At 62.7% G+C, this 111,350-nt stretch carries 106 protein-coding genes, 4 tRNA genes and 1 pseudogene (2 of these 111 cut by a window edge); 81 read left to right on the top strand and 30 right to left on the bottom strand.

Going from position 1 to position 111,350, the window contains the following annotated elements; all coding sequences use genetic code 11:
* Positions 1-675, top strand: partial view of a pyridoxal-phosphate dependent enzyme gene (locus tag ACF3ND_RS18095; protein WP_394062971.1) — the 3' portion only. Its footprint begins 237 nt before the window's first position; 675 of the gene's 912 nt are visible here — the last part of the coding sequence; its start codon lies off the left edge, out of view; it ends in the stop codon at positions 673-675.
* 213 nt (positions 676-888) lie between these two features.
* Here the strand turns inward: ACF3ND_RS18095 and ACF3ND_RS18090 are convergent, their stop codons facing one another.
* From ACF3ND_RS18090 to ACF3ND_RS18080, 3 genes are all read right to left on the bottom strand, one after another.
* Complete coding sequence (locus ACF3ND_RS18090) at positions 889-1,887, bottom strand: DUF4105 domain-containing protein (RefSeq protein WP_394062969.1); 999 nt, start codon at positions 1,885-1,887, stop codon at positions 889-891.
* A gap of 118 nt (positions 1,888-2,005) precedes the next feature.
* Complete coding sequence (gene asd / locus ACF3ND_RS18085; protein WP_394062967.1) at positions 2,006-2,854, bottom strand: archaetidylserine decarboxylase; 849 nt, start codon at positions 2,852-2,854, stop codon at positions 2,006-2,008.
* A gap of 231 nt (positions 2,855-3,085) precedes the next feature.
* Positions 3,086-4,453 carry a diguanylate cyclase gene (locus tag ACF3ND_RS18080; RefSeq protein ID WP_394062965.1) on the bottom strand — a complete coding sequence of 456 codons (1,368 nt, stop codon included), beginning with the start codon at positions 4,451-4,453 and terminating at the stop codon, positions 3,086-3,088.
* A gap of 289 nt (positions 4,454-4,742) precedes the next feature.
* On the opposite strand from ACF3ND_RS18080, the gene ACF3ND_RS18075 reads away from it, so the two are divergent.
* The 10 genes from ACF3ND_RS18075 to ACF3ND_RS18030 all read left to right on the top strand — a co-directional run bounded on the left by ACF3ND_RS18075 (position 4,743) and on the right by ACF3ND_RS18030 (position 13,319).
* A complete protein-coding gene (locus ACF3ND_RS18075) occupies positions 4,743-5,597 on the top strand; it encodes an urease accessory protein UreD (RefSeq protein ID WP_394062963.1) in 855 nt (284 codons plus the stop codon).
* A 153-nt stretch (positions 5,598-5,750) separates the two neighbouring features.
* Positions 5,751-6,053 carry an urease subunit gamma gene (locus ACF3ND_RS18070; protein ID WP_394062961.1) on the top strand — a complete coding sequence of 101 codons (303 nt, stop codon included), beginning with the start codon at positions 5,751-5,753 and terminating at the stop codon, positions 6,051-6,053.
* Positions 6,054-6,140: 87 nt separating this feature from the next.
* Positions 6,141-6,446 (top strand): urease subunit beta, encoded by a 306-nt coding sequence (locus ACF3ND_RS18065; protein ID WP_394062959.1) that lies wholly within the window; start codon positions 6,141-6,143, stop codon positions 6,444-6,446.
* Position 6,447: 1 nt separating this feature from the next.
* On the top strand, positions 6,448-8,163 hold the full coding sequence (gene ureC / locus ACF3ND_RS18060) for an urease subunit alpha (RefSeq protein ID WP_394062957.1): 1,716 nt from the start codon (positions 6,448-6,450) through the stop codon (positions 8,161-8,163).
* Between the two features lie 2 nt (positions 8,164-8,165).
* The gene (gene ureE / locus ACF3ND_RS18055; protein ID WP_394062955.1) at positions 8,166-8,831 is read left to right on the top strand and encodes an urease accessory protein UreE; all 666 of its coding nucleotides are present in this window, start codon (positions 8,166-8,168) and stop codon (positions 8,829-8,831) included.
* A gap of 2 nt (positions 8,832-8,833) precedes the next feature.
* Complete coding sequence (locus ACF3ND_RS18050; protein ID WP_394062953.1) at positions 8,834-9,529, top strand: urease accessory protein UreF; 696 nt, start codon at positions 8,834-8,836, stop codon at positions 9,527-9,529.
* An 11-nt stretch (positions 9,530-9,540) separates the two neighbouring features.
* On the top strand, positions 9,541-10,188 hold the full coding sequence (gene ureG / locus ACF3ND_RS18045; RefSeq protein ID WP_394062951.1) for an urease accessory protein UreG: 648 nt from the start codon (positions 9,541-9,543) through the stop codon (positions 10,186-10,188).
* A gap of 225 nt (positions 10,189-10,413) precedes the next feature.
* Positions 10,414-10,548 carry a hypothetical protein gene (locus tag ACF3ND_RS18040; RefSeq protein ID WP_394062949.1) on the top strand — a complete coding sequence of 45 codons (135 nt, stop codon included), beginning with the start codon at positions 10,414-10,416 and terminating at the stop codon, positions 10,546-10,548.
* Positions 10,548-11,087 carry a deaminase gene (locus ACF3ND_RS18035; RefSeq protein WP_394062947.1) on the top strand — a complete coding sequence of 180 codons (540 nt, stop codon included), beginning with the start codon at positions 10,548-10,550 and terminating at the stop codon, positions 11,085-11,087. Before ACF3ND_RS18040 ends, ACF3ND_RS18035 begins: the two co-directional genes overlap by 1 nt.
* 1,173 nt (positions 11,088-12,260) lie before the next feature.
* Positions 12,261-13,319 carry a metallophosphoesterase gene (locus ACF3ND_RS18030; protein WP_394062945.1) on the top strand — a complete coding sequence of 353 codons (1,059 nt, stop codon included), beginning with the start codon at positions 12,261-12,263 and terminating at the stop codon, positions 13,317-13,319.
* Between the two features lie 1,351 nt (positions 13,320-14,670).
* Here ACF3ND_RS18030 and ACF3ND_RS18025 read toward each other — a convergent pair.
* Positions 14,671-15,840 (bottom strand): methionine aminotransferase, encoded by a 1,170-nt coding sequence (locus ACF3ND_RS18025; RefSeq protein WP_394062943.1) that lies wholly within the window; start codon positions 15,838-15,840, stop codon positions 14,671-14,673.
* A gap of 38 nt (positions 15,841-15,878) precedes the next feature.
* Positions 15,879-16,226 (bottom strand): hypothetical protein, encoded by a 348-nt coding sequence (locus ACF3ND_RS18020; protein WP_394062941.1) that lies wholly within the window; start codon positions 16,224-16,226, stop codon positions 15,879-15,881.
* 32 nt (positions 16,227-16,258) lie between these two features.
* Here ACF3ND_RS18020 and ACF3ND_RS18015 point away from each other — a divergent pair, with 32 nt between their 5' ends.
* From ACF3ND_RS18015 to ACF3ND_RS17925, 19 genes are all read left to right on the top strand, one after another.
* Positions 16,259-16,465, top strand: a complete 207-nt coding sequence (locus ACF3ND_RS18015; protein ID WP_394062939.1) for a cold-shock protein — start codon at positions 16,259-16,261, stop codon at positions 16,463-16,465.
* Positions 16,466-17,254: 789 nt separating this feature from the next.
* Positions 17,255-19,171: a tRNA uridine-5-carboxymethylaminomethyl(34) synthesis enzyme MnmG gene (gene mnmG / locus ACF3ND_RS18010; protein ID WP_394062937.1), complete on the top strand. Its 1,917-nt coding sequence runs from the start codon at positions 17,255-17,257 to the stop codon at positions 19,169-19,171.
* A complete protein-coding gene (gene rsmG / locus ACF3ND_RS18005) occupies positions 19,168-19,836 on the top strand; it encodes a 16S rRNA (guanine(527)-N(7))-methyltransferase RsmG (RefSeq protein WP_394062935.1) in 669 nt (222 codons plus the stop codon). The genes mnmG and rsmG overlap by 4 nt, the downstream gene beginning before the upstream one ends.
* Positions 19,837-19,838: 2 nt before the next feature.
* Positions 19,839-20,654, top strand: coding sequence for a ParA family protein (locus ACF3ND_RS18000; RefSeq protein WP_394062933.1), 816 nt, complete (start codon positions 19,839-19,841; stop codon positions 20,652-20,654).
* A 29-nt stretch (positions 20,655-20,683) separates the two neighbouring features.
* Positions 20,684-21,622, top strand: a complete 939-nt coding sequence (locus tag ACF3ND_RS17995; RefSeq protein WP_394062931.1) for a ParB/RepB/Spo0J family partition protein — start codon at positions 20,684-20,686, stop codon at positions 21,620-21,622.
* Positions 21,623-21,811: 189 nt separating this feature from the next.
* Positions 21,812-21,898, top strand: a tRNA-Tyr gene (locus ACF3ND_RS17990).
* A gap of 59 nt (positions 21,899-21,957) precedes the next feature.
* A tRNA-Gly gene (locus ACF3ND_RS17985) sits at positions 21,958-22,031 on the top strand.
* Between the two features lie 39 nt (positions 22,032-22,070).
* Positions 22,071-22,145 (top strand) — tRNA-Thr (locus ACF3ND_RS17980).
* Between the two features lie 44 nt (positions 22,146-22,189).
* On the top strand, positions 22,190-23,380 hold the full coding sequence (gene tuf / locus ACF3ND_RS17975; RefSeq protein WP_394062902.1) for an elongation factor Tu: 1,191 nt from the start codon (positions 22,190-22,192) through the stop codon (positions 23,378-23,380).
* Between the two features lie 95 nt (positions 23,381-23,475).
* Positions 23,476-23,551, top strand: a tRNA-Trp gene (locus tag ACF3ND_RS17970).
* Positions 23,552-23,597: 46 nt separating this feature from the next.
* Complete coding sequence (gene secE / locus ACF3ND_RS17965) at positions 23,598-23,978, top strand: preprotein translocase subunit SecE (protein WP_394062929.1); 381 nt, start codon at positions 23,598-23,600, stop codon at positions 23,976-23,978.
* Positions 23,979-23,987: 9 nt separating this feature from the next.
* Positions 23,988-24,521, top strand: coding sequence for a transcription termination/antitermination protein NusG (gene nusG, locus ACF3ND_RS17960; protein ID WP_394062927.1), 534 nt, complete (start codon positions 23,988-23,990; stop codon positions 24,519-24,521).
* Positions 24,522-24,587: 66 nt separating this feature from the next.
* Positions 24,588-25,022 (top strand): 50S ribosomal protein L11, encoded by a 435-nt coding sequence (rplK, locus tag ACF3ND_RS17955; protein WP_394062925.1) that lies wholly within the window; start codon positions 24,588-24,590, stop codon positions 25,020-25,022.
* A gap of 3 nt (positions 25,023-25,025) precedes the next feature.
* Positions 25,026-25,721, top strand: coding sequence for a 50S ribosomal protein L1 (gene rplA / locus ACF3ND_RS17950; RefSeq protein ID WP_394062923.1), 696 nt, complete (start codon positions 25,026-25,028; stop codon positions 25,719-25,721).
* Between the two features lie 232 nt (positions 25,722-25,953).
* Positions 25,954-26,478 (top strand): 50S ribosomal protein L10, encoded by a 525-nt coding sequence (rplJ, locus tag ACF3ND_RS17945; RefSeq protein WP_394062921.1) that lies wholly within the window; start codon positions 25,954-25,956, stop codon positions 26,476-26,478.
* A gap of 78 nt (positions 26,479-26,556) precedes the next feature.
* Complete coding sequence (gene rplL / locus ACF3ND_RS17940; protein ID WP_394062919.1) at positions 26,557-26,934, top strand: 50S ribosomal protein L7/L12; 378 nt, start codon at positions 26,557-26,559, stop codon at positions 26,932-26,934.
* A 161-nt stretch (positions 26,935-27,095) separates the two neighbouring features.
* On the top strand, positions 27,096-31,208 hold the full coding sequence (gene rpoB, locus ACF3ND_RS17935; RefSeq protein ID WP_394062918.1) for a DNA-directed RNA polymerase subunit beta: 4,113 nt from the start codon (positions 27,096-27,098) through the stop codon (positions 31,206-31,208).
* Positions 31,208-35,473: a DNA-directed RNA polymerase subunit beta' gene (rpoC, locus tag ACF3ND_RS17930; RefSeq protein WP_394062916.1), complete on the top strand. Its 4,266-nt coding sequence runs from the start codon at positions 31,208-31,210 to the stop codon at positions 35,471-35,473. Before rpoB ends, rpoC begins: the two co-directional genes overlap by 1 nt.
* Positions 35,474-35,667: 194 nt before the next feature.
* Positions 35,668-36,243, top strand: a complete 576-nt coding sequence (locus ACF3ND_RS17925) for a topoisomerase DNA-binding C4 zinc finger domain-containing protein (protein ID WP_394062914.1) — start codon at positions 35,668-35,670, stop codon at positions 36,241-36,243.
* 27 nt (positions 36,244-36,270) lie between these two features.
* Here ACF3ND_RS17925 and ACF3ND_RS17920 read toward each other — a convergent pair whose 3' ends face one another.
* Genes ACF3ND_RS17920 through ACF3ND_RS17910 form a run of 3 tightly spaced genes read right to left on the bottom strand, consistent with a single transcriptional unit; the run spans position 36,271 to position 40,060 of the window.
* The gene (locus ACF3ND_RS17920) at positions 36,271-38,238 is read right to left on the bottom strand and encodes a CHASE2 domain-containing protein (protein ID WP_394062912.1); all 1,968 of its coding nucleotides are present in this window, start codon (positions 38,236-38,238) and stop codon (positions 36,271-36,273) included.
* A 19-nt stretch (positions 38,239-38,257) separates the two neighbouring features.
* The gene (locus ACF3ND_RS17915) at positions 38,258-39,352 is read right to left on the bottom strand and encodes a FecR domain-containing protein (protein WP_394062910.1); all 1,095 of its coding nucleotides are present in this window, start codon (positions 39,350-39,352) and stop codon (positions 38,258-38,260) included.
* Between the two features lie 6 nt (positions 39,353-39,358).
* Positions 39,359-40,060, bottom strand: coding sequence for a response regulator transcription factor (locus ACF3ND_RS17910; RefSeq protein WP_394062908.1), 702 nt, complete (start codon positions 40,058-40,060; stop codon positions 39,359-39,361).
* A gap of 423 nt (positions 40,061-40,483) precedes the next feature.
* Here ACF3ND_RS17910 and rpsL point away from each other — a divergent pair, with 423 nt between their 5' ends.
* The 5 genes from rpsL (at position 40,484) to rpsJ (ending at position 45,224) form a co-directional block, all read left to right on the top strand.
* Positions 40,484-40,855: a 30S ribosomal protein S12 gene (gene rpsL, locus ACF3ND_RS17905; RefSeq protein ID WP_394065867.1), complete on the top strand. Its 372-nt coding sequence runs from the start codon at positions 40,484-40,486 to the stop codon at positions 40,853-40,855.
* A gap of 139 nt (positions 40,856-40,994) precedes the next feature.
* Entirely contained in the window at positions 40,995-41,465 is a 471-nt protein-coding gene (rpsG, locus tag ACF3ND_RS17900) for a 30S ribosomal protein S7 (protein ID WP_394062906.1), read from the top strand.
* A 17-nt stretch (positions 41,466-41,482) separates the two neighbouring features.
* Entirely contained in the window at positions 41,483-43,585 is a 2,103-nt protein-coding gene (fusA, locus tag ACF3ND_RS17895; protein ID WP_394062904.1) for an elongation factor G, read from the top strand.
* 75 nt (positions 43,586-43,660) lie between these two features.
* The gene (gene tuf / locus ACF3ND_RS17890; RefSeq protein WP_394062902.1) at positions 43,661-44,851 is read left to right on the top strand and encodes an elongation factor Tu; all 1,191 of its coding nucleotides are present in this window, start codon (positions 43,661-43,663) and stop codon (positions 44,849-44,851) included.
* Positions 44,852-44,912: 61 nt separating this feature from the next.
* Positions 44,913-45,224: a 30S ribosomal protein S10 gene (gene rpsJ / locus ACF3ND_RS17885; RefSeq protein WP_003803053.1), complete on the top strand. Its 312-nt coding sequence runs from the start codon at positions 44,913-44,915 to the stop codon at positions 45,222-45,224.
* A 122-nt stretch (positions 45,225-45,346) separates the two neighbouring features.
* Here the strand turns inward: rpsJ and ACF3ND_RS17880 are convergent, their stop codons facing one another.
* The 3 genes from ACF3ND_RS17880 to ACF3ND_RS17870 form a co-directional block, all read right to left on the bottom strand.
* Positions 45,347-46,381, bottom strand: coding sequence for an Ldh family oxidoreductase (locus tag ACF3ND_RS17880; RefSeq protein ID WP_394062899.1), 1,035 nt, complete (start codon positions 46,379-46,381; stop codon positions 45,347-45,349).
* Positions 46,381-47,313 carry an NAD(P)-dependent oxidoreductase gene (locus ACF3ND_RS17875; protein WP_394062897.1) on the bottom strand — a complete coding sequence of 311 codons (933 nt, stop codon included), beginning with the start codon at positions 47,311-47,313 and terminating at the stop codon, positions 46,381-46,383. The genes ACF3ND_RS17880 and ACF3ND_RS17875 overlap by 1 nt, the downstream gene beginning before the upstream one ends.
* 87 nt (positions 47,314-47,400) lie before the next feature.
* Entirely contained in the window at positions 47,401-48,165 is a 765-nt protein-coding gene (locus tag ACF3ND_RS17870; protein WP_394062895.1) for a GntR family transcriptional regulator, read from the bottom strand.
* Positions 48,166-48,340: 175 nt separating this feature from the next.
* Here ACF3ND_RS17870 and ACF3ND_RS17865 point away from each other — a divergent pair, with 175 nt between their 5' ends.
* From ACF3ND_RS17865 to ACF3ND_RS17855, 3 genes are all read left to right on the top strand, one after another.
* Positions 48,341-48,622 carry a UxaA family hydrolase gene (locus tag ACF3ND_RS17865; protein WP_394062893.1) on the top strand — a complete coding sequence of 94 codons (282 nt, stop codon included), beginning with the start codon at positions 48,341-48,343 and terminating at the stop codon, positions 48,620-48,622.
* A 45-nt stretch (positions 48,623-48,667) separates the two neighbouring features.
* The gene (locus ACF3ND_RS17860) at positions 48,668-49,843 is read left to right on the top strand and encodes a UxaA family hydrolase (protein ID WP_394062892.1); all 1,176 of its coding nucleotides are present in this window, start codon (positions 48,668-48,670) and stop codon (positions 49,841-49,843) included.
* A gap of 123 nt (positions 49,844-49,966) precedes the next feature.
* On the top strand, positions 49,967-50,959 hold the full coding sequence (locus ACF3ND_RS17855) for a Bug family tripartite tricarboxylate transporter substrate binding protein (protein ID WP_394062890.1): 993 nt from the start codon (positions 49,967-49,969) through the stop codon (positions 50,957-50,959).
* 43 nt (positions 50,960-51,002) lie between these two features.
* On the opposite strand, the gene ACF3ND_RS17850 is transcribed toward ACF3ND_RS17855, so the two are convergent.
* Genes ACF3ND_RS17850 through ACF3ND_RS17825 form a run of 6 tightly spaced genes read right to left on the bottom strand, consistent with a single transcriptional unit; the run spans position 51,003 to position 55,692 of the window.
* Complete coding sequence (locus tag ACF3ND_RS17850; RefSeq protein WP_394062888.1) at positions 51,003-52,751, bottom strand: L-aspartate oxidase; 1,749 nt, start codon at positions 52,749-52,751, stop codon at positions 51,003-51,005.
* The gene (locus tag ACF3ND_RS17845) at positions 52,751-53,359 is read right to left on the bottom strand and encodes a fumarate hydratase C-terminal domain-containing protein (protein ID WP_394062886.1); all 609 of its coding nucleotides are present in this window, start codon (positions 53,357-53,359) and stop codon (positions 52,751-52,753) included. Before ACF3ND_RS17845 ends, ACF3ND_RS17850 begins: the two co-directional genes overlap by 1 nt.
* Positions 53,360-53,372: 13 nt before the next feature.
* Positions 53,373-54,251 carry a fumarate hydratase gene (locus ACF3ND_RS17840; RefSeq protein ID WP_394062884.1) on the bottom strand — a complete coding sequence of 293 codons (879 nt, stop codon included), beginning with the start codon at positions 54,249-54,251 and terminating at the stop codon, positions 53,373-53,375.
* A gap of 3 nt (positions 54,252-54,254) precedes the next feature.
* A complete protein-coding gene (sdhC, locus tag ACF3ND_RS17835; protein ID WP_394062882.1) occupies positions 54,255-54,608 on the bottom strand; it encodes a succinate dehydrogenase, cytochrome b556 subunit in 354 nt (117 codons plus the stop codon).
* 2 nt (positions 54,609-54,610) lie between these two features.
* Positions 54,611-54,970: a succinate dehydrogenase gene (locus ACF3ND_RS17830; protein WP_394062880.1), complete on the bottom strand. Its 360-nt coding sequence runs from the start codon at positions 54,968-54,970 to the stop codon at positions 54,611-54,613.
* Positions 54,967-55,692, bottom strand: a complete 726-nt coding sequence (locus ACF3ND_RS17825; protein ID WP_394062878.1) for a succinate dehydrogenase/fumarate reductase iron-sulfur subunit — start codon at positions 55,690-55,692, stop codon at positions 54,967-54,969. The genes ACF3ND_RS17830 and ACF3ND_RS17825 overlap by 4 nt, the downstream gene beginning before the upstream one ends.
* Positions 55,693-55,799: 107 nt before the next feature.
* Between ACF3ND_RS17825 and ACF3ND_RS17820 the strand changes: the two genes are divergently transcribed.
* From ACF3ND_RS17820 to rpsQ, 14 genes and pseudogenes are all read left to right on the top strand, one after another.
* Entirely contained in the window at positions 55,800-56,699 is a 900-nt protein-coding gene (locus ACF3ND_RS17820; protein ID WP_394062876.1) for a LysR family transcriptional regulator, read from the top strand.
* A 144-nt stretch (positions 56,700-56,843) separates the two neighbouring features.
* Positions 56,844-57,797: pseudogene (locus ACF3ND_RS17815) on the top strand (glycine betaine ABC transporter substrate-binding protein); the annotation flags it as partial.
* Positions 57,798-57,869: 72 nt separating this feature from the next.
* A complete protein-coding gene (locus tag ACF3ND_RS17810) occupies positions 57,870-58,775 on the top strand; it encodes an ABC transporter permease (protein ID WP_394065866.1) in 906 nt (301 codons plus the stop codon).
* Positions 58,772-59,617, top strand: coding sequence for a glycine betaine/L-proline ABC transporter ATP-binding protein (locus ACF3ND_RS17805; RefSeq protein ID WP_394062874.1), 846 nt, complete (start codon positions 58,772-58,774; stop codon positions 59,615-59,617). Before ACF3ND_RS17810 ends, ACF3ND_RS17805 begins: the two co-directional genes overlap by 4 nt.
* A 244-nt stretch (positions 59,618-59,861) precedes the next feature.
* Complete coding sequence (rplC, locus tag ACF3ND_RS17800; protein ID WP_394062872.1) at positions 59,862-60,536, top strand: 50S ribosomal protein L3; 675 nt, start codon at positions 59,862-59,864, stop codon at positions 60,534-60,536.
* Between the two features lie 3 nt (positions 60,537-60,539).
* Positions 60,540-61,160, top strand: a complete 621-nt coding sequence (rplD, locus tag ACF3ND_RS17795; protein ID WP_341668279.1) for a 50S ribosomal protein L4 — start codon at positions 60,540-60,542, stop codon at positions 61,158-61,160.
* Positions 61,157-61,453, top strand: a complete 297-nt coding sequence (gene rplW / locus ACF3ND_RS17790; protein WP_394062870.1) for a 50S ribosomal protein L23 — start codon at positions 61,157-61,159, stop codon at positions 61,451-61,453. The genes rplD and rplW overlap by 4 nt, the downstream gene beginning before the upstream one ends.
* Before the next feature lies 1 nt (position 61,454).
* Positions 61,455-62,282 carry a 50S ribosomal protein L2 gene (rplB, locus tag ACF3ND_RS17785; protein ID WP_394062868.1) on the top strand — a complete coding sequence of 276 codons (828 nt, stop codon included), beginning with the start codon at positions 61,455-61,457 and terminating at the stop codon, positions 62,280-62,282.
* Positions 62,283-62,294: 12 nt separating this feature from the next.
* Positions 62,295-62,570, top strand: a complete 276-nt coding sequence (gene rpsS, locus ACF3ND_RS17780; RefSeq protein WP_394062866.1) for a 30S ribosomal protein S19 — start codon at positions 62,295-62,297, stop codon at positions 62,568-62,570.
* A gap of 3 nt (positions 62,571-62,573) precedes the next feature.
* Positions 62,574-62,903 (top strand): 50S ribosomal protein L22, encoded by a 330-nt coding sequence (rplV, locus tag ACF3ND_RS17775; RefSeq protein ID WP_394062864.1) that lies wholly within the window; start codon positions 62,574-62,576, stop codon positions 62,901-62,903.
* 9 nt (positions 62,904-62,912) lie between these two features.
* On the top strand, positions 62,913-63,683 hold the full coding sequence (gene rpsC, locus ACF3ND_RS17770; RefSeq protein WP_394062862.1) for a 30S ribosomal protein S3: 771 nt from the start codon (positions 62,913-62,915) through the stop codon (positions 63,681-63,683).
* 2 nt (positions 63,684-63,685) lie between these two features.
* A complete protein-coding gene (rplP, locus tag ACF3ND_RS17765; protein ID WP_394062860.1) occupies positions 63,686-64,102 on the top strand; it encodes a 50S ribosomal protein L16 in 417 nt (138 codons plus the stop codon).
* A 9-nt stretch (positions 64,103-64,111) separates the two neighbouring features.
* On the top strand, positions 64,112-64,303 hold the full coding sequence (gene rpmC, locus ACF3ND_RS17760; protein WP_003803032.1) for a 50S ribosomal protein L29: 192 nt from the start codon (positions 64,112-64,114) through the stop codon (positions 64,301-64,303).
* 1 nt (position 64,304) lies between these two features.
* Positions 64,305-64,586: a 30S ribosomal protein S17 gene (gene rpsQ / locus ACF3ND_RS17755; protein WP_394062857.1), complete on the top strand. Its 282-nt coding sequence runs from the start codon at positions 64,305-64,307 to the stop codon at positions 64,584-64,586.
* A 144-nt stretch (positions 64,587-64,730) separates the two neighbouring features.
* On the opposite strand, the gene ACF3ND_RS17750 is transcribed toward rpsQ, so the two are convergent.
* Positions 64,731-65,690, bottom strand: a complete 960-nt coding sequence (locus tag ACF3ND_RS17750) for a cupin domain-containing protein (protein WP_394062855.1) — start codon at positions 65,688-65,690, stop codon at positions 64,731-64,733.
* A 130-nt stretch (positions 65,691-65,820) separates the two neighbouring features.
* Here ACF3ND_RS17750 and ACF3ND_RS17745 point away from each other — a divergent pair, with 130 nt between their 5' ends.
* The 10 genes from ACF3ND_RS17745 to ACF3ND_RS17700 all read left to right on the top strand — a co-directional run bounded on the left by ACF3ND_RS17745 (position 65,821) and on the right by ACF3ND_RS17700 (position 75,496).
* A complete protein-coding gene (locus ACF3ND_RS17745; RefSeq protein WP_394062853.1) occupies positions 65,821-66,381 on the top strand; it encodes a carboxymuconolactone decarboxylase family protein in 561 nt (186 codons plus the stop codon).
* The gene (locus ACF3ND_RS17740; protein WP_394062852.1) at positions 66,366-67,457 is read left to right on the top strand and encodes an acyl-CoA dehydrogenase; all 1,092 of its coding nucleotides are present in this window, start codon (positions 66,366-66,368) and stop codon (positions 67,455-67,457) included. Before ACF3ND_RS17745 ends, ACF3ND_RS17740 begins: the two co-directional genes overlap by 16 nt.
* Positions 67,454-68,278, top strand: coding sequence for an ABC transporter ATP-binding protein (locus ACF3ND_RS17735; RefSeq protein WP_394062850.1), 825 nt, complete (start codon positions 67,454-67,456; stop codon positions 68,276-68,278). Before ACF3ND_RS17740 ends, ACF3ND_RS17735 begins: the two co-directional genes overlap by 4 nt.
* The gene (locus ACF3ND_RS17730; protein WP_394062848.1) at positions 68,275-69,471 is read left to right on the top strand and encodes an ABC transporter substrate-binding protein; all 1,197 of its coding nucleotides are present in this window, start codon (positions 68,275-68,277) and stop codon (positions 69,469-69,471) included. The genes ACF3ND_RS17735 and ACF3ND_RS17730 overlap by 4 nt, the downstream gene beginning before the upstream one ends.
* Complete coding sequence (locus tag ACF3ND_RS17725) at positions 69,468-70,295, top strand: ABC transporter permease (protein ID WP_394062846.1); 828 nt, start codon at positions 69,468-69,470, stop codon at positions 70,293-70,295. The genes ACF3ND_RS17730 and ACF3ND_RS17725 overlap by 4 nt, the downstream gene beginning before the upstream one ends.
* 336 nt (positions 70,296-70,631) lie before the next feature.
* Positions 70,632-71,936, top strand: coding sequence for an ABC transporter substrate-binding protein (locus ACF3ND_RS17720; RefSeq protein ID WP_394062844.1), 1,305 nt, complete (start codon positions 70,632-70,634; stop codon positions 71,934-71,936).
* An 11-nt stretch (positions 71,937-71,947) separates the two neighbouring features.
* Entirely contained in the window at positions 71,948-72,847 is a 900-nt protein-coding gene (locus tag ACF3ND_RS17715; RefSeq protein ID WP_394062842.1) for a carbohydrate ABC transporter permease, read from the top strand.
* A 50-nt stretch (positions 72,848-72,897) separates the two neighbouring features.
* Positions 72,898-73,677 (top strand): carbohydrate ABC transporter permease, encoded by a 780-nt coding sequence (locus ACF3ND_RS17710; protein WP_394062840.1) that lies wholly within the window; start codon positions 72,898-72,900, stop codon positions 73,675-73,677.
* 14 nt (positions 73,678-73,691) lie between these two features.
* Positions 73,692-74,786: an ABC transporter ATP-binding protein gene (locus ACF3ND_RS17705; RefSeq protein ID WP_394062838.1), complete on the top strand. Its 1,095-nt coding sequence runs from the start codon at positions 73,692-73,694 to the stop codon at positions 74,784-74,786.
* Complete coding sequence (locus ACF3ND_RS17700) at positions 74,786-75,496, top strand: DeoR/GlpR family DNA-binding transcription regulator (RefSeq protein WP_394062836.1); 711 nt, start codon at positions 74,786-74,788, stop codon at positions 75,494-75,496. Before ACF3ND_RS17705 ends, ACF3ND_RS17700 begins: the two co-directional genes overlap by 1 nt.
* A gap of 68 nt (positions 75,497-75,564) precedes the next feature.
* Here ACF3ND_RS17700 and cysG read toward each other — a convergent pair whose 3' ends face one another.
* The 12 genes from cysG to ACF3ND_RS17640 form a co-directional block, all read right to left on the bottom strand.
* Positions 75,565-77,013 carry a siroheme synthase CysG gene (cysG, locus tag ACF3ND_RS17695; protein ID WP_394062834.1) on the bottom strand — a complete coding sequence of 483 codons (1,449 nt, stop codon included), beginning with the start codon at positions 77,011-77,013 and terminating at the stop codon, positions 75,565-75,567.
* A gap of 2 nt (positions 77,014-77,015) precedes the next feature.
* Positions 77,016-78,725, bottom strand: a complete 1,710-nt coding sequence (gene cysI / locus ACF3ND_RS17690) for an assimilatory sulfite reductase (NADPH) hemoprotein subunit (RefSeq protein WP_394062832.1) — start codon at positions 78,723-78,725, stop codon at positions 77,016-77,018.
* 9 nt (positions 78,726-78,734) lie between these two features.
* Positions 78,735-80,561 carry an assimilatory sulfite reductase (NADPH) flavoprotein subunit gene (locus ACF3ND_RS17685; RefSeq protein ID WP_394062830.1) on the bottom strand — a complete coding sequence of 609 codons (1,827 nt, stop codon included), beginning with the start codon at positions 80,559-80,561 and terminating at the stop codon, positions 78,735-78,737.
* A 173-nt stretch (positions 80,562-80,734) separates the two neighbouring features.
* The gene (locus ACF3ND_RS17680; protein ID WP_394062828.1) at positions 80,735-82,411 is read right to left on the bottom strand and encodes an AMP-binding protein; all 1,677 of its coding nucleotides are present in this window, start codon (positions 82,409-82,411) and stop codon (positions 80,735-80,737) included.
* 21 nt (positions 82,412-82,432) lie between these two features.
* A complete protein-coding gene (locus tag ACF3ND_RS17675; RefSeq protein WP_394062826.1) occupies positions 82,433-83,005 on the bottom strand; it encodes a chalcone isomerase family protein in 573 nt (190 codons plus the stop codon).
* A gap of 20 nt (positions 83,006-83,025) precedes the next feature.
* On the bottom strand, positions 83,026-83,544 hold the full coding sequence (locus ACF3ND_RS17670; RefSeq protein ID WP_394062824.1) for a PaaI family thioesterase: 519 nt from the start codon (positions 83,542-83,544) through the stop codon (positions 83,026-83,028).
* 9 nt (positions 83,545-83,553) lie between these two features.
* Complete coding sequence (locus ACF3ND_RS17665) at positions 83,554-84,867, bottom strand: OmpP1/FadL family transporter (protein WP_394062822.1); 1,314 nt, start codon at positions 84,865-84,867, stop codon at positions 83,554-83,556.
* Positions 84,868-84,993: 126 nt separating this feature from the next.
* The gene (locus tag ACF3ND_RS17660; protein WP_394062820.1) at positions 84,994-86,934 is read right to left on the bottom strand and encodes a 3-hydroxyacyl-CoA dehydrogenase NAD-binding domain-containing protein; all 1,941 of its coding nucleotides are present in this window, start codon (positions 86,932-86,934) and stop codon (positions 84,994-84,996) included.
* Positions 86,931-88,226 (bottom strand): acetyl-CoA C-acetyltransferase, encoded by a 1,296-nt coding sequence (locus tag ACF3ND_RS17655; protein ID WP_394062818.1) that lies wholly within the window; start codon positions 88,224-88,226, stop codon positions 86,931-86,933. The genes ACF3ND_RS17660 and ACF3ND_RS17655 overlap by 4 nt, the downstream gene beginning before the upstream one ends.
* Positions 88,223-90,571 (bottom strand): acyl-CoA dehydrogenase, encoded by a 2,349-nt coding sequence (locus ACF3ND_RS17650; protein WP_394062816.1) that lies wholly within the window; start codon positions 90,569-90,571, stop codon positions 88,223-88,225. The genes ACF3ND_RS17655 and ACF3ND_RS17650 overlap by 4 nt, the downstream gene beginning before the upstream one ends.
* Positions 90,572-90,618: 47 nt before the next feature.
* Positions 90,619-91,278 carry a TetR/AcrR family transcriptional regulator gene (locus ACF3ND_RS17645; RefSeq protein WP_394062814.1) on the bottom strand — a complete coding sequence of 220 codons (660 nt, stop codon included), beginning with the start codon at positions 91,276-91,278 and terminating at the stop codon, positions 90,619-90,621.
* Positions 91,279-91,379: 101 nt separating this feature from the next.
* Positions 91,380-92,807 (bottom strand): NAD-dependent succinate-semialdehyde dehydrogenase, encoded by a 1,428-nt coding sequence (locus ACF3ND_RS17640; RefSeq protein WP_394062812.1) that lies wholly within the window; start codon positions 92,805-92,807, stop codon positions 91,380-91,382.
* A gap of 298 nt (positions 92,808-93,105) precedes the next feature.
* Here ACF3ND_RS17640 and bcsE point away from each other — a divergent pair, with 298 nt between their 5' ends.
* The 19 genes from bcsE to rplO all read left to right on the top strand — a co-directional run.
* Complete coding sequence (bcsE, locus tag ACF3ND_RS17635; RefSeq protein ID WP_394062810.1) at positions 93,106-94,680, top strand: cellulose biosynthesis protein BcsE; 1,575 nt, start codon at positions 93,106-93,108, stop codon at positions 94,678-94,680.
* On the top strand, positions 94,677-94,856 hold the full coding sequence (locus tag ACF3ND_RS17630; RefSeq protein WP_394062808.1) for a hypothetical protein: 180 nt from the start codon (positions 94,677-94,679) through the stop codon (positions 94,854-94,856). Before bcsE ends, ACF3ND_RS17630 begins: the two co-directional genes overlap by 4 nt.
* Before the next feature lie 4 nt (positions 94,857-94,860).
* Complete coding sequence (gene bcsG / locus ACF3ND_RS17625; protein WP_394062806.1) at positions 94,861-96,513, top strand: cellulose biosynthesis protein BcsG; 1,653 nt, start codon at positions 94,861-94,863, stop codon at positions 96,511-96,513.
* Between the two features lie 8 nt (positions 96,514-96,521).
* Positions 96,522-96,716 (top strand): BcsR/BcsP family cellulose biosynthesis protein, encoded by a 195-nt coding sequence (gene bcsR, locus ACF3ND_RS17620; protein ID WP_394062804.1) that lies wholly within the window; start codon positions 96,522-96,524, stop codon positions 96,714-96,716.
* On the top strand, positions 96,713-97,432 hold the full coding sequence (locus tag ACF3ND_RS17615; protein WP_394062802.1) for a cellulose synthase operon protein YhjQ/BcsQ: 720 nt from the start codon (positions 96,713-96,715) through the stop codon (positions 97,430-97,432). Before bcsR ends, ACF3ND_RS17615 begins: the two co-directional genes overlap by 4 nt.
* Positions 97,426-100,044 (top strand): UDP-forming cellulose synthase catalytic subunit, encoded by a 2,619-nt coding sequence (gene bcsA, locus ACF3ND_RS17610; RefSeq protein WP_394062801.1) that lies wholly within the window; start codon positions 97,426-97,428, stop codon positions 100,042-100,044. Before ACF3ND_RS17615 ends, bcsA begins: the two co-directional genes overlap by 7 nt.
* Before the next feature lie 30 nt (positions 100,045-100,074).
* Positions 100,075-102,378 carry a cellulose biosynthesis cyclic di-GMP-binding regulatory protein BcsB gene (bcsB, locus tag ACF3ND_RS17605; protein ID WP_394062799.1) on the top strand — a complete coding sequence of 768 codons (2,304 nt, stop codon included), beginning with the start codon at positions 100,075-100,077 and terminating at the stop codon, positions 102,376-102,378.
* Positions 102,371-103,483, top strand: a complete 1,113-nt coding sequence (gene bcsZ, locus ACF3ND_RS17600; protein WP_394062797.1) for a cellulose synthase complex periplasmic endoglucanase BcsZ — start codon at positions 102,371-102,373, stop codon at positions 103,481-103,483. The genes bcsB and bcsZ overlap by 8 nt, the downstream gene beginning before the upstream one ends.
* A complete protein-coding gene (gene bcsC / locus ACF3ND_RS17595) occupies positions 103,474-107,034 on the top strand; it encodes a cellulose synthase complex outer membrane protein BcsC (protein ID WP_394062795.1) in 3,561 nt (1,186 codons plus the stop codon). The genes bcsZ and bcsC overlap by 10 nt, the downstream gene beginning before the upstream one ends.
* A 356-nt stretch (positions 107,035-107,390) precedes the next feature.
* Positions 107,391-107,759 (top strand): 50S ribosomal protein L14, encoded by a 369-nt coding sequence (rplN, locus tag ACF3ND_RS17590; RefSeq protein ID WP_003805375.1) that lies wholly within the window; start codon positions 107,391-107,393, stop codon positions 107,757-107,759.
* A 13-nt stretch (positions 107,760-107,772) separates the two neighbouring features.
* A complete protein-coding gene (gene rplX / locus ACF3ND_RS17585; RefSeq protein WP_394062792.1) occupies positions 107,773-108,093 on the top strand; it encodes a 50S ribosomal protein L24 in 321 nt (106 codons plus the stop codon).
* 12 nt (positions 108,094-108,105) lie between these two features.
* Positions 108,106-108,645: a 50S ribosomal protein L5 gene (rplE, locus tag ACF3ND_RS17580; protein WP_394062790.1), complete on the top strand. Its 540-nt coding sequence runs from the start codon at positions 108,106-108,108 to the stop codon at positions 108,643-108,645.
* A 10-nt stretch (positions 108,646-108,655) separates the two neighbouring features.
* On the top strand, positions 108,656-108,961 hold the full coding sequence (gene rpsN, locus ACF3ND_RS17575; RefSeq protein WP_394062788.1) for a 30S ribosomal protein S14: 306 nt from the start codon (positions 108,656-108,658) through the stop codon (positions 108,959-108,961).
* Positions 108,962-108,972: 11 nt separating this feature from the next.
* Complete coding sequence (rpsH, locus tag ACF3ND_RS17570; RefSeq protein ID WP_394062786.1) at positions 108,973-109,368, top strand: 30S ribosomal protein S8; 396 nt, start codon at positions 108,973-108,975, stop codon at positions 109,366-109,368.
* 12 nt (positions 109,369-109,380) lie between these two features.
* The gene (gene rplF / locus ACF3ND_RS17565; RefSeq protein ID WP_394062784.1) at positions 109,381-109,914 is read left to right on the top strand and encodes a 50S ribosomal protein L6; all 534 of its coding nucleotides are present in this window, start codon (positions 109,381-109,383) and stop codon (positions 109,912-109,914) included.
* Between the two features lie 21 nt (positions 109,915-109,935).
* A complete protein-coding gene (rplR, locus tag ACF3ND_RS17560; protein WP_394062782.1) occupies positions 109,936-110,289 on the top strand; it encodes a 50S ribosomal protein L18 in 354 nt (117 codons plus the stop codon).
* Positions 110,290-110,301: 12 nt separating this feature from the next.
* Positions 110,302-110,823 carry a 30S ribosomal protein S5 gene (gene rpsE / locus ACF3ND_RS17555; protein ID WP_316990896.1) on the top strand — a complete coding sequence of 174 codons (522 nt, stop codon included), beginning with the start codon at positions 110,302-110,304 and terminating at the stop codon, positions 110,821-110,823.
* A 3-nt stretch (positions 110,824-110,826) separates the two neighbouring features.
* A complete protein-coding gene (rpmD, locus tag ACF3ND_RS17550; protein WP_394062780.1) occupies positions 110,827-111,012 on the top strand; it encodes a 50S ribosomal protein L30 in 186 nt (61 codons plus the stop codon).
* Positions 111,013-111,023: 11 nt separating this feature from the next.
* Positions 111,024-111,350, top strand: the 5' portion of a protein-coding gene (rplO, locus tag ACF3ND_RS17545; protein ID WP_394062778.1) for a 50S ribosomal protein L15. It continues 114 nt past the right edge of the window; only the first 327 of its 441 coding nucleotides appear in the window; the start codon lies at positions 111,024-111,026; its stop codon lies beyond the right edge, outside the window.

The raw sequence follows: 111,350 nt of genomic DNA, 5'->3' as shown, positions 1-111,350 counted from the left end.
CTGGTCGTCGTGCCGGAGACCACCAGCGAACACGCCCGGCGCCTGATCCAGCGGGAAAAGGCGGAGCTGATCGTGGTCGGCAAGAACTGGAACGAAGCCAATGACCATGCCCAGGCCCTGCTGCAGGAAAGCGACGCTTTCATACACCCCTTCGACGACCCCTTGCTGTGGGAAGGCCACGCCAGCCTGATCACCGAAGTGGCGGCGCAGGGCATACGCCCCGACGCCGTCTTGCTGGCTGTCGGCGGGGGCGGCCTGCTCAGCGGCGTGGCCCAGGGCATGCACGAGCAAGGCTGGGACGATACGCCCATCATCGCCGTGGAGACGCAGGGCACCGCCTCGCTGGGGGAATCCGTGCGTCAGCGCAGGCACGTCACCTTGGACGCCGTACAAGGGGTGGCAACGTCCCTGGCGGCGCGGCGCGTCTGCGACCAAGCCTATGCGCTGAGCCAGTCGCGCCCCCTTCAATGCGTGCAGGTCAGCGACGCGCAGGCCGTCAGCGCCTGCCTGCGCTTTCTGTCCGATCACCGCGTCCTGGTCGAGCCGGCCTGCGGCGCCGCCTTGGCGGCGCTGTACCTGGACCATGAAGCGCTGACTCCCTACCAGAACATCCTTGTCGTGGTCTGCGGAGGCTCGACCGCCACGCTGGAGCAATTGGTGCAGTGGCGAGCGTGAAATCCGCGAAGATCTCCGGCCTTGCGGCCGGAGCTGGTTCACCATAAAAGTTTTTCACTTTAAGCAAATTTCTTAACGCCCTAATTTTTGAGACGTTTCAAAAAAAACCACGACCATTACCCAAAAATCAATTAATTATCTATTTATTTATAGTTATATTTTTTATACTTAAATTATGGAACAAGTGTTTCACGTGGAACAAAACGATGAAAATCACCCTTTGACCACGGGTACGCCACGGCGGATCAACAAGGAAAAATCCTCGCCGTCCTGCTGGGCCAGAGCCCGTTCATTGACATGGCCAAGCCGGCGCAGTTCATCCAGGGTATGACCCGGCGCCAAGGCCCCTTGCGCAAACACATACTCGGGCAAATATCCTGAAGCCAGGATGCGCCAATCCCAAGGCAGGCCTTCCACGATATGGCTCATCATGTCATAGACGATCGTGGTGCAGTTGGCCGTCAAGGTATTGTAAAAACGGGGGCTGTCGCGCAATTCATTGCCCTGCTGCACATAAGACAGGAACAGCGCCTGCATGGCCGGCTTGGGCAGGGCCACGCTGTACAGGTAGACATCCTCGCCGCGGGCATTGGTCCGCGTGCGTATGATGTCGCTTTCTTCGGCGGCAATCAGCGCCATCTCGAACTGCTTGAAAAAGCCGCCTATGGCGGAGAATTCTTCATGCCTTTCCTTGCGGATTTCGACGGAAAAGCTCACGTGGCGCCCATCGTCGAAGCCGAACGACACCAGGGTATGCGCAATGGCCGGCCCCATCCAGTACGACAGAAACATGTCCACTGAAACGAGCCGGTCCAGATCATACTGGCGCGTCTGCCAGCGTTCATCGAAATCGGTTTCGCTGCGCCAGACGAAATCGCGCACATTGTGCAAGGTCACCACCGAGCCCTGAATCTGCCCGTAGCTGACCCTGTCCACGTCAGACGCCCATAGCCTGCCGTTGCTGGGGGCAATACCGTGCCACCACACCAGCAAAGCAAGCAGGCCCAGGGCCTGGGGCAGAGCGAGCCATCCATTTCCCTTGCCCAGGGCATACAGGCTGAACAAGGCCGCCACGCCCCATAACGCCATCGCCACCATGCGCCCCGCCCCAGCCTGAGCCTGAAACTGCAAGGCCAGCACGCCCCATGCCGTCGCTCCGGCGATCACCAGCAATAGAAACAGTTTCAGCAGCACATGCCACGCCATATTCATGATTCCTCCCTGAATGTTCCGCCACTAGCATAGTGCCTTGCGGCGGACAAAAAAAACCTGTGTCCGAAGGAACACAGGTCTGCGGGGGCGGGGCGGCGGCAGAAAAGCCCGCGCGCGGTCAATCCAGGTAGCCCATGGCCTGACCTTGCCGGATTATTCCCTGCGCCTGCCAGGCGGGATCGAAGCGGTACCCGCTGTCTCGCGGAAACAGCAGCACCACCGTGGAACCCAGCAGGAATCGGCCCATTTCCTCGCCTTTGGCCAGCGACACGTCCTGATCCTGATAATTCCATTCGCGCACCTGCCCGTCGCGCGAAGCATTGACCACCCCGTGCCACACCGTCGCCATGCTGCCCACGACGGTTGCGCCCACCAGCACCAAGGCAAAGGGACCGCGTTCGGAATCGAACAGGCACACCACCCGCTCGTTGCGGGCGAACAGGCCGGGCACGCCGCGCGCCGTGGTGGGATTGACGGAAAACAGCTCGCCGGGCACGTGTATCATGCGCGTCAGCCGCCCGTCGCACGGCATGTGCACCCGATGATAATCACGCGGGCTCAGGTACAGGGTGGCAAACAGTCCGTCCTGGTAACGGGCGGCCAGGGCCGTGTCGCCGCCCAGCAGCGCCGCGGTCGAGTAGCTGTGGCCCTTGGCCTGGAAGACCTCGGCGCCGCGGATGGCGCCCAGCTGGCTGATGGCGCCATCCACGGGGCTGACCAGGGCGCTGTCGGCGACAGGCCTGGCGCCCGCGCGCAAGGCGCGGCCGAAGAACTCGTTGAAGGTCGCATAGCTGGCCGGATCCGGATTTTCGGCCTCGCTCATGTCGACCTGGTAGCGCCGGATGAAGCGCTCGATGGCCCAGGTGGTCCGCCCGCCCAGAGGCTTGGAAGCCAGGCCGCCCAGAAACTCGGTCAAGGCCTGCTTGGGCAGGAAATACTGGGGAAGTACGGCAAAACGAGAATACATAGAATCCACTCATCGACAGTCAATGCCCGCGAGCATGGCCCGGGACAGTCCCGCCAACCAAATGGCGCCTGCGGCGCCGGATCATGCGGCGCTCGTCCGACCCGTCATGAGGCCGGAGGGCGCGCGCATGAGCTCGTGGTCAAGGCAAGAAGGGCATGAACAAAAGAATACGCTCTTGTAGCACAGCTTGTCGCCATATGGCATAGTCGCCGTTGAAATGAAGGCGCGCGGTCAGATGAATACGACGCGGTCGCGGCCTTCCTCCTTGGCTTGGTAAAGGGCGCGGTCCACACGGCGCAAAGTACGCTCGTAGTCGGGGTGGCCGTCATACAACGCAATCCCCACGCTGGCCGTGATGCTCAGAGTCTGACTGTCCGACACGCGGAAAGTTTCCGCATGGATGCGCATGCGCAGGTTGCGCGCCGCGCGCAGGGCAGCGTCGGCATCCACATCCACCAGCAACACCAGAAATTCCTCGCCCCCCAATCTGAACACGTAATCGCCGGCGCGCGCGCTGTTGCTGAGCAATTCGGCAAACTGCTGCAGGACCCGATCGCCCGCGTCATGACCATAGGTGTCGTTGACGCTCTTGAAATAGTCGATGTCCACGCCCAGCAGGGCGAAACGCGAGCCGCGCTGCTGGGCATAGCTGACCTCCCGGCTCAGGACCACAGGCAGGTACTTGCGGCTGAGCAGGCGGGTCAGCACGTCGCGTCCCGATTCCAGTTCATTCTGCTGTTCGAACAAGCGCTCCAGGTGCAAGCCGATGGCGCGCGTCTTGTCCCGCAAAGCATGCAGATGGCGGATCTGGCCGGCCTGGTCATCCCGGTCGAATCCGGGCACCAGCTCCGCGTCGATCAGGCGCATCAGCTCCAGGATCTCGCGACTTTCCACCGTGCCCTGGAAGGCATGCGAGCCTTTGTGCTTGAACCAGACGCCGAAATCAGAATCGCCGATGCGCGGCAGGGGCGCCTGGCTGCCGTTGACGGCCATGGCGAACATGAACTGGTTCTCCCAGTCCAGCAGGGCGGCGCGCTGGCGACCGCGCTCGGCGGCGGCGTTCTGCACAATGGCGAACAGCCGGTAGGACTCCTCGGCCCGGGACTTGCGCTCGCGGGAGTTGGCATAGGCGTGGCTCATGATTTCCATGGCCAGGTCGATGAAATCCTGCACATAGCTGTAACAGTCCCAGGCCTGCTCACGGCTGATCTCCGTAGACTCGAACAGGTAGCGGGCATAGCGGCCCTTGAGCAGGCGCGCGCCGCGCAGCACCAGATGCACCGGCACGCCGACCCGCGCATGCACCTCGCCGACCTGGTTCTGCAGCTTGACCTGTTCCTGCATGTCGCTGTCCACATCCACGGAGAACAGCCGGACCAGCCAGTTGCGCAGCGAACGGTGCAGGCGGGTCTGCACCTGCTCATGGGACAGATAGACCTGCGCGGCCGGATGGGTCAGCATATGCGTATAGAAATGCGTCGCCAGCTCATCCTGATGATCCAGGGTGATGGCCAGCACCTGGGCACGCACGGCCAGCGGCACTTGCAGCAGCAAGGCATGCCAGTCCTGGGCGGATTCTTCGATATTCGGTTGCGGCATGAAAGACGGGAGGGGGTGGCGAAGCGATGATTGAAGGCTAAACAGCCATGATCGCGATTGTTGCATGGGGGGAGATTTCGCGCTATTTCCTATAGCAATCGGCGCGATCGGGCAAAATTTCCTGATTTCCTATACTATAAAGAGAAGCATATATCAGTCATATGAAGTCTTGACACATTCTACGTCCCAAAAGCCTAAAAAACAGATCAAAAAAGCGTAGAATCCATGCTCTCTCTCAACGGTTTATTCCAAATAAACCAATAACCTAGATTCATTCGCGGCATATTTCATGACCGAGGTCTACAGTCAGTGGCACGCCAAGCTGACGCTTGGCTTCTCTTTGCAGAATGGTTCCCGTTCTGTCCTGTCCACGCGTGTACACGAAGGCCCCCTGCTGATCCAGCGGGCCCTCTACCCCGAAGGTCCTGAAATCTGCCACGTCGCCATCCTGCACCCGCCCTCCGGCATCGCCGGCGGCGACATGCTGGACATCCAGGTACGCCTGGCCGAGCACACCCGCGCCACGATCACCACCCCCGGCGCCACCCGCTGGTACAAGTCCAACGGACGCCATGCCGCGCAGAACGTCCTGATTCAGGTCGGCGCCGGCGCCCAGCTGGACTGGCTGCCCTGCGAGAACATCTACTTCGAGCAGGTGGACGCCGCGGCGCGCAACCGCATCGAGCTGCACCCGGACAGCGCCGCCATCGGCTGGGAGATTTCCCAGCTGGGCTCGGTGCGCACGCCCGGACACTGGCTGGAGGGCCGTGTCGTCATGGACACGCAGCTCTACATCGGCCAGGAGTTGGTGTGGGTGGACGCGGGCGAGCTGGCTGCGGACGACGCCTTGCGCCAGGGCATTTGCGGGCTGGACGGCCTGCCCGTGCATGCCACGCTCTGGGCCTACGGGTCCGTCCTGGATACGGCCGAGCTCGAAGTCCTGAACGAACAGCTGGGATGGGGGCCGGAGCTGCGCGGCGGATTGACCGTCATGCCCCAGGAAGGCGGCAAGGCCCTGTACCTGCTGCGCGCCCTCGGCCTGCACGCCGAAGATGTGCGCGGCCTGCTGGTCCAGGCCTGGCAGCACCTGCGCCCCCGCCTGTTGCGGACGAGCGCACAACCGTTGAGACTATGGACCACATAAGCCTTTCAGGATTCGCCTAGCTACGCAGGCAGGCGCGGGCCGCACGGGCCCGCAATCGTGTGTTGGAAAACTATTGTTGGGCAAGCTGCGCGCACCCGGAGCCCCGGGTGGGCGAACCGAACCCGTCACCTATTTGTAAATGGAAGTAACGCCATGGAATTGACACCGCGCGAAAAGGACAAACTGCTGATTTTCACCGCGGCCCTGGTGGCCGAGCGCCGGCGCGCCCGCGGCCTGAAGCTCAACTATCCGGAGTCGGTCGCCCTGATCACGGCCGCCATCATGGAAGGCGCCCGCGACGGCATGTCGGTGGCCGAACTGATGAGCGCCGGCGCCAAAGTGCTGACTCGCGACGAGGTCATGGAAGGCGTGCCCGAGATGATTCCCGACATCCAGGTGGAGGCCACGTTTCCGGACGGCACCAAGCTGGTCACCGTCCATCATCCCATCGTCTGACGCCGTGCCGCCGCTCGCCGTCCCCAGGGCGGGACGGCGCGGCGGACACGCAATCATCCCTACGTCGCCCCTTATCAGGACATAACCATGATTCCAGGTGAAATTATTGCCGAAGACGGTCAGATCGAACTGAACGTCGGGCGGCAGACCCTCAGTATCGCCGTCTTCAACGAAGGCGATCGCCCCGTGCAGGTCGGTTCGCACTATCACTTTGCCGAGGTCAACAATGCGCTGAGCTTCGATCGAGAGCTGGCGCGCGGCTACCGGCTGAATATCCCCGCCGGCAATGCGCTGCGTTTCGAACCGGGCCAGCGCCGCACCATCGAACTGGTCGCCATGGACGGCGACCGCCAGATATACGGTTTCCAAGGCTTAGTGATGGGGTCTCTCTAAAATGGCATTCATTTCTCGCAAGGCATACACCGAAATCTACGGTCCCACCGTCGTCAACGGCGTGGGCGACCGGGTCCGCCTGGCCGACACCCAACTGCTGGCCGAAGTCGAGCGCGACTTCACCATCTTCGGCGAAGAGGTCAAATTCGGCGGCGGCAAGGTCATCCGCGACGGCATGGGCCAGAGCCAGCGCATGAGCGCCGACTGCGCCGACACCGTCATCACCAATGCGCTGATCATCGACGCCGTCACCGGCATCGTGAAGGCCGACATCGGCATCAAGAACGGCTTCATATCGGGGATAGGCAAGGCCGGCAACCCCGACATCCAGCCCGGCGTGAACATCGTCATCGGCGCCTCCACGGAAATCATCGCCGGCGAAGGCATGATCGTGACCGCCGGCGCCATCGACACGCACATCCACTACATCTGCCCTCAGCAGGTCGAGGAGGCCCTGTCCACCGGCACCACCACGCTGATCGGCGGCGGCACGGGCCCGGCCACCGGCACGCTGGCCACCACCAGCACGTCCGGCCCCTGGCACCTGGCCGCCATGATGCAGGCCACCGACGCCTTCCCCATCAACATAGGCCTGTTCGGCAAGGGCAGCTCCAGCTCGTACGACGCCGTCATCGAGCAGGTGCGCGCGGGCGCCATGGGCCTGAAGATCCACGAAGACTGGGCCAGCACGCCGGCCGCCATCGACAACTGCCTGACGGTGGCCGACGACACCGACGTGCAGGTCGCCATCCACAGCGACACCCTGAACGAATCCGGTTTCGTGGAGGACACCTTCGGCGCCTTCAAGGGCCGCACCATCCACTCCTTCCACACCGAAGGGGCAGGGGGCGGGCACGCGCCCGACATCATCCGCGCGGCCGGCATGGCCAATGTACTGCCGGCCTCCACCAACCCCACCATGCCGTTCACGCGCAACACCATCGACGAGCACCTGGACATGGTGATGGTCTGCCACCACCTGGACCCCTCCATCGCCGAGGATCTGGCCTTTGCCGAAAGCCGCATCCGCAAGGAAACCATCGCGGCCGAGGACGTGCTGCACGACCTGGGCGCCTTCTCGGTCATGAGCTCGGACTCGCAGGCCATGGGCCGCGTGGGCGAAGTGGTGATGCGCACCTGGCAGACGGCCGACAAGATGAAGCTGCAGCGCGGCGCGCTGGAAGGCGACAGCGCGCGCTCGGACAACGAACGCATCAAGCGCTACATCGCCAAATACACCATCAACCCGGCCCTGGCCCATGGCGTAGGCCACCTGATCGGCTCGATCGAAGTGGGCAAGCTGGCCGACATCGTGCTCTGGAAGCCCGCTTTCTTCGGCGTGAAGGTCAATATGGTGCTCAAGAGCGGCATGGCCGTGGCCGCCTCCATGGGTGATCCGGGCGCCTCCATCTCCACTCCGCAACCCGTGCACATCCGCCCGATGTGGGGCGCCCACGGCAAGGCGCTGCGCACCTCCGTGCTCTTCGTCTCCCAGGCCGGCATGGACAATCCCGCCCTGCACGCTCTAGGATTGAACAAGCGCCTGGAGGCCGTCGTGGGCTGCCGCAACATCAGCAAGCACCAGATGGTGCGCAACAGCTGGCTGCCCCACATCACGGTGGATCCCCAGACCTACCAGGTATACGCCGACGGCCATCTGCTGCATTGCGATCCCGTCGACATCCTGCCCATGGCACAACGTTATTTCCTGTTCTAGTCATGCGAATCGCCAATAAATTCCTGCGGGCCGGCCAGGTCGCCAAGGCGCTCACCCGCGGCGCCCCCACGGTCACCCTGGACCTGGCGCTGCGCCGCCGCAGCCGCCAGAAGCTGGTTTTGGACACGGGAGAGGAGGTCGGCATGGCCATTCCCCGCGGAGCCGTGCTGCGTCACGGCGATCTGCTGGTGGCCGAGGACGGCCGCTTCATCCTGGTCCAGGCCGCGCCCGAGAACGTGCTGCGCGTCACCGCCGCCACCCCGACCGCGCTGGCCCGCGCCGCCTACCATCTGGGCAATCGGCACGTGCTGCTGGAGATAGGCGAGGGCTACCTGCAACTGGAATACGACCCCGTCCTGGTGGACATGCTGGCCCAGCTGGGCGGCGTGCGCAGCGAACGGATCCAGGCGCCGTTCGAACCCGATGTGGGCGCCTACGGGGGCGGCCACAAGCATGGCCATGACGAAACCTTCGAAGAAGACTACGCGCTGGCGCAGGCCGCCTTCCAGGCCCATGAGCCGCAGGCGCATGACCACGGCCATCGTCATGAGCACGCGCATCGCCACGATCATCATGGGCACTCCCATGCCCACCATGACCACGATCACACGCATGATCACGGCCATGGCTGCTGCGGCCACGACCATATGCACCGTCATTCATCCTGACCATGCAGCTTTCTCCCGAACAACTGACGCTGCTGCAACAACTGGCGTCGCCGGCGCTGCCCATCGGCGGCTTCAGCTATTCCCAGGGCCTGGAAGCCGCCGTGGAACTGCGCCTGGTCCACGACGAAGCCACGGCAGCGGCCTGGATACAGGACCAGCTGCACAGCGTCATAGGCCACTGCGAGGCGCCCTTGTGGGCCCTGCTGCATCAGTCCTGGCACGCGGGCTCGTCCGAGTCCGTCCGCCATTGGAATCGCTGGTTCTTTGCTTCACGTGAAACAAAGGAAATCCGCAGCGAAACCGAACAGATGGGCTGGTCCCTGTACAAGCTGGCCCTGGAACTGGACTGGCTGGGCGAGCATGCGCGCGCACTGCTGGAGGGCCTGCGTCCCCTGTGCCTGCCGACGGTGCACGCCGCCATCGCCGTGCAGGCCGATCTGCCGCTGCACGCGGGCCTGACCGCCTATCTGTACACCTGGTTGGAAAACCAGGTCATGGCCGCCATAAAAAGCGTCCCGCTGGGGCAGGTGGCAGGCCAGCGCGTACTCAGCCAGATACGCAGGCAGATCCCGGATACGGCCCGGCTGGCGCTGCAGCGCAGCCAGCGCCAGCCCCCCGCGCTGCAAACCTTCGCCCCCCAGTTCTCCATCGTGTCCGCGCGGCACGAGAGCCAGTTCTCCCGCTTATTCCGATCCTGATAGGTTCAACCATGCACGATATTTCCTCCCTGTCCAACCGCAGCAAGTCCCTGCCACCGCTTCGGGTCGGCGTGGGCGGGCCCGTGGGCTCCGGCAAGACGACCCTGCTGGAGATGGTCTGCAAGAAGATGTACCCCGAGTACGATCTGATCGCCATCACCAACGACATCTACACCAAGGAAGATCAGCGCCTGCTGACACTGTCGGGCGCGTTGCCGCCCGAGCGCATCCTGGGCGTGGAAACCGGCGGCTGCCCGCATACGGCCATCCGCGAGGACGCGTCCATCAACCTGGAGGCGATCGACCGCATGCTGGAGAAATTCCCCGATGCGGACATCGTCTTCATCGAGTCGGGCGGCGACAATCTGGCCGCCACCTTCAGCCCCGAGCTGTCGGACCTGACGCTCTACATCATCGACGTGGCCAGCGGCGAGAAAATCCCCCGCAAGGGCGGTCCCGGCATCACCAAGTCGGATTTGTTCATCATCAACAAGACCGACCTGGCCCCGCACGTGGGCGCCAACCTGGACATCATGGCCTCGGACACCCGGCGCATGCGCGGCGACAAACCCTTCGTGATGTGCAACCTGAAGACCGGCGAAGGCCTGGACCAGATCGTGGATTTCCTGATCCGCGAAGGCCTGTTCAAGACCGCCTGACGCCGTCGGGCAAGGCCTGGAAATCCCGCCGCCATGGCGGGATTTTTTTACCTGCCGTGCAGGCGCTGGCGCGCTGCGCAAGGCTCTCCCTAGTGGCGGCCGATCCGGTTGCTCCATCTCAAATGGCGGCGTGTCGGCAAGTCGATGATTTGTCGGGCCTATACGCATCACCTTCCTTAGCCGTCTGATCACCTTCTTCTCAAGCTCCAGCTTTTCCCCTTTGCCGTGCCCTTCCGCACCAGCTTCGGCATGCTGGGGGTGAACATCCCCCGCCTGATCAAGGTCCTCATCGCCGCCGCCGCGCTGGTGGTGGCCTACTTTGCCAGCGCCACCCTGAATTTCACCGATTCGGCATCCTGATGGCCGACTGCTACCGCGTACGCCCGCAGCAGATCGATGTGCAGGCCCTCTACACCAGCGACCCGAACGGTCCTTGCTGGTACACCGAGGGCTTCAACCTGACCGCCATCTGCACTCTGGCCCTTGCCGGCCTCCTGTCCCTGTCCGCCGCCCAGGGCGGCATGCCGTTCGGCTCCGTCCTGGTAGTCGACGGCGAAGTCGTCGCCCAGGCGCATAATCGCCAGCTCCAGGATCAGAACTATTTTTCCCATGCCGAAACCAACTGCCTGCAGCAGTACCTGAAAAAGCCTTTCAGCTCCGACCAGGACGTGTTGCTGGTGGCCACGGAGGCCCCATGCCCCATGTGCGCCGGGGCCGCCCAGATCGCCGGCGTACGACGGCTTCTGGTGGGCGAGGCCCATCACTACCAGGGCGCCCTGGACTGGCTGCGCCAGGCAGGCGTGCACGTAGAGGTCCTTGCTGACCAGGCCTGCATCGGTCTGGTCAGCAAGTCCCGCAATCAATACCCGGACCGCTGGAACGCCTTCAGCGCCGGTTGAACCGCAACCTGCAGCCACCATCCCGTGCGACGGTTTCTTTTTGGTCCTTCGAAGAATTCCGGAAGCCAATTTGCCTGATCGGTGCCGAACTGGTTTTCTGAAGACGCCGTCCAAGGCGCCGGAAGAGCGGACGGGGCTGATGGCATCAGCCCAGCCATGGGCATCAATCACCAAACAGAAAGCTCAGCAGATGGGAGGTTGACGCTTCATACGGCTTGCGCGGACGACCCGCCGCGGCCTGCTACGCGAGAACCCGAGTTTCTCTCCGCTTGACCCAAACGGCTCGCCAAACACGGCGGAATCCCCCGGAATTCCTTGAAGAACCTCTTTTACCCATCATGTCCCCCATACAGAGAATCTGCCGGACAAGGACCGTCAGCCCCCCCCCAATGATCGAGACCTTCAGGCACCCGCGCCAGCGCGCTGGCTGACCGGCACAAATCCTTATCCGCCTTTCCCTGAACAGGCATGGCCTGTCCTGATCATCCCTGCAGGTATGCGGAACTTGAAAAGGCAAGGCGTATTCCACGGGTTTCACATAAACCGGAAAATGAAAAACAGAAATCGGTTTATGAAATACAAAATGGCAGTTTTGTATTTTGAGCTGAAGCCCGAATATTTTTATGACAATCGAAATAAAATAAAAAAATTAAACTTATCCACAAGAAAGGATAAGCTGGAAATCCACAATTTTATTAACAATTTCATTTATTCCATGGATGGAATTATTGATAGAGAGGAATAAACAGATTGGATAAATAAGTGGATAAGATGTGGAAAGTATAACAGCACTCGCGCTCGACCAAAACAAAGAATCCACGGCGCGTAAAAATCAATCCGAAAATCGATCACACCCTCTGCAAGCCTTGACGGGCGGGCGACGCAAGGGCGCCACAGCCCAGCTCTTCGGCCTGAACACCGCTGTGGATAAGCTCTGGGAGACCGACATGTGAACGCAATGTGGATGAAACGGGGATAAGTGCGCTATCTTGACATGGACAGGATTTTGTCCAGTTTCCTTCCACCGGCTCCCGCAGGCTGATGCACATGACGGCAGCACAGGCAATGGATTGAAAACAAAGACGAAATCAGGGATATGCCACTTATCCACAGACACCCATTATCCAATACCAATTTTATATATAGTTATTGTTAAGCAAAGAACACGTACCCATGAGCTCCTTTCTTGTACAGGCTCTGCCTGACGGTCCCTTGGACATCATCGGCGACTTGCATGGAGAACTCCAGGCATTGCATCGCTTACTAAAAAACCTTGGATATCAAGAAGATGGAACACATACAGACCAACGCACCTTGGTCTTTGTCGGCGACTTCTGCGATCGAGGCCCAGATAGTCCAGGCACGATCGAATATGTCAAGTCGTTGATAAATAAAGGAAAAGCATTTGGCATACTAGGCAATCACGAGATCAATCTGCTCATCGACGATGCCAAAGACGGATCAGGCTGGTTTTTTGACAGCCGACTCGAATCAGATCTGCCGTTCTACGCGCCTTTTCAACGAGTCCAGCCTGAAAAAAAAGAAAATATCCGCCAATTTTTAGCCTCGCTCCCTCTGGTTTTGGAAAGAAAAGACCTGCGAGTCGTGCATGCAGCGTGGAATAAAGAAGCAATTGACGCGATTCGGGATGTAAAAACAGAAAATATGCTGGATTTTTTCGTGGAATGCGACGAAAAAGCAAACGAATTTGCCAAAAAATCAGGAATATTAGAAAAATATCTGGAAGCAAAGCAAAAATGGAAGGAAAAAATAGAAGACCCTGCTGCGATCATTCCCATGCTTCAGGAATATGCAGATTTTGACCTGGTTCAGAACCGTTTCAATCCCATTCGACTGCTGACTTCTGGAACGGAAGCGGCTGCTGAAACACCGTTTTTTGCGGGAAACCGCTGGCGATTTTCCGACCGCACCCCCTGGTGGGATCACTATGACGAGCCGGTTCCGGTGGTTTTCGGCCATTACTGGCGCCAGCTGGATCCGTCCCAGACCCGTAAGCTTTCAAGATATTCCTTATTATTCAACGGGATAGATCCATTCCACTGGCATGGCAAATGTCACAACGCATTCTGCATCGACTTTTCAGTAGGCGCGCGTTGGCGTGAACGCCGGCAGGACCAGAACCCTGAGGCGACACGTTTTCACTTGGCCGCCTTGCGTTGGCCAGAACAGATCCTGGTCACCGACACCGGATTTCAGCAGAAAATCAGCTGATTTCGATCCCGTGCTCGGCTGTTACAATTTTCTTTTCTGTGGATAAGCTCTAGAGAGCCTGATGTGAACAGTATGTGGATTGGCTTGGCACAAGTAGCCTTTTCTTCTGGACGACAAAAAGTTGTGCCTATTCAGTCCACCAGCAATCCTCGGAGCTATCCCCTTCAAGACAGGCTCCCAAGAGATTGTTTTCATTGATGAAATACTGCTTGTTCGACTTATCAACAGGCTCTCATTCAATAATCTAAATAAAAAATTTAAGTGCTTGTTATAGAAGAGAAGTTTGCTCTTCCGGCCTGATTCGCTGCGCTCTTTGCATGCCGAATTTTCTGGACTAAGATGCACAGCATCGCAAGAGCGCAAGATTGTCCCGCCACCGACAGCCATGCGGTTTTTGCATACAGCGAATTGAGAGCCAGCAGACGATGAAAATACTTTTTCAACAACATTTTTCCGCACTATCACTGCTGAGTGGAAGGGACGGACTGTCTTGTCGACTCTCAATGCTGGCAAAGGTATTACATGAAAAAAACTCAAACTGGGCTTTGCTCCAATAAAGCCGGTTCGGGGTTGCGGGTACAGGGAAGCGCTTGACCTTGCTCCTGACCGGTTTTGCTTGATTTCACCGGCAGCGACAAGGCTGACCCGAATGCGTATAGTCAACTTGTCCACAAAAAAGGGGTAAATGGCGACATGAACCCGGCAACAGTTTTTCATTCAAGGAGTTTGGCAGGGAGGCTGTTTTTTTACACAGTTCCATGCTGTGACACAACCCCGTCTTTTGCATATAAGTAGTTGTTTTCTTGGAATTATTTTTTTTTCTTTAGATTTCTGCTTTTGTTGACGGCCCTTGCTCCGGCTTTAGGTGGCGATTCGGAACGCAAGGCCTGAAAATTGCTCTTTCATGCAAAAACGGGCATTCACTGGGCAAAAAATCAGGGTTGCCCCCAAAGTTATCAACAGGCTGGCCAATAGAAGGCCATGTGTCGTGTTTGATGAATTCGGCTGCTCGTGCTGCAAGACAAGGAGTTTGTTGAGCAAGGTCGATGGTTTGTTTGGCGGATCAGTGCCTGTGTCATGCGCAGGCTCATTGAGCCGCATGGCAAGCCCAAGAAGCGGTTAGGGCAGGATCGGGCTTGTCCACAATTTCGGGGTGGACGGTTCTACCATGTCGAGAGGAACAAAAGCCAAAAAAAACCGCCTTGCGGCGGTTAGTTGAGTCTTCAAGGTGAAATTCCTGGCTTGGCAATCGGGGCCTTCTGGAGCCGATACAAGAATATTCTCTGCATGGCATCCTTTCGTTCTTGCTCGGGAACGCCGTCGACGACCAGGTCGCTGCGCAAGGGCAAGCTCAGACTTGCTGCAGACGGCGAATGGCTTCCTCCAGGGTTGCGGCTTGTTTGGCGAAGCAGAAGCGCACCAGGCGGTGGTTGGCTTGAGCGGCGTCAGGATTCTGATAGAACGCAGAGACTGGGATGACGCCGACGCCGTGGTTTCGTGTCAGCCATTTGGAGAATTCCAGTTCCGATTGATCCGAGATGCCGTCATAGCTTGCCAACAGAAAGAAAGTGCCTTCGCTGTGCAGAGGCGTGAAGCGGGTCTGTTGCAAACCCTGATAAAGCTGATCACGCTTGGCCTGATAGAAAGCGGGCAGGGACTCCCAGGTGGAGGGATCCTGCATGTAAGTGGCCAGGCCTGCCTGCAAGGGGGTCGGCACCGTAAACACCATGTATTGGTGAACCTTGCGGATTTCGGTCGTCAGTGCAGCTGGAGCGCAGCAATACCCGACTTTCCAGCCCGTGGCGTGAAAGGTCTTGCCGAACGAAGATACGATGATGGCGCGTTCGGCAAGGGCTGGTCTAGTGGCCAGGCTCAGGTGCTGTTGCTGATCGAACGTCAGGTGTTCGTAGACTTCGTCGGACAGGATCAGCAGAGGATGTCTGGCTACGATCCGTTCCAATGCATCCAGATCCTGAGGACGCAGATTGGTGCAGGTGGGGTTGTGCGGGAAGTTGACCACCAGCATCCGCGTCTTGCTAGTGATGGCTTTTTCCACGCGCTCCCAGTCGACGCGATAGTAGGGATTGTCAGGCGTAGGGGCCGTCATGGGTACAGGCACAGGCTTGCCGCCCGCCAGTTCTATGGCGGGAATATAGAGGTCATAGAACGGCTCGATCAGCACGACCTCATCACCAGCATGCGCAAAGGCCAGAAAGCTGGCCATCAAGGCTTCGCTGGCTCCGCTGGTGACCGTGATTTCCATATCGCTGTCATACCGATGGCCGTAGCGGGCTGCCGTCTTGTCTGCAATGCGCGCCCGTAACGGCGCGTAGCCTGCCATGGCGGGATACTGGTTCAAGCCCTGCAGCATGGCTTGATGGACGGCATTTATCAGTGCCGGATCCGGGTCGAAGTCCGGGAAACCCTGGCCGAGGTTGATGGCTTGATGTTCCACGGCCAGCTGGCTCATCACCGTGAAAATAGTGGTGCCCACCGAGGGCAGTTTGGAGTGGATCTGCATGAATGCGTGTAGCCCGAAAAAAGGGATAAGGCCTGTTTTTACCCAAACAGGTGGAATACGGGACGGCGGTTTTCTAAGTGTTTTTCCTGACGAAAAAATACCACACTATGCTGAATTTTCAATTGATTGTGGAATAAGCACTGAGTATGCTTTCTGAGATCAAGAGGCATGACCTGTAAGCTCAGTGCTTGGTACTTTTCCGGTAAGTTCACTTGCTGTTCTGTATATTCTGAGTCAACACGGCACGGTTTCCTTGGGTGAAGAAGTTCGGCCTTGTCGGCCTGGCTTTCATCACCGTGATGTAAAGTCGCCTTCGGCGCTGCATCGATCTTGCCTTGCCTGACCTTGCCGCCAACGGCGAAGTTTGCGCGAAGGCGCGTAGTCAATTTTTTTAGTTTTCTCAGGATTCAGTCAGATCATGGTTCAAACTGGCAAAGTCAAATGGTTCAACGCTGAAAAGGGATTTGGCTTCATTACGCCTGACTCCGGCTCCGCTGATGTGTTCGCCCACTTCTCCGCTATTGAAGGTCGCGGTTTCCGTTCCCTGAACGAAGGGCAAGCCGTCGAGTTCGAAGTCAAGGAAGGCCCCAAGGGCCTGCAGGCAGCGGGCATCCGGCCTCTGTAAGTCAGGCGGGTTCGCCAGCGCGAACCCACTTTGCGAAAAGCCGGCTAAGCCGGCTTTTTTCATGCCCGAGTATTTCACTCCTATACGTCATGCCTGTATGGGCATAGGCTTTTCCACCGTACTCATTTGGTCTGCCCATGCGGCGAATGTTGGTGTCCAGGAGTCGGGGCCGATAGCTCAGAGGGCGTTCCAGCAGCTGTTATCCACAATTTTGCCTCCTTGCAGAGCGCCTTGCCGGGAAGTTGTCTTGCATTGAGGTGCGGAACGATGCTGTACATGTATTTTGTCGGCGCGCCCGCTATTTTTATGGGATTGGGCTCTGGGAGCGGTCCAGGACCCAAGCCGATGTGTCTTTTAAGAGCTCGGGAACATACTGTATCGGCGCCCGCCTGAATATTCTTATTCTCCACAAAGTTATCCACAGACCGCGTTGCAGGCTGGATGTTTTGTTCCACGTGGAACAAATTGTGAGTAGAGACTGTTTCACGTGGAACAGAAGAGTTTGGTGGTCGTATAATTGAGAACGTACTGTTGCGCAAACCCTGCCGTAGACGGTGCGGCCAAGCAAGGCTATATGGATTCAGCAGTGAGGACGCCGCCATATTGTGGTGGAAAGCGCCGGCTGGAATGTCGGGATTCTTTATCGCGCGTCTTTGCCTGTGCTTGTTGTTACTGGTAGTTCCGGGCGGGGCCGCACTGACGCGGCCCTGAAAGCGCCCCTGCCTTGCAGCAAAGCTGTTCCAGCTCCAGAACTGGCGGCCTTCATTTTTACTTTATTGCTGGTTAGACATGATTTATCCCGAAGAGTTTGACGTTATCGTCATCGGCGGCGGACATGCTGGTACCGAAGCAGCGTTAGCGGCTGCTCGAACCGGGGTGTCAACCTTGCTGCTTACCCATAATATGGACACCCTTGGGCAAATGTCCTGCAACCCGTCGATTGGCGGTATTGGCAAAGGACATCTGGTCAAGGAAGTGGATGCGCTGGGTGGGGCCATGGCCCTGGCCACTGACGAGGCGGGCATCCAGTTTCGCACCTTGAATAGTTCAAAAGGGCCTGCGGTGCGCGCCACCAGGGCCCAGGCCGACCGTTCCCTGTATCGCAAGGCCATACGACATCGCCTGCAGAATCAAGCCAATCTGATGGTATTCCAGCAGTCGGTGGAAGATCTGATTCTGGAAGGGGAGAAGGTCGTTGGCGCCGTCACCAAGATAGGGCTGGAGTTCCGCGCCAAGTCCGTGGTGCTGACGGCGGGAACTTTTCTGAATGGCTTGGTCCATGTGGGTTTGAATAACTATTCTGCTGGTCGTGCAGGGGATCCGCCTTCCATCAGTCTGGCGCACCGCTTGCGAGAATTGAAGCTGCCGCAAGGCCGCCTGAAGACAGGCACGCCTCCGCGGATCGACGCCAATACGATCGATTTCTCTCGCCTGGAAGTCCAGCCGGGCGATACGGATCCGGTGCCCGTATTCTCGTATATGGGCAATGCCTCCATGCACCCTAGGCAGATGCCTTGCTGGATCACGCATACCAACGAACGCACCCACGAAATCATTCGCTCGGGACTGGACCGCTCGCCCATGTACAGCGAACAGGGCACTATAGAGGGCATAGGGCCGCGTTACTGCCCCTCCATCGAAGACAAGATCCATCGATTTGCGGACAAGGCCAGTCACCAGGTTTTTCTTGAACCTGAAGGCTTGAGCACCACGGAAATCTATCCCAACGGCGTTTCTACAAGCCTGCCGTTCGATATACAGCTGGCCATGGTGCGTAGTCTGCCCGGCCTGGAGAACGCACGCATCATGCGCTCGGGCTATGCCATCGAATATGACTATTTCGACCCGCGCGCCCTGCATCCGACATTGGAGACCAAGCAGATCCGTGGCCTGTTCTTTGCGGGGCAGATCAACGGTACGACTGGCTACGAGGAGGCCGCCGCGCAAGGGCTGTTGGCCGGCGCCAATGCGGCTTTGCTGGCGCAAGGCAAGGAGCAGTGGTATCCGCGCCGCAACGAGGCTTATCTAGGCGTGCTGGTGGATGACCTGATCACGCGCGGGGTGACCGAGCCCTATCGCATGTTCACTTCCAGGGCGGAATATCGTCTGAGCCTGCGCGAAGACAATGCCGACCAGCGTCTGACGGAAATCGGCCGGGGGCTGGGCCTGGTGGATGATGCCCGCTGGGATCATTTCAACCGCAAACGGGATGCTGTTGCACGTGAAATCGAGCGTCTGAAGACGACCTGGGTCAATCCCCGCATCCTGCCGGCCGAGCAGGCCCAGGCCTTGCTGGGCAAGGCCATCGAGCGGGAGTATTCCTTTTATGACTTGCTCAAGCGGCCTGAAGTCCATTATGGAAATCTGATGGCCGTCCAGGACGAGCAGGGCCAGACGATAGCCGGACCGGGACTGCAAGACCCAGTCCATGTGGAGCAGGTGGAAATCCAGGTGAAGTATGCCGGCTACGTGGCTCGCCAGCAGGACGAAGTAGAGCGGCAAGCCGCCCTGGAAGAACAATGTATCCCTGAAGACCTGGACTATGACGATATCAAGGGTCTTTCCATTGAAGTGCGCCAGCGCTTGAAGGCGTCCCGTCCCGCCACCATCGGGCAGGCGGGCCGGGTGCAGGGCGTGACTCCGGCAGCCGTGTCCCTGTTGCTGGTTTACTTGAAACGCAAGCAGAAGAACCGAAACGCGGCATGAGTGCAGACTTCAACCCCCGTTTGATTCAGGCCATGAAGAACCTGGGCCTGGAGGCCGATCCGGATACGGTTCGCCAATTGCTGGCATACATACAGCAACTGCAACGTTGGAATAGAACCTACAACCTGACCGCATTGCGTGATCCGGATCAAATGCTGGTGCAGCATATATTTGATAGCCTGTCCGTGGTGCGTCCTTTCCAGGAACATCTTGCCATTGACGCTACAGTCGGCGAGTCCGTGCGTATCGTCGACGTAGGATCTGGAGCCGGCCTTCCAGGCGTGGTGCTGGCCGCGTCATGTTCCACGTGGAACATTACTTGTATCGACGCCGTCGAGAAGAAGATGGCGTTTGTCCGCCAGATGGTGGGTGCACTGGCTTTGCCCAATTTGCGGGCCCTGCATGTTCGCGTAGAGCAGCAGCCTCCCCTGGAGGCGGATATTGTGGTTTCCCGAGCCTTTTCTTCCCTGCTTGATTTTGTTAATTTGGCGGGCAGGCATGTCCGGGAGGGCGGCCGCATCGCGGCCATGAAGGGCAGGGTGCCCGAAGAGGAAATAGCGGCGCTGCAGGACCAGAGCGCCTGGAAGGTCGAGCGAATTGAACCATTAACCGTACCGGAGCTAGAAGCACAGCGTTGCCTAGTGTGGTTGGTGCAGCAAGGATAATCATGAGTAAGAATGACGATAAATCTTCGGGCGCCTACATTTTTTGTATCGCCAACCAGAAGGGCGGGGTAGGCAAGACGACCACGGCCATCAATCTGGCGGCAGCCCTGGCCTTGCTGAAGAAAAAGATCTTGCTGATCGACCTGGACCCCCAGGGCAACGCCACGATGGGCAGCGGCATCGATAAAAATACCCTATCCGGCAATCTGTATCAGGTATTGATCGGCCAGGAGACCATTTCGAACGTGAAGGTACGTTCAGAAACTGGTGGTTACGATGTGTTACCCTCCAACAGGGAGCTGTCCGGCGCCGAGATCGACCTGATCCAGATGGAAGAGCGCGAACAGCAGCTCAAGCAAGCGCTGGCGCAGGTCGCGGACGACTATGACTTCGTGCTGATCGACTGCCCTCCCACCTTGTCCTTGCTGACGCTCAACGGGCTGGCCAGCGCGCACGGGGTCATCATCCCCATGCAGTGCGAGTATTTCGCACTGGAAGGGCTCTCGGACCTGGTCAACACCGTCAAGCGCGTCTATCGCAACATCAATTCGGACCTGCAGCTCATCGGGCTGCTGCGCGTCATGTTCGATAGTCGTGTAACCTTGCAGCAGCAGGTGTCCGGCCAGATCGAGACGCATTTCGGCGACAAGGTGTTCAAGACGGTCATCCCGCGCAATGTGCGCCTGGCCGAAGCTCCCAGCCACGGCATGCCCGGCATCGTCTACGACAAGAATTCGCGCGGCGCCAAGGCATACCTGGACTTCGGCAAGGAGCTGGTCAAGCGGCTCAGGAAAGAATCTCGCACCGACAAGGCATAACGCACACAAGAATCAATAGGAACGTAAGCATGGCTACTCGAAAACCCAAAGGTCTAGGTCGCGGACTGGACGCGCTGCTTGGCGCGGATGCCGGAGCGATCGCAACGATTGGGAAGACGGCGGCTGCCCCCGAGAAAGACGGCCTGCCCTCGACCTTGCCGGTCAAGCTGCTCAAGGCCGGCGTCTACCAGCCGCGCACGCGCATGGACGAGGGTGCCTTGAACGAACTGGCCGAGTCCATCCGCGCCCAGGGCGTGATGCAGCCCATCCTGGTGCGGCCCCTTAGCGGCAAGGAGAAGGGCAAGTACGAAATCATTGCCGGCGAACGGCGTTTCCGCGCTTCCCAGATCGCCGGTCTGACCGAGGTGCCGGTCCTGGTGCGCGAAGTGGGCGACGAGAACGCGGCCATCATGGCGCTGATCGAGAACATCCAGCGTGAAGATCTGAATCCGCTCGAAGAAGCGCAGGGCGTCAAGCGCCTGCTGGACGAGTTCGGCCTGACTCACGAACAGGCCGCCCAGGCCATCGGCCGCTCGCGCTCGGCAACCAGCAACCTGCTGCGCCTGATCAACCTGGCCGAACCCGTGCAGATCATGCTGCTGGCCGGCGACATAGACATGGGCCATGCGCGCGCACTGCTGGCCGTGGACGCGGCCCGCCAGATCATGCTGGCCAACGAAGTCATCGCGCGCCGCCTGTCCGTGCGCGAAACCGAGAAGCTGGTCGCCAAGGCCTTGCACGAAGACGACGCGCCCGCCAGCAAGCAGGCCGCCCGCAAGGCCGGCGCCAATGGCGATGTGCAGCGTTTCGAGAAGATCCTGTCGGATCACCTGGGTACCAAGGTCACGCTCAAGGTCGGCGCCAAGGACAAGGGGCAGTTGCAGATTGCGTTCCATGGATGGGAGCATCTGAACACCTTGCTGGAAAAGCAGGGCTTGTCGGCCTTGCTGCAGCAGCAGGACGACTGAGCGCTCGGCTGCGCGCCGGCCGCAGGCCTGCGCGTCCAAGAGCTGGAGCTCTTCACTTGGACATGTTTTGCAGCATCCCGCCGGCCTGTCGGCCGGCTTTTTTTTTCGGAAAACGAGGAATTATTCAATTTTTCCCGCAAAAGGCTTGACGAAGCCCTAAAACATCTTCATAATTCGATTTTCGCTTCGGGTGGGATGTCCGAGTGGTTAAAGGAGGCAGACTGTAAATCTGTTGGCCCTGCGCCTACGCTGGTTCGAATCCAGCTCCCACCACCAGCACTATTCTAAGGCCAGCAAGCACAGCGGCTTTAGGACAGGGTGAAGAAAGTAATGCTGCGGGTGTAGCTCAATGGTAGAGCAGAAGCCTTCCAAGCTTAAGACGAGGGTTCGATCCCCTTCACCCGCTCCAGGTTTTTATGCCTTTAGCAGTTCTCGGCTAAATGCAAATGCCCATGTGGCTCAGTGGTAGAGCACTCCCTTGGTAAGGGAGAGGTCACGCGTTCGATCCGCGTCATGGGCACCACATCTCTTTTATCTCATATCGCTTTATCCCTTCAGGAGTCTGCCATGGCTAAAGGCAAGTTTGAACGGACTAAACCGCACGTCAACGTCGGTACCATCGGTCACGTTGACCACGGTAAAACCACGCTGACCGCTGCAATCTGCACGGTTCTGGCCAAGGAATTCGGCGGCGAAGCTCGCGACTACTCGCAGATCGACAACGCTCCTGAAGAAAAAGCACGCGGCATCACCATCAGCACCTCGCACGTCGAGTACGAGACGCCCAACCGCCACTACGCTCACGTTGACTGCCCCGGCCACGCCGACTACGTCAAGAACATGATCACCGGCGCGGCCCAGATGGACGGCGCGATCCTGGTGTGCTCGGCCGCTGACGGCCCAATGCCCCAGACGCGCGAGCACATCCTGCTGAGCCGTCAGGTTGGCGTTCCTTACATCATCGTGTTCCTGAACAAGGCCGACATGGTCGATGATGAAGAGCTGATCGAACTGGTGGAAATGGAAGTGCGCGAGCTGCTGTCCAAGTACGACTTCCCCGGCGACGACACCCCGATCATCCGCGGTTCGGCCAAGCTGGCTCTGGAAGGCGACCAAGGTCCTCTGGGCCGCGAAGCCGTGCTCAAGCTGGCCGAAGCGCTGGACACCTACATTCCTACGCCAGAGCGCGCTGTTGACGGCACGTTCCTGATGCCTGTCGAAGACGTGTTCTCGATCTCGGGTCGCGGCACCGTGGTGACCGGTCGTATCGAGCGCGGCATCATCAAGGTCGGCGAAGAAATCGAAATCGTGGGCATCAAGGACACGGTCAAGACCACTTGCACGGGCGTTGAAATGTTCCGCAAGCTGCTGGACCAGGGCGAGGCTGGCGACAACGTCGGTCTGCTGCTGCGCGGCACCAAGCGTGAAGACGTCGAGCGCGGTCAGGTTCTGGCCAAGCCCGGCTCGATCAAGCCTCACACCGACTTTGACGCCGAGGTGTACATTCTGTCCAAGGAAGAAGGCGGCCGCCACACCCCCTTCTTCAAGGGCTACCGTCCCCAGTTCTACTTCCGTACGACGGACGTGACCGGCACGATCGAGCTGCCCGCCGACAAGGAAATGGTTCTGCCCGGCGACAACATCTCGATGAAGGTCTCGCTGATCGCTCCGATCGCCATGGAAGAAGGTCTGCGCTTCGCCATCCGCGAAGGTGGCCGTACCGTGGGCGCCGGCGTGGTTGCCAAGATCATCAAGTAAAAAAGTTGTAGTATTTTCAGGCAAAAAAGGTTAATATCCTTTTTTGCCTGAAGCCAAACATAGCAAGCTAGCAAAGGCTATGGTTGTCACGGTATAGGGGTATAGCTCAATTGGCAGAGCGTCGGTCTCCAAAACCGAAGGTTGAGGGTTCGATTCCTTCTGCCCCTGCCACACACAGTCACTCGCCACCACCTCGCGTGGCGTCACTCGCCGGAATATGTCGAATACCAACGTAGAAACCGTCAACCGAGGCTCCGAACGCATCAAGCTGGGCCTTGCGGTGTTAGTCGTCGTCGCCGGTATCGTTGGCTATTCCGTGCTGGAAGGTCAACCCGTTCTGGCGCGCGCCGGTGTATTCGTCGCCAGCCTTATCGTGGCCGCGCTGATCGTCTGGTTCAGCGACACCGGCCGCCGTCTGGTCGCCTTTGCGCGTGATTCCTACACGGAAGTGCGTCGCGTCCACTGGCCATCCCGTAAAGAAGCAACCCAAATGACAGGCATTGTCTTTGCGTTCGTTGCTGTTATGGCCATCCTGCTGTGGCTGATCGACAAAGGGCTGGGCTGGATCATCTATGGCCTGTTGCTGGGCTGGAAATAAAGGGCGCACATGAGCAAACGCTGGTATGTGGTTCACGTTTATTCCGGCATGGAAAAAAGCGTGCACAAGGCTCTGGTGGAGCGCATCGAGCGCGCCGAACTCCAGGAAGCGTTTGGTCGCATTCTGGTTCCATCAGAAGAAGTCGTTGAAGTCAAGAACGGCAAGAAGACAATTACTGAACGGCGTATCTATCCCGGTTACGTTCTGGTCGAAATGGCCCTCACGGACGAAACCTGGCACCTGGTGAAAAGTACGCCGCGGGTCACCGGCTTTCTGGGCGGTTCCGGCAACCGTCCCGCTCCCATCTCCGAACGCGAAGTGGAAAAAATCCTGTCGCAAATGGAAGAGGGCGTCGAGAAGCCGCGTCCCAAGGTTCTGTTCGAAGTGGGCGAGCTGGTACGCGTCAAGGACGGCCCATTCGCGGACTTCAACGGCAACGTCGAAGAAGTCAACTACGAGAAAAGCAAGGTTCGCGTCACCGTCACCATTTTCGGTCGCGCCACCCCCGTCGAACTCGATTTCGATCAAGTCGAAAAGACTTGATAATTTCAACCCCCGGGAAGCCTGTCGCCGCATGCGCCAGGCGTTATCACCCGTAAGGAGCTAAGCATGGCGAAGAAAATCGTCGGCTTTATCAAGCTGCAAGTGCCAGCTGGTAAGGCAAATCCATCCCCTCCAATCGGTCCAGCGCTGGGTCAGCGCGGTCTGAACATCATGGAATTCTGCAAGGCCTTCAATGCCCAGACTCAAGGCATGGAACCCGGTCTGCCCATTCCCGTGGTGATCACCGCCTACGCCGACAAGAGCTTCACGTTCATCATGAAGACTCCTCCGGCAACCATCCTGATCAAGAAGGCTGCTGGCATCAAGTCCGGTTCCGCTCGCCCCAACGCTGACAAGGTCGGTACGCTGACCCGTGCCCAGGCCGAGGAAATCGCCAAGACCAAACAGCCCGACCTGACCGCCGCTGATCTGGACGCCGCCGTGCGTACCATCGCCGGCAGCGCTCGCAGCATGGGTATCAATGTGGAAGGGGTGGTGTAAGTCATGGCCAAAGTAAGCAAACGCGCAGCCGCTATCGCTGCCAAGATCGACCGCAACAAGTTCTACCCTGTGGCCGAAGCACTGGCCCTGGTCAAGGACACCGCCACCGCCAAGTTCGACGAGTCCATCGACATCGCCGTTCAACTGGGCATCGATCCCCGCAAATCCGACCAGCTGGTCCGTGGTTCCGTGGTTCTGCCCGCCGGCACCGGCAAGTCCGTCCGCGTGGCCGTGTTCGCCCAGGGCGAAAAGGCTGAAGCCGCTCGCGCCGCCGGCGCCGACATCGTCGGCCTGGACGACCTGGCCGAGCAGATCAAGGCCGGTCAGATCGACTTCGACGTCGTGATCGCTTCCCCCGACACCATGCGCGTGGTCGGTACCCTGGGTCAGATCCTGGGCCCACGCGGCCTGATGCCAAACCCCAAGGTCGGCACCGTCACCCCTGACGTCGTCACCGCCGTCAAGAACGCCAAGGCCGGTCAGGTCCAGTACCGCACCGACAAGGCCGGCATCATTCACAGCACCATCGGCCGTGCTTCGTTCAACGTCGAACAGCTGCAGACCAATCTGCTGGCCCTGATCGACGCCCTGAACAAGGCCCGTCCCGCCGCCGCCAAGGGCGTGTACCTGCGCAAGGTCGCCGTCTCCTCCACCATGGGCGGCGGTGCGCGTGTTGAAGTTGCATCCCTGAGCGCTTAATACAGCGTTCAGACAAAAGAACTTTGGGCTGTGACCGTGTCCGCACGGTCACTGCTGTCAAAGACCGCTGGAGCGGGTTGGCTGACACAGAAGCCTGCTTAATTCCGGACCCTGTTCCGATCCAGCGTAGACGGCGCCCGTGGAAGAATTCGTCATAGAACTCGTCCAGGTGCGCCGCATTCGGTTGATGTCGGGAAGCCTTCCCGACATCGTTTGAAGGAGTGTTCACACCGTGAGTCTCAATCGTGAAGAGAAAGCGGTAGTCATCGAGGAAGTCTCTGCCGAAGTGGCAAAGGCCCAATCGATCATTATCGCCGAGTACCGTGGTCTGGACGTCGCTTCTGCTACCGTATTGCGCAAGAAAGCGCGTGAGTCTGGCGTCTACCTGCGTGTTCTGAAGAACACGCTGGTTCGTCGTTCGCTGGAAGGCTCTTCTTTCGAAGGCATCTCCAGTCAGCTCGTGGGTCCCCTGATGTACGCCATCAGCGAAGATCCCGTGGCTGCGGCGAAAGTTGTCGCAGATTTTGCCAAGACCAACGACAAGCTGGTCATCAAGGGCGGCTCGCTGCCCAATAGCATTCTGAACGCAGAAGGTGTCAAGGCCCTGGCCACGATGCCGTCCCGCGAAGAACTGCTGGCGAAACTGCTGGGCACCATGCAAGCACCTATCGCTACTTTTGTGCGTACGCTTAACGAAGTTCCCACCAAATTCGTTCGCGGCCTGGCGGCCGTTCGCGATCAGAAGGAAGCGGCCTGAGCCGTTCCCCTTCAGGAATCTTCGTAGTAACGAACGACACCCAAACCTGGCATTTACTTATATCTGGAGTTCTTATAAATGGCTACCAAAGCTGAAATCCTTGACGCCATCGGCGCAATGTCCGTGCTCGAACTGTCCGAGCTGATCAAAGAAATGGAAGAAAAATTCGGCGTGTCGGCTGCTGCCGCTGCTGTTGCCGTGGCTGCTCCTGCTGCCGCCGGCGGCGCTGCTGCTGCTGAAGAGCAGACCGAATTCACCGTTGTTCTGGCCGACGTCGGCGCGAACAAGGTCAGCGTGATCAAGGTCGTGCGCGAAATCACCGGTCTGGGCCTGAAAGAAGCCAAGGACCTGGTTGACGGCGCTCCCAAGCCAGTCAAAGAAGGCCTGTCCAAAGCTGATGCTGAAGACGCCAAGAAAAAGCTGGAAGAAGCTGGCGCCAAGATCGAGCTCAAGTAAGAGCATCGATTCATGCCCGGGAAAGCGTTTCAAGCCTTCCCGGGCTTTTGCGTTTCCAGAAAACCCACGATTTTTGTTGTACAAATGAAGAATCGGGTTTTCTAGAGTCGTAAACCGGGGCCGTGGTTGACGGCCCGTGTAACCCTTGAGTCGGAGTGCTCATGCCTTATTCGTACACCGAAAAAAAGCGCATACGCAAGAGCTTCGCCAAACGTGAAGACGTACAGCAGGTTCCTTATCTGTTGGCTACCCAGCTGCATTCTTTCAGAACATTCTTGCAGAAGGATACGCCTCCTTCCCAGCGCAAGGTGGAAGGTCTGCAGGAAGCTTTCAATTCCATTTTCCCAATAGTAAGCCATAACCAAATGGCGCGGCTAGAGTTCGTGAGCTATACGCTCGGCGAACCGGTGTTCGACGTCAAAGAGTGTCAGCTGCGCGGTCTGACCTATGCTTCCCCCCTGCGTGCGAAGGTGCGTCTGGTCCTGATGGACCGTGAGGTGAGCAAGCCTACCGTCAAGGAAGTCAAAGAGCAGGAAGTCTACATGGGCGAAATGCCCCTGATGACCGAAAACGGCTCTTTCGTGATCAATGGCACCGAGCGTGTCATCGTGTCCCAGCTGCACCGTTCCCCCGGCGTGTTCTTCGAGCACGATCGCGGCAAGACGCACAGCTCGGGCAAGCTGCTGTTCTCGGCGCGCGTGATTCCCTACCGCGGCTCCTGGCTGGACTTCGAGTTCGATCCCAAGGACATCCTGTTCTTCCGCATCGACCGTCGCCGCAAGATGCCCGTCACCATCCTGCTCAAGGCCATTGGCCTGACGCCCGAGCAGATCCTGGCGCATTTCTTCGAGTTCGACCACATCGAACTGCACAAGGAAGGCGGCAAGCTGCAATTCGTGCCCGAGCACTGGAAGGGCGAGGTCGCCCGTTTCGACATCACCGATCGCGACGGCCGCGTGCTGGTCGAGAAGGACAAGCGCATCAACGCCAAGCATCTGCGTGACCTGCGCGCCGCCAACATCGAGTACATCTCCATTCCGGAAGACTTCCTTCTGGGCCGCGTGCTGGCCAAGAACATCATCAACGCCGAGACCGGCGAAGTGATCGCCAACGCCAACGACGAGATCACCGAATCCATCCTGGCGGAAATGCGCGCGGCCAACGTGCGCGACTTCGAGACGCTGTACGTCAACGAGCTGGACCAGGGCGGTTTCATCTCCCAGACCCTGCGCACCGACGAGACGGCCGACTCCAACGCCGCCCGTATCGCCATCTACCGCATGATGCGTCCCGGCGAGCCACCGACCGAGGAAGCCGTCGAGGCCCTGTTCCAGCGCCTGTTCTACAGCGAAGAGTCCTACGACCTGTCGCGCGTGGGCCGCATGAAGGTCAACAGCCGTCTGGGCCGTGGCGACAGCATCGAAGGCCCCATGACCCTGACCGACGAGGACATCCTGGACACCATCAAGGTGCTGGTGAACCTGCGTAACGGCCGCGGTCAGATCGACGACATCGATCACCTGGGCAACCGCCGCGTGCGCTGCGTGGGCGAGCTGGCCGAGAACCAGTTTCGCGCCGGCCTGGTGCGCGTCGAGCGCGCCGTCAAGGAGCGTCTGGGCCAGGCCGAGACCGAAAACCTGATGCCGCACGACCTGATCAACTCCAAGCCCATCTCCGCGGCCGTCAAGGAGTTCTTCGGTTCCAGCCAGCTGTCGCAGTTCATGGACCAGACCAACCCCCTGTCCGAGATCACGCACAAGCGCCGCGTCTCGGCCCTGGGTCCTGGCGGTCTGACCCGCGAGCGCGCCGGCTTCGAAGTGCGCGACGTGCACCCCACCCACTACGGTCGCGTGTGCCCGATCGAGACGCCTGAAGGTCCGAACATCGGCCTGATCAACTCCATGGCCCTGTACGCTCGCCTGAACGAGTACGGCTTCCTGGAGACGCCTTACCGCAAGATCGTGGACGGCAAGGTCAGCGAGCAGATCGACTACCTGTCGGCCATCGAGGAAAGCAACTACGTCATCGCCCAGGCCAACGCCGAGCTGACCGAAGACGGCGCCTTCGCCGACGATCTGGTGGCTTGCCGCGAAGCCGGCGAAACCATGATGACGGCGCCCGAGAACATCCATTACATGGACGTGGCTCCCTCGCAGATCGTGTCCGTGGCCGCTTCGCTGATTCCGTTCCTGGAGCACGACGACGCCAACCGCGCACTGATGGGCGCCAACATGCAGCGCCAGGCCGTTCCCTGCCTGCGTCCCGAAAAGCCGCTGGTCGGCACGGGCATCGAGCGCACCGTGGCCGTCGACTCGGGCACGACCGTGCAGGCCCGCCGCGGCGGCGTGGTGGTGGACGTGGACGCCCAGCGCGTGGTCATCCGCGTGAACGACGACGAGAACGTGGCCGGCGAGGTCGGTGTAGACATCTACAACATGACCAAGTACACCCGTTCCAACCAGAACACCAACATCAACCAGCGACCCATCGTCAAGCGCGGCGATATCGTGGCCCGCGGTGACGTTCTGGCCGACGGCGCATCGACCGACCTGGGCGAACTGGCTCTGGGGCAGAACATGCTGATCGCCTTCATGCCCTGGAACGGCTACAACTTCGAGGACTCGATCCTGATCTCCGAGAAGGTCGTGGCCGATGACCGCTACACCTCGATCCACATCGAGGAACTGACGGTCGTGGCGCGCGACACCAAGCTCGGACCCGAGGACATCACCCGCGACATCAGCAACCTGTCCGAAGTCCAGCTGAACCGCCTGGACGACTCCGGCATCGTGTACATCGGCGCCGAAGTGCGCGCCGACGACGTGCTGGTGGGCAAGGTCACGCCCAAGGGCGAGACCCAGCTGACGCCCGAGGAAAAGCTGCTGCGCGCCATCTTTGGCGAGAAGGCTTCCGACGTCAAGGACACTTCCCTGCGCGTGCCTTCGGGCATGGTGGGCACTGTCATCGACGTGCAGGTCTTCACCCGCGAAGGCATCGAGCGCGACAAGCGCGCCCAGTCCATCATCGACGATGAACTGCGTCGCTACCGCCAGGACCTGAACGACCAGCTGCAGATCGTCGAGGACGACGCGTTCGACCGCGCCCTGAAGTTCCTGGTCGGCAAGACCGTGAACGGCGGCCCCCGCAAGCTGCCCAAGGGCTCCGAGCTGACCGCCGAGTACCTGAACGACCTGGATCGCTGGCAGTGGTTCGACATCCGCCTGGCCGACGAGCAGCACGCTCTGGTGCTGGAGCACACCAAGGAATCCCTGGAGCAGAAGCGCCACCAGTTCGACCTGGCTTTCGAAGAAAAGCGCAAGAAGCTGACGCAGGGCGACGAGCTGCCTCCCGGCGTGCTGAAGATGGTCAAGGTGTACCTGGCCGTCAAGCGCCGCCTGCAGCCCGGCGACAAGATGGCCGGCCGCCACGGCAACAAGGGCGTGGTCTCGCGCATCGTGCCCGTGGAAGACATGCCGCACATGGCCGACGGCACCCCCGTGGACATCGTGCTGAACCCGCTGGGCGTGCCTTCGCGCATGAACGTGGGGCAGGTTCTGGAAGTGCACCTGGGCTGGGCCGCCAAGGGCATCGGCCAGCGCATCAGCGACATGATGCACGAAGAAAAGGAAGTGCAGGTTTCCGAACTGCGCGCCTTCCTGGACAAGGTCTACAACTCCGCCGGCAAGCAGACTCGCATCAACGAGCTGACCGACGACGAGATTGTCGCCATGGCCCGCAACCTGCAGAAAGGCCTGCCGCTGGCAACGCCGGTGTTCGACGGCGCGACCGAACAGGAAATCGACCAGATGCTGCGTCTGGCCTATCCTGACGAGATCGCCGAGAAGCTGCAGCTGGCGCCGCACCGCACCCAGGTGCGCCTGTTCGACGGCCGCACCGGCGAAGCCTTCGAGCGCATGGTCACGGTCGGCTACATGCACTACCTGAAGCTGCATCACCTGGTCGATGACAAGATGCACGCCCGTTCCACCGGTCCGTACTCGCTCGTCACCCAGCAGCCGCTGGGCGGCAAGGCTCAGTTCGGTGGCCAGCGTTTCGGGGAGATGGAAGTCTGGGCGCTGGAAGCCTACGGCGCCGCCTACACCCTGCAGGAGATGCTCACGGTCAAGTCCGACGACATCGCCGGCCGTACCAAGGTCTACGAGAACATTGTCAAGGGCGATCACGTGATCGACGCCGGCATGCCGGAGTCCTTCAACGTTCTGGTCAAGGAAATCCGTTCCTTGTCCCTGGACATGGATTTGGAGCGTAAATAATGAAAGCGCTACTCGATCTCTTCAAACAAGTCACTCAGGACGAGCAGTTCGATGCCATCAAGATCGGCATCGCCTCGCCTGAGAAAATCAGGTCCTGGTCTTTCGGCGAAGTCCGCAAGCCAGAGACCATCAACTATCGCACGTTCAAGCCCGAGCGCGATGGTCTGTTCTGCGCCAAGATCTTCGGTCCCATCAAGGACTACGAATGTCTGTGCGGCAAGTACAAGCGCCTGAAGCACCGCGGCGTCATCTGCGAGAAGTGCGGCGTCGAAGTCACCGTCTCCAAGGTGCGTCGCGAGCGCATGGGCCACATCGAGCTGGCCTGCCCGGTCGCGCACATCTGGTTCCTGAAGAGCCTGCCATCCCGCCTGGGCATGGTGCTGGACATGACGCTGCGCGACATCGAGCGCGTCCTGTACTTCGAAGCCTGGTGCGTGATCGAACCCGGCATGACTCCGCTCAAGCGCGGCCAGATCATGTCCGACGATGACTTCCTGGCCAAGACCGAGGAATACGGCGACGACTTCCATGCCCTGATGGGCGCGGAAGCCGTGCGCGAGCTGCTGCGCACCATCGACATCGACCGCGAGGTCGAGCGTCTGCGCGGCGAGCTCAAGGCCACCGGTTCGGATGCCAAGATCAAGAAGATCTCCAAGCGCCTGAAGGTGCTGGAAGGCTTCCAGAAGTCCGGCATCAAGCCTGACTGGATGATCATGGAAGTGCTGCCCGTGCTGCCGCCGGACCTGCGTCCGCTGGTGCCGCTGGACGGCGGCCGCTTCGCGACCTCCGACCTGAACGATCTGTACCGCCGCGTCATCAACCGCAACAACCGCCTGAAGCGCCTGCTGGAGCTCAAGGCCCCGGACATCATCCTGCGCAACGAGAAGCGCATGCTGCAGGAAGCCGTGGACTCGCTGCTGGACAACGGTCGCCGCGGCAAGGCCATGACCGGCGCCAACAAGCGCCAGCTCAAGTCCCTGGCCGACATGATCAAGGGCAAGAGCGGCCGCTTCCGTCAGAACCTGCTGGGCAAGCGCGTGGACTACTCCGGTCGTTCCGTGATCGTGGTGGGTCCGCAGCTCAAGCTGCACCAGTGCGGCCTGCCCAAGCTGATGGCCCTGGAACTGTTCAAGCCCTTCATCTTCAATCGCCTGGAGCTGATGGGGCTGGCCACGACCATCAAGGCGGCCAAGAAACTGGTGGAAAGCCAGGAACCCGTGGTGTGGGACATCCTCGAAGAGGTGATCCGCGAGCATCCCGTGATGCTGAACCGCGCTCCCACGCTGCACCGTCTGGGCATCCAGGCGTTCGAGCCCGTCCTGATCGAAGGCAAGGCCATCCAGCTGCACCCGCTGGTCTGCGCGGCCTTCAACGCCGACTTCGACGGCGACCAGATGGCCGTTCACGTGCCGCTGTCGCTGGAAGCCCAGCTGGAAGCCCGCACCCTGATGCTGGCCTCCAACAACGTGCTGTTCCCCGCCAACGGCGAACCGTCCATCGTTCCTTCCCAGGACATCGTGCTGGGCCTGTACTACGCGACCCGCGAACTGGTCAACGGCAAGGGCGAAGGTCTGTTCATGACCGACGTGGCTGAAGTCCAGCGCGCCTACGACAACAAGGAAGTCGAGCTGCAGACGCGCCTGACCGTCCGTATCGAAGAATACGAGAAAGGCGAGGACGGCGAATGGGTCAAGAAGATCAAGCGCTACGAAACGACGGCCGGCCGCGCGCTGCTGTCCGAGATCCTGCCCAAGGGCATGCCCTTCTCGGCGCTGAACCGCGCCCTGAAGAAGAAGGAGATCTCGCGCCTGATCAACCAGTCCTTCCGTCGCTGCGGCCTGCGCGCCACCGTGATCTTCGCGGACAAGCTGATGCAGTCCGGTTTCCGCCTGGCCACCCGCGGCGGCATCTCGATCGCCATGAACGACATGGTCATCCCGAGCGTCAAGGAAGACATCCTGTCCCAGGCCAGCAACGAGGTCAAAGAGATCGACAAGCAGTACTCGTCCGGTCTGGTCACGGCCCAGGAACGCTACAACAACGTGGTGGACATCTGGGGCAAGGCCGGGGATCGCGTGGGCAAGGCCATGATGGAGCAGCTGGCGACCGAACCGGTCATCAACCGCTTCGGCGAGGAAGTGCGCCAGGAATCCTTCAACTCCATCTACATGATGGCGGACTCCGGAGCCCGTGGTTCGGCGGCGCAGATTCGCCAGCTGGCCGGCATGCGCGGCCTGATGGCCAAGCCTGACGGCTCGATCATCGAGACCCCGATCACCGCGAACTTCCGCGAAGGCCTGAACGTTCTGCAGTACTTCATCTCGACCCACGGTGCTCGTAAGGGTCTGGCCGATACGGCTCTGAAGACCGCCAACTCCGGTTACCTGACCCGCCGTCTGGTGGACGTGACCCAGGACCTGGTGATCACGGAAGACGATTGCGGCACCAAGGCCGGCTACACCATGAAGGCCATCCTGGACGGCGGCGAGGTGATCGAGCCTCTGCGCGACCTGATCCTGGGCCGCGTGGCAGCCTCCGACATCGTCAATCCCGACAATCAGGAACTGGTCATCCCCGCCGGCACGCTGCTGAACGAAGACCTGGTGGACCTGATCGACAACCTGGGCATCGACGAAGTCAAGATCCGCACGCCGCTGACCTGCGAAACCCGCCATGGCCTGTGCGCGCACTGCTATGGCCGCGATCTGGGCCGAGGCATGCTGGTCAACCGCGGCGAAGCCGTGGGCGTGATCGCCGCCCAGTCCATCGGCGAACCCGGCACGCAGCTGACCATGCGTACGTTCCACATCGGCGGCGCGGCTTCGCGTGCGGCGCTGGCCAGCTCGGTGGAAACCAAGACCTCCGGTACCGTGGGCTTTGAAATCGGCCTGCGCTACGTCACCAACGCCAAGGGCGAGCGCGTGGCGATCTCCCGTTCCGGCGAAATCGTCATCTTCGACGACAACCGTCGCGAGCGCGAGCGTCACAAGGTGCCGTACGGCGCCACCATCACGGTGGGCGACGGCGAAGTCGTCAAGGCCGGCCAGCGTCTGGCCAGCTGGGATCCGCTGACCCGTCCTATCGTGTCCGAGTACACCGGCACCGTCCGCTTCGAGAACATCGAAGAAGGCGTGACCGTGGCTCGCCAGGTGGACGAAGTCACCGGCCTGTCCACCCTGGTGGTGATCACGCCCAAGACCCGCGGCGGCAAGATCACCATGCGTCCGCAGATCAAGCTGCTGAACGAGCAGGGCCAGGAGATCAAGATCGCCGGCACCGACCACATGGTGAACATCTCCTTCCCGGTCGGCGCCCTGATCACCGTGCGCGATGGTCAGCAAGTGTCCGTGGGCGAGATCCTGGCCCGTATTCCTCAGGAATCGCAGAAGACCCGCGACATTACCGGGGGTCTGCCGCGCGTGGCCGAGCTGTTCGAAGCCCGTTCGCCCAAGGACGCCGGCCTGCTGGCCGAAGTCACGGGTACGGTTTCCTTCGGCAAGGACACCAAGGGCAAGCAGCGCCTGGTCATCACCGACCTGGACGGCGTCAGCCACGAGTTCCTGATTCCCAAGGAAAAGCAGGTCCTGGCTCACGACGGCCAAGTGGTGAACAAGGGCGAAATGATCGTGGACGGCCCCGCCGATCCGCACGACATCCTGCGCCTGAAGGGCATCGAGAAGCTGGCCAACTACATTGTGAACGAAGTGCAGGACGTGTACCGTCTGCAGGGCGTGAAGATCAACGACAAGCACATCGAAGTGATTGTCCGTCAGATGCTGCGCCGCGTGAACATCGTGGATCCGGGCGACACCAATTTCATCACCGGCGAACAGGTCGAGCGTTCCGAGCTGCTGAACGAGAACGACCGCGTGCTGGCTGAAAACGGCATCCCCGCCACCTACGAAAACGTGCTGCTGGGTATTACCAAGGCTTCGCTGTCGACTGACTCGTTCATCTCGGCCGCATCCTTCCAGGAAACCACCCGCGTGCTGACCGAAGCCGCCATCATGGGCAAGACCGATGACCTGCGCGGCCTGAAGGAAAACGTGATCGTGGGTCGTCTGATTCCCGCAGGGACCGGCATGGCATTCCATTCCGCCCGCAAGGAAAAAGAGGCCTTCGAGATCGCCGAGCGCAAGGCTGCCCGCGAACTGGAGAACCCGTTCGCGTCGGCTCCCGAGCCTTCGGACGATCCCGTGTTCGCCTCCGGCACGCACGAGCCCGAGCAGGAACGGCCCGGTTCGCCCGAAAGCGATACGGAATAAGCGGAGCCCTCCGGTTCCCCCGCCCTGGAGACAGGGCGGGCCCGAGCTCAAAGCCCCTTGGTGTTTCCAAGGGGCTTTTTTTTTAGCCTGGGTCCTGAGGCCTTGCTTGCGCCCGGCGGCTGGGTTCAGCTCGAGGGCGACTTGTCGTATGATGCTTTATTTGTCCTGTGTCAACGATCGGGAGGCGGGTTCTGATGCAGCAAAAGGTGTTTCTGGACGTTCCTCGGGCGCAGGCCGACTATGCTCGTCAACATGGCGCAGAGTATTGTGGTGCCACCAAGCGTTGGCATTGCCTGGAGCCCGTGCCCGAGCCGTTGCTGGAGTACGTGGTCGGACGCACGCGAACCCGGGACTACACGCGCGAGTCGACGCCGAGCTGCCCGCTCTGTCACTGCGCCATGGTGCTGCGCGAGGGGCGGCTCAGCAAGGAGGACTTCTGGGGATGCAGCCGCTTTCCCGCCTGCCGTGGAACCCGTCGGACGCAATCCACTGAAATGGCGTCGATCGTCGCAGGGCAAAGGGGCCATGCAGACTCCGAGGCACGGAAGCGCGCCCGGACGGCCAGCCAGGAGGCCTTGCAGCCGCACGTCGTCGAAACCTTGCTGATGTGTCGCCGTTTCATGCCGTACGGAAACCAATGGAAGAAGTGGCTGGATACGCCCAAATTGCGTTTTGGAGGCGCGACCCCCAAGGACATGATGGTCAGCATTGCCGGTTGCGGGCAGGTGCAGGCCTTGCTGAGGGAGACGTTTGAACCCGCAGGGGATTAAGGGCTTGGTCCGGCTTCGGTAAGCCGGTCAGTGCTCTGCAGGCGGCTCGATGGCAGGCAGGGTGACAGTGAAGGAGCAGCCTTCGCCCGGCTCGCTGTGCAGTTCGATCAGGCCGGCGTGCTTGTTGATCACGGTCTTGACGAAGGCCAGGCCCAGGCCGCTGCCCGAGGGCGACTCGGCCTGGTCTTCGTGGGCGCGGCGGTAGGGTTCGAAAATATCGGCCTGGTGCTCCAGCGGAATGCCCCAGCCGTGATCACGCACGCATACCTGGAGCGTGCCGCCCTGCGCAGTGATCGAGATCTCCACCCGGTTGCCGTCAGGGCCATACTTGATGGCGTTCTGGATCAGGTTGGTGAAGGCTCGGCGCAGCATGGGGGCATTGCCTTCTATCCAGGCCTGGTCAGTGTCGTCCTGGCGCAATCCGATGCTCCGTTTGCTGGCGGCCGCCCAGGCGTCGTCCAGGCAGTCAGCCAGCAGATCGGGCAGATTCAGCGGCGTCAGGGTCATCTCCATGGCCTCGGCGCGCGCCAGGCCGATGAAATTGTCCACCAGCTCCAGCGTCTGGCCCGCGTAGCCTTCCATTTTTCTCAGCAGTTCATCGGGCGGCAGGCGGCTGTCGGGCTGGCGCTGCAGCGAGGCCAGAGCCAGGATGGAGTTCTGCGGCGCGCGCATGTCGTGCGAAATGAATCGCAGGGTTTCTTCGCGCTTGGTCTGGGCCAGCCGCAGCAGCTCGATGGACTTGTGCAGCTGGGTCAGGCGGTGCGGCAGATTGTGCGAGCCCATTCCAGGCTGTCGCTCGCTGAGCGCCACGCGCACATCCGGATGATCCAGCTGCAGCTTGTTCAGCTCCTGCGTCACCTGGCGCAGCGCAGCTTCCTGGCTGCGCCAATGCCAGAGCGGATAGGCCAGCATCACGGTGATCAGGCTGGCCATGGGCGGGACCCACAGATTGAACAGGTGCATGGCCGCCCAGTTGACCGCCAGTATGCCCAGCAACAGGCCCAGAAGGCAGAGCAAGGTCGCGCGCGGCGACAGGGCGATCAGCACGCGGCAGGCCAGCAGCACCGGCAGGCAGCAGGCCAGGGCGATGGCCCAGGCCGGCGGAATGCGCACCCAGCTGTTCTCGCGCGCCGACAGCAGGCTGTTGGCCAGGATTTCCACGCCGGACATGGTGGCCATGCCGGCCTTGGACATGGGCGTGGGGAAGACGTCGCCCAGACCGCTTCCCCAGGCGCCGATCAGCACGTACTTGTCCTTGAAGAAGGCGGGCGGGATGGCGCCGCGCAGCACGTCGATGTAGGGCACGGTCTGGAAGTGACCCGGGCGGCCCGCATAGGGGATGTAATGCGTGGCCAGCGTCCCGGGGTCCAGGGCGAGCATGGCCTGGGCGACCTCGCCGCCGGCCAGCAGCATGGCCAGCGAGAAATGCGGCAGCACGCGGCCCGAGGGCTGGATGTGGCGCAGCGTGACGCGGCGCACCACGCCGTCGGGGTCGGGGTCGATGTTGATGTAGCCGTTGGCTTTGACCGCGGCGTTCAGCATGGGCAGCGGCGTGTTGATCTCGTCGCGCTTCGGGTCATAGACCAGCGGCAGCACGATACGGCCATGCTGGCGTATGGCCTGGGCCAGCAGTTGGTCGTCTTCGGGATAGGCCGGGTTCGGCTCCTGGAAGACCAGGTCCATGCCCACGGCGCGGGCCTGGTCCAGCTTGTCCACCAATTGCGCGTGGATATTGCGCCGCCAGGGCCAGTAGCCCAGGGCGTTGATGCTGCTGTCGTCGATGGCGATGATGACGATGTCTTCGGGCGAGGCCTGGGGAGGCGCGGCCGCCATGGTGAAGTCGTAGACCAGGTTGTTCAGCCGGCCCAGCGCGAAGTCATCATGCAGGGAGCTGAACAGCAGGGTGAGCAGCACAAGCAGCGCGGACACCAGGCGCCATTCCTTGCGGACCTGGTCGGACAGCAGGCGGGTGTTCAAGGCAGCGGTGCTGGGCATGGCGCGCGCCGTCCGCGCTTCAGAACTCGGTCAGCAGGATGGGATCGCCCGAGCCGCTGACGATGGGCTCTCCGTCGGAGCTGGACAGAGCGGCGGCGCCTTCGAAACTCCGTATCGTGTCCGGCCCCATCAGGCCGTGGCTGTCGATGGCGCGCACCATGACATAGTAGGTGCCGGGGCGCGGCGCGCGGAACTGGATGTCGGTATCGGTCGTGGTGCTGCGCGAGAGCAGCATGGCGCCGCGCGGGTCCAGCGCCGTCTGCACCAGGTAGGCTTGTGCGCCGGGCACGGGCTCTATGGTGCTGCTCCAGCGTCCGCCCTGGCGCTGGGGAACGGAGACTTGCGGGGCGGGCAGCAATGGCGCCACCGCAATGATGCGGCCGTCCCGGGCCACGGCCGCGCCCTGGTTCTGCTTCAGGGCGGTAGGGGAGGCCTGCTGGCGGGTGCCCAGTTCGGCGCGGCCTTCCAGCACCTCGCTGTGGGCCTGGCCGTCCTGCGTGCGTACGCGCAGTTCGGTGCCGCGCACGCCGGTGATGCTGACCGGGGTACGGACTTCGAAGCGGCCCACGCCGGTCTGCTCCGGGGAGACGCGCGATTCGACGTCGCCGCGGTCCAGGGCGACCACCGAGTCGATCAGCCCCGTGCCTTCGAAGACGCGCATGCGCGTGACGCTCAGGGCGGCCGCGGCCGGGATGCTGACCTGGCTGCCGTCCTGCAGCTCCAGGGTCAGGTAGCCATTGTCGCCCGTGCGGATCTGGTCGCCTTCCTTCAGGTGGGTGAGGCCGCGCTCCAGCGGCTGGCCGTTGACCTGGACCTGGCCGGTCTGGTGGACGATGCGGGCCGGGGCGTCCACTTCGGGAATCAGGCGAAAGGGAATGCGCAGTTCCTTGCCGATGGGCAGGCGGGTCGGGTCGGCCACGGCGTTGAGCTGCTGGATCTCGGACCAGTTGCGGCCCTGGCGGGTGTAGGTGTTGGCGATGTCCAGCAGCGTATCGCCCGACAGGACTTTGTAGATGAAGTCTTCGCCGCGGGCGCCCGAGGGCTGGGCCAGCACGGCGCTTCCCCAGAGCAGGCCGCTGGCCAGTAGGGCGGCAGAACGCAATGTAATCGTCATAGGAGATCAGGTGTTGTCGGACAGAAGCTCCAGGCGATAGCCCAGGGCGTAGGAGGCGGTCAGGCGCACGCCGTTTTCGGGGCGTAGCTGCAGCTTGCGGCGGATGTTGGAAAGATGGGTGTCCAGGGTGCGCGAGGTGGCCGGGATCTCCCGGTTCCAGACGGCCGAACTGAGCACGTCGCGCGAGAACAGCCGCCCGGGATTGCGAAACAGCAGCAGGGCCAGCTCGAATTCCTTGGGCGCCAGGGTGACGGCCTGGCCGTTCAGGGAAATCTGGCCGTGCTCGGGGTCGATGTCGTAGCCGCCGAAGGAGAAGCGGCTGTCCTGCACGGGGGCGGCCAGGTTCAGACGCCGGGTCATGGCGTGCACGCGGGCGATCAGTTCGCCTTTGCGCAGGGGCTTCTGGATATAGTCGTCGGCGCCGGCCTGCAGGCCGGTGACCAGATCCTCTTCCTGCGTGCGACTGGTCAGGAAGATGACGGGCAGGGCGTGACCCAGGTTGGCGCGCACCCAGCGCAGCACATCCAGGCCGCTGACGTCCGGCAGCTCCCAGTCCAGGAGCAGCAGGTCGAAGTCATGGGGCTTGGCCAGCGCGGCCAACAGGCTTTTGCCCTGATTGTAGGAGCGGCACTCATAACCGGCCTCGGCCAGTATCCGTGCAATCAGTTCGGCCTGGACGAGGTCGTCTTCCAGGGAAGCGATGATCATGGGGGTATTGTCCTTGTCGCAGAGGTGCAATAGTCCTGAAGTATAACTACATGCGCCCAGATGGTGACCAAGTGTGTCCATCCGTGCGGCTCCGCAACGCGAATGGCGTCGGGCAACAGCCAAATCGTTGACCTATAAGGGTTTACCGTGGTAAATTCTAGAGCTTACTTAAGGATCCTTTGCCGGTACTCCTTGTAGTAATTTGTTTTGCAGCTGTCGGGTTTGCAGTTGCAGGCGTGCTTGAAGCGCGTTTCCAGTCAAGCCCAAGCCATGTGCAAGACCGCTCTTTTTCGTATTTTATGGGGAGCGGTATTGCGCAAAGCCGCTCCGGTAGCAGGGTTGCCAATCCTGCCTCTGGAAGGCGTTTTCCAGAAACAGTACGTCAACCAGTACGTAAAATACGTTATAGGATACGTAAAGGTCATGCCAACCATTAGCCAACTCGTGCGCAAGCCGCGCGAAGTCAGTCGCGCAAGCAGCAAGAGCCCTGCGCTCGAGAACTGCCCACAGCGCCGTGGTGTTTGCACACGTGTCTACACCACGACCCCCAAGAAGCCTAACTCCGCTCTGCGTAAAGTCGCCAAAGTGCGTCTGACCAACGGCTTCGAAGTCATCTCCTACATCGGCGGCGAAGGCCACAACCTGCAGGAACACTCGGTCGTTCTGGTCCGCGGTGGTCGTGTCAAGGACTTGCCTGGTGTTCGCTACCACATCGTCCGCGGCGCCCTGGACCTGCAAGGCGTCAAAGATCGTAAGCAAGCTCGTTCCAAGTACGGCGCGAAGCGTCCCAAGTAATCCATGCGTCCGCCGATCAGTGTCACTGATCCGGATCCGTGCGACCGTGGCCCAGCGCCATGGTAGGTAAGTGGTCGTTTGTCATGAATGACCGAGGCCGCAGCAAGCGGTTCAACTGAATAGTCACAAGGAAATTAAAATGCCTCGCCGTCGCGAAGTACCCAAACGTGAAATCCTACCTGACCCGAAATTCGGCAGCGTCGAGCTGGCCAAATTCATGAACGTGGTCATGCTGTCCGGCAAGAAAGCTGTTGCCGAACGTATTGTTTATGGCGCGCTCGAACAAATTGCGCAGAAGACCGGCAAAGATCCGCTCGAAGTGTTTAACGCTGCCATCAACAACGTCAAACCGATTGTTGAAGTTAAAAGCCGCCGTGTTGGTGGCGCGAACTACCAGGTTCCTGTCGAAGTGCGTCCCGTCCGCCGTCTGGCTCTGGCCATGCGCTGGGTGCGTGAAGCCGCCAAGAAGCGTGGCGAAAAGTCGATGGACCTGCGCCTGGCCGGTGAATTGGCCGATGCGGCTGAAGGTCGTGGCGGCGCAATGAAGAAGCGCGAAGACACGCACAAGATGGCCGATGCCAACAAGGCATTCAGCCATTTCCGTTGGTAATCTGAGGACATACAACCATGGCCCGCAAAACCCCTATCCAGCGCTATCGCAATATTGGTATCTCGGCTCACATCGACGCCGGCAAGACCACGACGTCCGAGCGCATCCTGTTCTACACCGGCGTGAACCACAAGCTGGGCGAAACCCACGAAGGTTCCGCCACCATGGACTGGATGGAGCAAGAGCAAGAGCGCGGGATCACCATCACCTCGGCCGCCACGACCGCCTTCTGGCGTGGCATGGCGGGCAACTACCCCGAACATCGCATCAACATCATCGATACCCCCGGTCACGTTGACTTCACCATCGAGGTCGAGCGTTCCATGCGCGTGCTGGACGGCGCCTGCATGGTGTACTGCGCCGTGGGCGGCGTTCAGCCCCAGTCCGAGACCGTGTGGCGCCAAGCCAACAAGTACGGCGTGCCTCGCCTGGCCTTCGTGAACAAGATGGACCGCACCGGCGCCAACTTCTTCAAGGTCTACGACCAGCTGAAGCTGCGCCTGAAGGCCCATCCCGTGCCCGTGGTCATCCCGATCGGCGCCGAAGACACCTTCGAAGGCGTGGTCGACCTGATCAAGATGAAAGCCATCATCTGGGACGAAGCCAGCCAGGGCGTGAAGTTCGAGTACAAGGACATCCCCGCCGAACTGCAGGCGCAAGCCGAAGAATGGCGCGAGAAGATGGTCGAGTCGGCTGCCGAGGCCAGCGAAGACCTGATGAACAAGTACCTGGAAAACGGTGAACTCTCCGAAGAGGACATCAATCTGGGTCTGCGCATGCGCACCATCGCCTGCGAAATCCAGCCCATGCTGTGCGGCACCGCCTTCAAGAACAAGGGTGTGCAGCGCATGCTGGACGCCGTGATCGACTACCTGCCTTCCCCAGTGGACATTCCACCCGTCGAAGGCACGGACGACGACGGCAACGTGATCCATCGCAAGGCCCTGGACGACGAGCCCATGTCCGCACTGGCGTTCAAGCTGATGACCGACCCCTTCGTCGGCCAGCTGACCTTCGTGCGCGTGTACTCGGGCGTGCTGAGCTCGGGCGATACCGTCTACAACCCCATCAAGGGCAAGAAAGAGCGTATCGGCCGTATTCTGCAGATGCACGCCAACAACCGTACCGAACTGAAGGAACTGGTTGCCGGCGACATCGCCGCCGTGGTGGGCCTGAAGGACGTGACCACGGGTGAAACCCTGTGCGACGCCAACCAGCACATCATTCTGGAGCGCATGGAGTTCCCCGAGCCTGTGATTTCCCAGGCCGTCGAACCCAAGACCAAGTCCGACCAGGAGAAAATGGGCGTGGCCCTGTCCCGTCTGGCCCAGGAGGATCCTTCCTTCCGCGTCAGCAGCGACGAAGAATCCGGCCAGACCATCATCTCCGGCATGGGCGAGCTGCACCTGGAAGTTCTGGTGGACCGCATGCGCCGTGAATTCGGCGTGGAAGCCAACGTGGGCAAGCCTCAGGTGGCCTACCGCGAAACCATCCGCAAGACCTGCGAAGAAGTCGAAGGCAAGTTCGTCAAGCAGTCCGGCGGTCGCGGTCAGTACGGCCACGTGGTGCTCAAGCTCGAGCCCCTGGAAGCCGGCGGCGGCTACGAGTTCGTCGACGCCATCAAGGGCGGTGTGGTTCCTCGCGAATACATCCCCGCCGTGGACAAGGGCATCCAGGAAACCCTGCACGCCGGCGTGGTCGCCGGTTACCCAGTGGTCGACGTCAAGGCAACGCTGTTCTTCGGTTCCTACCACGATGTGGACTCGAACGAAAACGCGTTCCGCATGGCTGCTTCGATGGCGTTCAAGGAAGGTATGCGCAAGGCTTCCCCAGTTCTGCTGGAGCCTACCATGGCCGTTGAAGTCGAAACGCCTGAAGAGTACGCCGGTACCGTGATGGGCGACCTGTCGTCTCGCCGCGGTATGGTTCAGGGCATGGACGACATTGTGGGCGGCGGCAAGATCATCAAGGCCGAAGTTCCTCTGGCCGAAATGTTCGGCTACTCGACCAGCCTGCGTTCGCAAACGCAAGGTCGCGCCACGTACACGATGGAATTCAAGCAATATGCTGAAGCTCCTAAGAACGTGGCCGACGAAGTCATCAGCGCTCGCGGCAAGTAATAGCAACAACAGCCCGCTTCAAGCGGGCTGCTCAACTTTTTTTGTTTTCCTGTAAAACATAGATTGGGATAAATCATGGCAAAAGGTAAGTTTGAACGGACCAAACCGCACGTCAACGTCGGTACCATCGGTCACGTTGACCACGGTAAAACCACGCTGACCGCTGCAATCTGCACGGTTCTGGCCAAGGAATTCGGCGGCGAAGCTCGCGACTACTCGCAGATCGACAACGCTCCTGAAGAAAAAGCACGCGGCATCACCATCAGCACCTCGCACGTCGAGTACGAGACGCCCAACCGCCACTACGCTCACGTTGACTGCCCCGGCCACGCCGACTACGTCAAGAACATGATCACCGGCGCGGCCCAGATGGACGGCGCGATCCTGGTGTGCTCGGCCGCTGACGGCCCAATGCCCCAGACGCGCGAGCACATCCTGCTGAGCCGTCAGGTTGGCGTTCCTTACATCATCGTGTTCCTGAACAAGGCCGACATGGTCGATGATGAAGAGCTGATCGAACTGGTGGAAATGGAAGTGCGCGAGCTGCTGTCCAAGTACGACTTCCCCGGCGACGACACCCCGATCATCCGCGGTTCGGCCAAGCTGGCTCTGGAAGGCGACCAAGGTCCTCTGGGCCGCGAAGCCGTGCTCAAGCTGGCCGAAGCGCTGGACACCTACATTCCTACGCCAGAGCGCGCTGTTGACGGCACGTTCCTGATGCCTGTCGAAGACGTGTTCTCGATCTCGGGTCGCGGCACCGTGGTGACCGGTCGTATCGAGCGCGGCATCATCAAGGTCGGCGAAGAAATCGAAATCGTGGGCATCAAGGACACGGTCAAGACCACTTGCACGGGCGTTGAAATGTTCCGCAAGCTGCTGGACCAGGGCGAGGCTGGCGACAACGTCGGTCTGCTGCTGCGCGGCACCAAGCGTGAAGACGTCGAGCGCGGTCAGGTTCTGGCCAAGCCCGGCTCGATCAAGCCTCACACCGACTTTGACGCCGAGGTGTACATTCTGTCCAAGGAAGAAGGCGGCCGCCACACCCCCTTCTTCAAGGGCTACCGTCCCCAGTTCTACTTCCGTACGACGGACGTGACCGGCACGATCGAGCTGCCCGCCGACAAGGAAATGGTTCTGCCCGGCGACAACATCTCGATGAAGGTCTCGCTGATCGCTCCGATCGCCATGGAAGAAGGTCTGCGCTTCGCCATCCGCGAAGGTGGCCGTACCGTGGGCGCCGGCGTGGTTGCCAAGATCATCAAGTAATAGGCCTTGGCCTCGGCGGGGGTAATCATCCCCCCGCTCATTTCGTTCTTTAGGACTACACATGAAAAACCAGAAAATCCGCATCCGTCTGAAGGCCTACGATTACAAGCTGATCGATCAATCCGCAGCTGAAATCGTGGAAACCGCCAAGCGCACCGGTGCCGTTGTCCGTGGCCCAGTACCACTGCCAACCCGTATCCGCCGCTACGACATCCTGCGTTCGCCCCACGTGAACAAGACGTCGCGCGATCAGTTCGAAATGCGCACTCACCAGCGTCTGATGGACATTGTCGATCCAACCGACAAGACCGTCGATGCGCTGATGCGTCTGGATTTGCCAGCTGGTGTAGACGTCGAAATCGCTCTGCAGTAATCCTGCCGACGAATTCGTCATACATCGAAAAACGCCATGCTTCGCGCATGGCGTTTTTTTTTGATTCTAGCCCGCTTTTGACGTGGACTCCGCGCGCAGGCGCTTGCCTGGGCGATACCGCCCTAGTTGCCCGTGCGCAGTTGCCGGATGATGTCCGGATCAACCTGTACGCCATCCTGTTCGGCCTGGGCCGTCAGATGCCGGCGGCGCTCGCCCGGCAGGCGTACGTCGGCATCCTGCAGCATCGCCTCGACCAGGACCTCGAGGCGTTCGTCGTAGCTGTCGGAACCTGCGAAAGCGGCGGGATCGATGAGCAGGAAGACATGGCACAGGTTGGGACGATTGCCCTGCGCCTTGAAGAACGAATCAGCCTCGAAGGCCCAGGCGCCGCCCCCCAGCCCGACACAGAGCAGCTCGACCATCAAGGCCAGCATTGCGCCCTTGACCCCGCCGGCCGGACACATCATGCCGGCCAGCCCGGCCTGGGGATCCGTGGTCGGCCGTCCCTGTTCATCCAGCGCCCAGCCCAGCGGGATGGATTCTCCTCGTCTTGCAGCGGTCATGAGCTTGCCGCGCGCCACTTCGGACAGGGACAGATCGATGCTGATCGGTGTGCGGCCCCGGCGGGGGAAGGCGGCGGCGATGGGATTGGTGCCGAACAAGGCTCGGGAGCCTCCCCAGGCCGGCAGGGCCGATGGTGAATTGCTGAATGCAAACGCCATGTAGCCCTGTTCGGCGGCTTGGCGTAGATGATAGGAAGCCATGCCGAAATGATGACTGCGGCGTACGGCCGCGCAGGCGACCGCCGTTTGAGCCACTCGCTCCATGGCTGCCCGCAGGGCCAGGTCGCACGCCGGATAGGCCAGGCCGTCCTGCGCATCCACCAGAATGCCGGCGCCTTTCTCGGCGGCCACGCGCGGCTGCGCCCGGGGGTCGATCCGGCCATGGCGCATGTGGCTGATGTATTGCGGCAGTCGGCTCAGGCCGTGAGAAGGCAGGCCCTGCATTTCTGCCTCGACCAAGGCACGCGCCGTGCTGGCGGCCGCCAGGCCGGACACCCCTTCGCGCAGCAGTGCCTGTTCGGCCAGTTCCAGCAGCTCGGCCCGGAAGTAGCGTTGGGAAGTGGCGGCAGGGGAGGCATGGGCGGGGTTGTTCATCAGGATGGGCTCCGTAGTTGGCGGGCGACGGCGTCCGCGACGAAGGCGCTGACGCGGGTATTGGCCTGGCGGCTCAAGCCGGCAATATGAGGGGACAGGATCAGATTCGGTACATCCTGGAGATGCTCGGAGCAGGGCAGGGGCTCCTCATCGAACACATCCAGGGCCGCGCCGCCCAGCCGCCCGGCTCGCAGGGCGGCTGCCACGGCTGCTTCGTCCACCACGCCACCTCGTGTGGTATTGATCAGGATCGCGTCGGGTTTCATTTGCTCCAATCGCCGGGCGTCGATCAGTCCGCGGGTACTGGGCAACAAGGGCACATGCAGGCTGACGATGTCGGCCTGAGCGAGCAGTTCGTCCAGGGCCAGCGGCCTGGCGCGATGGGCTGCCCAGGCGGGATCGTCGGGCGCCAACCCGGGATCGTGGGCGAACACGGACAGACCCAGGTGCCCGGCCATTGCGCTGAGCTGCCTGGCGATGTCGCCGAATCCGATCAGGCCCAGGATCAGGCCGCCGATCTCGCGGCCTTGGCCCAGCGCGGTGCGCGGCCATTGGCCGCTGGCGACCGCCCTGGTGGATCCGAAGGCGCCGCGCGCCAGAAGCAGCGCGGCTCCCAGTACGTATTCGGCGACGGCCCTGGCATTGGCGCCCGTTGCGGGGATCACCTGCACGCCGCGGTCCCGGCATGGCCCCTGTTCTATATTGTCCAGCCCCACGCCCAGCCGGCCGACGACCTGCAGCCGGGGCGCGTGCTCCAACAGGGCCTGGTTCACCTGCGTGCGGTTGCGCACGATCAGGGCGCGTGACCGGGCCAGCGCGGACTGCAAATCCAGTGGGCGATCGACCAGCCCCGGGTCGTACAGCACTGAAAACTGTTCCCGCAGACGCTGGACGGCGGGCTCGTCCATGAATTCACTGATGACAATGTCCATGGCCTCTCCTTGCGAGAGCCCATGCTAAAGCTGTTGACCATCTAAGTCAACAATATCATATATATGAATTGATCGAATTCTACGCGTTCAATGGTCGCCGGCTTCATGGCCGATGTATTCGTACTCCTGAACATTGACGCGGCTTTGACGCCATTCCACAGCCTGCATCTTGTAGGAGTAGGCGACCCGGCGCACATCCAGCAGGGGCTGGCCCGGCTCCACGCCCAGCAATCGGCTGTGGAGCTGGTCGGCGGCGAATATGCGCACCTGCTCGTCGGTGGTGATGACGTTGACGCCGAAGCGCTCCTGATAGAAGCGGTAGAGCGTGCTGTTGCGTTCGCGCAGGAGCGTTTCATCCAGGCCCATGAAGATGCTCTCGGGCACGGTGACGGTGTCGACCATGACGTTCTGGCCGTTCAGGCTGAGCAGGTTGATGAATTCGTAGACATGGGCTCCGGCGCCCAGACGCAGCTTTTCCCGCGCCTCGTCGCCGGCCCGCAGGCGACGGAACTGCTGCAGCCGGGTTTCAGGATAGGAGCGCTTGCCGTCCTGGCGCGCGATGCGGAAGAACTTGAAGAAATGCTGGTTGTGCGCGTGCTCGGCCACGAAGGTCCCCCGCCCCTGGTGGCGTACCAGGATGTTTTCCGAGACCAGGTCGTCGATGGCCTTGCGCAGAGTGCCGATGGAGACGTTGAAACGCGCCGCCAGCACTTTCTCGGGCGGTATGGCGTCGCCCTGGTTCCATTCGCCGCTGGCCAGGGCGGTGAGCACGGCCTGCTTGACCTGCTGATAAAGCGGGATGCCGGTGGGCGCAAGGGCGCCGATGGGGTGGGGAGGAGCGAAATTATCCATGGGTTTCTCTGCTGAGGCGCGATCACTCGCATTTTACCGTTGCCGTGGTGGAATTGACACAATCAAATCATATAGATGATATGCTTGACTTGGATGAGTTGGCTAATTAGTATTTATTGCAACCCGGAAGCAATTGCGATTTCTGGCATTTCCTTTTCATTCAAGGAGCGTATCGATGATTCACGCTGTATTGCACGACGCAAAGGACACGGTGGCCGTCGCCGTGGTGGAAGGCATCAAGGCAGGCACCGAGCTCAATGCCTGGATCATGGACGAGGACAAGATCATCCAGGTCCGGGCCCAGCAGGACATTCCCATCGGCCACAAGGTGGCGCTGCATGCGATGCAGGTCGGCGACACGGTCTACAAGTACGGGGTCGACATCGGCAAGGTTGTCGCCCCCATCCAGCCGGGCGACCACGCCCATGTGCAGAACATCAAGACCAAGCGCTGGTAATTCGCCTGCCCGCACGAACCTGAACAATCATTCAAGGACATCACTATGTCGGTCATTTCCGCAGACACCACATTCATGGGCTACCGGCGCGCCAATGGCCGGGTGGGGGTACGCAACCACGTCATCATCCTGCCTGTGGACGATATTTCGAACGCGGCGGCCGAGGCGGTCGCCAACAACATCAAGGGCACGCTGGCTTTGCCTCATCCTTACGGCCGTCTTCAGTTCGGCGAGGACCTGGAGCTGCACTTTCGCACCCTTATCGGCACGGGCAGCAATCCCAACGTCGCCGCCGTCGTCGTGATCGGCATCGAGGAAGGCTGGACCAAGCGCGTGGTGGACGGCATCGCCAAGACCGGCAAGCCCGTGGCCGGCTTCAGCATCGAGCTCAACGGCGACCACAGCACCATCATGCGCGCCTCGCGCGAAGCCAAGGAATTCGTGCACTACGCCACGGCGCTGCAGCGCGAGCCCTGCCCGATCAGCGAACTTTGGGTGTCGACCAAGTGCGGGGAATCGGACACCACCTCGGGCTGCGGCGCCAACCCGACCGTGGGCAATGCCTTCGACAAGCTGTACGCGCTGGGCAGCACCTTGTGCTTTGGCGAGACCTCGGAGCTGACCGGCGGCGAGCATATCGTGGCCGAGCGCTGCGCCGATGATGCCGTGCGCGAGCGTTTCATGTTCATGTTCAACCGCTACCAGGACATGATCAACCGCTGGAAGACCAGCGACCTGTCCGAATCCCAGCCCACCAAGGGCAATATCGCGGGCGGCCTGACCACGATCGAGGAGAAGGCCATGGGCAACATCCAGAAGATCGGCAAGCGCTGCCGGGTCGACGGTGTGCTGGACAAGGCCGAAGTGCCCAGCGGCAGGGGACTGTGGTTCATGGATTCCTCGTCGGCCGCCGCCGAGATGGTGACCTTGTGCGCCGCCTCGGGCTATGCCGTGCATTTCTTCCCCACCGGCCAGGGCAACGTCATCGGCAACCCCATCCTGCCGGTGATCAAGATCTGCGCCAACCCGCGCACGGTGCGCACCATGGGCGAGCACATCGACGTGGACACCTCCGCGCTGCTGCAGCGCGAGATCGACCTGGACAAGGCCGGCGACCTGCTGCTGGAGAGCATGCTGGCCACCGCCAACGGGCGCTGGACCGCCGCCGAGGCGCTGGGGCATCGCGAATTCGTCCTGACCCGGCTGTTTGAAAGTGCGTAGGAGGATCTGGTTCAGCAGGATGTAGTCGATGGCTTCCCCGGTTTGCCGGGGGGGCCATTCTTGTTTCACGGGCCTGAGAGCTCGCAGCGGCACATACCCATAATTATTTGTTGGAGAGACAAAATGAATTATCGCTTTCGTGCTTTGTTGCGCTTGAAATCAGTGGTTGCGGTAGCGAGTATTTCCGTCTGTGCCTGGGGTCCCGCCCAGGCCGCGGACTGGCCCAGCGGGCCGGTCACGCTGGTGGTGCCTTTTTCCGCCGGCGGCACGACCGACGTGGTCGGGCGGCTGATGGCCCAGAAGCTGGGCGAGCTGTGGGGGACCAGCGTGGTGGTGGACAACCGGCCGGGGGCCAGCGGCAACATCGGCGCGTCCCTGGTGGCCCGGGCCACGCCCGACGGCCAGACCATCCTGATGGCCTCGGGCAGCAATCTGACCGTCAATCCCCACCTATACAAGGCCCTGCCCTACAACGTGGACAAGGACTTCACCCTGGTGACCAATGTGGCGGCCGGCCCCATGGTGGTGGTGACCTCCACGGCGGTGCCGGCCAAGAACCTGCAGGAGCTGATCGACTATGCCAGGCAGAACCCGGGTAAGCTGAACATGGGGTCGGCAGGCATAGGCAGCCAGGTCCACATGGCGGGCGAGAACTTCGCCGATGCCGCCAAGATCAAGGTGACCCATGTGCCCTACAAAGGCGAAGCCGCCGCCTACACGGACCTGATGGCCGGACAGATAGACATGGTGGTCGGCAATATAGGCGCCGTCAGCACGCTGGTGTCCAGCGGCAAGATCCGGGCGCTGGGAGTGACCTCCAAGGAGCGGGCGCAGATGCTCTCCGACATCCCGACGGTGGACGAGGCCGGGGTGGCGGGCTTCGAGAACAAAGGCTGGTTCGCCTTCGTCGTACCCAAGAAGACGCCCCAGGCGGTGGTGGACAAGCTCTACGCCGATACGCGCAAGGTGCTGGACATGCCCGAGGTGCAGCAACGACTGGCGAGCCTGGGGATGCAGGCAGTGGGCAACAGTTCGGACGAACTGCAGCAGGAGGTCCGCAGCGAGTCTGAGTTGTGGGAGCGCATCATCAAGCAGCAGGGCATCACGCTGCAGTAGGGAGCGGGGCCGGCTTGCGCCGGCCCCTATGCCCGCGCGGACATCAGGCCTGGGCCGACGCCGGCAGGGCCTCGTCGGCCGCAAGCAGGCTCCGGCCGGGCTGTACGCGCGTGAAGCGCACCGGGCGCCGCTCGATGATCAATCCGTCCGGGCCTTGCTGCGCCACTGAAAACCAGGACCGCTCCAGGTCCCGCACCAGGGGGAAGTCGCTGCGAAAATGAGCACCGCGCGAATCGTCGCGCGCCAGCGCCGCCTGGGCAATGACCCGGCTGACCTGGATCTGGTTATCCAGGTTGAGCCAGTCCTGCCAGCTCAGGTTGAAGGCGCGTTCGCGCGTATCCAGTCCCACTTCCTGCAGCTGCGCATACAGCGCGTCCAGCTCGCCGACAGCCTGGCGCAGGCCCGCGGCGTCGCGCTCGATGCCCACCCGCTCCCACATGCATTCCGCCAGGCGCTCGCGCAAGGCATTGAAGTCGCCGGGCGGGAGGGTGAAGGGCCGTTCGGCGCGGCGGATCGCCTCGCGCACATGCGCATGGCTCCAGTCCGGCAGGCTTCGGCCTTGCGCCCAGGCCGCCATGGTGTCGCCGGCGATGCCGCCGAACACGGTGGAGTTGGCCACGCCATTGCCGCCCAGCCGATTGGCGCCATGCACGCCGCCCGTGTCCTCACCGGCGGCGAACAAGCCTTCCCATGGGGTGGAACAGTCGGGGCGGAAGATGATCCCGCCCATCATGTAATGCGCGGTCGGCACCACCTCCACGCGGCCGCCCGCCAGATCGAAGCCGCAATCGGCGCAACGCTCCACCATGCCTTTGAACTGGCGCCGCACCTGGTCCGGGCCCAGGTGGTGCATCTGCAGGTAGACGCCGCCATTGGGCGTGGTGCGACCGGCGCGCATTTCGCTGAAGATGCCGCGCGAGACGATGTCGCGGGTGGCGCGCTCGCCGCGTTCGTCGTAGTTGTGCATGAAACGCTCGCCCCGGCCGTTGAGCAGGTGGCCTCCCGCGCCGCGCAGTCCTTCTTCGAGCACGGTGCCCGTCATGCGCGTGTCGGATCCGGCCAGCAGCCCTGTGGGATGGAACTGGACCATTTCCATGTCGCGCAGGGGCAGGCCGGCGCGCAGGGCCATGGCCAGGCCGTCGCAACTCTTGTCGCCCGAGGGCGTATGGTACTTGTACATGGTCGGGCCGCCGCCGGTGGCCAGCAGCACCGCCTTGGCGCGCACCAGCCGGTACAGGCCGCTGCGCAGGTCTATCATCAGCACGGCGGCGATGCGCCGGCCGTCGCCCGACGGAATGAGCTCGATGGCCCTGTGTTCCTCCAGGCGGTTTATCTGGCGCGCCCATACCTGTTCGGCCAGGCGATTGATGATCTCGATGCCGGTCAGGTCGCCCTTGTGCACGGTGCGGTCGAAGGTCTGTCCGGCGAAGGCTTTCTGGTGCAGGCTGCCGTCGCTGTTGCGGTCGAAGAAGCAGCCCAGCTCATTTTCCAGTTCGTGGACCCGCTCGATGGCCTTGTTCACCAGCGTCCAGGCCAGGTCCTGGTCGGGCAGCCATTTGCCGCCCTCTATCGTGTCCATGAAATGGCGTTCGGGCGAATCGCCCTGGGCCAGGGCCACGTTGTAGCCGCCCTGGACCATGCGGGTGCAGCCGCACTTGCCCAGCAGGCCTTTGACGGCGACCGTGATGCGCAGGTCCGGCGCGGCCTGATGCGCGTGCAGGGCCGCGAACAGCCCGGCCCCGCCCGAACCCAGGATCAGGATGTCGGTTTCAATGATGTCGGCCGGTTCCATCACGCCACTCCCAGGGTTTGAAGCACCGCCGCCTGCCGCCGGGCGACCTCCTGGTCCACGTCCTCGTACAGGGAGCGGCCATGACTGTCCATGCCCACCAGCAGGGGGCCGAAGTCGCGGATGCGGAACTGCCACAGCGATTCCGGATTCAGGTCGTCCAGGTCCACGTCTTCGATTTCTTCGATCCAGGTCGTCTCCAGGGCGGCCGTGCCGCCCACGATGGCCAGGTAGGCGCCGCCCAGTTCCTGGAAGGCCGCCAGGGAGCCGGCATGCATGCCGCCCTTGCCGATGATCAGGCGCACGCCCAACTGCTGCATCAGCTGGCGGGTGAAGCGTTCCATGCGCGAGGAGGTCGTGGTGCCGATGCACACCGGCTGGTAGCCGGCGGGCTGGCCGGGACCGGGCGCCACGCGGCGCACATTGGGGGCGGTATGGATCACGGCGTGGCCCTGGAGATCCAGCCGGGTGGTCCGGCCTTTGTCGAACAGGGCGATGTAGCTGGCGTCGCGGATGCCGAACAGGCGATGCTGCAGGGTGACCGTGTCGCCCACCCGCAGCGTCCGGGCCTGGGCAGCGGAGATGGGCATGGTCAGGATATGGTGCGTCATGGCGGACTCCGGTTCAGAAGCCATACTCGATGCGCCCGTCATGCAGGCGGGCGCGGGCGCGGCGGGCGGAATGGCATTGCATGTTCACCGCCACGGGATTCATGGTGATGTGGGTGGCGGCCAGCTCCACGTGCACGGCAAAGGCGGTGCCGTCGCCGCCCAGGCCCTGCGGACCGATGCCCAGATGGTTCACGGCCTGGCTCAGTTCGTCTTCCAGCTGCGCGCCCAGCTCGTCTTCGCAGCGGCTCCCCAGGGGCCGGGTGGCGGCCTTCTTGGCCAGGTGCATGCACAGGTCCGACGTGCCGCCGACCCCCACCCCCACGATGGTGGGCGGACAGGTCTTGCCCCCGGCCTTTACCACGCAGTCGATCACGAACTTCTTGACCGCCGCCAGACCGTCGGCCGGGATGGCCATGTGCAGGAAGGAATTGTTCTCCGAGCCGCTGCCCTTGGGGATCATCTCGATGTCCAGGGTGCCGGCTTGCGGTACGTATTCGATGTGGATCACGGGCACGCCGGGACCGCAGGAGGTCTGGTTGTTCCGTCGGCTGATGGGATGCACCACGCTGGAGCGCAAGGGGTGTTCCTCGGTCGCGCGCCGGCAGCCGGCCCGGATCGCCTCGGTCAGGCGCCAGCCGTCCACCCGCGCGTCCGGTCCCAGGGTGACGTTGTAGATGGGAATGCCCGTGTCCTGGCACAGCAGATTGTCCTGCTGCTCGGCGACCTGGATATTGGTCACCATGGTCTGGAGGATGTCCTGTGCGCGGGTCGAGCGTTCGCGCGCCTGCAGGCGTCCGAAGCCGGCCTTGATGTCGTCGGGCAGTTTTTTCAGGGCTCGGATGTAGAGCTGGCAGGCCGCCTCTTCAATATGCGCATAGTCGATGGAAGTCATGGTTCACGTCCCGGAAACAAGAAGAAACAGGAAGGAGACGGCCAGGCCGCCCAGCACGCTGCCGGCGATCCAGCCGCGGCGCAGCCCCTGCCAGGGGCGGAACTCGATCAGCAGGATGCGTACGCCGCCCAGCAGATGCACGGCCAGCAGAGCCACCAGGGCCCACTCGCCGGCGCGGAACAAGGGGGCGTCATACCAGCGCAGGGCCTGATCCAGGCTGGCTTCGCCCTGCAAGGCCAGGCCCAGGGTCCAGAAGTGCAGGGGCAGGAAGATCAGCAGCAGCACGCCGGAGACACGGTGGAGGAAGAAAGCCAGCCAGCTGGCGTGGCGGCGGTTGGAGTAGCGGTTGCCGTGCATGGTCAGGCTCCTGCCAGGGTGACGGCCCAGACCGCCCGCAGTCCCAGGACCAGCAGGACGGCGCCGATGGCCAGCGCGGCGCGGGCGCAGGCAGCAGGGCCCAGACGCGTCCATTCCAGCAGGATGGCGCGCAGACCCAGGGCGCCGTGCAGGCTGACCAGAACGACGAAGACGCCGTAGAACAGGCCCCACAGTGCATTGCCGCGGGTGCGCTGCAGGATTTCGGCGGCCGTCAGTCCGCCTTGCATGGCATACAGGATCAGGGCCAGGTGCGTGAACACGAACACCGTCATCAGCATGGCGCTGAGCCGTTGCCAGTACCACATGCGCACGGCGCGCACCGTAGCGTGCGGCGGGTTCATGGCGCTTCTCCGGACAGCAGCGCCTGGACGGTCCGGCGCTTGAGTCCGGCGATCGAGGCGGTCGGCGTCAGGTGCTTGGGGCAACGCAGGGTACAGGAGCCCTGGCTGTGGCAGGCGTGGCAGCCGGCCTCGCCGGCCACGGCCAGCAGGCGCTCGCCCTGCTGTACATCGCGCTCGTCGTTGACCAGGGTCCAGGCGCGGTTCAGCGCCGCCGGCCCCAGGAACTCGGGCCGCCAGCCGACGACGTCGCAGGAGGAATAGCAGACGGCGCAGCCTATGCATTCGATGCCCGCATCGGCGGCCTGGCGGGCTGGAGAGTCCGGGCTGATCCGGGCCACGGGCTCGCCCCGTCCGGACAGGCCCTTGAACTGGCCGCGCGCCTGGCGCTGCTTGTCGAAGAATTGGGCCATGTCCACTGCCAGGTCCTTGATGACCGGCATGTTGGCCAGGGGTTCCAGGCGCAGGAGGGGCCCCTTGGCGACCTTGGCCACATGGGTGCGGCATGTCCAGCGTGCGACTCCGTTGACGCGCATGGCGCAGGAGCCGCACATGCCGACCCGGCAGGCGTAGCGGTAGGACAAGGTGGGGTCCAGGCGGCGCTGGATGTAGGTGACGATGTCCAGCACGGTCTGGTTGTCGCGCCGGGGAACGTCAAAGCGCTCGAACCGGCCGTGACGGGCGCCGCGCCAGATCTCGACGCTCAGGGTGGGGGCAGGCTTCATGTCAGGCTCGCGAGAGTGGGTTCACGAGCACCATGTTGCGGCGAAACCAGTTAATAGTAAAACTAGTAATTATTGTAAAATACATAAAAATATTTTATGGATAAGTCATGTCGTCCATCCGTCAGTTCCGCACAGCCCTGGCCGCCGCGCAGGCGGGCAGCTTCACCGAGGCCGGTCGCCGGGTCGGGTTGACGCAGGCCGCCGTCAGCCTGCAGGTTCGCAATCTCGAAGAGGAGCTGGGAGTGGTGCTGTTCGAACGCGGCAAGACCGCCTTGACCGTGACCGCGGACGGGCAGTCCGTGCTGGAGCGCCTGGCGCAGCTGGTCGACGGTTATGACAAGCTGTGCCGGCCTGACGACGGCGTCTTGCGCGGCACGCTGCTGGTGGGGGCGCTGGTGTCCGCCCTGATGGGTTCCTTCGGTAACGCGCTGGCACGCATCCGCACGGACTTTCCGGAGCTGGACCTGCGGCTGTTCGCCGGGCAGTCCGGCGACTTTGCCCGCAAAGTCGCCGCGGGCGAGCTGGATGCGGCCGTGGTGGCCGAGCCGCCTTACGAAGTGCCGGCGGGCTTGATGTGGACGCCTTTCTATCGCGAACCCCTGGTGCTGATCGCGCATCGGGACCTGGCGCCGGCCGATCCTCTGGAGTTGCTGCGCCGGGAGCGCTTCCTGCTGTTCGATCGGTCCTTGTGGACGGGGCGTCTGGTCAGTTACGCCCTGGAGCAGTTGGGCGTGCGCCCGGACGTGGCGCTGGAACTCAATTCCGTGGAGGCGATCGTGCAATTGGTGCGCAAGCAGTTCGGGGTGGCCATCGTGCCGCATCTGGCCAATGCCGAATGGGATGAACAACAACTGCAGGTGCTGGCCCTGCCGGGCGTGGCGCTGCACCGTTCCGTGGGCATGCTGGAGCGCCGGGTCCACGGCAAACAGGCCGTGACGCAGGCCTTGTGCGCATGGTTCGGCCTGGAGCGCCAACAGATCCATGCTGGACGCCTTCCAGACGATTGAAGTACTCTGGACCGGCACGAACCACGATCCAGAATCTTGCCGCCGCCCTGGCGGGAAGTGCGAGGCTCGTCCGGACTGCCATTGGAAAAGGTCCGGCCGCGCCAGTACTCGCAGCGGCTCGCCGCTGTGGCATGGAGGACGAACATGGCAGAGAGGGGGGAAGCGCCGTTGACGAGGTGGCGCTGGCTGGTGCTGGCGATATGCCTGCTGTGGCCGGCCGCGCGGGCGCAGGCCTGCACGGCGGGCCAGCCCATACGGCTCGCCGACCTGAGCTGGGAAAGCGCGGCGTTCAGCACGCAGCTCTATCAGGAAATCCTGGAGAAGGCCTACGACTGCCGTACCGAGCGCGTGCCGGGGTCGTCGGCGGCGCTGGAAACAGCCCTGGCCCAGAACGATATCCAATTAATCGGCGAAATCTGGTCGGGCCGGACCGAGATCATCGAGAAGGCGATCGCGGCCGGCCAGGTCAAGGTCATCGGCAACACGCTGGAAGGCGGCGCCGAGCAGGGCTGGTACGTGCCCGACTACGTCATCGACGGCGACGAGGAGCGGGGCGTGGCGCCGGCGGCGCCCGAACTGCGCCGCATCGAAGACCTCGGGCGTTACGCGCAGGTCTTCAGCGATCCCGAACAACCCGGCCGCGGCCGTTTCTACAACTGCCCCTCGGGCTGGGTGTGCGAGACTTTCAACAGCCGCCTGTTCGAGCTGTACGGCCTGGACCGGCAATACCAGAACTTTCGCCCCGGCACGGGCGCGGCCCTGGACGCGGCCATCAGCGCCGCCTATGACCGGCGCCAGCCCATCCTGTTCTATTACTGGCAGCCGGCCGGACTGATGGCCAAGTATTCCTTTCGCAAGCTGGCCAGCGCGCCCTTCGACCAGGCCTGCTGGGATGCCGCCGTCTCCGGCAAGGGCAAGACCTGCCCGACCGATTTCATCCTGGCCACGATCGCGGTGGCCGCGTCCACGCCGTTCGTGCAGGCGCATCCCGATCTGGTCGCCCTGTTCGAAAAGATCCAGCTGCGCCCCGAACAGATGAATGAAATCATCCTGGGCATGTCCGAAGGAGGCCGGAGCGCCGCGGCCCAGGTGCGGCGCTTCTTGAAAGAAAATCCGGAGCAGTGGCGCGCGTGGATGCCGGCCGCCCAGGCCGATCGCCTGCAGGCGGCCCTGGAGCCGGCAGGCGCGTCCAGCCGCCCGGCTGCGGCCCCGGGCTTCTTTCCGCACTGGTCGGCGGCGGACTGGATCAATCGCCAGTTGCTGGCGGCGGTGCGCGACTGGGGCACGGGCTTTCGCAGCGTCAGCGCCTGGATCCTGAATCGCGTGATCCTGCCCGTGGAAGGCATCCTGCAGGCCGCGCCGCCCTGGGCCATGCTGCTGCTGGCCGGCGCCGCGGCCTGGTGGGGCCAGCGCCGCTGGCTGCCGCCCCTGCTGTACGTGGCCGGCCTGTACCTGATCGGCGCCATGGGCCTGTGGGACAAGCTGATGCAGACCTTCACCCTGGTGCTGGTGGCCACCTGCTTCTCGGTGCTGATCGGCATTCCCGTGGGCGTGCTGGCTGCACGCAGCCGGGCGCTGCGCCGCGTCCTGACCCCGGTGCTGGACGTCATGCAGACCATGCCCAGCTTCGTCTACCTGATTCCCGTGCTGATGCTGTTCGGCCTGGGCAAGGTGCCGGCGGTCCTGGCCACCGTGGTGTATGCCGTGCCGCCCCTGATACGCCTGACCAGCCTGGGCCTGCGCCAGGTCGACCCCAATGTGATGGAAGCGGCGCAGGCCTATGGGGTGACGCGCTGGCAGATGCTGGTCAAGGTGACGCTGCCGCTGGCTCGCCCCAGCATCATGGCCGGCATCAACCAGACCACCATGATGGCCTTGTCCATGGTGGTGGTGGCCTCCATGATCGGCGCCCAGGGGCTGGGCGAAGACGTGCTGGCCGGGATACAGACGCTGGACATCGGCCGGGGGCTGCAGGCGGGGGTCGCCATTGTGATCCTGGCCATCGTGATGGATCGCATTTCCCAGTCGTACGGACGTTCGCAGCGCCGCCGGCGGCGGGACAGGAAGCAGCCATGAAGCCAGATACGCAAAGCGATAGCGCCGTTCCGGACTGCAAGGTCGAACTGCGCGAGGTCTACAAGGTCTTCGGCGCTCGCCCGCAGCAGGCCGTGGAACTGTTGCGGCAGGGCCAGGACAAGCAGGCCGTGCAGCAGCAGACCGGCTGCATCGTGGGCCTGGCCGGCGTGAACGCCTGCTTCCCGGCGCAACAGATCTCCTGCGTCATGGGATTGTCGGGTTCGGGCAAGTCCACCCTGGTGCGTCACATCAACCGGCTGATCGATCCGACCGCGGGCCAGGTGCTGGTGGACGGGGAGGACATCCTGAAGCTGGACATGGTGCGCCTGCGTCAGTTGCGTCGCCACGGGATCAGCATGGTGTTCCAGGCCTTCGGGCTGCTGCCCCACCTGACGGTGCGGGACAATGTGGCCTTCGGCCTGGAGGTGCGCGGCGAGGGTCGCCGCCAATCGCGCGAGCATGCCCTGCAGTGGCTGGAGCGGGTGGGTCTTCAGGATTATGCGCTCAATTATCCGGATGAGCTGTCCGGCGGCATGCAGCAGCGCGTGGGCCTGGCCCGCGCCCTGGCCGTGGATGCCGAAGTCCTGCTCATGGACGAAGCCTTTTCGGCCCTGGACCCGCTGATACGCTATGAAATGCAGGACGAGCTCCTGCGCCTGCAGCAGAGCCTGAACAAGACCATCATCTTCATCACCCACGACATAGACGAGGCTCTGCGCATGGGCCGGCACATCGTCGTGCTGCGCGAGGGCAAGGTGGAGCAGAGCGGCACCCCGGCGCAGATCCGCGACGAGCCCGCCAACGATTATGTGGCGCGCTTCGTGAACAAGCCCCGCGCCTGAAGGGCGCCGGATCGCCCCGCGCGCCGGGAAAAAGACCCGCCTTGGACAGGCGCTCCTCAAAAAACTGTTGTGTATCAAGCAGTTTGAGGACGATTTTTTGTGTGGATGTTTGCTCTGATTTACAAGTGCGTGGTATATTAGGCAGCTTAGCCAAAAAGTTTTGGCTAAAGTCGCTAGCGCAAAGATTTTTTTGCGTGCACTCTCAGTTAGCCCCGACCAATCGTAGTCGGGAATGGAGAAAACGATGTCGAACTCGACACCTACGCCTGCCGCGTGGCGGCTGGGCCTTGTTGGGCGTAAAGTCGGCATGACCCGTGTGTTCACAGAGGAAGGCGAGTCCATCCCTGTGACCGTACTGGACGTGTCCAACAACCGCATCACCCAGGTCAAGACGCCCGCAGTTGACGGTTACGCCGCTGTACAGGTTGCCTTCGGCACCCGCCGTGCATCGCGTGTCACCAAGCCCCAGGCAGGGCACTATGCAAAAGCCGGCGTTGAAGCCGGCAGCATCCTGAAAGAATTCCGTCTCGATCCCGCCGCCATCGCCGACCTCACGGCCGGTTCCGTCGTGGCCGTGGAAAGCATTTTCGAAGCGGGTCAGAAGGTTGACGTCACGGGCACCACGATCGGTAAGGGCTTCGCCGGCACCATCAAGCGCCACAACTTCGGCGCCCAGCGCGCCAGCCACGGTAACTCGCGTTCTCACCGCGTGCCCGGTTCCATTGGTCAAGCCCAGGATCCAGGCCGTATTTTCAAAGGTAAGAAAATGTCGGGTCACATGGGTGACGTTACCCGTACGGTTCAAAATCTTGACGTGATCCGCGTCGACGCCGAACGTGGCTTGTTGCTGGTCAAGGGCGCTGTCCCCGGCCACAAGAACGCCAACATCGTGGTGCGTCCTGCAGTGAAAGGAGCCTAATCCATGGAACTGAAGCTCCTGAACGAACAAGGTCAAGCGGCTTCCACCGTCGAGGCCAAGGATACCGTTTTCGGTCGCGAATTCAACGAAGCCCTGGTTCACCAGATCGTCGTTGCTTACCAAGCCAATGCTCGCAGCGGCAACAGCAAGCAGAAGACCCGCGCCGAAGTCAACCACAGCACCAAGAAGCCATGGCGCCAGAAAGGCACCGGCCGCGCTCGTGCTGGCATGACGTCCTCGCCCGTGTGGCGTGGAGGCGGTCGCGCATTCCCCAACACCGGCGAAGAGAACTACTCGCACAAGGTCAACAAGAAGATGTATCGCGCCGGCATCAGCGCGATCCTGTCCCAGTTGGTCCGCGACGAGCGTCTGCTGGTCGTTGATTCCTTCGCACTGGAAGCCCCCAAGACCCGTCTGGCAGCCAACAAGCTGAAAGACCTGGGCCTGGAATCCGTGCTGATCATCACCGACGTGCTGGACGAAAACGTGTACCTGGCTACGCGTAACCTGCCCCACGTTGCCGTGATTGAACCACGCTACGCCGACCCGCTGTCCCTGATCCACTACAAGAAAGTGCTGATCACCAAAGCGGCTGTCGCTCAGCTCGAGGAGATGTTGGGATGAACGCCGAACGTCTGTTGCAAGTCATTCTGGCTCCCGTCGTGACCGAAAAGGCCACGTTCGTAGCCGAGAAAAATCAGCAAATCGCTTTCCGCGTTGCCGCTGACGCCACCAAGCCCGAAATCAAGGCCGCCGTCGAACTGCTGTTCAAGGTGGAAGTGGAATCGGTGCAGGTGCTGAACCAGCAAGGCAAGGAAAAGCGCTTTGGCCGTTTCATGGGTCGCCGCCGCAATGTGCGCAAGGCATACGTCTCGCTCAAGGCCGGTCAGGAACTCGACTTTTCAGAGGTGAACTAATATGGCACTCGTAAAAGTCAAGCCTACGTCGCCTGGTCGTCGTGGCATGATCAAAGTGGTTCACAGCGAACTGCACAAAGGCGCTCCCCACGCGGCCCTGCTGGAAAAGAAATCCCGCTCCTCCGGCCGTAACAACAACGGTCACATCACGGTTCGTCACCGTGGGGGTGGTCACAAGCAGCACTACCGTATTGTCGACTTCCGTCGCAACAAGGACGGTATTCCTGCCAAGGTGGAACGCCTGGAATACGACCCTAACCGCAGCGCCCACATCGCTCTGGTGTGCTACGCCGACGGCGAGCGTCGTTACATCATCGCCCCTCGTGGTCTGGAAGTGGGTGCAACGATCGTTTCTGGCCAGGATGCTCCCATCCGCGCCGGCAACACGCTGCCTATCCGCAACATTCCCGTGGGTCAGACCATTCACTGCATCGAGATGCTGCCTGGCAAGGGCGCTCAGATCGCACGTTCGGCTGGTGGTTCGGCTGTGTTGCTGGCTCGCGAAGGCACGTACGCTCAAGTGCGTCTGCGTTCGGGCGAAGTCCGTCGCATTCACATCGACTGCCGCGCCACGATCGGCGAAGTGGGCAATCAGGACCACAGCCTGCGTCAGATCGGTAAAGCCGGTGCCGTCCGCTGGCGTGGTGTTCGTCCAACCGTTCGCGGTGTGGCCATGAACCCAATCGATCACCCACACGGTGGTGGTGAAGGTCGTACGGGTGAAGGCCGTGAGCCAGTCAGCCCATGGGGTACTCCTGCCAAGGGCTACCGCACCCGTCGTAACAAGCGCACAGACAATATGATTGTCTCGCGCCGTAAGCGCAAGTAAGGGGCGAACACTATGTCACGTTCGATCAAAAAAGGCCCATTCGTCGACGCTCACCTGATCAAGAAGGTGGACGCCGCTGTCGCGGGCAACGATAAGAAGCCGATCAAAACCTGGTCGCGCCGTTCTACCATCCTGCCCGAGTTCATCGGGCTGACGATTGCCGTGCACAATGGCCGTCAACACATTCCCGTTTACATCAACGAGAACATGGTTGGCCATAAGCTCGGTGAATTCGCCCTGACCCGTACGTTCAAGGGTCACGCCGCGGACAAAAAGGCCCGGAGATAAGCGATGGAAACTACTGCAACTATCCGTGGAGTCCGTATTTCGGCTCAGAAGGCACGTCTGGTCGCGGATCTGATCCGCGGCAAGTCCGTTGGTCACGCCCTGAATACGCTGACTTTCACTCCCAAGAAAGCCGCCGGCATCATCAAGAAAGCTCTGGAATCGGCCATCGCCAATGCCGAGCACAACGACGGTGCCGACATCGACGAACTGAAGGTCACCACCATCTACGTGGACAAGGCCCAGTCGTTGAAGCGTTTTTCTGCACGAGCAAAAGGCCGCGGTAACCGTATCGAGAAGCAGACTTGCCACATCGTGGTCAAGGTCGGCGCTTAAGGAGTCACAATGGGACAGAAAATCCACCCAATTGGGTTCCGCCTCGCTGTCAACCGCAACTGGAGCTCCCGTTGGTACGCCGACGGCGCCGAGTTCGGTACCATGTTGGCCGACGACATCCGTGTGCGCGAATACCTGAAACGCAAGCTGAAGAGCGCGTCCGTTGGCCGCGTGGTCATCGAGCGTCCAGCCAAGAATGCACGCATCACCATCTACTCGGCTCGTCCCGGCGTGGTGATCGGCAAGCGCGGTGAAGACATCGAAAGCCTGAAGGCTGACCTGCAGCGTCTGCTGGGCGTGCCCGTGCACGTCAACATCGAAGAAATCCGCAAGCCTGAAACCGACGCTCAACTGATCGCCGACTCCATTGCCCAGCAACTGGAAAAGCGCATCATGTTCCGTCGCGCCATGAAGCGTTCCATGCAGAACGCCATGCGTCTGGGCGCCCAGGGCATCAAGATCATGAGCTCGGGCCGTCTGAACGGTATCGAAATCGCCCGTACCGAATGGTACCGCGAAGGTCGCGTGCCTCTGCACACCCTGCGCGCCAACATCGATTACGGTACGTCCGAAGCGCACACGACTTACGGGATCATCGGTATCAAGGTTTGGGTCTACAAGGGCGACATGCTGCCTAACGGCGAAATGCCTGCTGAAACTGTAGCCCCTGAAGAACGCCGTCCACGTCGTCCTCGCGGCGATCGTCCTGAAGGTCGTCGCCCAGGCCGTGGTCGCGGTCCTCGTAAAGACGCTGCTCCTGCTGCGTCCGAAGGAGAATAAACATGCTGCAACCTTCTCGCAGAAAGTATCGCAAAGAGCAGAAAGGCCGCAACACCGGCCTGGCTACTCGCGGTGCTCAAGTTTCGTTCGGCGAATTCGGCCTGAAAGCCACGGACCGTGGCCGTCTGACCGCTCGCCAGATCGAAGCAGCACGTCGTGCGATCAACCGTCACATCAAACGTGGTGGCCGTATCTGGATCCGTATCTTCCCTGACAAGCCGATTTCGCAGAAGCCTGCTGAAGTCCGTATGGGTAACGGTAAAGGTAATCCAGAGTACTGGGTCGCTGAGATTCAACCCGGCAAGGTCCTGTACGAAATGGAAGGTGTCAGCGAAGAGCTGGCGCGCGAAGCATTCCGTCTGGCCGCCGCTAAGCTGCCAATTTCGACGACGTTCGTAACGCGTCACATTGGTGCTTAAGGAGACGTCATGAAAGCCAGCGAACTCCGCACCAAAGATGCCGCCGAGCTGCAGAAAGAGCTCGAGAGCCTGTTGAAAGCACAATTCAACCTGCGCATGCAGCGTGCTACGCAACAGCTTTCCAACACCAGCCAACTGGGCAAAGTGCGCCGCGACATCGCTCGCGTCCGTACCGTCATGGCTGAGACCGCAGGAAAGTAAGATGAGCGAAACTCAAACTCAAGCCCCAGCAAAGCGTCAACGTACCCTGATTGGTCAAGTTGTCAGCAACAAGATGGACAAGACTGTCGTCGTTCTGGTTGAACGCCGCGTCAAGCACCCTCTGTACGGCAAGATCATCATCCGCTCCAACAAATACAAAGCGCATGATGAGAACAATCAGTACAACGAAGGCGATACCGTCGAGATCTCCGAAGGCCGCCCAATCAGCCGCAGCAAGTCCTGGACTGTCGTGCGTCTGATCGAAGCCGCCCGCGTGATCTAAGCGCTTGCTCTGGCGTCAGGCTCCGGCCCGGCGCCACGTAGTACCAAAACCCCGATCTGTTTCAGGTCGGGGTTTTTTTTTGCCGGGCCGCTGCTCGCCGCCTTCGAAGCAGGCGAGCCAGTGGATTCGGGTCATGGATCGCGTTCAGCGGGCCTCTTGCCGACGCCACTGGGCCGGACTCATGCCGACGCTGCGGCGAAAGGCGGCGCTGAAGGCGGCCGCCGAGCTGTAGCCTATGCGTTCAGCCACCTGCTCCAGCGCCAGGCCCTGTTCCAGGTAGCGCCGCGCCAGCTGCATGCGCAGCTGCAGCAGCACCTGCGCCGGCGCCAGGCCGCACAGCAGGGTGAAGCGGCGATGAAAGGCGGCGCGCGACATGTTCAGGCAGGCCGCCATCTCGTCCACGGTCCATTCCCGAGCGGGGTCGCGCATCAGTTGGTCCAGCAGGCTTCCAAAGGCATGGTCGCGTGCTAAATTGATCAGTCCGTGGGGCAGCGCGCCCTGGCCGGGCGCCTGACGCGCATGATGGCGCAGCGTGTAGAACAGCAGCAGTTCCACCAGCCTTTCCAGCAGGCGCGGATTGGGCCGGAACTGGCCGCGCACCTCGGCCTGGATCAGTTCGAACAAGGGGCTGCCCGCTTGGGCGCTGGCGCCGTCCAGCAAAAGCACCTCGGGCAGGTTGGCCAGCAGCAGTTCGCTCAGCCCCGAGCCCAGGTCCAGGAAGCCGCACAGCAGGCCCGTGCTGTTGGCGATGGCCGGACGCAGTTCCTGCATCGCCTGGCGCTGCAGGGGCGCATCAAAGGCGGGGCAGGCCTGGGACGCGCTGAGCCGGTGGGGCACGTCGCGCAGAAAGAAGACGGCGTCGCCCGCATGCAGTTGCAGCGAAGGGCTGTCCTTGATGTGCAGCCAGCAGGGCCCGTGCAGCACCAGGTGAAAGCCCGCGCGCTGGTGGCCGTTCAGGCTGCTTTCCCAATGGTCGCAGTACTGGCCCAGGTGGAACAGGCTGGCCGTGATCTCCAGCCCGGAAAGCAGCAGGTCCTCGACTGGATGCAGCGGGTCGGCGGTCTCGGGGCTTGCTTGTGGAGCGACTGAAGCGGGGGGGCTCATGGCAGGAATATGCTTATTTCTTTTCGTGGATATTTTCAATATGAATACAGCTAGACCGGCATATGGAAGCGTCGGGCCGCAGGGCCGACAATGAAGGCCTGCCATGACTCATCAAGGACCTAACGCTACCATGTCTCGCCTCACTCTTCATACTTTGGATTCCGCCCCTGAAGTCGTCAAGCCCGCGTTGGAAAAGGCCGTGCGCGGCAGCGGCTTCCTGTCCAATCTGCTGGCCGTGCTGGCCAGTTCGCCCGTGGCCCTGCAGGCCTACCAGGACATGTCGGCGCTGAATGCCACTGCCAGCCTGTCGCTGATCGAGCGCGAAGTGGTGCAGTTGGTGGCCGGCACCACGCACGGCTGCCGGTTCTGCGTTGCCGGCCATACCGCCATCGCCACCAACAAGGCCAAGCTGGATCCGGAGATCCTGGCGGCGCTGCGCGCCCGCGGCTTCGAGCAGATCCAGGACGAACGCCTGCAGGCGCTGGCCCTGTTCACCAAGGCCGTCATCGATACTCGAGGCCAAGTGTCCGACCAGGCGCTGCAGGATTTCCGCGACGCCGGCTATGGCGACCAGCAGGCGCTGGAAGTGATTGCCGGCGTGGGCCTGGCGACGATCTGCAATTTCGCCAATAATCTGGCTCGCACCCCTCTCAACAGCCAACTGGAGGCCTACGCATGGGAAGCGCCCTGAACGCCGCGTCCGAGGAACTGACCGGCGCGCCGTCCGTGCGGCTGTCGCCCGGACTGGTCCAATGGCTGGGAGAAAACGCCCTGGAGCTGGACACGGGCGCATCGCTCTCGGACGAGCTGCTGCCGCGCCTGGCCGAAGAAGGCCTGTTTCGCCTGGGTCTGAAGGAGGATCTGTCGGATTTCGGTGAAGCGGTGCGTTCCGTGGTGGCCGTGGCCGAGCATTCCCTGACGGCGGCGTTCGTGCTGTGGGGCCAGCGGACCTTCATCGAATACCTGCGCAACGTGCAGGATCCCGCCATGCGAGAGCGCTACCTGCCCAGCCTGCTGGACGGCCGCCTGGCCGGCTCCACCGGCCTGTCCAATGCCATCAAGTTCCTGGGCGGCATCGAAGGCCTGCAGTTGCAGGCGCGCCCCGACCAGGGACAGTGGCGTTTCGAAGGCCGCCTGCCCTGGGTGACCAATCTGCGGCGCGACAGTTTCCTGGTGGCCGTGGTGGCCGGCATGCCCGACGAGCAGGTGGGCATCTGGGCGTTCGAACATGGCGACGCCGGCCTGCAGCGGTCGGAGGACCTGGAGCTGGTGGGCTTGCGTGGCAGCAGCACGGCGGCGCTGACCTTCGACGGCGTGCGTGTGGGTCGGGAACGCCTGATGCACGCCAATGCCGCCGAGTTCGTGCGCGCCGTGCGCCCGCGTTTCATGGCGCTGCAGTGCGGCATGACCATGGGCCTGGCGCGCCGTTCCCTGCAGCTGGTGCTGCAGGCGCCGCGCCGCCAGTGGGTCCAGGAGCAGCCGGCCAGGCGCCTGCTGGCCCGGATCGAGGAGCTGGCCGACATCCTGATCGGCGCCGCCAGCAAGCCCGGCTCGGTGCCGCCGCCCGACCTGTTCCGCGTACGCATCGAATTGAGCGCGCTGGCCGCCGAGGCCGTGTCGCTGGAAAGCTCGGTCACCGGCGGGGCGGCCTATCTGGATGGCAAGCATCCGCAATTGCTGCGCCGCTATCGCGAGGCCCTGTTCGTGCCCTTGATCACGCCCACCGTCGCCCAATTGAAAGCGGAGCTGGGGCCGGACGCCGCATGAGCACGTCCGCCGCCACTCCGCCTCGCGCCCAGGAGCAGGCTCTGCTGGCCGGCCGGGGCATCACCCTTGCCTATGGCGGCCATACGGTCCTGCAGGGCCTGGACCTGACGGTGCGGGCCGGCGAGATCGTCGCGCTGCTGGGGCCCAGCGGCGTGGGCAAGTCTTCCCTGCTGCGCGTACTGTCCGGCCTGCAGGCGCCCACCCAGGGCGAGGTGAGCTTCCTGGGGCAGCCCGTGCGGGGAGTGCATCCGGCGCTGGCCATGGCCTTTCAGGAAGCCATCCTGCTGCCCTGGCTGAACGTGCAGGCCAATACGGGCTTCGGCCTGGGGTTCGCCCGCCAGCCGCGCCTGCAGGCCGCCGAGCGCCGGGCGCGCGTCGAGCAGGCCTTGCGCCAGGTGGGACTGTACGACAGCCGTCACCTGCGTCCTTCGGCCTTGTCCGGCGGCATGGCGCAGCGCGTGGCGATCGCCCGCTGCCTGGCGCGTCGTCCGCGGGTTCTGCTGATGGACGAGCCTTTCGGCGCCCTGGACGAGGTCACGCGTCGCCAGATGCAGCAATTGATCCTGTCCATCCGCGACCAGACCGGCTGCGCCATCGTGCTGGTCACCCATGACATTGACGAGGCCCTGTTGCTGGCCGATCGAGCCTTGTTGTTGGGCGGACGCCCTGCCGGCCTGCGCCGTGAATGGGCCTGCCCGGCCCATCCCCGCTCCCATCTGGATTCCTGGTTGCAGGCCATACGCCTGGAGGTCGTGGCCTGCCTGGAGCAGAGCCTGGCCCAGGCCGCTCCTTCTTCCTTTTTGCAAGGTATGCCGTCATGACCGACACCCCCACTTCCCGGACCCGCCGCGATCTGCTCAAGCTGGCCTCGCTGTTCACCGCGGCGGGCGCCGCTCCCTTGCTGGCCCAGCGCGCTGCGCGCGCCCAGGCCGAGCCCGACGCGCCGCTGCGCATCGGCTATCTGCCCATCACCGACGCCACCGCCATGCTGGTGGCGCACCACAACGGGTACTTCGAAGAGGCCGGCGTTGCCGTCGAGAAGCCCGTGATGGTGCGCAGCTGGGCCCAGTTGATCGAGGCCTTCATCTCCGGCCAGGTCAATCTGGTGCACCTGCTCACGCCCATGACGATCTGGGGGCGGTATGGCAGCCGCGTGCCGGCCAAGGTCGTGGCCTGGAACCACATGAGCGGTTCGGCCATCACGGTCGAAAAGAGCATCACTTCCGCCGAACAATTGGGCGGACGCACCGTCGCCATCCCGTTCTGGTATTCCATCCACAATGTCGTGCTGCAGCACGTGCTCAAGGCCCACGGCCTGACGCCCGTGTCGCGCGGTTCGCAATCCGTGGCCGCCAAGGAGGTCAATCTGGTGGTGATGGCGCCGGCCGACATGCCGCCGGCCCTGGCTTCCGGCCGCATCGCCGGCTTCACCGTGGCCGAACCCTTCAATGCCATGGCCGAGACGCAGGGCGTGGGCCGCATCTTGCGCTTCACGGGCGACGTCTGGCGCGACCACGCCTGCTGCGTGGCCTTCATGCACGAGCACGACCTGGAACAGCGCCCGCAGTGGGCGCAGGGCGTGGTGGACGGCCTGGTGAAGGCGCAGGCCTGGATACGCGACAACCGCGCCGAGACGGCCCGGATCCTGTCGCGGGAAGGCGGCAACCGCTACACGCCGCACACCAGGGAAAATCTGCTGAAGGTTCTGGCGCCCGATCCGGCCGACCGCCGCCAGTACGTGGAGTCCGGCGTCATCCGCCATCCGGATTGGGACGACAAGCGCATCGACTTTCAGCCGTATCCCTTCCCCAGCTATACCGAAGAGCTGGTGGGCATGCTGCAGGGCACTCTGATCCAGGGCGAGCGCGGCTTCCTGGACAGCCTGACCCCGCAGCAGGTGGCGGCGGATCTGGTGGATGACCGCTTCGTGCGCGCCGCGGTCGAAAAACAGGGCGGCCTGGCGCGCTTCGGGTTGCCCGGCCAGTACACCCGTACGGAGACCATCGTCGCATGAGCGCGTCCGTATCCGCATCGGTCGAATCGCCAGCGAATCGCGGGCGCGCCGCGTCGTCAGGGCGGCGTCGGCTCCTGCATTCGACCCTGCGCTCGGCCGCCTGGGGGTTGGGCGGTCTGGCAGTGGGCGTGCTGCTGTGGTGGCTGGCCACGGCTTTCAGCGACAGCGCCTTGATGCGCCAGTTCGGCCCCGGCCAGGCGCTGGCCAGCCTGGCGGACATGCTGGGCTGGTCCGACACCTGGATGCACGTGGGCGCCAGCCTGCGGCGCATTTTCGTGGGCCTGGCCATCTCCCTGGGCGTGGGCGTGCCGGCCGGCCTGCTGCTGGGGCTTTCGGCGCGCGCCCACGCGGCGCTCACCCCGTTGTTCCAGTTCCTGCGCATGATCTCGCCCCTGTCCTGGATGCCCATTGCCGTCATGGCCTTCGGCATTGGCGATGCGCCGATTTATTTCCTGCTGGGCGTGGCCGGTGTCTGGCCCGTCCTGTTGAACACGGCCTCGGGCGTGCGTCACCTGAATCCGCGCTGGCTGATGCTGGGCCGCAGCCTGGCGGCCACCCGCCTGGAAACCTTGTTCCATCTGGTCCTGCCGGGCATCGTGGGTTCGGTGCTGACGGGCAGCCGCCTGGCCATCGGCGTGCTGTGGATCGTGCTGGTGCCCTGCGAAATGCTGGGCGTGTCCGCCGGCCTGGGCTATCTGGTGCTGGATACGCGCGACCGCATGGCGTATTCGGAGCTGATGGCCGTCATCGTGCTGATCGGCTTGATCGGCTACGTGCTGGACAGCGCCCTGCGGGCCTTGTTTGCGATGTTTGGGCAGAAGTAGTGATTTGTCCAGGGCCGGATATATAGGCGGATTTTAATTAAATTTTTGATTGCGATATTTCGTTCAGACTTATTTAATTGGCATTGAGTATTTTTTTATTTTACTATCGATTATTAGAATTTCTTGCATAAATTGATGCATATTTTCATTTAAAAAAGAACTCAATATTTTAAGAACAGCGTCATATTCATGTCGCTATTTTTATTGATGGAAATTGCAATTTTTGTGCGCCCATGTGCTCAAGCCGTACATCGTCATGTCACATGATAAACCCATACTTTCCTCAGTTTGCCTCGTCGTGCCTTGACGATGCACATTTTGAAGCAGGGGGTGATCATGACGGACAAAGCAGTCTTCTCGCGCCGTACATTTCTCAAAGGGAGTTTTTCTTTAGGTGCAATGAGCTTGTTGGCAGGTTCTCAGGTATATGCTCAAACTCGACCTGATGGCGTTGTGCGATTGGAGTTCATGTATCCGGTCGGTGTATCAGGCGACATTAATCGCATCGTCACCGCCATGATAGAAAATTTCAATTCCGCGCATCCCGACGTGCACGTCCAGGCTATTTATGCGGGAAACTACGACAATACGGAACAAAAAGTCATTACAGCCTTGGGCGTGGGGCAGCCGCCCGCGGCATGGCTGCCCATCAACTCGTCCTTGCAAACTTTCTTGGGCATGAATGCCCTGGCGGATTTGACCGATCTGGCCAAGGCCAGCGATGTATACCCGGATTTTTATTCCAGCTTCTTGAGCATGGCCACTGCAGAGGGCCGGCTTTATGGCTTGCCGTTCCAGCCCAGCACGCCTGTTCTGTATCTCAATCAGCAGGCGTGCGGGCAAGCCGGTCTTTCCCAGGCGCCCGCCACCTGGGACGAGCTTTTCGACCAGGCCAAGGTCTTGACGCGCCGTAACGCCCAAGGGACGCAGCAGTGGGGATTGACGATAGGCGGGGGATGGCATGACTGGATCTTCGAGTGCTGGGTGCGCCAGAACGGACTGACTCCCTGGCAGGCGGATCGGGTGTTGTTCGATGCGCCTGAAGCGGTGCATGCCTTGGAATTTTGGCGCAAGATGGTGGGTGCGGGCGTCATGCCGGCCGCTTCGACCTGGGAAGGGTCGGCCAATGACTTCATGGCGGGCCGCAGCGCCATGCTCTACCACTCCACGGGTTCACTGACGAATTTGCGTGCCAGCTCCTCGTTCCCGGTACGTGCGGCATTGATGCCCAAGAACAAGGTTCAGGGAGCATGTTTTTGGGGTGGGGCTATTCATATCGCCAAGAATCAGCCTGAAAAGCATATTCAAGCGGCTTGGCGCTTTGCGTACTGGATGACCAACACGGAGAATTCGGCCGCCTGGTCCCGGGCGACCGGCTACCTGGCGGTGCGCAAATCGTCCTGGGAAAGCCCCGCGATGGCGCAGTATGCCCATGATGTGCCCGACGCCCTGATCGCTTTGCGTCAGGCCGAGTTCGCGGGCCCTTTCTTGCAGGTGCCCGCTTATCACAAGGTGCGGGAGTATCTGAAAAGCGCGATTGACCGTTGCCTGGCGGGCGAGTTGTCGCCGGAGGCTGCCCTCAAGCAGGCCGCGGACCAGTCCAATCGTGAAATAGCGCGCTTGCTACGCCGCCGTGCATGACGAGGCGGTTCATGCGTGCTTCCAACCCCGTAGCCTGCAGCGACGGCAGGCTGGCCTGCCTGCTGTTGCTGCCGTCCTTGCTGTTTCTGATCACGTTCACGTACTGGCCTATCGCGCGCGCCGCCTATCTGTCTTTTCATGATGCGATGCTGGGCGACCCCTTGGTGATTTTCGTCGGATGGGAAAACTATGCGCGCTTGTTGGAGGACGAGCTGTTTTGGCGCGTGCTGGGTAATACGGCCTGGTATGTCCTGATCACGGTGCCTGTGTCGGTCACGGTGGCCTTATTGCTGGCCGTGGGTTTGAATGCCGCATTCAAGGGCGTGTCGCTGGCTCGTTCAGCGTTTTTCTACCCCACCATGATCCCGTCCGTGGCGGCTGGCATGGTGTGGGTCTACCTGTACGCTCCAGGCTACGGTCCCATCAATCAGTGGCTTGAATGGCTGGGGGCAGGTCCTATGGCGTGGTTGTCGGACCGTCGTTTTGCTTTATGGGCGCTGATGCTGCTGAGCATCTGGAAGTTTTCGGGTTATTTGATGCTGATTCTGTTGGCCGGTTTGCAGCTGATTCCCAAGGACCTGTACGAAGCTGCCCGACTGGATGGCGTGTCGGCATGGCATCAGTTGCGCCATATCACCATGCCCTTGTTGTCGCCCATGCTGTATTTCGTGTTCATCGTCGCCGTATTGCATTCCTATCAAGTATTCGATTACGTCTATGTCATGACGCATGGAGGTCCGGCCGACAGTACTAATGTTCTGACTTTTTATATCTACCAGAATGCTTTTCAGTACCAGGATCTGGGTTATGCCTCCACCCTGGCCACGGTGCTGCTGCTGTTCATGTCGCTGCTGATCGCCCTGATTGGCATGACCTTTGGGCGCACCATCCATTATTTCGGAGATCACTGATGAGGATGGGATGGCATCGGGGGTGGGCTAGCGTATGGCGCAGCCTGGTCATGTTGTTGGCCTTGGTGTGGTTGTCTCCTTTGCTGTGGATGGGGGTGACAGCCTTCAAGGCGCGGGCCGAAGTGTTCGATCCGCAAGCGGGCTTTTGGCCGGCTCACTGGAATTGGAGTAATTTTTCGTCCGCCTGGGCGGTGGCGCCATTTGACGTGTACTTGCTTAATTCACTGATCAGTACCGGGGGGATTCTGGCGGCGCAGCTGCTTACAGTGGTATTGGCTGCCTATGCCTTCGCCCAGTTGCGGTTTCGCGGCAAAAACGTGCTGTTTGGCTTGTTTCTGTTGCAGATCATGTTTCCCATCTACGCCACTTTCTTGACCAATTTCCTGACGGTGCGCAGTCTGGGCTTGTTCGATCACGTGTTGGCCCTGATCGTTCCTTTTGCCGCCAGCGGGTACGGCACATTCCTGCTGCGCCAGGCGTTTCGACAGATTCCGTTGGAGTTGATCGAGGCGGCCCGGTTGGATGGCTGCGGTCACCTGGGTATTCTGTGGCACGTCTGCTTGCCTCTGACGCGGCCCGCTTTGCTGGCCTTCGGCATCATCAGTGTGGTGACGCACTGGAATGACTACATCTGGCCCTTGCTGGCGACCAATAGCGATCATGAGCGCACGTTGCCCATTGGCCTTGGGCTGTTGGCCAAGGCGGATAGCGGTGCTGATTGGACACGCTTGATGGCCGCAACCTTGATGGTGATCGCGCCTTTGTTGTGTGTGTTTTTTGTTTTTCAGCGGCGTTTCGTCAATAGTTTCATGCATGCCGGCTTGAAATAGCGCAGGAGAGAAAAATGGCGGAAGTTGTTTTGGAGGGTGTGGGCAAATGCTTTGGGACGCGCCCCGTTGTACAGGATTTGTCCCTTCATGTGCCTGATGGCTCGTTCACGGTGCTGGTGGGGCCTTCAGGCTGCGGGAAGTCCACTATTTTGCGCATGATCGCCGGATTGGAAGACGTAGACAGGGGGCGCTTGCTGATCGGTGGGCGCGAGGTGACGAAGCTGCCGCCCCAGAAGCGGGAACTGGCCATGGTGTTTCAGTCCTATGCCTTGTATCCCCACATGACGGTGTATCGCAATATGGCGTTCGGTTTGCAAAAAACGAGCACCTTGAGCAAAGGGGAAATCGATCGGCGCGTGCGCCAGGCGGCCGGGAAACTGTCGATCGATCATTTGCTTGACAAGAAACCCGCCAGTCTGTCGGGCGGGGAGCGGCAGCGTGTGGCCATTGGGCGCGCCTTGGTGCGCAAGCCCAAGGTTTATCTGTTTGATGAACCCTTGTCGAATCTGGATGCGAAGCTGCGTCATCGGATGCGTGCCGAGTTACGGAAGTTGCAGGAAGATCTGCAAATTACGGTCATTTACGTCACGCATGACCAAGTCGAGGCCATGACTTTGGGTGATCAGGTTGCCATTTTCAATCAGGGACGATTGCAGCAAGTGGGGCCGCCGATGCAGGTCTATGACAATCCGGCGAATATGTTCGTGGCCTCCTTCATCGGCAGTCCTGAAATGAACTTCCTGCCCTGCGGCATACGGAATCGGAGCGAGGGCCGTTTTATTCATTACGGCGCTTACGAGGCGCTATTGTCCGATCAGGACGCGGGCTATGGCCATGCACCGATTCTGTTGGGAGTGCGGCCCGAGGAAATCAGCCTGGGACAGGGGGGCCAAGCAGACGTGCAAGGAGTCGTGCAGCGAGTCGAACTGTTGGGGGCGGATGCGCTGGCGCATGTACAGGTGGCTCAGGATGAGCTGGTGGTGCGCCTGCCCATTACTCAGGCGCCGCGCACCGGGCAAGGCATTGCGTTGCGGTTTGGCCGTAGCCGGCCGCGTCTGTTTGATTCAGAGACGGGACATCGCTTACAGGGCGCAGCCGGAGTGTCGTAATGACGTATCGTCAACGCTTGCTTCTGGCTTTTATACGGCAACAGCGCAGCGCGACGGCGCAGGACATGGCCGAACGGTTTTCAGTTTCTCGTGAAACCATACGGCGCGATGTCTTGCAGTTGGAGAAATCGGGGCTCGTACAGCGTTATCACGGGGGCGTGTGTTTACGTGATCCGGGTGACGAGGCGGCGTTTTCCATCCGTTTGCGACGGCATGCGGATAAGAAAGAAAAAATTGGCGCCCAGGTCGCTCGCCGGATACCGGATGGCGCGACACTGGTCCTGGATAACAGCAGCACGGTGGTCTACGTGGCGCGTCAGCTGGCCATGAAGACGGCGCTGACGATCATGACACCTTCGCTGGAGGTGGCTCAGGTAGCGGGTCGCCATTGTCCCGATGCACGGATCTTGCTGCCTCCGGGACAATTGCGGCAACACGACTACACGCTGGTTGGGCCGTCCGTACTGGATTATTTTCAGCGGGTTCGATCCGATTATTTCATTTTTTCCGTCGCGGCCTACGATGAGCGGGAGGGGCCCATGGACTTTGATGTATTCGAGGTCGAATTCAAGCGTTTGGCGAGCGTGGTGGCTGATTGCAACATCCTGGCGCTGGATTCCAGCAAATTTTGCTCCAAGGCGGACATCGCTCTTGGGCTGGGCGGGCACGTGGTTGTTTGCACCGGCCAAGAGAGCGACGTCCTGTTTTAGGGGACCTCTGACCCGAACCACCGTATTCGCTTAGCGCTGGACTTGTTCATAGGATTCCCTAGCAGATCCTAGGCGGTCTCCAGTAGCGCGTTTTCAGTCAGATGCTCCTGCGGCGTAAGCAGGTCGATGAGCTCGCCATGCCAGGACAAGGTTGCGCCCAGGGTGGCGACCTTGCCGATGAGCAGGATGGAGGGACTCTTGAACTCGTGCTGCTGGGCATCGCGCGCAATATTGCGCAGCGTGGACAGCAGGGTGCGCTGTTCGGGCCGGGACCCGTTCTCCACCAGGGCGCAGGGCGTGTCGGCATCGCGGCCGCGCAGCAGCAGCTCTTCGCTGAAGCGCAGGATCTGCTGCAGGCCCATGTAGACGGCTACGGTCTGGGAGGGATCCAGCAGGGAGGTCCAGTCCTGGATGGCGTGGCCGCTCTGGCGGTGCGCCGTGACGAACTGCACGGATTGCGCATGGTCGCGGTGGGTCAGCGGGATGCCGCTGTAGGCGGCGCAGGCCAGGGCGGCGGTGATGCCCGGCACCACTTCGAAGGCCACGTCGTGCCTGGCCAGGTATTCCAGTTCCTCGCCGCCCCGTCCGAAGATGAAGCCGTCGCCGCCTTTCAGGCGCACCACGGTGCGCCCGGCGCGGGCGTGTTCCACAAGCAAGGCATGAATGCGGGCTTGCGTCTGGTGATGGTCTTCGCCCAGCTGCTTGCCCACGAAAATGCGGGCGGCGTCGCGGCGGGCCAGCTCCAGCACCTGGTCCGACACCAGGCGGTCGTACAGGATGACGTCGGCGCGGTTCAGGGCGCGCAGGGCGTGCAGGGTCAGCAGCCCTGGATCGCCGGGCCCGGCTCCCACCAGGATGACACGCCCCTGGCCGCCCTGGGCGGTCTCGGGGCCCTGCAGCGCGTGTTCCAGCGCCAGGCGGGCCTGTTCGTCCCGGCGGCCGCGCAGGGCGGCGCCCACGGGGCCGTCCACCAGCCAATCGTAGAAGCGGCGTCGCGCGCCCAGTTCGGGCCGCGCGCGGCGTATGGCGCCGCGGTACTCATGGGCCAGGCGGGCCAGCGCCCCCAGGGAATGGTCCATCATGGTTTCCAATTGTTCGCGCACGCGGCGCGCCAGCATGGGCGCCGAGCCGGTGGATGAAATGGCGATGATCAGCGGCGAGCGGTCCACGATGGCCGGCACCTGGAAGCTGGAGAGCTCCGGATCGTCCACCACGTTGACCAGGATGCGGGCTTGCTGCGCGTCCTGCGCGATGCGCTGGTTGACGGGTCTGTCGTCCGTGGCGGCGATGATCAGCCAGGCGCCGTCCAGGTGGCGCGCCTGGTAGCGTTCGCGGTAGAGGACGATGCGTTCCTGCCGGGCCAGTTCCTGCAGCGCGTCCACGGCGTATGGCGCCACCACGCTGACGCGTGCGCCGGCCGCCAGCATCAGGCGCACCTTGCGTTCGGCGATCTCGCCTCCGCCTATGACCAGCACGGCGCGATGCCTCAGGTTGGCGAACAAGGGGAACAGAGTCATGATCAGGCCGGCTGCAATACCAGGGGAATCAGGCGGGCCGAGGGTTCGGCGACAACGCCCGCGCGCACCAGGAAGTCCCCGAAATGTTCGCCGGGCTGACGTTCGGCGGCGAAGCGGCCGAACAGTTCGCCCAGGATGGCGAGGATCTCGGTTTCCGGGATGTTCTGGCGGTAGACGACATTCAGGCGTTCGCCGCTGAAGTTGGCGCCCAGCCGAAGGTCGTAGCGGCCCAGCGCGCGGCCCACCAGGGCGATCTCGCCCAGATAGGGGCGCGAGCAGCCGTTCGGACAGCCCGAGATGCGGAACACGATGCGTTCATCGCGCAGGCCGTGCTGTTCCAGCAGCGCTTCGAGCTTGGGCAGCAGCACGGGCGCGTAGCGTTCGCTCTCGGCCATGGCCAGGCCGCAGGTGGGCAAGGCCACGCAGGCGATGGTGCTGCTGCGTATGCCGCTTTGCGTCTGGTAGACGTCCAGCTTGTGTTCGGCCACCAGCTTGTCGATCCCGGCCTTGTCGCGCGCGGCCACGTCGGCAATGATCAGGTTCTGGTTGCACGTCAGGCGGAAGTGGCCCTTGTGCACCTGGGCGATGGCGCGCAGCCCGGACAGCCAGGGACCGTTTTCCGTGTCCATGAGACGGCCCGAGTCCACGCGCAGGCCCAGGTGCCAGCGTCCGTTGGCGCCCTTGACCCAGCCGAAGCGATCGCCGTTGTGATCGAAGTGGTAGGGACGCGAGGGCTCCAGCGTCTGGCCGCTGCGGCGCTGCACTTCCTCCAGGAACCAGTCCGCGCCCAGGCGGTCCACGGTGTACTTCAGGCGCGCATAGCGGCGTTCGTCCCGGTTGCCGTGATCGCGCTGGGTGGTGACGATGGCTTCGCACACGGCCAGCAATTGTTCGGGACGTACGAAACCGATGATGCTGCCCAGGCGCGGGTAGGTGGTGTCGTCGCCGTGCGTCGAGCCCATGCCGCCGCCGATGGCCACATTGAAGCCCAGTAGCCGGCCGTCCTCGATGATGGCGATCAGGCCGATGTCCTGCGCGAACACATCCACGTCGTTCAGGGGCGGCACGGCGATGCCGATCTTGAACTTGCGCGGCAGGTAGGTCTTGCCGTAGATGGGCTCGACCTCTTCGCCTTCCGTGGCTTCGTCGACCTTCTTGCCGTCCAGCCAGATCTCGGCATAGGCGTTGGTCTTGGGCAGGAAGGCGTCGGAGATCTTTTCGGCCCACTCCTGCACCAGGGCGTGCTGTTCGGACAGCAGCGGGTTGGCGGCGCTGACCACTTGTCGGTTCACGTCGCCGCAGGCGGCGATGGTGGTGGCCATGGCGTCGTGGATGGCGCGCAGCGTGGGCTTGAGGAAGGGCTTGCGCACGCCGTGCCACTGGAAGGTCTGGCGCGTGGTGATGCGCAGGCCGAACTGGGCCCAGTCGCGCGCGATCTTGTCAAAGGCCAGCCACTGCGGCGGGGTGACCACGCCGCCGGCCAGGCGGGCGCGGATCATGAAGCTGTAGGCGGGCTCCAGTTTCTGCTTGCGGCGCTCCTCGCGCAGGTCGCGGTCGTCCTGCTGATAGCTGCCGTGGAACTTCAGCAGCTTGTTGTCGTCTTCGCTGATCGCTCCGGTAACGGGATCGGCCAGGCCCTGGGCGATGGTGCCGCGCAGGTAGCGGCTGTCCACCTTGAGTTGCTCTATGGGGGCGAGTTTCTTGTCGGTCATGTTCTTGCTTCAGTAAACGTCACGGGCGTAGCGGCCTTGGGCGGACAGCTCCTCCAGCCAGGCGCGGGCTTGCTCGGCGTCCAGTCCGCCTTGCTGGCGGGCGATGTCCTGCAGGGCCTGGTGCACGTCCTTGGCCATGCGGGCGGCATCGCCGCATACGTAGATGTGCGCCCCGCCCTGGATCCAGGCGTAGACCTCGGCGGCTTTTTCCAGCAGCCGGTGCTGCACATAGATCTTTTCCTGCTGGTCGCGCGAGAAAGCCAGGTCCAGCTGGTGCAGCTGGCCGTCCTGCAGGGCGCGCTGCCATTCGGTCTGGTAGAGGAAATCGGAATGGAAATGCGGATTGCCGAAGAACAGCCAGTTGCGGCCTTCGCCGCCCTGGGCGGCACGCTCCTGCACGAAGGCGCGGAACGGGGCCACGCCGGTGCCGGGGCCTATCATGATGACGTCGCGGCCAGGGTCCTCGGGCAGGCGGAAACGCGTGTTCGGGTCGATGAAGACCGGCACGGTGTCGCCCTCGGCCAGGCGCGCCAGGTAGTCGGAGGCCACGCCCCAGCGGTCCTGCTCGTTGAACTGGTATTGCACCTTGGCCACGGTCAGGTGGACTTCTTCGTCCACCTCGGACTGGCTCGAGGCGATGGAGTACATGCGCGGGGCCAGGGGGCGCAGGGCGGCGACCAGCTCGGCGGCGCTCCAGGCGGCGGGAAAGCGTTGCAGGACGTCCAGCACCTGATGCGTGCCCAGCAGCTCCTGCAGGGTCGGCAGGCCTTCGGGGCCGACGGCGGCCTGCAGGACGGGATCATGGTTGCGCTTGGCCAGTTCCGCCAGAAAGGGCTTGGTCAGCTGGGTCAGTTCCCGGTAGTGGCGCAGCCAGTCCTGCAGGCTGCGGCTGTTGTCCTGGATGGCGACCTGCTCCTGGGGATCCAGCTTCAGGGTCTGGATCACGGCCTGGACCAGGTTCTCGTTCTGGGTGGGCCATACGCCCAGCGCATCGCCGGGCTGGTACTTCAGGCCGCTGCCTTCGAGAGACAACTCGTAGTGGCGGATGTCGCGCGAGCTGCCGCGGCCCGTGATGGGCTGGCTTTGCAGCACCGTGGCCAGGAAGGGTTTTTCGCGTGTGTAGGCGTTGGCGCGCGACTGCGCGCCCAGCACCGTGACATTCCCGCCAGGGGCGGCCGCAGGGGCGGCAGCCTGGCGGTCCTGTTCGAGCAGGGCGAAAGCCTTGTCCTGCCAGGGGCCGGCCACGGTGGCGATGTCCAGGTCGGCCAGGCCGGTTTCCTGGATGCGCTCGGCGCCCAGGGCCTGCAGGCGCTGGTCGATCTTTTCGGCGATGCCGCAGAACAGCGGATAGCTGGAATCGCCCAGGCCCAGCACGCCGTACTTCAGCTTGGGCAGCTTGGGGGCGCGGGCGCCCGACAGGAATTCGAAAAAGGCGATGGAGTCGTCCGGCGGATCGCCTTCGCCCTGGGTGCTCATGATGACGTACAGCAGGCGCTCGTCCTTGAGTTCGCGCGTGGGATAGCGATCGGCGCGCAGCAGGCGCACCGGGATGCCGGCGGCTTCGCAGCGCTGCGCGAAGGCCTCGGCCACGTGCTGGGCGTTGCCGGTCTGGCTGCCGAAGACGATGGTGGCGGGCTTTTGGGACGGAGCGCTGGCGGCGGGCACCAGGGACAATTCGGGCGAGGGCGCCGCCTGTGCTTGCGCGCCGCCGTTGCGTACCTGGGCGACGCCGGCCAGGTAGCCGGACAGCCAATTGAGGGAAAACGGATCGAGCTCTTCGGCGATCTGCTGGATCAAGCCGCGGTTCGACTCGGAGAGACGGGACAGGGCGTGCATGCTAACACTCGGTTATAAGAATGGTTTGTCCCATTCTAAAGAGCGCCCTGTTAGTGGCGAACGATCCGATTCTTATTTGTTTATAAGCACTTCGGTTATTAAGAAGGGGGCATTGCGCCCCCTGGGCGTGCCTGCGTCGCTGCGGCCGCAGGGCCTGAAACGCCCCGGCCTGTTCAGGCGGAATCGCGCGGCCGCAGCTCGCGGCGCAGGATCTTGCCCACGTTGGTGCGCGGCAGCTCCTCGCGAAACTCCACCTGGCGCGGCACTTTGTAGCCGGTCAGATTCTTGCGGCAGTGCGCGATGACCTCGGCTTCGGTCAGGGAAGGACTGCGCCGTATGACGAACAGCTTGACTGCTTCGCCCGAACGTTCGTCGGGCACGCCGACGGCGGCCGCTTCGATGATGTCGGGGTGCTGTACGGCCACGGCCTCCACCTCGTTCGGATAGACGTTGAAGCCCGACACCAGGATCATGTCCTTCTTGCGGTCCAGTATGTAGACGTAACCTTGCTCGTCCATATAGCCCAGGTCGCCGGTGCGCAGGAAGCCGTCGCGGTCGAAGGCCTTGGCGGTTTCATCGGGTCGGTTCCAGTAGCCGGGCGTGACTTGGGGCCCTCGTATGCACAGTTCGCCGTTCTGGCCGGGCGGCAGGTCGTTTTGTTCTTCGTCGCGTATGCTCAGTTCGGTCGAGGGCACGGGCAGGCCGATGGAGCCGGTGAACTCCTGCTTGTCCAGGGGGTTGATGGTGGCGGCCGGCGAGGTTTCGGTCAGGCCGTAGGCCTGGGCCAGGGGTTTGCCGGTGGTCTGCAGCCAGCGTTGCGCCACGACTTCCTGCACGGCCATGCCTCCGCCCAGGGTGAAACGCAGGGATGAGAAATCCAGCTTGCGAAAGTCCGCATTGTTCAGCAGGGCGTTGAACAGGGTGTTCACGCCGGTGATGGCGGTGAAGCGGACCTTGCCCATTTCCTTGACCATGGCCGGTATGTCGCGCGCATTGACGATGAGCAGGTTCTGGGCGCCCAGGCGCAGGAACACCAGGCAGTTCGCGGTGAAGGCGAAGATGTGGTAGAGCGGCAGGGCGGTGACGATGCAGTCGATCTGGTCCTGTTTCAGGCAGGGCCGGACCCAGGCCAGCGCCTGGCACAGGTTGGAGACCAGATTGCCGTGCGTGAGGATCGCGCCCTTGGCCACGCCGGTGGTGCCGCCCGTGTATTGCAGGCAGGCGATATCGTCGTGATCCAGTTCCACGGGCGCGGGCAGGCGGGCGCGGCCTTGCGCCAGCGCCGTGTTGAAGGGGACGGCCTGCGGCAGGGACCAGGGCGGCACGCCTTTCTTGACGTGGCGCACGATCTGGTTGACCAGCCAGCCTTTCAGCGTCCCGAGGCGGTCGCCCACGCCGGTGACGATGATGCGCTTGACAGGCGTGTCGTGCAGGACCTCCTGCAGGACGTGGGCGAAGTTCTCCGCAATGATGATGGTCTGCGCGCCGCTGTCCTGCAACTGGTGGCGCAGCTCCCGGGCCGTGTACAGGGGATTGGTGTTGACCACCGTCGCGCCGCAGCGCAGCACGCCGTAGAGGCTGATCGGATATTGCAGCAGATTGGGCATCATCAAGGCGACGCGGTCGCCTTTGCGCACGCCCTCGCGCTGTAGCCAGCCGGCCAGGGCCAGGGCATGCTGTTCCAGTTCACGATAGCTCATGCGCCGGCCCATGCTGATGTAGGCTGTGCGTTCGGCAAATTCGGCGCAGCTGCGCTCGAACACCGAGAGCAGGGAGGGATACTGCCGGGCCTGGTCCTCGATGGACTCAGGGACGGCCGGCGGGTAGTGTCGTAGCCAGATCTTGTCCATGGCGCGCTCCGGGCAGACGGGTCACGATTGGCCCAGCAGGGCTTTCTTCAGGGATTCCTGGGCGGGCTTCCTGCCCAGCCAGATCTTGAGCAGCGCCGGAGCCAGGTCGGGGTGGGAGACCCGTCCCAGCGGCTTCTGGTTGAATACGATCTGCACGCCCTGCGCGTCCATGTCCAATTGCACGAGATCGCCTTCCTTGGCCTGTCCGACTTCGCGCATGCGTTCCTCGAACTGGGCCAGCGCGGGGTCCAGCTCCCGCCTTTCCTGTTCGTCCAGATTGTTGTGCACGCCTTCCTTGAGCGCGTCGATCAGGGTCTGCGCATCCAGGTCGCGCTTGAGCGTCAGGCGCATCTGGCGCGGGCGCCTGTCGTTGATGACCGCGTCGGCGTCCTGGGTGCGCGCGGCGGTGTACAGGGCGGCCACGTAGACGTCGAAGATGACTTTCTTGCGCAGGCCCGCGCCGTTCAGCGTCAGGGTCTGCGCGTCCACGGCGGCGGTCTCGGGCACGGTCACGCCGGCGACGGTGGCGGCCTGGGCGGCGGGCAGGCCCAGGCTCAGGGCTAGGACTAGGGCGGCACAGCGATGGGTGAACATGAGGCGGTCCTCCTGGGGAGTCAGCGTGATGTTGATTTCTGCCGGTAGAAGTCGGCGTCCGCGATGTACAGCGTGCGTTCCACAATGGTGTAGACCAGGCCTTGCGGGTCCTTGAGCTCGACCGTGAAGGTGGCCTCGGTTTCGTGATGCTGGTCCAGCTGGCGGCGTATGCCGTCCAGTTCCTGCAGGCTGACGCGAAAGTCCGCGTACAGGGTCTGGTAGCCGGGGCGGCGGTAGCGTATCTGCGCGGCCTTGTCCCAGACCACGACAGGGCGGTTCAGGCCGGCCATGAGCATGGCGGCGTGCACGCCGTCGGTGATGGCGAACAGGAAACCGCCGTACAGCGAGCCCACGATGTTGCGGGTGCGCCGGCGCAAGGGCAGGCGCACCACGATGTGCTGCAGGTCGGCCGATACCCGCTGGACCCGCCCGCCGGTGGCCCGGAAGGCGGGATGCCAGTTGAAGCCCAGCTGCAGCAGCCGCGAGCGCCAGCGCGGCGGCAGGCGCCGGAGCAGCTCCATGCGGCGGCTGCGTGCCATGACGCGTCCTTAGAAGCGGTAGCTGAACTGCACGCCCAGGATGTCCCCGCTGTTCTTGTAGGTCCCGCGCACCAGGCCGCGCTTGGCCAGGTCCGAATCATTGTTGATGTCGGTGTTCTTCAGGAACAGGTGGGTATAGCCGAAATCCAGGGTGGCGTTCTTGGTGGGCCGATATTGCGCGCCTATGGACACCCAGTAGCGGTCGCTGTCCGGCAGGGAGGTGGGCCGGTAGTTTTCGTCGCGCACGGGAGACTGGTCCCAGGCCACGCCGCCCTTCAGGGTCCATTGCTCGTTGTAATGGTAGTTGGCGCCCAGGGCGACGCGCCACGCATCCTTGAAGTTCAGCTTCAGGTCGGCGTTCTGGGCGCCTGCGCCGCTGTTCTCGATTTCCAGGTGCGGGATGCTGCTCCAGCCGGTCCAGGAAATGTCGGCCAGCAGTTGCCAGCGCGTGTTCAGGTCGTGCACGACGCTGAAGATGGCCGTGTCGGGCAGTTTGATGGTGGCTTCGGCGTCCCAGTTGAAGTTGGGGGCGGGCAGGCCGGGCGGAATGTTGCGGTTGCTCAGCTTGGTGGTGCCGTCCGGCGTGATCTTGACCTGCGAACGGTAGGACAGGCCCAGGCGGGTGCTGGGGGTGGCCTGGTACAGGATGCCGGCGTTCCAGCCCCAGGCCTCGCCCTTCATCTTGACGCGGGTGTCCAGGTCCAGGGGGCCGATCAGGGGATGGAAGCCTGCCGGCGTGGCCAGGCGGTAGTCGGCGTCGATGTGCATCCAGTTCACGCCCAGGCCCAGGGACAACTGGTCATTGACCTTGTAGGCGACGGACGGATTGATGTTGATGGTCTCGATGGCGAATTTCTCGGAGTGGTAGCGGCCCACCCAGCCTTCGTCGTATTCGGTGGTCAGACCGAAGGGCGCGCCCACGCCCAGCCCCAACCACCACTGCGGATGTATCTGGTAGGACAGGTAGATGTTGGGCACGGCCGCCCATTTGCCGGCGTCCCCGCCTTCGCCGCCCGTGGCCGGACGGGGGGCGCCGCCCGTCAGGCCCAGGGGCAGCGTGCTGCCGTCGTCGGAAAACTTGAATGTGGGCTTGATGGCGTTGAAGCCGGCGGAGAAGTTGCCGCCCGGCAGCTGGGTCATGCCCGCCGGGTTGAAATAGATGGTGCTGGCGTTGTCGGCGATGGCGGCCGACCCGGCATAGGCGTTGCCCAGGCCGCTGGCGTTCTGTTCCAGCAGGTTGAAGCCGGCGGCATGGACCTGGCTGGCGCCCAGCGCCATGAGCAGGGCGGGAATTGTTCGTAAAGCAACAACCGTCTTTTTCATGTGTCTTCTCCAGTTGGTATGTGCTGCTGGTGGCAGCGGCCGAGGGGCAGGTTTTAAAACGCCTGTTTGTTTTCTATGGTGCATGACCCCGGCCGTTCGGCGTATAGGTAGTTTTGCCAATCCGTGCTAAATGTGTTGTTTCCGCGCCGCTTTGTAATGCAGCGGACCGCCGCGAAACGGCGCGAAGCCCGTGCCGAAGATGACGCCCGCATCGGCCAGGTCCTTGTCGCCCACCACGCCGATATGCACCTGCTCCCGTGTCTTGGCGATCAGCGGCTGGATCAGGCGCTCGGCCAGGCCCGGCGGCACAGTGCCGGCGTGGGGCTTTTGCGCCTTGCCGTTTTTCCACGTGTAGAAGCCCTGGCCTGTCTTGCGGCCCAGCTCCCCTCGGTCCAGGCGCTGCCTCAGGCAGGCGGGCGGGACGGCCTCGCCGCTGAGCTGCGCGCCCGCGTCGCGGGCGATGTCCAGTCCCACGGTGTCGGCCAGCTCCAGCGGCCCCATGGGCATGCCGAACTGCTCCATGGCCTTGTCCACGGTGGCAGGGGACAGGCCTTCGTCCACGCAGCGCATGGCCTCCAGCATGTAAGGCGCCAGCACGGCATTGACCAGGAAGCCGGGGTTGTCCTGCACCGGCAGGGGCAGCTTGCCGATCTGGTTCACGAAGGCGTAGGCGGCGCTGCGCACGTCCGGCGCCAGGTGCGCGCTTTCCACGACTTCCACCAGCGGCATGCGCGCCACGGGGTTGAAGAAGTGGATGCCCACCAGCCGGTCCGGCTGCAGCAGGCTGCGTCCCAGCTCGGTCAGGGACAGGCTGGAGGTGTTGGTGGCCAGGAAGGCTCCGGGCTTGAGCCGGGGTTCCAGGGCGGCGTACAGGGCGCGCTTGGCATCGGCGTTTTCGAAGATCGCTTCCAGCACGATGTCGGCCCTGGGCACGCCGTGGCCGTCGGGGTCGGGAATCAGCCGGTCCAGCGCGGCCTGGACCAGGCGGCGATCCTTCAGGCGGCGCTGGAACAAGGCGGCGGCCCGGCCCTGAGCCTGGGCGATGCGTTCGCGGTCCTGGTCCTGCAGAGTGACGGTCATGCCCTTGAGCGCGCACAGCGCGGCGATGTCCCCGCCCATGACGCCCGCGCCCACCACATGCAGGCGGGCGATGTCCGGGTGAGCCGTACGCTTGCCTATGCCTTTCAGGCGTTCTTGCAGATGGAACACGCGCAACAGGTTCTGGGCCACGTCCGACTGGGTCAGGCGCTCGATCAGTTCGGGTGCCTGCAGGGCGTCGCCGTCGTGCTTTTCCCAGACTTCCAGGATGGCGCGCGGCGCCAGGTAATGCTGATACGGGTCGCGCCGATCGATCTGCTTGCGGATCTGGCGGGCCACCAGGGGGCGCAGCCATTTCTGGTTGAGCAGGGCGGCGGCGCCGCGCGCCTTGCGCTCGGGCTTGCCGCTGAGCACCTGCTGGGCAGCGGCCTGCATGGCCAGCCGCGTGGGCACGAGCGCGTCGGCCAGCCCCAGGCGCACGGCCTTGCGCGCGTCCACGCTCTTGCCGCTGAGCATCAGGTCCATGGCGGCCGCCGGCCCGATCAGGCGCGGCAGCCGCCTCATGCCGCCCCAGCCGGGAAAGATGCCCAGCATGACCTCGGGCAGCGCCAGGCGCGTGTCGGGCTGGTCCACGACCAGTCTATAGCGGCAGGCCAGGGCCAGTTCCAGGCCGCCGCCCAGGCAGTGGCCCTGTATCAGGGCGAGCGTCGGGTAGGGCTGTTTGGCCAGCTTGTTGAACAGGCGCCAGCCCCGCGTGACCAGGGCTTGCCCTTTCTCCGCGTTGTCCAGCTCGGCGAATTCGTCGATGTCGGCGCCGGCGACGAAGCCGGCGGATTTGCCCGAATAGATCACCAGGCCGTTGGGCGGATGGCCGTTCAGGTAGTCCAGCGCCCGCGCCAGTTCCTGGAGCACGTCGGCGGACAGCCGGTTCACGGCGCTGCCGGCGCAGTCGATCTTCAGCCAGGCGATGTGCTGTTCGTCCGTGTACAGGGTGAAGTTCTGCAGTTCGAGCGTGAGGACCGGGGTCATGATTGGACTCCTTGCAGCGATTCGATCAGCATGGCGCCGCCCTGGCCGCCGCCGATGCAGATGGCGGCCAGCCCCAGGCGCAGATTGCGCCGGCGCAGCGCGTTCAGGCAGTGCAGCACGATGCGGGCGCCCGAGGCGCCCACCGGGTGGCCGATGGCGATGGCTCCGCCATCCACATTGAGCCTGTCCAGGTCCAGCAGGCCCAGGGCGTCGCGTCCCAGGTGCTGGCGGCACCAATCCTGGTCGTTCCAGGCGGCCCGGCAGGCCAGCACCTGGGCGGCGAAGGCTTCATTGATCTCCCACAGGTCCGGCGCGTTCAATCCGAGCCGGTTGCGCTCCAGGATGGGCGTGGCGGCAAAGACCGGGCCCAGGCCCATGGTGGCCGGGTCCAGCCCGGCCCACTGCACGTCCATGATGCGGCCCAGGGGTTCGAGCTGGTGCTCGCGCACGGCCGCTTCGCTGGCCAGGATGAGCAGGGCCGCGCCGTCGGTGACCTGGGAGCTGTTGCCGGCGGTGACATTGCCCCAGGGCGGATCGAACACGGGCCGCAGCTTGGCCAGTTTCTCGGGCGTGGAGTCGGCGCGCACGCCGTCGTCCTGGGGGTAGTTCTTGCCGCGCGCATCGGTCAGGGGCACGATCTCCCCGAAGGCCCCGTCCTGCTGGGCCTGCAGCGCCAGGCGGTGGCTGCGGGCGGCATAGTCATCCATGTCCTGGCGGCTGATGCCGAATTGGTGGGCCAGGTTCTCCGCGGTCTGTCCCATGGAAAGGCCGACCACCGGGTCGGTCAGGCCCTTGAGCAGGCCGATGACCGGCTTGAGGTAGCGCGGGCGCAAGCCGCGCAGGGCCTTGAGGCGAGCGCCCAGGCTGCGCGCCTTGTTCCAGCCGGCCAGCCAGCGGACCATGTCGTCGCTGAGCAGCACGGGCGCGCGCGACAGGGCGTCCACGCCGCCGGCCAGCACCAGGTCGGAGCGGCCGGTCTGGATGGACTGGATGGCCGAATCCAGCGCCTGCATGCCCGAGGCGCAGTTGCGCATGACGGTCCAGCCCGGCACGCGGTGCCCCGCGCCCAGCCGCAGGGCCACCACGCGGCCGATATTGGTTTCGTCGGCGGAAGGCGCGGCGCAGCCCAGGATGACTTCGCTCAGCTGGGGCGCGGTGAAGCGCTGGCGCAGCAGCAGTTCGCGACCGGTCTGCAAGGCCAGGTCGCCGGCCGAAAAGGGGCCGGGCGCGTTGCGTGCTTTCAGGAAGGGACTGCGCGCGCCATCGATGATGTAGACAGGCTCGAAACTCATGGCTGGCTTCCTCGTTCATCGTGTCGGGGGGCGGCGGGCTCCGGGCGCAGGTCAAAAGGGAAGTCGTCCACGGCGATCACCCGATCCCGCAAGGCATTGCGAGCCTTAACCATATCGTATTCCTGGGCGGTGATGCCACCGGCCTGGAAGACGGCCTCGGCCAGGTCGCGCACATTGGCCTTGGGATCGGCTTCCAGCCGTCCGCTTTTTTCGAACTGGCGGATCTTGGCGTCGATGTCGCGCGTGTTCAACGTGGCCTGCAGGGCGGCCTCGATCGCGCCCACCGGGTCCTGGTCGTTGGCCGGCAGGTAGACGTCGTAGGTCAGGCGGTCGCGCGTGGCGCCGGCTTGCGTCAGCAGCTTGGCCACGGCGTGGTCCAGCCTGTCGTCCGGTCCAAGGCGGCGCGTGCCCAGGGGAAAGACCAGCACGCGCAGGACCCAGGCGAGCGGTCGGTTGGGGAAGTTGCGCAGCACGCCGTCCAGGGCCTGCTGGGTGCGCTGCAGGGCGTCCTGGGCGGCCCAGTGGGCCAGGGGGGCGTCATCCTGTTGCTGGCCTTCGTCGTGGAAGCGCTTGAGCACGGCGCTGAGCAGGTAAAGCTGCGAGAGCGCATCGCCCAGGCGCGAGGACAGGCGCTCGCGCATTTTCAGCGAACCGCCCAGCACCAGCATGGAGGCGTCGGCCAGCAGGGCGAAGGCGGCGCTGTAGCGGCTGGCCTGGCTGTAGTAGGAGCGCATGGCGCCGGCCGTGCCGCGCGGCGCGCGCAGCAGGCGCCAGCCGCCCAGACCCAGCCACAGCGAGCGGCCGGTGTTGGCCAGCGTGTAGCGCACGTGGGCCCAGAAGGCGCCGTCGAACTTGTCCAGGCCGGCTTCGCGATCGGGATCCAGCGCGGCCTTCATTTCGTCCAGGATGTAGGGGTGGCAGCGGATGGCGCCCTGGCCGAAGATGATCAGGCTGCGCGTCAGGATGTTGGCCCCCTCCACCGTGATGCCCACGGGCAACTGCTGGTAGGCGCGGCCCAGGAAGTTGGACGGGCCCAGGCAGATGCCCTTGCCGCCTATCACGTCCATGCCGTCGTTGACCACGATGCGGCCGCGTTCGGTGATGTGGTATTTGACGATGGCCGAGACCACGGAGGGCTTCTCGCCCAGGTCCACGGCGGCCGCCGTCATGGTGCGGGCGGCGTCCATGGCGTAGGTATGGCCGGCCATGCGCGCCAGGGCTTCTTCCACTCCTTCGAACTTGCCGATGGGGCTGCGGAACTGCGTGCGCACGGCGGCGTAGCCGCCCACGGCGCGGCTGGTCAGCTTGGCCATGCCGGTGAAGGAGGCCGGCAGCGAGATGGAGCGGCCGGCAGCCAGGCATTCCATCAGCATGCGCCAGCCCTGGCCGGCCATGGCGGGGCCGCCGATGATGAATTCCAGCGGCATGAAGACATCCTTGCCGCGCGTGGGGCCATTCATGAACATGGCGTTCAGCGGGAAATGGCGCCGGCCGGTCTGCACGCCGGGATGGTCGCTGGGCACCAGCGCGCAGGTGATGCCTATGTCTTTTTCCCCGCCCAGCAGGCCGTCCGGGTCATACAGGCGAAAGGCCAGGCCCAGCAGCGTGCACACGGGCGCCAGCGTGATGTAGCGCTTGTCCCAGGTGACCTTCATGCCCAGCACTTCCTGGCCTTGCCACTGGCCCTTGCAGACGATGCCCACGTCGGGGATGGAGGCGGCGTCCGAGCCGGCCCAGGGGCTGGTCAGCGCAAAGGCGGGGATGTCGCGCCCGTCCGCCAGGCGCGGCAGGTAGTGCTGCTTCTGTTCAGGGGTGCCGTAGTGCAGCAGCAGCTCGGCCGGTCCCAGGGAGTTGGGCACCATGACGGATACGGACAGGGCGGAATTGCGCGTGGACAGCTTGGCCACCACGGCCGAGTGGGCCTGCGCGGAAAAGCCGCGCCCGCCATATTCCTTGGGGATGATCAGGCTGAAGAAGCGGTTCCGCTTCAGGTAGTCCCACACGGCCGGCGGCAGGTCGAAGTCTTCCTGGCTCAGCTTCCAATCGTCGACCATGGCGCACACGGCCTCCACTTCCGTGTCCAGGAACTGGCGCTCTTCGTCCGTGAGCCGGTAGGCCGGATAGGCGGACAGCCTGTTCCAGTCGGGCTTGCCGCGGAACAGTTCGCTTTCCCACCAGACCGTGCCGGCCTCCAGCGCGTCGCGCTCGGTCTGGGACATGGAGGGCAGCACGCGGGAAAAGGCCCGGTAGATGGGGCGGCTCAGCCATTTGATGCGCAGTTCCCGGTTCTTCAGGACGTAGGCGCAGCCAAGCAGGATCAGGATCAACAGCAAAGTCAGAAACATAGGGACTCCGGCTAGCTCTGGTTGGAGGGTGGAGCCGCCGCCCGGCGTCAGGCGGAGGGCGAGGTCGGCAGGGGGGCGCGCAGGCCGCCCAGCAGAAAGCTCATCAGGCGTTCCTGCAGTTGCTGGCCGCCGTCCTGCGCGTCATTCAGGGGCAGCTGCAGGGCTCGGCGCAGCGATTGCGTGCCCATCAGGGCGTAGGAGGTGGCGCCCAGCATGAAATGAAAGCGCCAGATGATTTCTTCCTCGGGCACGATGGGCAGGGCTTCCAGCAGGGCCTGCTTGAAAGGCAGGAAGATGGCGACCTGTTCGTCCCAGCAGATGGACTGGATGAAGTCCTGGGGCGCGGGCCGGTCGCCGCTGGGCAAGGGAATGAAGGAGCGGTTCGGCCCGTCGCCCGAGCCGGCCAGCCGGATCAGCGGGCCGAAGAAGGCGTCCACCACCTGCGAGGCCTTCAACGGGCCAGACCCCGCCAGCTTGCGGTAATGGGCCAGCTTTTCCAGGCGCTCCTGGTTGATGACGTTGAGGCGGCGCTGGAATACCGCCTGGGTCAGGCCGTCCTTGCTGCCGAAGTGATAATTCACGGCGGACAGATTGACGCGCGCTTGCGCCGTGATCTGGCGCATGGAGGTGTTTTCGTGACCGTGCAGCGCGAACAGTTGCTCGGCTGCATCGAGTATGGCGGACCGGGTCCGATCGGAACGTTTCACCGTCACTCCCTGATTCAAACGCTTGTTTGAATATGCTAGCGGGTGTGCGCTGAAAGTGCAGTAGGGATTGCCCCTAGCCTGTATGGCCGGGGGCAGGCGGTTCAGATCTGCGTGACGAACTTGGTGACCAGGTAGCCGTCGAAGGTTTCGGCGCCGCCCTCGCTGCCGATGCCGCTGTCCTTGACTCCGCCAAAGGGGGTTTCGGGCAGGGAGCTGCCGAAATGGTTGATGTTGACCATGCCCGATTCCAGTTCATTGGCCAGCTGGTGCGCGGCTTGAAGCGACTGGGTGAAGGCGTAGGCGGACAGGCCGAAGGGCAGGCTGTTGGCGCGCCGGATGGCCTCGTCCAGATCCGTGTAGCGGGTCAGCGGCGCGATCGGGCCGAAGGGCTCCTCGGTCATCAGCATGGCATGGTCGGGCAGGTCGGTGACCACCGTGGGAGAGAAGAAGAAGCCGTCGCGCTCCAGGCGCTCGCCGCCCAGGATCACCTTGCCGCCCAGCTGGCGCGCATTGTCCACGAATTGCTTCATGACGGGCACGCGGCGTTCGTGCGCCAGCGGGCCCATCTGCGTGTCCGGGTCCAGCCCGTCGCCCACGCGCACGCTGGCCAGTTCCTCCGTGAAACGCTGTTCGAAGGCGTCGTAGATGTCGTCATGGATGTAGAAGCGGGTGGGCGAGATGCAGACCTGGCCGGCGTTGCGGATCTTGAAGCGGGCCAGTTGGCGGGCGGCGCGTTCCACATCGGCGTCGGGCAGCACCAGCACGGGCGAATGTCCGCCCAGCTCCATGGTGATGCGTTTCATGTGGGCGCCGGCCAGCGCGGCCAGCTGCTTGCCCACGGGCACCGAGCCGGTGAAGGAGACCTTGCGCACGATGGGCGAACGGATCAGATAGTCCGACACTTCCTGCGGCACGCCCCAGACGATGTTGAGCACGCCGGGTGGCAGGCCCGCGTCATGGAAGGCCTGGGCGATGGCCATGACGGCGCTGGGGGAATCCTCCGGGCCTTTCAGGATGATGGTGCAGCCGGCGCCGATGGCGGCGCAGATCTTGCGGATGGCCTGGTTGTAGGGAAAGTTCCAGGGCGTGAAGGCGGCGCACACGCCGATGGGCTCGCGCAGCACCATCTGGCGCACCTTGGGATTGCGCGGGCTGATGATGCGGCCGTAGATGCGGCGGCATTCCTCGGCGTGCCAGTCGGCATGATCCGCGCAGGATATGATCTCGCCTACCGATTCGGCCAGCGGCTTGCCCTGGTCCAGCGTCAGGTTGCGGCCGATTTCCTGGGCGCGTTCGCGGGACAATTCGGCCACCTTGCGCAGGATGGCGCTGCGATCCATGGAGGAGCTGTGGCGCCAGCTCTGGAAGGCGGCCTGCGCGGCTGCCAGGGCGGCGTCCAGATCCGCCTGGCCGGCCAGAGGCAATTGGCCCAGGGTCGCGCCGCTGGCGGGGTTGATGACGGGCTGGGTCTTGCGACCCTGGCCGTCCAGGAACTCACCATTGATGTACAGGTGCAGGTCGGGATACATGTCGTCTCCTACTTGATGTTGACGATAGCATAAGGAAAAAGAATGGAACGGGGCGGGCGGACCGTGAAGTTTTGCAAACTTCGCGATTTATTTATAAAACTTAGTATTGTTTTCGTACAATTTTGAAATTGTTGGACACTGTTTTTTTGCAAATCGTGTTGCATATATTTTTATAGTCGTGCAGTGTCTCTGTGTGAACATCCTGAATGAGGATTGAAGGCTGTCCATGGGCTTCTTGAAGCTAAGACAAAAAAAACATCTTACCAGCCAAGGCTTGCAGCCCGCGGAGGTAGGGGCTTTGTTGCCGTTCGTGGACCTGCCTGTCGAGTTCGCGCAGCTGCAGCGCGGCGGCTTGTACGCCGTGGGCGTCTACGGACACAGTCAGACCCGGGACCTGGCCGCTCAGACTTTTCTTGCCCTTCCCCGGGGCAGCCGCGCCGTATTCATAGATGTCGCCGACCAGGTGGACGCACTGATGGCCGAACTGGCCCGCGCCGGCGCAGCCGCGGAAGTGCGGGGCTTTGCCTGGGCTGCTCAGACGCCCAGGGCTCTGGCTGAACTTCCGCTCGATCTGGACAAACTGTTGCGGCCCCGCGGCCGCCTCATCGTGGCGGATGTATCGGCTGATGCCTTGCAAGCCCTGCCTGATGTCGGGCGCTTGATGAAGGCCTGGTCGAACTGGCTGCTGGCCGGCGATTGCACCCTGATGCTGATCATGGCCGGAGCCGCCGCCAAGCCCGTGCTGGAACACATGAGCAGGCTCAACCAGTACGTTCGCGGCGCAGCGCACCTGGTCGAGCTGGAGGCGGGCGCGCGCTGGGAGGTTGCGTTCTGGCGTAATACGGAAGGAGTCTGCGGCCCGGCCGGGTTGGGTCTGGCAAGGCAAGCGGTAGCCGGATGGCGGTACACGGGACGGAGGGATTTGCAGTCTGCGCATGAGGCCCCGGGAGTCGGCGGCGTGCTTGACGAACAGAAATGCATCCTGCAGGAGCCGGTGCTGGAAGGGACACCGGTTTTCATGGCCGAGGACTGGCAGGTCCACGCTACGGCGCAGCAGGTGTACGAGCAGGCGCTGCGCGCCACGCATGCCACGGTGGTCTTTGCCTTGGATCATGTTTCCCAGGTGGAGGATCTGGCGCGCAAGCTGTACAACTTGCGCAAGCAACGCGGCCCGGACCTGAAATTGGTCGTGAGGGAAACGCGGCGGACCTTGCGTTATCAGGACGATCAGATCCTGCATGCCTGCGGGGCCACCTTGCTCGTCCCGGCCGATACGCATATCTCCCGTTTCTTCAGTCTCCTGGAAAGCATCCAGGGACAGACGTACACGCGCAGCCTGCCCGAGGACCTCGAGCAGGTCCTGAAAAGGCGCGCGCCTGTCGAGGTAAAGGGCATGATCTCTCCTTCCGCCTTTCTCGATTATGTGCACCGGAGCCTGCCCTTGCTGGTCCAGCCCGGCGGTGCGGCCGTGCTGGTGGCTCTGGAGCCCGTGCCCGGGCTGAACACGTCCCAGGTCATGACCCAGCTCATCATGCGTCGTAACGGCGATGTCGCCTGCCATGTGGGCGGTGTTGTGTATTTGTTCTTGCTGGGCTGCCGTCCCAACCTGGTCGAACTGGCTCTGGCGAACGTGTTTCGGCTTCCCTACACGGATATTTTTGTTGAGCATCGTGTGTATTCGAGCCATTCACAGATCGAGGTTCAATTGCAGAACCTGCGCCAGCAACTGGACCAGGGCCTGCAGGAGCCCGACGAGTCGATCGATGCGCCGGATCTTGTCTCCGGGCCGGGGCCGGCAGCCCGCCAGGATGCGGAACGAGCCTGGAGCGTGCGTCGCTACAGCCTGAAGCTTGCCTCGGGAGAGCTGTCATGACGCAGTTGTTCGTGGCCATCGCCATGGCGGCGTTCGTGCTGGGCCTGTTCCTTGGCCGCCCCTTCTGGCGAGTTCTGCTTGGATTTTCATTATGGTTCAAACTGAATTTCATGCCTGCCCGCTATTTGCGGAGCAGGGGTGTCTACCGGCCCCAGGGGCAGGACGAGGGTCGCTGAAGAAATGACTAAAAACAAAGATCAGGATTTGCCGGCGCCCTTCTACGCCATATGGCGTGGCCTGGGCCTGTGGAATCTGTATTTCATTGCCAAGCTTTTCTTGTATTGGGCCGGGTTGCTCAATTTTCATGCTTTTTATAATTTGATTTTTGCCTGCGCGCTGCTGCTGCCGCTGCCGCCTTTGTGGCTGCATCGCCTGCGCCACTTGCTGGCGATTCCGGTGGGCGCGGCTCTTTTTTACTATGACACCTGGTTCCCGCCCATATCGCGCCTGCTGGCTCAGCCCGATGTCCTGAATTTCTCGACCGTTTACCTGCTGGAGCTGGCGCAGCGCTTCATCAACTGGGATCTGGTGGGGGCCGGCTTCGTGCTCCTGGTGGTCTACCTGTTCCTTTCCCAATGGTTGCGCTTGACCATGTTCAGCATGGTGGCGCTGGTCGGGACCAGTCTGGCCGGCGTCATTTCCTTGCCGGCAAGCCTGTGGGGCACGCAGCCGGCCGTGATGGCGCAGGGGCAGGCGGCGGCGCCGGCTGCGGGCGTCGCGCAGCCGCCTGCGCCGGTCGCGGGTAAGCCGCTCAACGAGCAGCTCAACCAGGCGTTGCAGGACTTTTATGCAGCGGAGAAAAAACGCGTCACCCAGTTTCCGGTGGAACTGGGTGATTCGGCGGCGTTTGATGTGCTGCTTCTGAATATCTGCTCCCTGTCCTGGTCGGATCTGGAAGCGAGCAATCTTCGCTCCCATCCCATTTTTCAGAAAATGGATGTGGTCTTCAATAATTTCAATTCGGCAACCTCGTACAGCGGCCCCGCCGTGCTGCGCCTGATGAGGGCCAGTTGCGGCCAGGAGTCCCACCATGATTTGTACGAGCCGGTGGATGACCAGTGCTATTTGTTCGAAAACCTCAAGCGGCTTGGTTTTTCTCCGCAGACCGCTTTGAACCATAATGGGCAATTCCAGGGATTCATCGAGGAACTGACGGCCGGCGGGCGTTTTCCCGCACCATTCATTCCCAAGGATTCCAAGCGCCGCTGGTCCGCATTTGATGACTCTCCAATCTGGGATGACCGCCAGACCCTGCAGCAATGGTGGCGCAACAGATTGGCTTCGGGTCAGAAGAACGCGGCGCTGCTCTACAACACCATTACCTTGCATGATGGAAACCGCGAAATCACGTCCACGGGCGGCAGCCGGTCTGCTCCTTTCCAGAACAGGGCTCAGGTGCTGCTCGACGAGCTGGACGCATTCATGGACGAACTGGAGTCCAGCGGACGGCGCGTACTGGTGATCCTGGTGCCCGAACATGGCGCCGCCTTGGTGGGCGACAAAATGCAGATCTCGGGCATGCGGGAAATTCCCGCGCCCTCCATCACCAATGTGCCGGTGGGCGTGCGCCTGATCGGCGGCAAGAAAACTCAGCAGCCTCGCCAAACGCTGCGTATCGACGAGCCAAGCAGTCACCTGGCGATTTCGGAGCTCTTGTCGCGTCTGCTGGCCGCGCATGCTTTCGAACAGGACACGGTGGACTGGGCAAGCCTGACCTCCGGGCTGCCGCAGACGCTGGCGGTGTCGGAGAACGAAGGCACGGTGCTCATGCCTTACCAAGGCGTGCCCTACGTCCGCATGGGCGGGCGCGACTGGATTCCTTACCCACGATAGAGGCCGTCATGCAAGAACATTCCAAACTGGTATTGGCCGATGATGTGGTTTCGTTGCGGGAATTCCTGAAGTTGCGCTCCTTGCACTACGTGGACGTGGCCGCGCGCGAAGAACACGAGAAGCTGCTGCAGCGCTGGCCCTTGATGGGCGAAATGCATCGCCTGGCGCAGCAGCGCGACCGCGATCCGGAGCTGTCATCATGAAACTCATGACGGTAGGGACCCTGCGTGGCGGAGCGGGCGCCACGACGGTGGCCGCCATGGCGGCGGAAGCCCTGGTCGGTCAGGGGGCGCGCGTGCTGCTGCTGGACGCATGCCCGGAAAACATGCTGCGGCTGTTCTTTCCCATTGCCTATGAAGCGCAGGACGGCTGGGCGCATGCGCCGCAGGTATGGACCGAGCAGGCCTTCGAGGTGCAGGAGCGGCTCGTGCTTTGTCCGTTCGGCCAACCCGCGGACGGCGCACAGGCTTTGAATGCGGATGCGGCAGTTGAATTCTGGATGCAATCCCTGCCACGGCTGGCGCCCGAGTTCGACTGGGTGATCGCCGACATCGGCGTCATCGGCCCGGGCAGCGCGTCATGGCGCAGGACCGCCTTTATGGATCTCATCGTGCTCAACCCCGATATCGGCACTCATGTGCGAATGGGGCAAAGTTCATTGCTCGCTCCGGGAAGCCGCTTGCTGATCAATCAGTTCGATCCGGCGCGCAAGCTCTCGGCCGATCTGGTGCTGGACTGGCGGGTGCGCTATGCGGACCAGTTGCTGCCGGTGTTCGTGCATCGGGACGAGGCGCTGCACGAGGCATTGGCCAAGCGCATGACCATAGCGGACTATATGCCTCGCTCGGCGGCGGCATTGGACTTTTCGGCCCTGGCGGTATGGGCGCTTGCGCAGCCAAGGCTCGAGCAGCCATGCTGACCCGTCTTTTCCTCACCCCTGCCGCCCAGGCCTACCTGGAACGGACCCGCGTCTACCTGCGCGAGGAGCGCGGCATGGGTCGGCGAACCGCAGCCTGGTATTCGTTCTGGCTGGGCGTGTGCTTCATTTTCTTCAGGCTGGAAGGCCGCGCCTGGCAGTCGCTGCGGCGCCGCTCGGCGCCCTGGTTCGAGCACCTGCGCAGTCGTCCCTGGAGGTTTGCGGATCCGTTGCGCTATGTCTTGCAGGCGGGCTGGATGCTGCTGTTCGTCTCGCCAGGCGAGCAGCGCGGCTGGCCTGCGGCCCGCAAGATCCAGCGTTTCATGCAGGCGGCTCGCGTCAGGCTGCTGCGCCGCCGCCGTCGCTGGTTCGAGCGTCTGGGACAGATGACTCTGCGCATGCGTCAGGACGGGTACGGCCGCTATGTGGCCGAGCACTATGCCGCGCTCGGGCGGGGCGCGCGCGGGCTCGTCCTGCTGCTGGCGGGGACGCTGGCCTGCGGCATGGCCCTGCTGCTGGTGACCCAGCCGTTTTCCTATTTTGCGCAGCTGATCTTCGTCATCTTGCTCTGGGGCACCGCCATGGTGGTGCGGCGCATGCCCAGCCAGCTCTCCACCCTGATGCTCATCGTCCTTTCCGTGACGGTGTCCAGCCGCTATATCTGGTGGCGCTATACGTCCACCTTGAATTGGAGCAGCAATCTGGATCTGGCCTTTGGCCTTGCCCTGCTGCTGGCTGAAACCTACTCCTGGATCGTGCTGCTGCTGGGTTATGCGCAGACGGCCTGGCCATTGCGGCGCCAGCCCGCATCCCTGCCCGAGGACCAGTCCCTATGGCCCACGGTGGACTTGATGATCCCCACCTACAACGAGGATCTCAGTGTCGTGAAACCCACGGTCTACGCCGCCTTGGGAATGGATTGGCCCAAGGACAAGCTGCGCATCCACATCCTGGACGACGGGCGTCGCGAGGCTTTCCGGGAATTCGCGCAGCAGGTGGGCGTGGGCTACATCATCCGGCCCGACGGGCGTCACGCCAAGGCGGGCAACCTGAACCATGCCTTGCAATATACGGATGGCGATCTGGTGGCGATCTTCGATTGCGACCACATACCGACGCGTTCGTTCCTGCAGCTGACCACAGGCTGGTTCCTGAAGGATCCCAAGCTGGCCTTGGTGCAGACGCCCCACCACTTCTTTTCACCCGATCCCTTCGAGCGCAACCTGGGGCATTTCGGCAAGCAGCCGAATGAAAACGCCTTGTTCTACGGTTTGCTGCAGGATGGCAACGACTTGTGGAACGCCGCCTTCTTCTGTGGTTCGTGCGCGGTGCTGCGCCGCTCGGCCATCGAGGACATCGGCGGGTTCGCGGTGGAAACCGTCACCGAGGACGCCCACACGGCCCTGCGGCTGCACCGCAAGGGCTACAACTCCGCGTACCTGCGCATCCCGCAGGCGGCCGGCCTGGCCACTGAAAGCCTGTCGGCCCATATCGGGCAGCGCATCCGCTGGGCGCGCGGCATGGTGCAGATCTTCCGCACGGACAATCCCTTGCTGGGCAAGGGCCTGAGCTTCTTCCAGCGCATCTGCTATCTGAACGCGATGCTGCATTTCCTGGCCGGCATACCGCGCATCATCTATCTGACGGCGCCGCTGGCCTTTCTCTGGTTCCATTCCTACATCGTCTACGCGCCGGCGGTGGCCATCTTGCTCAATGTCGTTCCGCACATGGTGCACGCCAACATCACGAACTCGCATATCCAGGGTTCGTACCGGCGCACGTTCTGGGGCGAGGTCTACGAGACCGTGCTGGCCTGGTACATCGCCCGGCCCACGACGGTGGCCCTGTTCGCACCCAGCAAGGGCAAATTCAATGTGACGGCCAAGGGCGGCCTGGTCGAGCGCCAGTATTTCGACTGGACCATCTCCCACCCCTATGTGCTGCTGGCCCTGGCCAATGTGATTGGCCTGGGTTTTGGCATCTGGCGGCTGTTCACGGGCCCCTCGCATGAAATCATCACCGTGCTGATCACGATGCTCTGGGTTTTCTACAACCTGATCATTCTGGGCGGGGCGGTGGCCGTGGCGGCGGAAGTGCGCCAGGTGAGGCAGACCCATCGCGTGCCTGCCTCGCTGCCCGCTTTCGTGCAGAGTGAAGACGGCCATATCCTGCCGGCCGTGCTCACCGACTATTCTGAAGGCGGTGTGGGCCTGACGCTGGACGAGGCGCGCGGCTTGACGCACGGCCAGCGCATAACCCTGATTCTGGCTCGCGGCGACAGGCGTTTCAGTTTCGCCGGCACGATCAGCCGCAGCCTGGGGCGCAATATCGGCATACAGTTCGACAGCCTCAGCCAGCAGGATCATATCGACCTGATCCAGTGCACGTTTGCACGCGCCGACTCCTGGCTTGCCTGGAGCGACCGGTTCCGTCTGGACCGGCCCTTGCGCAGTCTGCGCGACGTGGTGGTCCTTGGCTTCAGCGGCTACCAGCGCCTGGCCACGCACGCGCCATTCCCGTTCAACGTGATGCTGCGCGAAAGCACGAACGCCCTGTCCTGGCTGATGTCCTTCGTGCCACGTCGCAATGTCGACGCACCCGTTTCCAAGTTTTGAGTGACCGTAACTTTTTGCCTTATGAAAAAAATGATGAAATTCCTGTTTGCGGCACTTGGCATGGCGTCCAGCGCCCTGGCCTTTTCGCAAGAAAACACCCCGGCGGGCCTGACGGCGCCGGCCGGGATCATGGAGCCGCCGGCCAGCAGCGCCGCGCAGGAGCAGAATGACGCGTCCCGGACCGTGCGCACGGAGCTGAGCCTGAGGCGGCTGGCCAATGGCGACGTGGCGGTGCTCAACGGCCTGCAGAATGTGCAGACGCTGGAGTTCACCCTGCGCAAGGACCAGGTGGTGACCCAGGCCTACCTGGACCTGGCCTTCACGCCGTCTCCAGCCTTGCTGAGCAAGCTCTCGCACATCAGGGTGTACCTGAACGAGGAGATGATGGGTGTCGTGCCGGTGGACGAAACCGCCCCGGGAACCGTCCAGTCGCACCGTGTCGGACTGGATCCGCTCTACCTGACCAGCTTCAACCGCCTGCGGCTCGAATTCGTCGGGCACTACACCAATATCTGTGAAGATCTGGCTCACACGTCGCTGTGGCTGGACCTCAGCCAGAAGACGCGCGTGGTCCTGGATCAGCAAGCCCTTCCGGTCGTGAACGACTTGGCGTTCTTTCCGGAGCCATTTCTGGACCTGGGCGACATGAACGCCCAATCCATTCCGTTCATGTTCCAGCAATTGCCCGATGCGCCCACTTTGCAGGCCGCCTCGGTGCTGTCCTCCTTCCTGGGCAGCCGGGCCGCGTGGCGCGTCCTGGAGTTTCCGACCCTGATCAACAGCCTGCCCGCGCAGGGTCATGCGGTGGTCTTTGCCGACAATGACCATCGCCCCGACATCCTCAAGGATTATCCCAAGGTCGATGCTCCCACCGTGGAACTGATCAGCGTTCCCGACAATCCGACCCGGAAACTGCTGCTGGTGCTGGGGCGAGACAGTGCGGACCTGCTGACGGCGGCTCAGGCGCTGGCCCTGGGCAATCCCTTGTTCCGCGGCCAGAGCGTTACCATCAAGGATGCGGTAAGCCTGCAGGCGCGCAAGCCTTACGACGCTCCCAACTGGACGCCGACGGATCGGCCGGTCCGTTTCTCGGAGCTGGTCGAGTATCCGGGGCAGCTGGAAGTGTCGGGCCTGAGGCCCGCGCCCATCACCTTGCGCCTGAACCTGCCGCCCGACCTGTTCGTCTGGCGCAACAACGGCATTCCCATGCAGGTGCGCTATCGCTATACGCCCCCGGCTTCGGTGGATGAGTCGCGGTTGAGCCTGAGCCTGAACAACCGCTTCGTGGACAGTTATCTGCTCAATCCCCAGGGCGGCACCCGTGCCTTGAGCGACATGCGCCTGCCTTTGCTCAGCAATGATTCGACCACCACGCAGGAGAACCTGTTGATTCCGGCCCTGAAGATCGGGGCGCACAATCAATTGCGGTTTGACTTTTCCTTTGCCGCGCTGGTGGGCAGTTCGCAGCCCGACCGTTGCCAGACCATGCTGCCGGTCGACACGCGGGCTGCCATCGACGAAAACTCCCACATCGATTTTTCGGGTTATCGGCATTACCTGGAAATGCCGAATCTGCAGGCTTTCGCCATGAGCGGCTTTCCGTTCAGCAAGATGGCCGACCTGTCTGAAACCCTGGTCGTGCTCCCGGCCAAGCTCAACAAAGAGAGCGTCTCGACCGTCCTGGAGCTGATGGGCCATATCGGCGCGCAAGTGGGCTATCCGGCCGTCAAGGTGCGCCTGAGCCAGGACCTGAGTGCGGCGGCGGCCCAGGACGCCGACGTGATCTGGATAGGAGAGATGCCGGAGGCGGCGCGCCTCAGCCCTAACGCCAACCTCTTGTTGCAGGAAGCCGGAGACAGTGTGAAGCAGCCCCGGCAGTCCGGATTGCGCGTCAGCGACAGCCTGCGACATACCGAGTTCTCCGAGCGTCCCGAGCTGGACGCGGTGACGCGAGTGGACGTGAAGGCGCTGGCTCCGCTGGCGGCGGTGGTCGGCATGCAATCGAGCGCATACCCTCAGCGCAGCTGGGTGGGCCTGCTGGCTTCCACGCCGGAGGATTACGCCTTGCTGCGTACGGCCTTTCGCGACGAAGGCCGCCGGGACGCCATCCAGGGCTCCGTGGCCCTCATCCGGGATTCGGGCGTCGTGAGCGAAGCGGTGGGGCCGCGTTATTTCGTCGGTCAACTGCATTGGTGGCAATTGGTATGGTTCCACCTGTCCGACAAACCGCTGCTGCTGGCCGCCGTGGCGGCGCTGACGGTGGTGCTGATCGCGCTCATGCTGTGGCTGGCCTTGCGGGCAGTGGCTCGCCGGCGGTTGAGCAAAGATGCTTAAGCGCCTGCTTGCGGCATTGTTGCTGCTGGCGGCCGGGCTGCCGGCCTCGGCCGGTACCTGCCAGCCGTCCGCCTTCGAAGCGCGCTGGAAGTATTTCAGCCAGCACCTGATCACGGACGAGGGCAGGGTGGTGGATTATTCGGACCAGAGGCAGATCACCACATCCGAAGGGCAGAGCTATGCAATGTTGTTTGCCTTGCTGGCCGGCGATCAGCCCATGTTTCGCCGCTTGCTCGCCTGGACCCGGGACAATCTGGCCCAGGGAGACCTGGGCGCGCATCTGCCGGCCTGGCTCTGGGGCAGGCAGCCCGAAGGCGCCTGGGGCGTGCTGGATGCGAATTCAGCCTCGGATTCCAATGCCTGGATTGCTTATGCGCTGCTTGAGGCTGGCCGTTTGTGGAAGCAGCGCGAGTACACGGTGGCGGGGCACCTGCTGCTGCAGCGCATGGGCAAGGAAGAGGTGGCGGATCTGCCCGGCTTCGGGGCCATGCTGCTGCCGGGTCGGCAAGGTTTCGTGCATGAAGACCAATGGCGCTTGAATCCAAGCTACCTGCCGCCCATGGTGATGGAGCGTTTCGCGCAGGAAGCCAGCCAGCCATGGGCGCAGGTTCTGGAAGGGACGCGTCGTCTTCTGGTCGAGTCCGCTCCCCGGGCCGTGTCGCCGGACTGGGTGGATTGGGACGGGCAGGGGCGTCGTTTCGTCAGCCGTGATGAAAAAGACGCCCAAAGCAGCTATGACGCCATCCGTGTCTATCTATGGGTGGGAATGATGCCCGCGGGCATGACGGGCGCGGTGGAATTGAAGGCGCACTTCGCCCCCATCGGGCAATGGATAGGTGCCGACGGGCGTTTTCCCGAGCGCATCGACAGCCGCGACGGGACGGCGCTTGGCGTCGGGCCGGCCGCTTTTTCCGCCGCCTTGCTGCCTTTGTTCGCCGATGGCGATAAAGCCAGGGCCTTGCGCACGAGGGCGGCGGGGGTGCCGATGGAGCGAGACAACTATTACAGCCAGGTGCTGAGCCTTTTTTCCGCTGGGTGGGACGCCGGCTTGCTGCGATTCGACCCCCATGGTTTTCTTGATTCACAACCGCCGCCATGCCTTTGAATCGACTCAACTTCATCCTGCTGGCCGGCATGTTCGCGGCCAATCCGGTTCAGGCTCAGCCGCAGGCCGACGCCGAGGCCCTCAAGCGGCGCATCATTGAACAGATCCATGTAGGCGAGTCCGCCTATCGGGATGATATCGTCAACGATGCCGTGCAGCGCCTCTATCGTTTGGAGCCGGGGCATCCTGCGGGGGTGTTCGCCCAGTTCAACCAGGCTTTGCGAACCGGCAAGCTGGCTGAAGCGCAAGCCTTCCTGCAGGATCTGGAGGCCCGGGCGCCGCAGTCCCAGGAGTTGCGCGAGGCGCGCGTCCTGCTGCGCCTGTCCCAGCCCGCCGGCTCCCAAGCCCTGGGCCAGGCTCGCCTGCTGGCGGCGGCAGGCCGTGTGGAAGAGGCCAGGAAAGCGTATGACGATTTGTTCAAGGGCGTTCTGCCAGGAGCGGACTATGGTGTGGAGTACTGGCAACTGCGCGCCCGCGAAGAGGGCGGCAGGCAGGCGGCCTACCTTCAATTGCAGCAGCTCCAGAAAACGTATCCCAGGCATGCCGCCCTCCTGACCGTACTGGCCAATCTGGCGTTCAACCTGAACCAGCCCGCCCAAGCCCGAAATTACCTGCACCAGTTGGCCAAACTGCCCGGCGGCCTTGGGGCAGCCGCCACGCGGGAATTCGATTATCTGTCCACGCTGCCGGTGTCGGCCGAGTCCTTGGGCGCCTGGCGGGAGTTCGTCGCCCTGTACGCAGGCCACAGCCTGGTTGCCAAGGCACAGGCCCAGGCGGATCGTCAGGCGGCATTGTTGAGCGATCCTCGTTGGGTGGCCGGCCAGCAGGGGATATCCGCCATCGAGGCGGGAGGTTCGAGCGCCCGCAGCCTTGCCCAGCTGCAACAGGCCGCGCGGGCCTATCCGGACGATGTGGAGGTCCTGGGCGCATTGGGCCTGGCTTATCTGCGCCGCGGCGATCGCGTACGGGCCCTGCAGTATTTCGAGCAGGCCAAGCGGAGCGAACCTCGGGAGGACCAGACATACCGCTGGGTGAGCCTGATCGATTCGACGCGTTATTGGCTGTTGCTCGAGCAGGCGGAGGCGGCCTTGAAGGCTTCCCGCCTGGACCAGGCGCAAGCTCTGTATGCGCAGGCGACGCGCCTGGATGCGCAAGACGTCCATGCGCCGCTGGGGCTGGCGGATGTGGCGGCCGCACGCGGCCAGTACGATGCCGCCCTGGCCGGCTACATGCGCGTTCTGTCGCGGGAGCCAGGGCAGGCGGAGGCGCTGCGCGGAATCGCCCGGACCCTGGATAAATACGAGCCCGCCCAAGCCCTGGCCTGGCTGGACTCGATCCGCGGGCCAAACGCTGCGGCATTGGCGCAGACGCGGCGTCTCGTCCAGTTGCGCATGTACCTGGCCCAGGCGCAGGAGCAGGAGCGGGCGGAGCAGTGGGGCGCATCGGCGGCCTCCCTGGAACAGGCCCAGCAATTGGATCCGGATGACCCATGGTTGAGCTATCGCCTGGCCGAGATGTGGTTCAAGGCCGGCGAGACCGAGCGCGGCCTGCAGGCATTCCAGCGCCATCTGGACAAGCATCCGCGCGCAGGGATCAGCCGCTATGCCCATGGCCTGCTGCTGGAGTCCCTCGATCGCTGGAGCGAGGGACTGGCGAGCCTGGAGCGGGTGGCTCGTACCGACTGGACCGCGGACATGCAGTCCCTGGCGCAGCGTCTGCACGACAGGGAACGGATCGAGCAGGCTCGCAGCTTGTATGCCGTGGGCCGGGTCCAGGATGCGATAGCCTCGCTCGAACGTGACGACCGGCCCAGCAATGCCGTGCGCCTGCAGATCGCGGCATGGGCCTTGGAGTCCGGCGACGTGGCGAAGGCCAAATCCCAGTATGCGGCGGTGCTGCGGGCCGAGCCGGGGAACCCGGACGCCTACCTGGGTCAGATGGAAGCCTGGCAGTCCGAAGGGCGCATGGCCACGGTCGAGCAGGCCTTGAGCGACAGGCCGGCGGGCTTGCGCGACTCGGCAAGCGTCAATGAGAAGCGGCGCCTGTCGGCGCTTTATCTGGCCTTGGGCGAAAGGGCGCAGGCGCGCACTCTGCTGGAGCAGGCCGCCAGCCAGGCCCAGGGGCCGGAGCCTCTGCTCTACCGCGACCTGGGCCGCATCGTCGCCAAGGATCAACCCGAGCAGGCGCTGGGACATTTCGAGACGGCCTTGCGGCAGGCCGGAGCCTTGCAGGATTATTCGGCGGCAGGGCAGGAGCGGCGCAAGACGGAGCTGACCCGGGCGACGCGCAGCAACGAGAGCGATGACTGGCTGTTGCGCAGCTTGCGCAGCGACACGGCCGAGCTCTATCAGCAGCAGAGCCCCGTACTGCATCTGCATGAGGACTTCTGGGGGCGCAACGACGGCACGCCGGGCCTGTCGCGGCTGAGGGCCGGCACGACCATGGCCCAGCTGGATTTCCCGCTGGGCGGGGGCACCATGTATGTACGGGCCGATCATGTGCGCATGAATGCGGGCTCGTTCGATGTCGAGACGAACGGCGCCCACCAGGAGCGATTCGGCACCTGTTCGTTCACGGCGGACGACGCCGACGGAAATACAGTCGCCCTCCCGGGATGCAGCAATGACCTGCGCCAGCGCGCCAACGGCACCAGCTTTGCGCTGGGTTACCGGAACGGGCGCTTCGCCGCCGACATAGGCCGCACGCCGGCCGGCTTCCCTGTGGAGAACTGGGTGGGCGGCGTCAGCATCAGCGGGGACGCCGGACCGCTTGGCCTGACGCTCACCGCTTCGCGCCGGCCCTTGTCCAATTCGCTGCTGTCATTTGCAGGCGCCCGCGACCCCCGTACCGGCATCACCTGGGGCGGAGTCCTGGCCACCGGGGCGAGCCTGGGCCTGAGCTGGGACCAAGGCCTGGCCCATGGGGTATGGGCGGATCTGGGGCTGCATCGTCTTACGGGCCGCAATGTGCAAGGCAACACCCGCACCACCGTGATGGGCGGCTACTATCACCGCCTGATCAATCGGCCCCACGAGCAATTGTCCGTGGGGGTGAATGCGCTTCACTGGCGGTTCTCGCAGGACCTGGGGGAATACACGCTTGGGCAGGGGGGGTATTTCAGTCCGCAGCGCTTCACCTCCCTGTCGCTGCCTGTCACCTATGCCCGGCGCACGGCCAACTGGTCATTCGAGCTGCAGGGTTCGGTGTCCCGCTCCTTCACGCGCAGCCAGGCATCCAGCTACTATCCTCTGGAAGGGCTGGTCTCGGGGCCCGCAGGCCAGATGACGGCCATGGGCGTGCCTTACGCCAATCTGCTGTCTTCCAACTCCATCGAGGGCAGCTCGAGCAAGGGATGGGCCTATTCCTTGCGGGGAGTGGCCGAGCGCAGGCTGGACAATCATTGGGTGCTGGGCGGCGGCATCGACTGGCAGAAGGGCAAGGAGTACGCCCCGAGCCGCTTCATGCTCTACCTGCGCTACAGCTTCGAGCCATGGCAGGGGGACCTGCCCTTGCCGCCCCGGCCCCTGACTCCCTACGCGGATTTCAAGTGAACGGGGTCCCCACGCCGGTCGCCAGGTCGCCTGGTGTGGGGAAAAGTCCGCAAGCTCAAGGCTTTACTGAATTTATCCTTGCTTTCCGGGCTGGCTTTTAGTATTATGAATAGCTTACCTGTCCATTTGTCCGAATGGCATTGTGCTTTGGCATGGGGTCTGGCTGGCAAGCCTGGCAGGTAATACACGTTTTGTCTCTCGCAAGATTTCAACCTAGGGTTCGGCTTGCCGGACCAGATCGAGATCGGGTTTACGGTATCGAACTGGCTGGATCCGAATCTGACGGGACCAAAACTGGTTGTGTGACCCGGTCATTTTGGCTGGATCGTTGCAATTAAGTTGGAACAGGAAAAATCATGATTCAAATGCAGACCACGCTGGACGTGGCCGACAACACAGGTGCGCGTTCCGTAATGTGCATCAAGGTGCTGGGCGGCTCGAAGCGCCGTTATGCCGCCATCGGTGACATCATCAAAGTTACCGTCAAGGAAGCGGCCCCGCGCGGACGCGTCAAAAAAGGCGAAATCTACAACGCTGTAGTGGTTCGTACCGCTAAGGGCGTGCGCCGCAAGGACGGTTCGCTGATTCGTTTCGGTGGCAATGCCGCCGTTTTGCTCAACGCCAAGCTGGAACCCATTGGCACCCGCATCTTCGGACCCGTTACGCGCGAACTGCGTACCGAGAAGTTCATGAAGATCGTGTCTCTGGCTCCCGAAGTGCTGTAAGGAGCGCGAAAAAATGCAAAAAATTCGCAAAGGCGATGAAGTTATCGTGCTGACCGGCCGTGATAAAAAACGCCGCGGCACCGTACTGCAACGCGTCGATGCAGACCACGTCATCGTGGAAGGCATCAACGTAGTGAAAAAACACGTTAAGGCCAATCCCATGGCTGGCACGCAAGGCGGCATCGTCGACAAGACCATGCCCATCCACATCTCGAACGTTGCTCTGTTCAACCCCGAGACCGGCAAGGGCGACCGCGTCGGCATCCAGGTGATCGACGGTCAGAAGACGCGTGTTTATCGTTCCAACGGCAAAGTCGTTGGCGCCAAGGCATAAGGGGCGGATAACATGGCACGTTTACAAGATTTCTACCGCGAAAAAGTGGTTGCCGACCTGCAGAAGCAGTTCGGTTACAAGAGCATCATGGAAGTACCCCGCATCACCAAGATCACCCTGAACATGGGCGTCTCGGAAGCGGTTGCTGACAAGAAGATCATCGAGAACGCGGTTTCGGACATGACCAAGATTGCTGGTCAGAAGCCCGTCGTGACCAAGACCCGCAAGGCTATTGCCGGTTTCAAGATTCGCGAAGATTACCCGATCGGTTGTATGGTGACCCTGCGCGGTCAACGCATGTACGAATTCCTGGATCGCCTGATCGCCGTGGCCCTGCCGCGCGTGCGCGACTTCCGTGGTGTGTCGGGTCGTGCGTTCGACGGTCGCGGCAACTACAACATGGGGGTTAAAGAGCAAATCATCTTCCCCGAAATCGAGTACGACAAAATCGACGCAGTGCGTGGTCTGAACATCAGCATCACTACTTCTGCCAAGACGGACGAAGAGGCCAAGGCGCTGCTCGGCGCGTTCAGCTTCCCGTTCCGCAACTAAGGGGCGCAACGTGGCTAAACTTTCCCTGATCAATCGCGACATCAAGCGCGCCAAGCTGGCTGAGAAATTCGCCGCCAAGCGCGCCGCACTGAAAGCGATCATTGACGACCAGTCCAAGTCTGACGAAGAACGCTACCAGGCTCGCCTGCAGCTGCAGCAACTGCCTCGCAACGCGAACCCAACCCGTCAACGCAACCGTTGCGTTATCACCGGGCGCCCACGTGGTGTCTTCAAGAAATTCGGTTTGACTCGCCATAAAGTGCGCGAAATGGCAATGCGCGGCGAGATCCCCGGTATGACCAAGGCCAGCTGGTAGGAGAAATACACATGAGCATGAGCGATCCAATCGCCGATATGTTGACCCGCGTGCGCAACGCGCAGATGGTCAACAAAACGTCGGTCAGCATGCCCTCCTCGAAGCTGAAGGCAGCCATTGCTGCCGTGCTGAAAGACGAAGGCTACATCGAAGACTTCCGCATCGCTGGCGAACAAGCCAAGCCCGAGCTGGAAATCACCCTGAAATACTATGCCGGCCAGCCAGTCATCGAGCGCATCGACCGCGTCTCGCGCCCTGGACTGCGCATCTACAAAGGCAGCGCAAGCATTCCTCAAGTCATGAACGGCTTGGGTGTTGCCATCGTGTCCACCTCGCGTGGCGTGATGACCGACCGTAAAGCACGCGCAGCCGGCGTCGGTGGCGAAGTGCTGTGCTACGTGGCATAAGGAGAACATCATATGTCACGCGTCGCTAAGTATCCCGTTTCTCTGCCCAAGGGCGTGGAAACGACCATTGCCGCCGATCAGATCACGGTCAAGGGCCCCCTGGGCACCCTGGTCCAGCCTCTGACTGGCGATGTCACCATCGAGCTTCAAGACGGTCAGCTGTCTTTTGCCGCTGCGAACGAAACCCGTCACGCAAACGCAATGTCCGGCACCGTGCGCCAACTGGTCAACAACATGGTTGTTGGCGTCAGCGCCGGTTTCGAGCGCAAGCTGAGCCTGGTTGGCGTGGGTTTCCGCGCACAGGTCCAGGGCAATGCCTTGAAGCTGCAGCTTGGTTTCTCGCACGACATCGTGCATGAACTGCCTGAAGGCATCAAAGCCGAGTGCCCCACTCCGACGGAAGTCGTGATCAAGGGTTCGAACAAGCAGGTGGTTGGTCAGGTTGCCGCTGAAATTCGTGGCTATCGTCCACCAGAGCCCTACAAGGGCAAGGGTGTGCGTTATGTCGACGAACGCGTCATCCTCAAGGAAACCAAGAAGAAATAAGCCTGCAGGCAAGGACGAATCATGGACAAGAAACAATCCCGTATGCGTCGTGCAGTGGCTACTCGCCGCAAGATCGCCGAGCTGCGCGTACACCGCCTGTCGGTGCACCGCACGAATTCGCATATTTACGCGAGCATCATCTCGCCCGAAGGCGACCGCGTTCTGGTCAGTGCTTCCACTGCCGAGGCCGAGGTTCGCAAAGAATTGGCCGTTGGCAGCAACGTGGCGGCCGCCAGCCTCATTGGCAAGCGCGTCGCCGAAAAGGCGAAGGCCGCGGGTATCGAGTCGGTTGCTTTCGACCGCTCGGGCTTCCGTTACCATGGCCGCGTGAAAGCGCTGGCCGAGGCCGCGCGTGAAGCCGGCTTGAAATTCTAAAGGAATTATCAAATGGCTAAAGCACAAGGCAGACAGGCTCCAGAGCAAGAGCGCGATGATGGCCTGAAAGAAAAAATGATCGCGGTCAACCGCGTCAGCAAAGTGGTCAAGGGCGGTCGCACCATGAGCTTTGCATCGCTGGCCGTGGTCGGTGACGGCGATGGCCGCATCGGCATGGGCAAGGGCAAGGCACGCGAAGTGCCCGTGGCCGTTCAGAAAGCCATGGAACAGGCCCGCCGCGGTCTGATCAAGGTGCCTCTGAAGAACGGCACGCTGCACCACACCGTCGTTGGCAAGCACGGTGCCTCCACCGTTCTGATCTCGCCCGCGGCCGAAGGTACCGGCGTGATCGCCGGCGGCCCAATGCGCGCTATCTTCGAAGTGATGGGCGTACGCAACGTCGTGGCCAAGAGCCTGGGTTCCAGCAACCCTTACAACATGGTTCGCGCTACATTGAACGGTCTGCGTGCCTGCTCGACACCGGCTGACATTGCTGCCAAGCGCGGCAAGACGGTCGAAGAAATTCTGGGGTAAGTCATGGCACAGAAACAAATCAAAGTAACGCTGGTGCGTTCGATCATCGGCACCAAGCAAAGCCACCGCGACACCGTGCGCGGCCTGGGTCTGCGCCGAGTCAACTCCAGCCGTGTATTGGTTGATACTCCTGAGGTTCGTGGGATGATCCGCAAGGTGGATTATCTGGTTACGGTCTCGGAAGCCTGAAAGGAATCGGGATGTCTGAATTGCAATTGAACAAGCTCAAGCCCGCCGCCGGCGCCAAGCACGCTGCTCGCCGCGTAGGCCGCGGCGTGGGTTCCGGCTTGGGTAAAACCGGCGGCCGTGGCCACAAAGGCCAGAAATCCCGTGCCGGCGGTTTCCACAAAGTCGGTTTCGAAGGCGGTCAAATGCCTTTGCAGCGTCGTCTGCCCAAGCGTGGTTTCACCACCCTGGACGGCCACCTGTACGCCGAAGTGCGTCTGTCCGAACTGCAGAAGCTGGATGTCGAAGTCATCGACGTCCAGGCCCTGAAGCAGGCCGGCGTGGTTGGCCAAATGGTGCGT

It is taken from the genome of Alcaligenes sp. WGS1538 (assembly GCF_043187505.1).
Lineage (GTDB): Bacteria > Pseudomonadota > Gammaproteobacteria > Burkholderiales > Burkholderiaceae_B > Alcaligenes.
The sequence above is the reverse complement of the archived record's forward strand: the minus strand, read 5'-3'. Positions and strand labels throughout refer to the sequence as shown.

Coding starts and splice junctions, on each gene's coding strand:
- ACF3ND_RS18090 (WP_394062969.1), bottom strand. CDS start 1,887: ATGAATATGGCGTGGCATGTGCTGCTGAAACTGTTTCTATTGCTGGTG.
- asd (WP_394062967.1), bottom strand. CDS start 2,854: ATGTATTCTCGTTTTGCCGTACTTCCCCAGTATTTCCTGCCCAAGCAG.
- ACF3ND_RS18080 (WP_394062965.1), bottom strand. CDS start 4,453: ATGCCGCAACCGAATATCGAAGAATCCGCCCAGGACTGGCATGCCTTG.
- ACF3ND_RS18075 (WP_394062963.1), top strand. CDS start 4,743: ATGACCGAGGTCTACAGTCAGTGGCACGCCAAGCTGACGCTTGGCTTC.
- ACF3ND_RS18070 (WP_394062961.1), top strand. CDS start 5,751: ATGGAATTGACACCGCGCGAAAAGGACAAACTGCTGATTTTCACCGCG.
- ACF3ND_RS18065 (WP_394062959.1), top strand. CDS start 6,141: ATGATTCCAGGTGAAATTATTGCCGAAGACGGTCAGATCGAACTGAAC.
- ureC (WP_394062957.1), top strand. CDS start 6,448: ATGGCATTCATTTCTCGCAAGGCATACACCGAAATCTACGGTCCCACC.
- ureE (WP_394062955.1), top strand. CDS start 8,166: ATGCGAATCGCCAATAAATTCCTGCGGGCCGGCCAGGTCGCCAAGGCG.
- ACF3ND_RS18050 (WP_394062953.1), top strand. CDS start 8,834: ATGCAGCTTTCTCCCGAACAACTGACGCTGCTGCAACAACTGGCGTCG.
- ureG (WP_394062951.1), top strand. CDS start 9,541: ATGCACGATATTTCCTCCCTGTCCAACCGCAGCAAGTCCCTGCCACCG.
- ACF3ND_RS18035 (WP_394062947.1), top strand. CDS start 10,548: ATGGCCGACTGCTACCGCGTACGCCCGCAGCAGATCGATGTGCAGGCC.
- ACF3ND_RS18030 (WP_394062945.1), top strand. CDS start 12,261: ATGAGCTCCTTTCTTGTACAGGCTCTGCCTGACGGTCCCTTGGACATC.
- ACF3ND_RS18025 (WP_394062943.1), bottom strand. CDS start 15,840: ATGCAGATCCACTCCAAACTGCCCTCGGTGGGCACCACTATTTTCACG.
- ACF3ND_RS18015 (WP_394062939.1), top strand. CDS start 16,259: ATGGTTCAAACTGGCAAAGTCAAATGGTTCAACGCTGAAAAGGGATTT.
- mnmG (WP_394062937.1), top strand. CDS start 17,255: ATGATTTATCCCGAAGAGTTTGACGTTATCGTCATCGGCGGCGGACAT.
- rsmG (WP_394062935.1), top strand. CDS start 19,168: ATGAGTGCAGACTTCAACCCCCGTTTGATTCAGGCCATGAAGAACCTG.
- ACF3ND_RS18000 (WP_394062933.1), top strand. CDS start 19,839: ATGAGTAAGAATGACGATAAATCTTCGGGCGCCTACATTTTTTGTATC.
- ACF3ND_RS17995 (WP_394062931.1), top strand. CDS start 20,684: ATGGCTACTCGAAAACCCAAAGGTCTAGGTCGCGGACTGGACGCGCTG.
- tuf (WP_394062902.1), top strand. CDS start 22,190: ATGGCTAAAGGCAAGTTTGAACGGACTAAACCGCACGTCAACGTCGGT.
- secE (WP_394062929.1), top strand. CDS start 23,598: ATGTCGAATACCAACGTAGAAACCGTCAACCGAGGCTCCGAACGCATC.
- nusG (WP_394062927.1), top strand. CDS start 23,988: ATGAGCAAACGCTGGTATGTGGTTCACGTTTATTCCGGCATGGAAAAA.
- rplK (WP_394062925.1), top strand. CDS start 24,588: ATGGCGAAGAAAATCGTCGGCTTTATCAAGCTGCAAGTGCCAGCTGGT.
- rplA (WP_394062923.1), top strand. CDS start 25,026: ATGGCCAAAGTAAGCAAACGCGCAGCCGCTATCGCTGCCAAGATCGAC.
- rplL (WP_394062919.1), top strand. CDS start 26,557: ATGGCTACCAAAGCTGAAATCCTTGACGCCATCGGCGCAATGTCCGTG.
- rpoB (WP_394062918.1), top strand. CDS start 27,096: ATGCCTTATTCGTACACCGAAAAAAAGCGCATACGCAAGAGCTTCGCC.
- rpoC (WP_394062916.1), top strand. CDS start 31,208: ATGAAAGCGCTACTCGATCTCTTCAAACAAGTCACTCAGGACGAGCAG.
- ACF3ND_RS17925 (WP_394062914.1), top strand. CDS start 35,668: ATGCAGCAAAAGGTGTTTCTGGACGTTCCTCGGGCGCAGGCCGACTAT.
- ACF3ND_RS17920 (WP_394062912.1), bottom strand. CDS start 38,238: ATGCCCAGCACCGCTGCCTTGAACACCCGCCTGCTGTCCGACCAGGTC.
- ACF3ND_RS17915 (WP_394062910.1), bottom strand. CDS start 39,352: ATGACGATTACATTGCGTTCTGCCGCCCTACTGGCCAGCGGCCTGCTC.
- ACF3ND_RS17910 (WP_394062908.1), bottom strand. CDS start 40,060: ATGATCATCGCTTCCCTGGAAGACGACCTCGTCCAGGCCGAACTGATT.
- rpsL (WP_394065867.1), top strand. CDS start 40,484: ATGCCAACCATTAGCCAACTCGTGCGCAAGCCGCGCGAAGTCAGTCGC.
- rpsG (WP_394062906.1), top strand. CDS start 40,995: ATGCCTCGCCGTCGCGAAGTACCCAAACGTGAAATCCTACCTGACCCG.
- fusA (WP_394062904.1), top strand. CDS start 41,483: ATGGCCCGCAAAACCCCTATCCAGCGCTATCGCAATATTGGTATCTCG.
- tuf (WP_394062902.1), top strand. CDS start 43,661: ATGGCAAAAGGTAAGTTTGAACGGACCAAACCGCACGTCAACGTCGGT.
- rpsJ (WP_003803053.1), top strand. CDS start 44,913: ATGAAAAACCAGAAAATCCGCATCCGTCTGAAGGCCTACGATTACAAG.
- ACF3ND_RS17880 (WP_394062899.1), bottom strand. CDS start 46,381: ATGAACAACCCCGCCCATGCCTCCCCTGCCGCCACTTCCCAACGCTAC.
- ACF3ND_RS17875 (WP_394062897.1), bottom strand. CDS start 47,313: ATGGACATTGTCATCAGTGAATTCATGGACGAGCCCGCCGTCCAGCGT.
- ACF3ND_RS17870 (WP_394062895.1), bottom strand. CDS start 48,165: ATGGATAATTTCGCTCCTCCCCACCCCATCGGCGCCCTTGCGCCCACC.
- ACF3ND_RS17865 (WP_394062893.1), top strand. CDS start 48,341: ATGATTCACGCTGTATTGCACGACGCAAAGGACACGGTGGCCGTCGCC.
- ACF3ND_RS17860 (WP_394062892.1), top strand. CDS start 48,668: ATGTCGGTCATTTCCGCAGACACCACATTCATGGGCTACCGGCGCGCC.
- ACF3ND_RS17855 (WP_394062890.1), top strand. CDS start 49,967: ATGAATTATCGCTTTCGTGCTTTGTTGCGCTTGAAATCAGTGGTTGCG.
- ACF3ND_RS17850 (WP_394062888.1), bottom strand. CDS start 52,751: ATGGAACCGGCCGACATCATTGAAACCGACATCCTGATCCTGGGTTCG.
- ACF3ND_RS17845 (WP_394062886.1), bottom strand. CDS start 53,359: ATGACGCACCATATCCTGACCATGCCCATCTCCGCTGCCCAGGCCCGG.
- ACF3ND_RS17840 (WP_394062884.1), bottom strand. CDS start 54,251: ATGACTTCCATCGACTATGCGCATATTGAAGAGGCGGCCTGCCAGCTC.
- sdhC (WP_394062882.1), bottom strand. CDS start 54,608: ATGCACGGCAACCGCTACTCCAACCGCCGCCACGCCAGCTGGCTGGCT.
- ACF3ND_RS17830 (WP_394062880.1), bottom strand. CDS start 54,970: ATGAACCCGCCGCACGCTACGGTGCGCGCCGTGCGCATGTGGTACTGG.
- ACF3ND_RS17825 (WP_394062878.1), bottom strand. CDS start 55,692: ATGAAGCCTGCCCCCACCCTGAGCGTCGAGATCTGGCGCGGCGCCCGT.
- ACF3ND_RS17820 (WP_394062876.1), top strand. CDS start 55,800: ATGTCGTCCATCCGTCAGTTCCGCACAGCCCTGGCCGCCGCGCAGGCG.
- ACF3ND_RS17805 (WP_394062874.1), top strand. CDS start 58,772: ATGAAGCCAGATACGCAAAGCGATAGCGCCGTTCCGGACTGCAAGGTC.
- rplC (WP_394062872.1), top strand. CDS start 59,862: ATGTCGAACTCGACACCTACGCCTGCCGCGTGGCGGCTGGGCCTTGTT.
- rplD (WP_341668279.1), top strand. CDS start 60,540: ATGGAACTGAAGCTCCTGAACGAACAAGGTCAAGCGGCTTCCACCGTC.
- rplW (WP_394062870.1), top strand. CDS start 61,157: ATGAACGCCGAACGTCTGTTGCAAGTCATTCTGGCTCCCGTCGTGACC.
- rplB (WP_394062868.1), top strand. CDS start 61,455: ATGGCACTCGTAAAAGTCAAGCCTACGTCGCCTGGTCGTCGTGGCATG.
- rpsS (WP_394062866.1), top strand. CDS start 62,295: ATGTCACGTTCGATCAAAAAAGGCCCATTCGTCGACGCTCACCTGATC.
- rplV (WP_394062864.1), top strand. CDS start 62,574: ATGGAAACTACTGCAACTATCCGTGGAGTCCGTATTTCGGCTCAGAAG.
- rpsC (WP_394062862.1), top strand. CDS start 62,913: ATGGGACAGAAAATCCACCCAATTGGGTTCCGCCTCGCTGTCAACCGC.
- rplP (WP_394062860.1), top strand. CDS start 63,686: ATGCTGCAACCTTCTCGCAGAAAGTATCGCAAAGAGCAGAAAGGCCGC.
- rpmC (WP_003803032.1), top strand. CDS start 64,112: ATGAAAGCCAGCGAACTCCGCACCAAAGATGCCGCCGAGCTGCAGAAA.
- rpsQ (WP_394062857.1), top strand. CDS start 64,305: ATGAGCGAAACTCAAACTCAAGCCCCAGCAAAGCGTCAACGTACCCTG.
- ACF3ND_RS17750 (WP_394062855.1), bottom strand. CDS start 65,690: ATGAGCCCCCCCGCTTCAGTCGCTCCACAAGCAAGCCCCGAGACCGCC.
- ACF3ND_RS17745 (WP_394062853.1), top strand. CDS start 65,821: ATGTCTCGCCTCACTCTTCATACTTTGGATTCCGCCCCTGAAGTCGTC.
- ACF3ND_RS17740 (WP_394062852.1), top strand. CDS start 66,366: ATGGGAAGCGCCCTGAACGCCGCGTCCGAGGAACTGACCGGCGCGCCG.
- ACF3ND_RS17735 (WP_394062850.1), top strand. CDS start 67,454: ATGAGCACGTCCGCCGCCACTCCGCCTCGCGCCCAGGAGCAGGCTCTG.
- ACF3ND_RS17730 (WP_394062848.1), top strand. CDS start 68,275: ATGACCGACACCCCCACTTCCCGGACCCGCCGCGATCTGCTCAAGCTG.
- ACF3ND_RS17725 (WP_394062846.1), top strand. CDS start 69,468: ATGAGCGCGTCCGTATCCGCATCGGTCGAATCGCCAGCGAATCGCGGG.
- ACF3ND_RS17720 (WP_394062844.1), top strand. CDS start 70,632: ATGACGGACAAAGCAGTCTTCTCGCGCCGTACATTTCTCAAAGGGAGT.
- ACF3ND_RS17715 (WP_394062842.1), top strand. CDS start 71,948: ATGCGTGCTTCCAACCCCGTAGCCTGCAGCGACGGCAGGCTGGCCTGC.
- ACF3ND_RS17710 (WP_394062840.1), top strand. CDS start 72,898: ATGTTGTTGGCCTTGGTGTGGTTGTCTCCTTTGCTGTGGATGGGGGTG.
- ACF3ND_RS17705 (WP_394062838.1), top strand. CDS start 73,692: ATGGCGGAAGTTGTTTTGGAGGGTGTGGGCAAATGCTTTGGGACGCGC.
- ACF3ND_RS17700 (WP_394062836.1), top strand. CDS start 74,786: ATGACGTATCGTCAACGCTTGCTTCTGGCTTTTATACGGCAACAGCGC.
- cysG (WP_394062834.1), bottom strand. CDS start 77,013: ATGACTCTGTTCCCCTTGTTCGCCAACCTGAGGCATCGCGCCGTGCTG.
- cysI (WP_394062832.1), bottom strand. CDS start 78,725: ATGACCGACAAGAAACTCGCCCCCATAGAGCAACTCAAGGTGGACAGC.
- ACF3ND_RS17685 (WP_394062830.1), bottom strand. CDS start 80,561: ATGCACGCCCTGTCCCGTCTCTCCGAGTCGAACCGCGGCTTGATCCAG.
- ACF3ND_RS17680 (WP_394062828.1), bottom strand. CDS start 82,411: ATGGACAAGATCTGGCTACGACACTACCCGCCGGCCGTCCCTGAGTCC.
- ACF3ND_RS17675 (WP_394062826.1), bottom strand. CDS start 83,005: ATGTTCACCCATCGCTGTGCCGCCCTAGTCCTAGCCCTGAGCCTGGGC.
- ACF3ND_RS17670 (WP_394062824.1), bottom strand. CDS start 83,544: ATGGCACGCAGCCGCCGCATGGAGCTGCTCCGGCGCCTGCCGCCGCGC.
- ACF3ND_RS17665 (WP_394062822.1), bottom strand. CDS start 84,867: ATGAAAAAGACGGTTGTTGCTTTACGAACAATTCCCGCCCTGCTCATG.
- ACF3ND_RS17660 (WP_394062820.1), bottom strand. CDS start 86,934: ATGACCCCGGTCCTCACGCTCGAACTGCAGAACTTCACCCTGTACACG.
- ACF3ND_RS17655 (WP_394062818.1), bottom strand. CDS start 88,226: ATGAGTTTCGAGCCTGTCTACATCATCGATGGCGCGCGCAGTCCCTTC.
- ACF3ND_RS17650 (WP_394062816.1), bottom strand. CDS start 90,571: ATGTTTCTGACTTTGCTGTTGATCCTGATCCTGCTTGGCTGCGCCTAC.
- ACF3ND_RS17640 (WP_394062812.1), bottom strand. CDS start 92,807: ATGTATCCCGACCTGCACCTGTACATCAATGGTGAGTTCCTGGACGGC.
- ACF3ND_RS17630 (WP_394062808.1), top strand. CDS start 94,677: ATGACGCAGTTGTTCGTGGCCATCGCCATGGCGGCGTTCGTGCTGGGC.
- bcsG (WP_394062806.1), top strand. CDS start 94,861: ATGACTAAAAACAAAGATCAGGATTTGCCGGCGCCCTTCTACGCCATA.
- bcsR (WP_394062804.1), top strand. CDS start 96,522: ATGCAAGAACATTCCAAACTGGTATTGGCCGATGATGTGGTTTCGTTG.
- ACF3ND_RS17615 (WP_394062802.1), top strand. CDS start 96,713: ATGAAACTCATGACGGTAGGGACCCTGCGTGGCGGAGCGGGCGCCACG.
- bcsA (WP_394062801.1), top strand. CDS start 97,426: ATGCTGACCCGTCTTTTCCTCACCCCTGCCGCCCAGGCCTACCTGGAA.
- bcsB (WP_394062799.1), top strand. CDS start 100,075: ATGATGAAATTCCTGTTTGCGGCACTTGGCATGGCGTCCAGCGCCCTG.
- bcsZ (WP_394062797.1), top strand. CDS start 102,371: ATGCTTAAGCGCCTGCTTGCGGCATTGTTGCTGCTGGCGGCCGGGCTG.
- bcsC (WP_394062795.1), top strand. CDS start 103,474: ATGCCTTTGAATCGACTCAACTTCATCCTGCTGGCCGGCATGTTCGCG.
- rplN (WP_003805375.1), top strand. CDS start 107,391: ATGATTCAAATGCAGACCACGCTGGACGTGGCCGACAACACAGGTGCG.
- rplX (WP_394062792.1), top strand. CDS start 107,773: ATGCAAAAAATTCGCAAAGGCGATGAAGTTATCGTGCTGACCGGCCGT.
- rplE (WP_394062790.1), top strand. CDS start 108,106: ATGGCACGTTTACAAGATTTCTACCGCGAAAAAGTGGTTGCCGACCTG.
- rpsH (WP_394062786.1), top strand. CDS start 108,973: ATGAGCATGAGCGATCCAATCGCCGATATGTTGACCCGCGTGCGCAAC.
- rplF (WP_394062784.1), top strand. CDS start 109,381: ATGTCACGCGTCGCTAAGTATCCCGTTTCTCTGCCCAAGGGCGTGGAA.
- rplR (WP_394062782.1), top strand. CDS start 109,936: ATGGACAAGAAACAATCCCGTATGCGTCGTGCAGTGGCTACTCGCCGC.
- rpsE (WP_316990896.1), top strand. CDS start 110,302: ATGGCTAAAGCACAAGGCAGACAGGCTCCAGAGCAAGAGCGCGATGAT.
- rpmD (WP_394062780.1), top strand. CDS start 110,827: ATGGCACAGAAACAAATCAAAGTAACGCTGGTGCGTTCGATCATCGGC.